Source organism: Sphingomonas sp., assembly GCF_036402235.1.
Taxonomy (GTDB): Bacteria; Pseudomonadota; Alphaproteobacteria; order Sphingomonadales; family Sphingomonadaceae; genus Sphingomonas.
This window is the reverse complement of record NZ_DASWTG010000054.1, coordinates 57672-170492: the sequence shown is the minus strand read 5'-3', so window position 1 is coordinate 170492 and position 112821 is coordinate 57672. Positions and strand designations below refer to the sequence as shown.

The 112821-nt window shown below is 67.6% G+C and carries 107 protein-coding genes, 2 tRNA genes and 1 riboswitch (2 of these 110 running past the window's edge); of the genes, 75 read left to right on the top strand and 34 right to left on the bottom strand.

What is annotated here, in order from left to right; translation table 11 throughout:
• The 21 genes from VGD28_RS11505 to VGD28_RS11405 all read left to right on the top strand — a co-directional run.
• Positions 1-83, top strand: the end of a protein-coding gene (locus VGD28_RS11505; RefSeq protein ID WP_331028616.1) for an NADH-quinone oxidoreductase subunit B family protein. It extends 445 nt beyond the left edge of the window; 83 of the gene's 528 nt are visible here — the last part of the coding sequence; its start codon lies off the left edge, out of view; its stop codon occupies positions 81-83.
• Positions 80-670 (top strand): hypothetical protein, encoded by a 591-nt coding sequence (locus tag VGD28_RS11500; RefSeq protein WP_331028481.1) that lies wholly within the window; start codon positions 80-82, stop codon positions 668-670. The genes VGD28_RS11505 and VGD28_RS11500 overlap by 4 nt, the downstream gene beginning before the upstream one ends.
• Positions 667-1578, top strand: coding sequence for an NADH-quinone oxidoreductase subunit C (locus VGD28_RS11495; protein WP_331028480.1), 912 nt, complete (start codon positions 667-669; stop codon positions 1576-1578). Before VGD28_RS11500 ends, VGD28_RS11495 begins: the two co-directional genes overlap by 4 nt.
• Positions 1579-1698: 120 nt before the next feature.
• Positions 1699-2934 (top strand): NADH-quinone oxidoreductase subunit D, encoded by a 1236-nt coding sequence (locus VGD28_RS11490; RefSeq protein WP_331028479.1) that lies wholly within the window; start codon positions 1699-1701, stop codon positions 2932-2934.
• A gap of 26 nt (positions 2935-2960) precedes the next feature.
• Entirely contained in the window at positions 2961-3266 is a 306-nt protein-coding gene (locus VGD28_RS11485; RefSeq protein ID WP_331028615.1) for a nuclear transport factor 2 family protein, read from the top strand.
• The gene (locus VGD28_RS11480; protein WP_331028478.1) at positions 3266-3934 is read left to right on the top strand and encodes an NAD(P)H-dependent oxidoreductase subunit E; all 669 of its coding nucleotides are present in this window, start codon (positions 3266-3268) and stop codon (positions 3932-3934) included. Before VGD28_RS11485 ends, VGD28_RS11480 begins: the two co-directional genes overlap by 1 nt.
• The gene (locus tag VGD28_RS11475; protein WP_331028477.1) at positions 3934-4116 is read left to right on the top strand and encodes a hypothetical protein; all 183 of its coding nucleotides are present in this window, start codon (positions 3934-3936) and stop codon (positions 4114-4116) included. Before VGD28_RS11480 ends, VGD28_RS11475 begins: the two co-directional genes overlap by 1 nt.
• A complete protein-coding gene (locus tag VGD28_RS11470; protein ID WP_265116789.1) occupies positions 4113-4283 on the top strand; it encodes a hypothetical protein in 171 nt (56 codons plus the stop codon). The genes VGD28_RS11475 and VGD28_RS11470 overlap by 4 nt, the downstream gene beginning before the upstream one ends.
• Positions 4284-5588, top strand: a complete 1305-nt coding sequence (nuoF, locus tag VGD28_RS11465) for an NADH-quinone oxidoreductase subunit NuoF (RefSeq protein WP_331028476.1) — start codon at positions 4284-4286, stop codon at positions 5586-5588.
• Positions 5588-7594 carry an NADH-quinone oxidoreductase subunit NuoG gene (gene nuoG / locus VGD28_RS11460; RefSeq protein ID WP_331028475.1) on the top strand — a complete coding sequence of 669 codons (2007 nt, stop codon included), beginning with the start codon at positions 5588-5590 and terminating at the stop codon, positions 7592-7594. The genes nuoF and nuoG overlap by 1 nt, the downstream gene beginning before the upstream one ends.
• Positions 7595-7700: 106 nt before the next feature.
• Positions 7701-8762 carry an NADH-quinone oxidoreductase subunit NuoH gene (nuoH, locus tag VGD28_RS11455; RefSeq protein ID WP_331028474.1) on the top strand — a complete coding sequence of 354 codons (1062 nt, stop codon included), beginning with the start codon at positions 7701-7703 and terminating at the stop codon, positions 8760-8762.
• The gene (nuoI, locus tag VGD28_RS11450; RefSeq protein ID WP_331028473.1) at positions 8759-9244 is read left to right on the top strand and encodes an NADH-quinone oxidoreductase subunit NuoI; all 486 of its coding nucleotides are present in this window, start codon (positions 8759-8761) and stop codon (positions 9242-9244) included. The genes nuoH and nuoI overlap by 4 nt, the downstream gene beginning before the upstream one ends.
• Positions 9245-9373: 129 nt before the next feature.
• Complete coding sequence (locus VGD28_RS11445; protein WP_331028472.1) at positions 9374-10000, top strand: NADH-quinone oxidoreductase subunit J; 627 nt, start codon at positions 9374-9376, stop codon at positions 9998-10000.
• Entirely contained in the window at positions 9997-10302 is a 306-nt protein-coding gene (gene nuoK / locus VGD28_RS11440) for an NADH-quinone oxidoreductase subunit NuoK (protein WP_331028471.1), read from the top strand. Before VGD28_RS11445 ends, nuoK begins: the two co-directional genes overlap by 4 nt.
• A gap of 109 nt (positions 10303-10411) precedes the next feature.
• Entirely contained in the window at positions 10412-12493 is a 2082-nt protein-coding gene (nuoL, locus tag VGD28_RS11435; protein ID WP_331028470.1) for an NADH-quinone oxidoreductase subunit L, read from the top strand.
• Positions 12490-14034, top strand: coding sequence for an NADH-quinone oxidoreductase subunit M (locus tag VGD28_RS11430; protein WP_331028469.1), 1545 nt, complete (start codon positions 12490-12492; stop codon positions 14032-14034). The genes nuoL and VGD28_RS11430 overlap by 4 nt, the downstream gene beginning before the upstream one ends.
• Positions 14034-15488 (top strand): NADH-quinone oxidoreductase subunit NuoN, encoded by a 1455-nt coding sequence (gene nuoN / locus VGD28_RS11425; protein WP_331028468.1) that lies wholly within the window; start codon positions 14034-14036, stop codon positions 15486-15488. Before VGD28_RS11430 ends, nuoN begins: the two co-directional genes overlap by 1 nt.
• A gap of 159 nt (positions 15489-15647) precedes the next feature.
• Positions 15648-16361, top strand: a complete 714-nt coding sequence (locus tag VGD28_RS11420; protein WP_331028467.1) for a biotin--[acetyl-CoA-carboxylase] ligase — start codon at positions 15648-15650, stop codon at positions 16359-16361.
• A gap of 13 nt (positions 16362-16374) precedes the next feature.
• Complete coding sequence (locus tag VGD28_RS11415; protein ID WP_331028466.1) at positions 16375-17154, top strand: type III pantothenate kinase; 780 nt, start codon at positions 16375-16377, stop codon at positions 17152-17154.
• 124 nt (positions 17155-17278) lie between these two features.
• Entirely contained in the window at positions 17279-18919 is a 1641-nt protein-coding gene (locus tag VGD28_RS11410) for a ribonuclease J (protein WP_331028465.1), read from the top strand.
• 4 nt (positions 18920-18923) lie between these two features.
• Positions 18924-19184 carry a DUF1467 family protein gene (locus VGD28_RS11405; protein WP_331028464.1) on the top strand — a complete coding sequence of 87 codons (261 nt, stop codon included), beginning with the start codon at positions 18924-18926 and terminating at the stop codon, positions 19182-19184.
• 296 nt (positions 19185-19480) lie between these two features.
• Here the strand turns inward: VGD28_RS11405 and VGD28_RS11400 are convergent, their stop codons facing one another.
• Genes VGD28_RS11400 through VGD28_RS11390 form a run of 3 tightly spaced genes read right to left on the bottom strand, consistent with a single transcriptional unit; the run spans position 19481 to position 21685 of the window.
• Entirely contained in the window at positions 19481-19939 is a 459-nt protein-coding gene (locus VGD28_RS11400; RefSeq protein WP_331028463.1) for a GNAT family N-acetyltransferase, read from the bottom strand.
• 3 nt (positions 19940-19942) lie between these two features.
• Positions 19943-21061 (bottom strand): M14 family metallopeptidase, encoded by a 1119-nt coding sequence (locus tag VGD28_RS11395; protein ID WP_331028462.1) that lies wholly within the window; start codon positions 21059-21061, stop codon positions 19943-19945.
• A 27-nt stretch (positions 21062-21088) separates the two neighbouring features.
• Positions 21089-21685 (bottom strand): DUF4136 domain-containing protein, encoded by a 597-nt coding sequence (locus VGD28_RS11390; protein WP_331028461.1) that lies wholly within the window; start codon positions 21683-21685, stop codon positions 21089-21091.
• 202 nt (positions 21686-21887) lie between these two features.
• On the opposite strand from VGD28_RS11390, the gene ykgO reads away from it, so the two are divergent.
• Both ykgO and VGD28_RS11380 read left to right on the top strand, forming a co-directional pair.
• Positions 21888-22013 (top strand): type B 50S ribosomal protein L36, encoded by a 126-nt coding sequence (ykgO, locus tag VGD28_RS11385; RefSeq protein ID WP_066575973.1) that lies wholly within the window; start codon positions 21888-21890, stop codon positions 22011-22013.
• A gap of 8 nt (positions 22014-22021) precedes the next feature.
• The gene (locus VGD28_RS11380; protein WP_331028460.1) at positions 22022-22636 is read left to right on the top strand and encodes an HAD family phosphatase; all 615 of its coding nucleotides are present in this window, start codon (positions 22022-22024) and stop codon (positions 22634-22636) included.
• A 166-nt stretch (positions 22637-22802) separates the two neighbouring features.
• On the opposite strand, the gene pyk is transcribed toward VGD28_RS11380, so the two are convergent.
• Positions 22803-24254 (bottom strand): pyruvate kinase, encoded by a 1452-nt coding sequence (pyk, locus tag VGD28_RS11375; protein WP_331028459.1) that lies wholly within the window; start codon positions 24252-24254, stop codon positions 22803-22805.
• A 70-nt stretch (positions 24255-24324) separates the two neighbouring features.
• Between pyk and VGD28_RS11370 the strand changes: the two genes are divergently transcribed.
• The 5 genes from VGD28_RS11370 to VGD28_RS11350 all read left to right on the top strand — a co-directional run bounded on the left by VGD28_RS11370 (position 24325) and on the right by VGD28_RS11350 (position 32356).
• Positions 24325-24714, top strand: a complete 390-nt coding sequence (locus VGD28_RS11370; protein WP_331028458.1) for a DUF1244 domain-containing protein — start codon at positions 24325-24327, stop codon at positions 24712-24714.
• A 227-nt stretch (positions 24715-24941) separates the two neighbouring features.
• On the top strand, positions 24942-27686 hold the full coding sequence (locus VGD28_RS11365) for a TonB-dependent receptor (protein ID WP_331028457.1): 2745 nt from the start codon (positions 24942-24944) through the stop codon (positions 27684-27686).
• Complete coding sequence (locus VGD28_RS11360) at positions 27686-28639, top strand: family 43 glycosylhydrolase (RefSeq protein ID WP_331028456.1); 954 nt, start codon at positions 27686-27688, stop codon at positions 28637-28639. Before VGD28_RS11365 ends, VGD28_RS11360 begins: the two co-directional genes overlap by 1 nt.
• A gap of 100 nt (positions 28640-28739) precedes the next feature.
• Complete coding sequence (locus VGD28_RS11355) at positions 28740-31145, top strand: penicillin acylase family protein (protein ID WP_331028455.1); 2406 nt, start codon at positions 28740-28742, stop codon at positions 31143-31145.
• A 29-nt stretch (positions 31146-31174) separates the two neighbouring features.
• A complete protein-coding gene (locus VGD28_RS11350) occupies positions 31175-32356 on the top strand; it encodes a serine hydrolase domain-containing protein (RefSeq protein WP_331028454.1) in 1182 nt (393 codons plus the stop codon).
• A gap of 182 nt (positions 32357-32538) precedes the next feature.
• Here VGD28_RS11350 and VGD28_RS11345 read toward each other — a convergent pair whose 3' ends face one another.
• A complete protein-coding gene (locus tag VGD28_RS11345; protein ID WP_331028453.1) occupies positions 32539-34158 on the bottom strand; it encodes a DNA methyltransferase in 1620 nt (539 codons plus the stop codon).
• Positions 34159-34520: 362 nt separating this feature from the next.
• Between VGD28_RS11345 and uvrA the strand changes: the two genes are divergently transcribed.
• A complete protein-coding gene (gene uvrA / locus VGD28_RS11340) occupies positions 34521-37550 on the top strand; it encodes an excinuclease ABC subunit UvrA (RefSeq protein ID WP_331028452.1) in 3030 nt (1009 codons plus the stop codon).
• A gap of 160 nt (positions 37551-37710) precedes the next feature.
• A tRNA-Ala gene (locus VGD28_RS11335) sits at positions 37711-37787 on the top strand.
• Positions 37788-37826: 39 nt separating this feature from the next.
• On the opposite strand, the gene VGD28_RS11330 is transcribed toward VGD28_RS11335, so the two are convergent.
• Both VGD28_RS11330 and VGD28_RS18685 read right to left on the bottom strand, forming a co-directional pair.
• A complete protein-coding gene (locus VGD28_RS11330; RefSeq protein ID WP_331028451.1) occupies positions 37827-39497 on the bottom strand; it encodes a DNA methyltransferase in 1671 nt (556 codons plus the stop codon).
• The gene (locus VGD28_RS18685) at positions 39494-39913 is read right to left on the bottom strand and encodes a transposase (RefSeq protein ID WP_414714493.1); all 420 of its coding nucleotides are present in this window, start codon (positions 39911-39913) and stop codon (positions 39494-39496) included. The genes VGD28_RS11330 and VGD28_RS18685 overlap by 4 nt, the downstream gene beginning before the upstream one ends.
• A gap of 177 nt (positions 39914-40090) precedes the next feature.
• Here VGD28_RS18685 and VGD28_RS11325 point away from each other — a divergent pair, with 177 nt between their 5' ends.
• The 6 genes from VGD28_RS11325 to VGD28_RS11300 all read left to right on the top strand — a co-directional run bounded on the left by VGD28_RS11325 (position 40091) and on the right by VGD28_RS11300 (position 44825).
• Complete coding sequence (locus VGD28_RS11325; RefSeq protein ID WP_331028450.1) at positions 40091-40570, top strand: hypothetical protein; 480 nt, start codon at positions 40091-40093, stop codon at positions 40568-40570.
• A 407-nt stretch (positions 40571-40977) separates the two neighbouring features.
• Positions 40978-42270, top strand: a complete 1293-nt coding sequence (locus VGD28_RS11320; RefSeq protein ID WP_331028449.1) for a hypothetical protein — start codon at positions 40978-40980, stop codon at positions 42268-42270.
• Positions 42200-42448: a hypothetical protein gene (locus tag VGD28_RS11315; RefSeq protein ID WP_331028448.1), complete on the top strand. Its 249-nt coding sequence runs from the start codon at positions 42200-42202 to the stop codon at positions 42446-42448. The genes VGD28_RS11320 and VGD28_RS11315 overlap by 71 nt, the downstream gene beginning before the upstream one ends.
• A 65-nt stretch (positions 42449-42513) precedes the next feature.
• Positions 42514-44127 (top strand): DNA polymerase III subunit gamma/tau, encoded by a 1614-nt coding sequence (locus tag VGD28_RS11310; RefSeq protein ID WP_331028447.1) that lies wholly within the window; start codon positions 42514-42516, stop codon positions 44125-44127.
• Positions 44124-44447 (top strand): YbaB/EbfC family nucleoid-associated protein, encoded by a 324-nt coding sequence (locus VGD28_RS11305; protein ID WP_066575923.1) that lies wholly within the window; start codon positions 44124-44126, stop codon positions 44445-44447. Before VGD28_RS11310 ends, VGD28_RS11305 begins: the two co-directional genes overlap by 4 nt.
• Positions 44448-44522: 75 nt before the next feature.
• Positions 44523-44825, top strand: coding sequence for a hypothetical protein (locus VGD28_RS11300; protein ID WP_331028446.1), 303 nt, complete (start codon positions 44523-44525; stop codon positions 44823-44825).
• Between the two features lie 84 nt (positions 44826-44909).
• Here VGD28_RS11300 and mtgA read toward each other — a convergent pair whose 3' ends face one another.
• From mtgA to VGD28_RS11285, 3 genes are all read right to left on the bottom strand, one after another.
• Positions 44910-45551 (bottom strand): monofunctional biosynthetic peptidoglycan transglycosylase, encoded by a 642-nt coding sequence (gene mtgA / locus VGD28_RS11295; protein ID WP_414714492.1) that lies wholly within the window; start codon positions 45549-45551, stop codon positions 44910-44912.
• Between the two features lie 89 nt (positions 45552-45640).
• A complete protein-coding gene (rpoH, locus tag VGD28_RS11290) occupies positions 45641-46546 on the bottom strand; it encodes an RNA polymerase sigma factor RpoH (protein ID WP_331028444.1) in 906 nt (301 codons plus the stop codon).
• A gap of 80 nt (positions 46547-46626) precedes the next feature.
• Positions 46627-47580 carry an RluA family pseudouridine synthase gene (locus tag VGD28_RS11285; RefSeq protein WP_331028443.1) on the bottom strand — a complete coding sequence of 318 codons (954 nt, stop codon included), beginning with the start codon at positions 47578-47580 and terminating at the stop codon, positions 46627-46629.
• 18 nt (positions 47581-47598) lie between these two features.
• On the opposite strand from VGD28_RS11285, the gene VGD28_RS11280 reads away from it, so the two are divergent.
• Positions 47599-48003: a M67 family metallopeptidase gene (locus VGD28_RS11280; protein WP_331028442.1), complete on the top strand. Its 405-nt coding sequence runs from the start codon at positions 47599-47601 to the stop codon at positions 48001-48003.
• A 70-nt stretch (positions 48004-48073) separates the two neighbouring features.
• Here VGD28_RS11280 and VGD28_RS11275 read toward each other — a convergent pair whose 3' ends face one another.
• Together VGD28_RS11275 and VGD28_RS11270 are read right to left on the bottom strand one after the other, a co-directional pair.
• Positions 48074-48769, bottom strand: coding sequence for an alternative oxidase (locus tag VGD28_RS11275; protein ID WP_331028441.1), 696 nt, complete (start codon positions 48767-48769; stop codon positions 48074-48076).
• Positions 48770-48794: 25 nt separating this feature from the next.
• On the bottom strand, positions 48795-49202 hold the full coding sequence (locus tag VGD28_RS11270) for a group III truncated hemoglobin (protein ID WP_331028440.1): 408 nt from the start codon (positions 49200-49202) through the stop codon (positions 48795-48797).
• A 135-nt stretch (positions 49203-49337) separates the two neighbouring features.
• On the opposite strand from VGD28_RS11270, the gene VGD28_RS11265 reads away from it, so the two are divergent.
• Positions 49338-49484: a lmo0937 family membrane protein gene (locus VGD28_RS11265; RefSeq protein WP_331028439.1), complete on the top strand. Its 147-nt coding sequence runs from the start codon at positions 49338-49340 to the stop codon at positions 49482-49484.
• Positions 49485-49502: 18 nt separating this feature from the next.
• On the opposite strand, the gene VGD28_RS11260 is transcribed toward VGD28_RS11265, so the two are convergent.
• Entirely contained in the window at positions 49503-50264 is a 762-nt protein-coding gene (locus VGD28_RS11260; protein WP_331028438.1) for an SDR family oxidoreductase, read from the bottom strand.
• Positions 50265-50371: 107 nt separating this feature from the next.
• Between VGD28_RS11260 and VGD28_RS11255 the strand changes: the two genes are divergently transcribed.
• Entirely contained in the window at positions 50372-50758 is a 387-nt protein-coding gene (locus VGD28_RS11255) for a helix-turn-helix domain-containing protein (RefSeq protein WP_331028437.1), read from the top strand.
• A 27-nt stretch (positions 50759-50785) separates the two neighbouring features.
• Here the strand turns inward: VGD28_RS11255 and VGD28_RS11250 are convergent, their stop codons facing one another.
• Positions 50786-52066 (bottom strand): serine hydrolase domain-containing protein, encoded by a 1281-nt coding sequence (locus VGD28_RS11250; protein WP_331028436.1) that lies wholly within the window; start codon positions 52064-52066, stop codon positions 50786-50788.
• A gap of 118 nt (positions 52067-52184) precedes the next feature.
• Here VGD28_RS11250 and VGD28_RS11245 point away from each other — a divergent pair, with 118 nt between their 5' ends.
• The 10 genes from VGD28_RS11245 to VGD28_RS11200 all read left to right on the top strand — a co-directional run bounded on the left by VGD28_RS11245 (position 52185) and on the right by VGD28_RS11200 (position 62445).
• Positions 52185-52829 (top strand): histidine phosphotransferase family protein, encoded by a 645-nt coding sequence (locus tag VGD28_RS11245; protein ID WP_331028435.1) that lies wholly within the window; start codon positions 52185-52187, stop codon positions 52827-52829.
• A gap of 31 nt (positions 52830-52860) precedes the next feature.
• The gene (locus VGD28_RS11240) at positions 52861-53892 is read left to right on the top strand and encodes an oxidoreductase (protein ID WP_331028434.1); all 1032 of its coding nucleotides are present in this window, start codon (positions 52861-52863) and stop codon (positions 53890-53892) included.
• A 52-nt stretch (positions 53893-53944) separates the two neighbouring features.
• Positions 53945-56248 (top strand): chemotaxis protein CheA, encoded by a 2304-nt coding sequence (locus VGD28_RS11235; protein WP_331028433.1) that lies wholly within the window; start codon positions 53945-53947, stop codon positions 56246-56248.
• A complete protein-coding gene (locus tag VGD28_RS11230; RefSeq protein WP_331028432.1) occupies positions 56248-56676 on the top strand; it encodes a chemotaxis protein CheW in 429 nt (142 codons plus the stop codon). The genes VGD28_RS11235 and VGD28_RS11230 overlap by 1 nt, the downstream gene beginning before the upstream one ends.
• Before the next feature lie 75 nt (positions 56677-56751).
• On the top strand, positions 56752-57117 hold the full coding sequence (locus VGD28_RS11225; protein ID WP_331028431.1) for a response regulator: 366 nt from the start codon (positions 56752-56754) through the stop codon (positions 57115-57117).
• 11 nt (positions 57118-57128) lie between these two features.
• Positions 57129-58190: a chemotaxis protein CheB gene (locus VGD28_RS11220; protein ID WP_331028430.1), complete on the top strand. Its 1062-nt coding sequence runs from the start codon at positions 57129-57131 to the stop codon at positions 58188-58190.
• Positions 58190-59047, top strand: coding sequence for a protein-glutamate O-methyltransferase CheR (locus VGD28_RS11215; protein ID WP_331028429.1), 858 nt, complete (start codon positions 58190-58192; stop codon positions 59045-59047). The genes VGD28_RS11220 and VGD28_RS11215 overlap by 1 nt, the downstream gene beginning before the upstream one ends.
• Positions 59048-59129: 82 nt before the next feature.
• Positions 59130-59840 (top strand): N-acetylmuramoyl-L-alanine amidase, encoded by a 711-nt coding sequence (locus tag VGD28_RS11210; protein ID WP_331028428.1) that lies wholly within the window; start codon positions 59130-59132, stop codon positions 59838-59840.
• On the top strand, positions 59840-61252 hold the full coding sequence (locus tag VGD28_RS11205) for an NAD(P)H-hydrate dehydratase (RefSeq protein ID WP_331028427.1): 1413 nt from the start codon (positions 59840-59842) through the stop codon (positions 61250-61252). The genes VGD28_RS11210 and VGD28_RS11205 overlap by 1 nt, the downstream gene beginning before the upstream one ends.
• Entirely contained in the window at positions 61249-62445 is a 1197-nt protein-coding gene (locus VGD28_RS11200) for a class I SAM-dependent RNA methyltransferase (RefSeq protein WP_331028426.1), read from the top strand. The genes VGD28_RS11205 and VGD28_RS11200 overlap by 4 nt, the downstream gene beginning before the upstream one ends.
• 101 nt (positions 62446-62546) lie before the next feature.
• Here the strand turns inward: VGD28_RS11200 and truA are convergent, their stop codons facing one another.
• Positions 62547-63287, bottom strand: a complete 741-nt coding sequence (truA, locus tag VGD28_RS11195; protein WP_331028425.1) for a tRNA pseudouridine(38-40) synthase TruA — start codon at positions 63285-63287, stop codon at positions 62547-62549.
• Positions 63284-64246 carry a methionyl-tRNA formyltransferase gene (gene fmt / locus VGD28_RS11190; RefSeq protein ID WP_331028424.1) on the bottom strand — a complete coding sequence of 321 codons (963 nt, stop codon included), beginning with the start codon at positions 64244-64246 and terminating at the stop codon, positions 63284-63286. The genes truA and fmt overlap by 4 nt, the downstream gene beginning before the upstream one ends.
• A gap of 140 nt (positions 64247-64386) precedes the next feature.
• Between fmt and recR the strand changes: the two genes are divergently transcribed.
• The 5 genes from recR (at position 64387) to VGD28_RS11165 (ending at position 68359) form a co-directional block, all read left to right on the top strand.
• Complete coding sequence (gene recR, locus VGD28_RS11185; protein WP_331028423.1) at positions 64387-64983, top strand: recombination mediator RecR; 597 nt, start codon at positions 64387-64389, stop codon at positions 64981-64983.
• 43 nt (positions 64984-65026) lie between these two features.
• The gene (def, locus tag VGD28_RS11180) at positions 65027-65554 is read left to right on the top strand and encodes a peptide deformylase (RefSeq protein ID WP_331028422.1); all 528 of its coding nucleotides are present in this window, start codon (positions 65027-65029) and stop codon (positions 65552-65554) included.
• A 159-nt stretch (positions 65555-65713) separates the two neighbouring features.
• Positions 65714-67075, top strand: coding sequence for a DNA recombination protein RmuC (locus VGD28_RS11175; protein WP_331028421.1), 1362 nt, complete (start codon positions 65714-65716; stop codon positions 67073-67075).
• Positions 67076-67183: 108 nt separating this feature from the next.
• Entirely contained in the window at positions 67184-68068 is an 885-nt protein-coding gene (locus VGD28_RS11170; protein ID WP_331028420.1) for a DUF3011 domain-containing protein, read from the top strand.
• An 18-nt stretch (positions 68069-68086) separates the two neighbouring features.
• The gene (locus tag VGD28_RS11165) at positions 68087-68359 is read left to right on the top strand and encodes a hypothetical protein (protein ID WP_331028419.1); all 273 of its coding nucleotides are present in this window, start codon (positions 68087-68089) and stop codon (positions 68357-68359) included.
• Between the two features lie 15 nt (positions 68360-68374).
• Here VGD28_RS11165 and VGD28_RS11160 read toward each other — a convergent pair.
• Positions 68375-68448: transfer RNA gene (locus tag VGD28_RS11160), tRNA-Cys, on the bottom strand.
• Between the two features lie 191 nt (positions 68449-68639).
• Between VGD28_RS11160 and VGD28_RS11155 the strand changes: the two genes are divergently transcribed.
• The 8 genes from VGD28_RS11155 (at position 68640) to VGD28_RS11120 (ending at position 79852) form a co-directional block, all read left to right on the top strand.
• The gene (locus VGD28_RS11155) at positions 68640-69302 is read left to right on the top strand and encodes a protein-L-isoaspartate O-methyltransferase (RefSeq protein WP_331028418.1); all 663 of its coding nucleotides are present in this window, start codon (positions 68640-68642) and stop codon (positions 69300-69302) included.
• A gap of 13 nt (positions 69303-69315) precedes the next feature.
• Positions 69316-70833: a TolC family outer membrane protein gene (locus tag VGD28_RS11150; RefSeq protein WP_331028417.1), complete on the top strand. Its 1518-nt coding sequence runs from the start codon at positions 69316-69318 to the stop codon at positions 70831-70833.
• Between the two features lie 90 nt (positions 70834-70923).
• Complete coding sequence (locus tag VGD28_RS11145) at positions 70924-71373, top strand: DUF2497 domain-containing protein (protein ID WP_331028416.1); 450 nt, start codon at positions 70924-70926, stop codon at positions 71371-71373.
• Positions 71374-71409: 36 nt separating this feature from the next.
• Positions 71410-74199 carry a valine--tRNA ligase gene (locus VGD28_RS11140; RefSeq protein WP_331028415.1) on the top strand — a complete coding sequence of 930 codons (2790 nt, stop codon included), beginning with the start codon at positions 71410-71412 and terminating at the stop codon, positions 74197-74199.
• Between the two features lie 392 nt (positions 74200-74591).
• Entirely contained in the window at positions 74592-76040 is a 1449-nt protein-coding gene (locus VGD28_RS11135; protein WP_331028414.1) for an MATE family efflux transporter, read from the top strand.
• Between the two features lie 18 nt (positions 76041-76058).
• Positions 76059-77048: a porphobilinogen synthase gene (gene hemB, locus VGD28_RS11130; RefSeq protein ID WP_331028413.1), complete on the top strand. Its 990-nt coding sequence runs from the start codon at positions 76059-76061 to the stop codon at positions 77046-77048.
• Positions 77045-77572: a GNAT family N-acetyltransferase gene (locus tag VGD28_RS11125; protein ID WP_331028412.1), complete on the top strand. Its 528-nt coding sequence runs from the start codon at positions 77045-77047 to the stop codon at positions 77570-77572. The genes hemB and VGD28_RS11125 overlap by 4 nt, the downstream gene beginning before the upstream one ends.
• Before the next feature lie 24 nt (positions 77573-77596).
• Entirely contained in the window at positions 77597-79852 is a 2256-nt protein-coding gene (locus VGD28_RS11120; RefSeq protein ID WP_331028411.1) for a fused MFS/spermidine synthase, read from the top strand.
• Positions 79853-79858: 6 nt separating this feature from the next.
• On the opposite strand, the gene cobU is transcribed toward VGD28_RS11120, so the two are convergent.
• From cobU to VGD28_RS11075, 9 genes are read right to left on the bottom strand one after another with little or no spacing between them, the layout of a single operon-like run.
• Positions 79859-80365, bottom strand: coding sequence for a bifunctional adenosylcobinamide kinase/adenosylcobinamide-phosphate guanylyltransferase (cobU, locus tag VGD28_RS11115; RefSeq protein WP_331028410.1), 507 nt, complete (start codon positions 80363-80365; stop codon positions 79859-79861).
• The gene (locus VGD28_RS11110) at positions 80362-81825 is read right to left on the bottom strand and encodes a cobyric acid synthase (RefSeq protein WP_331028409.1); all 1464 of its coding nucleotides are present in this window, start codon (positions 81823-81825) and stop codon (positions 80362-80364) included. The genes cobU and VGD28_RS11110 overlap by 4 nt, the downstream gene beginning before the upstream one ends.
• Positions 81813-82751, bottom strand: a complete 939-nt coding sequence (cbiB, locus tag VGD28_RS11105; protein WP_331028614.1) for an adenosylcobinamide-phosphate synthase CbiB — start codon at positions 82749-82751, stop codon at positions 81813-81815. Before cbiB ends, VGD28_RS11110 begins: the two co-directional genes overlap by 13 nt.
• The gene (locus VGD28_RS11100; RefSeq protein ID WP_331028408.1) at positions 82744-83709 is read right to left on the bottom strand and encodes a threonine-phosphate decarboxylase; all 966 of its coding nucleotides are present in this window, start codon (positions 83707-83709) and stop codon (positions 82744-82746) included. The genes cbiB and VGD28_RS11100 overlap by 8 nt, the downstream gene beginning before the upstream one ends.
• A complete protein-coding gene (locus VGD28_RS11095) occupies positions 83706-84422 on the bottom strand; it encodes an adenosylcobinamide-GDP ribazoletransferase (RefSeq protein WP_331028407.1) in 717 nt (238 codons plus the stop codon). The genes VGD28_RS11100 and VGD28_RS11095 overlap by 4 nt, the downstream gene beginning before the upstream one ends.
• Complete coding sequence (locus VGD28_RS11090) at positions 84419-84988, bottom strand: histidine phosphatase family protein (RefSeq protein WP_331028406.1); 570 nt, start codon at positions 84986-84988, stop codon at positions 84419-84421. The genes VGD28_RS11095 and VGD28_RS11090 overlap by 4 nt, the downstream gene beginning before the upstream one ends.
• On the bottom strand, positions 84985-85998 hold the full coding sequence (cobT, locus tag VGD28_RS11085) for a nicotinate-nucleotide--dimethylbenzimidazole phosphoribosyltransferase (RefSeq protein ID WP_331028405.1): 1014 nt from the start codon (positions 85996-85998) through the stop codon (positions 84985-84987). Before cobT ends, VGD28_RS11090 begins: the two co-directional genes overlap by 4 nt.
• A complete protein-coding gene (locus VGD28_RS11080) occupies positions 85998-86786 on the bottom strand; it encodes an ABC transporter ATP-binding protein (protein ID WP_331028404.1) in 789 nt (262 codons plus the stop codon). Before VGD28_RS11080 ends, cobT begins: the two co-directional genes overlap by 1 nt.
• The gene (locus VGD28_RS11075; protein ID WP_331028403.1) at positions 86780-87775 is read right to left on the bottom strand and encodes an iron ABC transporter permease; all 996 of its coding nucleotides are present in this window, start codon (positions 87773-87775) and stop codon (positions 86780-86782) included. Before VGD28_RS11075 ends, VGD28_RS11080 begins: the two co-directional genes overlap by 7 nt.
• Positions 87776-87828: 53 nt before the next feature.
• Here VGD28_RS11075 and VGD28_RS11070 point away from each other — a divergent pair, with 53 nt between their 5' ends.
• On the top strand, positions 87829-88671 hold the full coding sequence (locus tag VGD28_RS11070) for an ABC transporter substrate-binding protein (protein ID WP_331028402.1): 843 nt from the start codon (positions 87829-87831) through the stop codon (positions 88669-88671).
• On the opposite strand, the gene cobO is transcribed toward VGD28_RS11070, so the two are convergent.
• The 6 genes from cobO to VGD28_RS11040 form a co-directional block, all read right to left on the bottom strand.
• A complete protein-coding gene (gene cobO / locus VGD28_RS11065) occupies positions 88668-89276 on the bottom strand; it encodes a cob(I)yrinic acid a,c-diamide adenosyltransferase (RefSeq protein ID WP_331028401.1) in 609 nt (202 codons plus the stop codon). The genes VGD28_RS11070 and cobO overlap by 4 nt on opposite strands.
• 53 nt (positions 89277-89329) lie before the next feature.
• Positions 89330-91186: a TonB-dependent receptor plug domain-containing protein gene (locus VGD28_RS11060; protein ID WP_331028400.1), complete on the bottom strand. Its 1857-nt coding sequence runs from the start codon at positions 91184-91186 to the stop codon at positions 89330-89332.
• 198 nt (positions 91187-91384) lie between these two features.
• A riboswitch (cobalamin riboswitch) is annotated at positions 91385-91611 on the bottom strand.
• Positions 91612-91879: 268 nt separating this feature from the next.
• A complete protein-coding gene (locus VGD28_RS11055) occupies positions 91880-94330 on the bottom strand; it encodes a TonB-dependent receptor domain-containing protein (RefSeq protein ID WP_331028399.1) in 2451 nt (816 codons plus the stop codon).
• A gap of 25 nt (positions 94331-94355) precedes the next feature.
• Positions 94356-95315: a FecR family protein gene (locus VGD28_RS11050; protein WP_331028398.1), complete on the bottom strand. Its 960-nt coding sequence runs from the start codon at positions 95313-95315 to the stop codon at positions 94356-94358.
• A gap of 33 nt (positions 95316-95348) precedes the next feature.
• A complete protein-coding gene (locus tag VGD28_RS11045) occupies positions 95349-95864 on the bottom strand; it encodes an RNA polymerase sigma factor (protein WP_331028397.1) in 516 nt (171 codons plus the stop codon).
• A 136-nt stretch (positions 95865-96000) separates the two neighbouring features.
• The gene (locus VGD28_RS11040) at positions 96001-96474 is read right to left on the bottom strand and encodes a M23 family metallopeptidase (RefSeq protein WP_331028396.1); all 474 of its coding nucleotides are present in this window, start codon (positions 96472-96474) and stop codon (positions 96001-96003) included.
• A 337-nt stretch (positions 96475-96811) separates the two neighbouring features.
• Here VGD28_RS11040 and VGD28_RS11035 point away from each other — a divergent pair, with 337 nt between their 5' ends.
• From VGD28_RS11035 to VGD28_RS10990, 10 genes are all read left to right on the top strand, one after another.
• On the top strand, positions 96812-97627 hold the full coding sequence (locus VGD28_RS11035) for an aldolase/citrate lyase family protein (RefSeq protein WP_331028395.1): 816 nt from the start codon (positions 96812-96814) through the stop codon (positions 97625-97627).
• A gap of 4 nt (positions 97628-97631) precedes the next feature.
• Entirely contained in the window at positions 97632-98462 is an 831-nt protein-coding gene (locus VGD28_RS11030) for an inositol monophosphatase family protein (RefSeq protein ID WP_331028394.1), read from the top strand.
• Between the two features lie 200 nt (positions 98463-98662).
• A complete protein-coding gene (locus VGD28_RS11025) occupies positions 98663-100480 on the top strand; it encodes a polysaccharide biosynthesis/export family protein (RefSeq protein ID WP_331028393.1) in 1818 nt (605 codons plus the stop codon).
• On the top strand, positions 100477-101580 hold the full coding sequence (locus tag VGD28_RS11020) for a capsule biosynthesis protein (protein WP_331028392.1): 1104 nt from the start codon (positions 100477-100479) through the stop codon (positions 101578-101580). The genes VGD28_RS11025 and VGD28_RS11020 overlap by 4 nt, the downstream gene beginning before the upstream one ends.
• Complete coding sequence (locus VGD28_RS11015) at positions 101577-102506, top strand: glycosyltransferase family 2 protein (RefSeq protein ID WP_331028391.1); 930 nt, start codon at positions 101577-101579, stop codon at positions 102504-102506. The genes VGD28_RS11020 and VGD28_RS11015 overlap by 4 nt, the downstream gene beginning before the upstream one ends.
• Positions 102503-103795 carry a hypothetical protein gene (locus VGD28_RS11010; protein WP_331028390.1) on the top strand — a complete coding sequence of 431 codons (1293 nt, stop codon included), beginning with the start codon at positions 102503-102505 and terminating at the stop codon, positions 103793-103795. The genes VGD28_RS11015 and VGD28_RS11010 overlap by 4 nt, the downstream gene beginning before the upstream one ends.
• Positions 103792-104805: an NAD-dependent epimerase/dehydratase family protein gene (locus VGD28_RS11005; protein WP_331028389.1), complete on the top strand. Its 1014-nt coding sequence runs from the start codon at positions 103792-103794 to the stop codon at positions 104803-104805. The genes VGD28_RS11010 and VGD28_RS11005 overlap by 4 nt, the downstream gene beginning before the upstream one ends.
• Entirely contained in the window at positions 104802-106625 is a 1824-nt protein-coding gene (locus tag VGD28_RS11000) for a thiamine pyrophosphate-binding protein (protein WP_331028388.1), read from the top strand. Before VGD28_RS11005 ends, VGD28_RS11000 begins: the two co-directional genes overlap by 4 nt.
• Positions 106626-106950: 325 nt before the next feature.
• Positions 106951-107358, top strand: a complete 408-nt coding sequence (locus VGD28_RS10995) for a GtrA family protein (RefSeq protein WP_331028387.1) — start codon at positions 106951-106953, stop codon at positions 107356-107358.
• Positions 107355-108338: a class I SAM-dependent methyltransferase gene (locus VGD28_RS10990; RefSeq protein ID WP_331028386.1), complete on the top strand. Its 984-nt coding sequence runs from the start codon at positions 107355-107357 to the stop codon at positions 108336-108338. Before VGD28_RS10995 ends, VGD28_RS10990 begins: the two co-directional genes overlap by 4 nt.
• A 91-nt stretch (positions 108339-108429) precedes the next feature.
• Here the strand turns inward: VGD28_RS10990 and rfbG are convergent, their stop codons facing one another.
• Both rfbG and rfbF read right to left on the bottom strand, forming a co-directional pair.
• Positions 108430-109497, bottom strand: a complete 1068-nt coding sequence (gene rfbG / locus VGD28_RS10985) for a CDP-glucose 4,6-dehydratase (protein ID WP_331028385.1) — start codon at positions 109495-109497, stop codon at positions 108430-108432.
• Positions 109494-110267, bottom strand: coding sequence for a glucose-1-phosphate cytidylyltransferase (rfbF, locus tag VGD28_RS10980; protein WP_331028384.1), 774 nt, complete (start codon positions 110265-110267; stop codon positions 109494-109496). The genes rfbG and rfbF overlap by 4 nt, the downstream gene beginning before the upstream one ends.
• 29 nt (positions 110268-110296) lie before the next feature.
• Between rfbF and VGD28_RS10975 the strand changes: the two genes are divergently transcribed.
• On the top strand, positions 110297-111937 hold the full coding sequence (locus tag VGD28_RS10975) for an ArnT family glycosyltransferase (RefSeq protein ID WP_331028383.1): 1641 nt from the start codon (positions 110297-110299) through the stop codon (positions 111935-111937).
• A gap of 32 nt (positions 111938-111969) precedes the next feature.
• Positions 111970-112821, top strand: partial view of a glycoside hydrolase family 28 protein gene (locus tag VGD28_RS10970; protein WP_331028382.1) — the 5' portion only. Its footprint extends 297 nt past the window's final position; the window shows 852 of its 1149 coding nt (coding positions 1-852); it begins with the start codon at positions 111970-111972; its stop codon lies off the right edge, out of view.

The following is a 112821-nucleotide window of genomic DNA, read 5'->3' as shown; positions in this document are numbered from 1 at the left end:
GCCCGCCGACCGCCGAGGCGCTGCTTTACGGCGTGATGCAGCTCCAGCGGAAGATCCGCCGTTCGGGCACGGTGACGCGGTGATCGACGTGTTCTGCAACCTTGAAGAATTTGAGGACGGCGCCAAGCCGTGGTGCGATCTCACGTTCGAGATTGCCGAGCGGAGCTTTGATTCCGGCAAGGCATGTTGGGTGCTGTCGATGACTGCGCGTCATGGACAGGAAACCGTAGGATTTAGCGCGCGATTGCCAGTCCAGGGTTGGCGCGAGCAGGTGAACGGTGAGGGGGATGAGGCCTTCAGAAGCTACTGGGGGCCGGTATGGCTGGGTTCCAGCGGCGAACGAAGTGATCGGCTGTTGAAATTGCTGGATGAGTATTACGGCTTGGCGACAGACAGCGCTCTCACCTTCGTCAATGAAATCGAGTGCCTTGCGGTCGGTATCATGAGCGATCCGGCACGGATGGCCGAGGAGCCAACGAAGATGAAACTCTTCTTCGACAATGGGGAAGATGAGGAGCTCTACGGAGAGGTGTTCTTCAATCTTGACCTTCCAGAGGGCTATGTTGGGCTCAACGAGAAGGATCCTGAGTATCGCAAGCCGCTAGTTCACTGGCTGTCGCGCCACGGGCGTATCGTTGCCAATCCTCACGCCGGGGAGACTCTGCAATGAGGGCGCCGGCTCCCAGATACGCCGCAAATGACGGCGTGATCGCGGCCGCGCAGGCCGCGCTCGGCGATATGCTGACCGAGGCGACCGATCTGGTCGGCGAGGTCAATTTGACCGTCAAGCGCGAGTCGCTGGTTCCGGCGATGATCGCGCTGCGCGACAACCCGATGCTCCAGTACCAGGCGCTGATGGAGATTGCGGGCGTCGATTACCCCGCTCGCGCGGAGCGGTTCGACGTCTGCTACATGCTGCTCAGCTACACCCGCAACCACCGCATCCGCGTGCGCGTGACGACGGACGAGGTGAAGCCGGTGCCGTCGGTCACCTCGATCTGGCCGGTCGCCGGCTGGCTCGAGCGCGAAGTCTACGACATGTACGGCGTGCTGTTCGAGGGCAATGAGGATTTGCGCCGCATCCTTACCGATTATGGCTTTCGCGGCCACCCGCAGCGCAAGGACTTCCCGCTCTCGGGCTTCGTCGAGCTGCGTTACTCGGAAGAGGCCAAGCGCGTCGTCTATGAGCCGGTCCAGCTCGCGCAGGACTTCCGCAACTTCGACTTTATGAGCCCGTGGGAAGGCGCGCAGTACGTCCTCCCGGGGGACGAGAAGGCGGCAGGGCCCGGCCCGGGCGATACGCCGCAGGGCAAGGCGCCGCCGCCTCCGCCGCCCGCGCCTCCGGCTGCACCGGCGGTGCCGCAGGCCAAGGGTGCGCCCTCGCCGGTGACCGCCGACGAGGTGCGGAAGGCTGGTGCCAAGGCAAAGAAAGTGACCAGGCCGCGCGCCAAGACCGCCAAGACAGTCGACTCGACTGCCCAGACCGGCGCGGGCGAGCCGCACCCGGGCAACAGGCGCAAGTCGAAGCCCAAGGACCCTGACGTGGTTCCGACCAAGGGCAAGGGGCAGAACCAGTGATGGCTTTGTCCAATCTTTTCCCGTTCGCCCTGAGCTTGCCGAAGGGCCGTTCTTCTCTTTCTGCCGGCGCCAAGGGGCAGGGCTTCGACAAGCTCAGTCCGAACGGCCGGGGGGTGTTTCGTGGCTGAGTATCTCGACGAAATCGCGCACCGCACCGATGCGTCCGATCCGACCGTGGGCGACACCCAGATCGCCAACTACACGATCAACTTCGGCCCGCAGCACCCGGCGGCGCATGGCGTGCTGCGCCTCGTCACCGAGCTGGACGGCGAGATCATCGAGCGGATCGATCCGCATGTCGGCCTGCTCCACCGCGGCACTGAGAAGCTGATCGAGTACAAGACCTATACCCAGGCGCTCCCGTACATGGATCGCCTCGATTATTGCTCGCCGCTGGCGATGGAGCACAGCTTCGTCCTCGCGGTCGAGAAGCTGCTGGACCTTGAGGTTCCGGTCCGCGCCCAGTACCTCCGCGTCTTCTTCGCCGAGCTGACCCGCATCTGCAATCACATGCTCAATCTCGGCAGCCACGTGATGGACGTCGGCGCGATGACGCCGAACCTGTGGATGTTCGAGATCCGCGAGGACTGCCTCAACTTCTTCGAGCGGATGTCCGGCGCGCGCATGCACCACAATTACCTGCGCCCGGGCGGCGTCCATCAGGACGTGCCGCTCAAGCTGCTCACCGACATCGCCGACTGGCTCGACAAGCGTCTGCCGCAGCTGTTCGGCGACGCGATCAGCCTGGTCGCGGAGAACCGCATCTTCAAGCAGCGCAACGTCGATATCGCCATCGTTTCCAAGGAGGACGCGATCAAATGGGGCTTCTCCGGCCCGATGATCCGCGGCGCCGGCCTGCCCTGGGATTTGCGCAAGTCGCAGCCCTATGACGTGTACGACCGCATGGAGTTCGACATCCCCGTCGGCACCCGCGGCGACTGCTACGACCGCTTCATGGTCCGCGTCGAGGAGGTCTATCAGTCCGCGCGCATCATGCGTCAGTGCCTGAACGAGATGCCGTCCGGCCCGATCGCCTCGCTCGACCGCAAGGTGGTGCCGCCCAAGCGCGCCGAGATGAAGCAGTCGATGGAAGCGCTGATCCATCACTTCAAGCTCTATACCGAGGGCTTCCACGTCCCCGCGGGCGAAGTCTATGTCGCGACCGAAAGCCCCAAGGGCGAGTTCGGCATCTACATGGTCTCGGACGGCTCGAATAAGCCGTACCGCTGCAAGATCCGCCCGACCGCGTTCAGCCACCTCCAGGCGATGGACTTCATGTCGCGCGGCCACATGCTCGCCGACATCACCGCGATTCTGGGCGCGATGGATATCGTGTTCGGGGAGTGCGACCGGTGAGCACCCGCATCGCCACCGCGCACGAGATGATCGCGCGCTACAATGCGCAGGATGCCGACGGCTATGTCACGCTGATGACCGAGGATGCCTGCGAGGCGGGCTATCGCGGCGCCGTGCTGCGCGAGGGCAGGGAAGGCGTCCGCTCGGGCCTCAAAGCGATGTTCGCACAATTCCCGCAGAACCGCGCCGACATCCTCGCCAGCTACGAGCTGGGCGAAACGGTGCTGCTCCACGAAACGGTCTCGCGCGCGCCCGATGGCGAGCAGTTCGAGGTCATGTCCATCTACACCTTCAGCGGCGACAAGGTGAGCCGCGTGGAGTTCATCCGCTAATGGCCGACGCAAACGCAATCGAAGACACGCCGGAAATCCGCGCACGCTGGGGCGGGTTCGCCTGGACGGCCGAGAACGCCGAGAAGGCGAAGACCATCCGCGCGCGCTATCCCGCCGGACGGCAGCAGAGCTGCACCATCCCCTATCTCGACCTCGCCCAGCGTCAGGTCGGTGCGGAGACCGATACCCAGGGCTGGCTGCCGATCCCGGTGATCGAGTTCGTCGCGCGTGAGCTCGACCTCGCGGTGATCCGCGTGCTCGAGGTCGCGACCTTCTACACCATGTTCAACCTGCATCCGGTGGGCAAATACCATGTCCAGGTGTGCGGCACGACGCCGTGCTGGCTGCGCGGGTCGGACGACGTCTTCGCCGCGTGCAAGAATCGCGGCATGCAGAAGGGCAAGACCACGCCCGACGGCCTGTTCACGCTGACCGAGGTCGAGTGCATGGGCAATTGCGCGTCGGCGCCGATGGTGCAGATCAACGACGACAATTACGAGGATCTCGACTACGACCGCACCGTCGCGATCCTCGACGCGCTGGCCAGCGGGCAACAGCCCAGGGCGGGCACGCAGGAGCCGGGTCGCCACACCGTCGAGCCGCTCGGCGGGCCGACCAGCCTCAAGGCCATGGTCGATGCCAACCACGACTACCGGGGGGAATGGTGATGCCGGAACCCGTCAAGAAGAGCCTGCCGCTCATCGCCATCATCTTCCTGATGCTGGCGGTCCTCAAGTTCCTGCAGGGCGGCAACTGGATCGTCTGGCTGATCCTCGCCGTCCTGTTCGGCGCGCTTCGCCTCCTTCCGTCGAGCAAGGCTGGCGCCTCTGGTCCGGAGCATAAGGCATGAACAAGAACACGCTCATCACGATCCTCGCGATCATCGGCGGCATCGTCGTTCTCGGCTGGGTGCTCAAGCTCGCCGTCAAGCTCTTCGTGCCGCTGTTGCTGATCGGCATCGGCGTGGCCGTGTATCTCGCGGTCAAGGACAACAAGCGCATCGGGGGGCCTCGCTAAGTGCTCGCTGACAAGGATCGCATCTTCACCAACCTCTACGGCTATCAGCCGTGGACCCTCGATGCTGCCGTCAAGCGCGGCGCGTGGGACAATACGAAGAAGCTACTCGAACTTGGTCCCGATACGATCATCGAGAAGATCAAGGCGTCGGGCCTGCGCGGTCGGGGCGGCGCGGGCTTCCCCACCGGCATGAAGTGGTCCTTCATGCCCAAGAACCCGACGCCCGAGCGTCCCAGCTTCCTCGTCATCAACGCCGACGAGTCCGAGCCGGGCTCGTGCAAGGATCGTGAGATCATCCGCCACGACCCGCATTTGCTGCTCGAAGGCGCGCTGGTCGCGGGCTTCGCGATGCGCGCGCGGGCGGCGTACATCTACATCCGCGGGGAATATATCCGCGAGGCCGAAACGCTGTTCAAGGCGATCGAGGAGGCCTACGCCAAGGGCCTGCTCGGCAAGAACGCCTGCGGCTCGGGCTACGACTTCGACGTCTTCTGCCACCGCGGCGCGGGCGCCTACATCTGCGGCGAAGAGACCGCGATGATCGAGAGCCTGGAGGGCAAGAAGGGTCAGCCGCGCTTGAAGCCCCCGTTCCCGGCAGGCGCGGGCCTCTATGGCTGCCCGACCACGGTGAACAATGTCGAGAGCATCGCGGTCGCCCCGACGATCCTGCGCCGTTCGCCCGAATGGTTCGCCAGCTTCGGCAACGAGAATAACCGTGGCACCAAGCTGTTCCAGATCAGCGGCCATGTCGAAAAGCCGTGCGTGGTCGAGGAAGCGATGAGCATTCCCTTCCGCGAGCTGATCGAGAAGCATTGCGGCGGCATCCGCGGCGGCTGGGACAATCTCCTCGCGGTGATCCCCGGCGGCTCCTCGGTCCCGCTCGTCCCGGCCGCGCAGATCATGGACGCGCCGATGGACTTTGACGGCCTGCGCGCGCTCGGCTCGGGCCTCGGCACCGCGGCGATCATCGTCATGGACAAGTCCACCGACATCGTGAAGGCGATCAGCCGCATCTCCTACTTCTACAAGCATGAGAGCTGCGGCCAGTGCACCCCGTGCCGTGAGGGCACCGGCTGGATGTGGCGCGTGATGGAGCGGCTGCGCACCGGCGACGCCGACATCAGCGAGATCGACACGCTGTTCAACGTCACCAAGCAGGTCGAAGGCCACACCATCTGCGCGCTGGGCGACGCGGCGGCATGGCCGATCCAGGGCCTGATCCGCCACTTCCGGCCCGAGATCGAGCGCCGCATCATCGAAAAGCAGGGCGGCGGTCTGTCGCCGATGCAAGAGGCAGCAGAGTAATGCCCAAGGTTACCGTAGACGGGATCGAGGTCGAAGTTCCGCAGGGCGCCACCGTGCTCCAGGCGTGCGAGGCCGCCGGCAAGGAAATCCCGCGTTTCTGCTATCACGAGCGCCTGAGCATCGCCGGCAATTGCCGCATGTGCCTGGTCGAGGTGAAGCCGGGGCCGCCCAAGCCGCAGGCGTCGTGCGCGCTTCCCGCCGCCGACAACCAGGAAATCCGCACCGACAGCGCGATGGTCAAGGCCGCGCGCGAGGGCGTGATGGAGTTCCTGCTGATCAACCACCCGCTCGATTGCCCGATCTGCGATCAGGGCGGCGAGTGCGACCTGCAGGACCAGTCGATCGCCTATGGGCGCGGCCATTCGCGCTACACCGAGAACAAGCGCGCGGTGACCGAGAAATATATGGGTCCCATCGTCAAGACGGTGATGACCCGTTGCATCCAGTGCACGCGCTGCGTGCGCTTCGCCGAGGAAGTCGCGGGGGTCGAGGAGATCGGCGCGCTCTATCGCGGCGAGAATATGCAGATCACCTCTTATCTGGAGAAGGCGGTCACCTCGGAGCTGTCGGGCAACGTCGTCGACCTCTGCCCGGTGGGTGCGCTGACGTCGAAGCCCTATGCGTTCGAAGCCCGGCCGTGGGAGCTCAAGAAGACCTTCGCGATCGACGTGATGGATGCCGTCGGCACCAACATCCGCATCGACAGCCGCGGCCGCGGCGTGCTGCGCGCGCTGCCGCGGATCAACGAGGACGTGAACGAGGAATGGGCGCACGACAAGACGCGCCATCACGTTGATGGCTTGAGCTTCCGCCGCCTCGACAAGCCCTATGTCCGCCGCGACGGCAAGCTGGTCGAGGCGAGCTGGGACGAGGCGTTCGAGGCAATCGCCGTCGCCGCCAAGGGGGCGGGGGACAAGGTCGCCGCGATCCATGGCGACCTGCTCGATTGCGAGACGATCTTCGCCGCCAAGGCGCTGGTCAAGTCGTTCGGCTCGGATCTGCTCGAAGGCCGCCAGACCGGCATGGCCTATGACGCGACCAGCATGGCCGCGGTCAACTTCAACACCACCATCGCGGGTGTCGAGGATGCCGACGTCGTCCTGCTCGTCGGCACCAATCTGCGCTGGGAAGCGCCGCTGGTGAACACCCGCGTGCGCAAGGCGATCAAGAAGGGCGCCAAGGTCTTCGCGATCGGCCCCGAAACCGACCTCACCTACAAGGTCGAATGGCTCGGCAACGATCTCGGCCTGCTCGGCAAGCTACCCAAGGCCGCGGCCGATGCGTTCAAGGACGCGACGCGCCCGATGGTCATCGTCGGCGGCGCGGCGCTCAAGAACGGTCATGGCGCGGCGCTCGCGCTCGCCAAGAAGCTGAACCTCGTCCGTGAGGGCTGGAACGGCTTCAACGTGCTGCACATGGCGGCGAGCCGGATGGGCGGGCTGATGCTCGGCTTCGCGATGAAGGGCGGCATCGCCGACATCGTCGCCGCGCAGCCCAAGCTGACCTTCTTCCTCGGCGCCGACGAGGTGGATTTCTCCAAGTTCGCCAACAGCTTCAATGTCTATATCGGCCATCATGGCGACAAGGGCGCCCATGCGGCGGACGTGATCCTGCCCGGCGCCAGCTATGCCGAGAAGCCCGGTACCTACGTCAACCTCGAAGGGCGCGTGCAGCGCGGCGACAAGGCCGTGTTCGCGCCCGGCGATGCACGTGAGGACTGGACGATCCTGCGCGCCCTCTCGGAGAAGCTCGGCAAGACGCTGCCGTTCGACAGCTTCGAACAGCTCCGCGCCCAGATGTTCGCCGACACCCCGGCGCTGGCGCAGGAAGGCCTTGCGTCGTTCGAGTGGAACCCCCCGGCGCTCGACGCCAAAGGCGAAGGCGAGGTCGCTTACCCGATCGCCGACTTCTACCTCACCAACGCCATCTGCCGCGCCTCGCCGACGATGCAGCGTTGCTCGGCCGAGCTGATCCACGGCCAGGACTTCGCGGAGGCGGCAGAATGATGCGCCGCCAATTCGTCACCCCAGCGAAAGCTGGGGTCTCGTGCCGCAAGGGCGCGCTCAATCCTCTTGAGACCCCAGCTTTCGCTGGGGTGACGGGTATGTTCCCATGACCGCTGCTTTCCAATCCTGGTTCGGCATGCCCTATGAATGGGCGTGGTTCACCGCCACCATCATCGGCATCCTTGTCATCGCCCTCCCGCTGATGCTCGCGGTGGCGATGATCATCTATGCCGACCGCAAGATCTGGGCGGCGATGGCGCTGCGTCGCGGCCCCAACGTGGTCGGCCCGCTCGGCCTGCTCCAGTCCTTCGCGGATGGCCTCAAGGTCTTCCTTCAGGAAACCATCATCCCGTCGAGCGCCAACAAGGGCCTGTTCCTGCTCGCGCCGATCATCACCTTCACCGTCGCGCTGATCGTGTGGGCGGTGGTGCCGTTCCAGGCGGGCGTGGTGCTGTCGAACATCAACATCGGCCTGCTCTACATCCTCGCCGCCTCGTCGCTGGGCGTGTACGGCATCATCCTCGCCGGCTGGGCGTCGAACTCGAAATACCCGTTCTACTCGGCGATCCGCGCCGCGGCGCAGATGGTGAGTTACGAGGTCTCGATCGGCTTCGTGCTGATCGCGATGGTGCTGTGGGCCGGCTCGTTCAACCTGTCGGAGATCGTCAACGCGCAGCAGGGCCACGTCCTCGGCTTCCTCAACGGCTTCGGCTTCAACCCGCTGCTGTTCCCGATGTCGATCGTGTTCTTCATCTCGGCGCTGGCCGAGACCGGCCGCGCGCCGTTCGACCTGACCGAGGCGGAATCGGAGCTCGTCGCGGGCTATCAGACCGAATATTCGTCGATGGCCTTCGCGCTCTACTGGCTCGGTGAATACGCCAACGTCATCCTGATGTGCACGCTCAACGCGGTGCTGTTCTGGGGCGGCTATCTTCCGCCGATGAACATCGATCTGATCCCGTGGTTCGATATTCCGGGCATCATCTGGCTGTTCATCAAGATCCTGGTCTTCTTCTTCATGTTCAGCTGGGTGAAGGCCACCGTCCCACGCTTCCGCTACGACCAGCTGATGCGGCTGGGCTGGAAGATCTTCCTGCCGCTGTCGCTGATCTTCGTGTTCCTCGTTTCCGGGTATCTCATGTTGACCCGTGTCGGAGTTGCCGCATGAGCGTCGCCCAACTCGTCCGTTCGTTCACCCTGTGGGAGTTCGTGAAGGCGCATGCCCTCACCTTGAAATATTTCTTCAAGCCCAAGGCGACGATCAACTACCCGTACGAGAAGAACCCGATCTCGCCCCGCTTCCGCGGCGAGCATGCGCTGCGCCGTTATCCGAATGGCGAGGAGCGCTGCATCGCGTGCAAACTGTGCGAGGCGATCTGCCCGGCGCTCGCCATCACGATCGAGGCCGAGCCGCGCGAGGACGGTAGCCGCCGCACCACGCGCTACGACATCGACATGACCAAGTGCATCTATTGCGGCCTGTGCCAGGAAGCCTGCCCGGTCGATGCGATCGTCGAGGGGCCGAATTTCGAGTTCGCGACCGAAACCCGCGAGGAGCTGATCTACCACAAGGACAAGCTGCTCGCGAACGGCGACCGCTGGGAGCGCGCGATCGCCGCGAACCTTGCCGCCGATGCACCGTACCGGTAAGCGCGCCATGACTTTTGGAATCACCTCCGTTCGCCCTGAGCTTGTCGAAGGGCTGTTCTTTTCTCCAGGAAGAAGGGCAGGGCTTCGACAGGCTCAGCCCGAACGGGGTTTGGGGGCTCAGTTTCTGCCATGATCCAGGCAATCGCCTTTTATCTGTTCGCCGCGGTGGTGATCCTCGCCGCTGCGATGACGATCACCGCGCGCAACCCGGTCCATTCGGTGTTGTGGCTGATCCTCGCCTTCTTCAACGCGGCGGGGCTGATGGTCATCGCAGGCGCCGAGTTCATCGCGATGCTGCTCGTCATCGTCTATGTCGGCGCGGTCGCGGTGCTGTTCCTGTTCGTCGTGATGATGCTCGACATCGACTTCGCCGAGCTGCGCGCCGGCTTCGTCCGCTACGCCATGTTCGGCCTGGCGCTTGCGGTCGTGCTGGCGGCTGAGGTCATCATCGGCGTCGGGGCGTGGAGCGCCGGTGGCGTCGATCTCGCCAACCGCGTTGCGCCCGTCGATGCCGGCACTGCGTTGGGCCAGGTCCCCAACATCAAGGCGATGGGGATGGTCCTCTACACCCGCTATCTCTACATTTTCGAGGCCGCCGGCTTCGTCCTGCTCGTTGCGATGATCGGTGCGATCGTCCTCACCCACCGCCAGCGCGGCGGGGTGATGAAGCAGAATGTCTGGCGTCAGGTCAGCCGCCGTTCGGAGGACGCCATCCGCAAGGTCAATCAGCCAGTCGGGCAGGGGGTGGAGCTGTGATCGGCCTGACCCACTATCTCGTCGTCAGCGCCGTCCTGTTCACGATGGGCGTGCTCGGCATCTTCATGAACCGCAAGAACCTCATCGTCATCCTGATGGCGATCGAGCTGATCCTGCTGTCGGTGAACCTGAACCTGGTGGCGTTCAGCGCGGCGCTGGGCGACTTGGTCGGCCAGATCTTCGCGATGTTCGTGCTGACCGTCGCCGCGGGTGAGGCCGCGATCGGGCTCGCCATCCTCGTCATCTACTTCCGCGGCCGCGGCACGATCTCGGTCGACGACGTCAATCGGATGAAGGGCTGATGCGCGTGAAGAAGCTCGTCATGCCAGCGAAAGCTGGCATCTCCCTCCTCCAGCGCGCCCTCCTGTGGCGTGAGACCCCAGCTTTCGCTGGGGTGACGGGACCGTTCTGATGTCGTCCATCCATTTCATCGTTTTCCTGCCGCTGCTGGCAGCGATCGTCGGCGGTTTCAGCAACCGCGCGTTCGGCACGCTCTTCCCGAAGATCGTCACCACCGGCGGCCTGTTCGTCGCCGCGCTGCTGAGCTGGCATATCTTCCTCGGCTTCTTGCTCTATCCGGTCCCGGCCGATGCGCTCGGGTACAACGCCTACGCGATTCCGGGTGGAGGACTGCTCGTCCCGGTCTTCACCTGGATCAAGTCGGGCGGTTTGGACGTATCCTGGGCACTGCGCGTCGACAGCCTCACCGCGGTAATGCTGGTGGTGGTGACGAGCGTCTCGGCGCTGGTCCACCTCTACAGCTGGTCGTACATGGAAGAGGATCCGGATCAGCCGCGCTTCTTCGCCTACCTCTCGCTGTTCACCTTCGCGATGCTGATGCTCGTGACCGCGGACAACCTGCTGCAGATGTTCTTCGGCTGGGAAGGCGTCGGCCTGGCGAGCTATCTGCTGATCGGCTTCTGGTTCAAGAAGCCCTCGGCCAACGCTGCCGCGATCAAGGCGTTCGTGGTCAACCGCGTCGGCGATCTCAGCTTCATGCTCGGCATCTTCGGCGTGTTCCTGGTGTTCGGCACGATCTCGATCCCCGAGATCCTCGCCGCCGCGCCGAGCCATGCCGGCAGCACGATCGGCTTTCTCGGCTACCGCTTCGACACGCTGACCGTGCTCTGCCTGCTGCTGTTCGTCGGCGCGATGGGCAAGTCGGCACAGCTCGGCCTCCACACCTGGTTGCCCGACGCGATGGAAGGCCCGACCCCGGTGTCGGCGCTGATCCACGCCGCGACGATGGTCACCGCGGGCGTGTTCATGGTCTGCCGCCTGTCGCCTTTGTTCGAGCAGTCGCCGGTGGCGCTGGGCTTCGTCACCTTCATCGGGGCCGCGACCTGCCTGTTCGCCGCAACGGTGGGCACCACCCAGACCGACATCAAGCGCGTCATCGCCTATTCGACCTGTTCGCAGCTCGGCTACATGTTCTTCGCCGCCGGCGTCGGCATGTACGGCGCGGCGATGTTCCACCTGTTCACCCACGCCTTCTTCAAGGCGCTGCTGTTCCTGGGTGCCGGTTCGGTGATCCACGCGATGCACCACGAGCAGGACATGCGCTATTATGGCGGCCTGCGTAAGCACATCCCGGTCACCTTCTGGACGATGATGGCGGGCACGCTCGCGATCACCGGCGTCGGCATCTACTGGCTCCATGCCGGTTTTGCCGGCTTCCATTCGAAGGATGCGATCCTCGAGGCAGCCTATGCATCGGGCGGGGCGGGGCAGGGCGCCTTCTGGGTCGGCGTGTTCGCCGCGCTGCTCACCAGCTTCTACAGCTGGCGCCTGATGTTCCTGACCTTCTGGGGCAAGCCGCGCTGGACCCAGTCGGAGCATATCCAGCACGCGCTGCATCACCCGCACGAGCATGACGAGCCGAGCCATGAGGATGGCCATGCCGATCATCACGCCCATGGCGACGGAACCGGCGGCTACCATCCGCACGAAAGCCCGCTGCCGATGATGATACCGCTGCTGCTGCTCAGCCTCGGCGCGGTGTTCGCGGGCTTCGCCTTCAACAAATTCTTCATCCAGCCCGAGGCGGGTGCGATCTTCTGGAAGGGCGCCGTCGCGTTCGACGAGCATCTCGCGCACGCGATGCACGAAGTGCCGCTGTGGGTGAAGCTGTCGGCGAGCATCGTGATGCTGCTCGGCCTGTTCGGCGCATGGGTGGCGTACATCAAGTCGCCCAGCATCCCGGCGCGTTTCACCGCGACCTTCGGGCTTCTCTACAAGTTCCTGCTCAACAAATGGTATTTCGACGAGCTCTACAACGTGCTCTTCGTGAAGCCTGCTTTCTGGTTCGGCCGCCTCTTCTGGAAGAAGGGGGACGAGGGCACGATCGACCGTTTCGGACCGAACGGTTCGGCCGCGGTGGTCAAGCTCGGCAGCGTGCTGACCGGCAAGCTCCAGTCGGGATATGTCTATAGCTATGCGTTCGTCATGCTGATCGGCCTGACCTTCGCCGTTTCCTGGGTGTTCACGCGATGAGCGGCATTCTTTCCCTCATGCTCATCGTGCCGCTCGCCGCGGCGCTGGTCTGCCTGTTCGTCAACGCGAACCAGGCGCGCTGGATCGCGCTCGGCGCGACGCTGATCGACCTTGCGCTCGGCGGCGTGCTGTGGGCCAATTTCGAGGTCGGCGGCGCGCAGTGGCAGTTCGTCGAGAGCGTGCCGCTGTTCGGGCGCTTCGCCTGGGCGCTCGGCATCGACGGTTTCGCGCTGCTGCTGATCCTGCTCTCGGTCTTCCTCATGCCGATCTGCATCGGCGCGAGCTGGGAAGCGATCACCGATCGCGTCCAGGAGTATATGGCCGCGTTCCTGATCACCGAAGTGCTGATGATCGGCACCTTTGCGGCGCAGGACATCTTCCTGTTCTACGTGTTCTTCGAGGCCGGCCTGATCCCGATGTTCCTGATCATCGGCATCTGGGGCGGGGCGAACCGCATCTACGCGTCGTATAAGTTCTTCCTCTACACGCTGCTCGGCTCGGTGCTGATGCTGATCGCGATGATGTACATGACCATCACCGCGGGCACGACCTACATCCCCGACCTGATGGCGTACGACTTCCCGCCGCATGCCCAGACATGGCTGTGGCTCGCCTTCTTCGCCTCGTTCGCGGTCAAGATGCCGATGTGGCCGGTCCACACCTGGCTGCCCGACGCGCACGTTCAGGCGCCGACCGCGGGCTCGGTGATTCTGGCGGGCGTGCTGCTGAAGCTCGGCGGCTACGGCTTCCTGCGCTTCAGCCTGCCGATGTTCCCGGAGGCTTCGGCGCAGCTCATCTGGCTGGTGTTCGGCCTGTCGTGCGTCGCGGTCGTGGTCACCTCGCTGATCGCGCTCGTTCAGAACGACATGAAGAAGCTGATCGCCTACAGCTCCGTGGCGCACATGGCGATCGTCACGATCGGTCTGTTCACCTTCAACCGCCAGGGCATCGAAGGCGCGATGATGGTGATGCTGGGCCATGGCCTGGTGTCGGGCGCGCTCTTCCTGTGCGTCGGCGTGATCTATGACCGCCTGCACACGCGTGAGATCGACCGCTATGGCGGCCTTGCGGTCAACATGCCCAAATATGCCGTGCTGTTCATGCTGTTCACCATGGCCTCGGTCGGCCTGCCGGGCACCAGCAACTTCGTCGGCGAGCTGCTGGCGCTGATGGGCGCCTATCAGGTCTCGACCCTCGCCACGCTGATCGCCACCACCGGCATCATCCTCGGCGCCGCCTATATGCTCTACCTCTACCGTCGCGTCGTATTCGGCGATCTGGTGAAGGACGACGTCAAGGCGATGCCGGACCTCAACAGGCGCGAGCTGGCGCTGCTCGCCCCGCTCGCCGCGGTGGTGCTGTGGATGGGCGTCTATCCGGAAAGCTTCCTCGCCCCGATGCGCAACGATGTCGCGACGCTGCTCGCGCGCATCGACCGCGCCAAGCCGGCGGGCGACAGCCAGCCGACGCCGGGCAACCCCGTCGCGCCCGCTGCGCACGCGGGTGAACACAAATCCGCCGAACACGGAGCGGCACACTGATGGATTACGCCGCACAACTCTCGATGGTCCTGCCCGAAGTGGTCCTCTCGGTGGGTGGGCTCGCGCTGCTGATGGTCGCCGCATGGGGCGGTCAGGCCGTCTCGCGCGCGGTGAGCTGGGTCGCGGTCCTCGTGCTGGTCGGCGCGGGCATCGCGCTGACCGGCCCGGCATCGGCCGGCGGCGCCGCGTTCGACCAGCTCTACCGTGCCGACCTGTTCGGCGCCTATGCCAAGGTGCTGATCTTCGCTGCGGCGGCGGTGTCGATCATCATCGCCCCGCGCTTCTTCGCGCGCACCAGTGGCGAGGACCTGCGCCCCGAATATCCCATCCTGATCCTGTTCGCGACCGCGGGCATGGGCATGATGGTCTCGGCCAACGACATGCTGACGCTGTATGTCGGGCTCGAGCTCAACAGCCTCGCATCCTACGTCCTCGCCAGCTTCATGCGGCGCGACGTGCGTTCGGCGGAATCGGGCCTCAAATACTTCATCCTCGGCTCGCTCGCCTCGGGCATCCTGCTCTACGGCATCTCGCTGATCTACGGCTTCAGCGGCACCACGATCTTCGGCGACATCGCCACCGCATATGCCGGTGCCGAGGGCTCGGCCAAGATCGGCCTGCTGTTCGGCCTTGTCTTCATGTTCGCCGGCCTCGCCTTCAAGATGGCGGCGGTCCCGTTCCACATGTGGACCCCGGACGTGTATGAGGGCGCGCCGACCCCGGTGACCACCTTCTTCGCCTCCGCGCCCAAGGTCGCCGCGGTCGCGCTCGCCGTGCGCGTCGCGATCGAGGCGATGGGGCCGGTCACCAGCGACTGGCGCCAGATCGTCGTCGTCGCCGCGCTCGCCTCGATCGTGCTCGGCGCGGTCGCCGCGATCGGCCAGACCAACATCAAGCGCCTGCTCGCTTACTCCTCGATCAACAATGTCGGCTTCGCGCTGATCGGTCTTGCCGCGGGCACTGCCGAGGGCGTGGCGGGCGTGCTGACCTATCTCACCATCTATATTGTGATGACGTTGGGCAGCTTCCTTGTCGTGCTGCAGATGCGCGATCCCGAAGGCCGGCCGATCGAGACCATCGCCAGCCTCTCGGGCCTGTCGCGCACCCGCCCGGCGCTGGCGGCGGCGCTCGCGATCTTCATGTTCAGCCTCGCGGGCATCCCGCCGCTGTTCGGCTTCTGGGCCAAGTTCGCGGTGTTCTGGGCCGCCGTGGAAGCGGGCCTCTTCCCGCTCGCGGCGATCGGCATCGCCGCCTCGGTGATCGGCGCATACTACTATCTCAAGATCGTCAAGACGATGTACTTCGATGAACCCGCGCCCGAGTTCGGTCGTGACAGCAATCCGGTCGAGGGCGGGCTGATCGCCGCCGCCGCTCTGTTCGTCTCGCCGCTCGGCTATCTGCTGATCCCGGCGCTCAGCGCCTGGTCGCTCGCCGCCGCGCGGTCGCTGTTCTGATCGTCAGAGCGCAGCGATGTTTAATCCTCCCCCTGGCGGGGGGAGGTGTCAGCCGCGGGCTGACGGAGGGGGAGGATGCCAGAACGCTTGTTGGGGAATCCTCCCCCTCCGTCACGCTTCGCGTGCCACCTCCCCCTGGCGGGGGAGGATTTTCGCTGAATGTCGTTTCATCCTGACATCCGCGCGGTCGCCGAGACCGGCTCGACCAATGCCGACATGCTCGCGCTCGCTTCGGCGGGTGCGGCTGAGGGCAGTTGGCTCCGTGCCGAGCGCCAGACCGGCGGCAAGGGGCGGCAAGGCCGGGCATGGGACTCGCCCCCCGGCAATCTCTACGCCAGCACGCTCGTCCGCCTGCGCCCCGCCGATCCGCCCGCCGCGACGCTCGCGCTGGTCGCCGCGGTCGCGCTGGAGGAGGCCGTCCGCGTCTTCCTGCCTTCCGGCGCGACGATCAAATGGCCGAACGACCTGCTGATCTCCGGCTCCAAGCTCTCGGGCATCCTGCTCGAGCGGGCTGGGGATGCGATCGTCATCGGCACCGGCGTCAACCTCGCCCATCATCCCGGCCTGCCCGATCGCCCGACCACCAGCCTCGCCGCACACGGCGCCCCCGTCGGACCCGCCACCTTCCTCGGCGCCCTCGCCGATACCTTCGCCCGATGGCTCGCGCGCTGGCGCCAGGAAGGCCTCGATCCCGTCCGCCAGCGCTGGCTCGATCGCGCGCACGCCCCCGGCACCGCGCTCACCGCGCGCCTGCCCGATGGCGAGGCGGTCGACGGGCTGTTCGACGGCCTCACAGGCGACGGCGCGCTCATCCTGCGCTTGGCGAGCCGCGCCCGCCGTGTCATTCACGCCGGCGACGTGTTCCTGATCTGAGAGAGGCTCCGCAATGCTGCTCGCCATCGACGCCGGCAACACCAATGTCGTCTTCGCGCTGCTCGATGGCCGCGAGATCAAGGCGCGGTGGCGCATCGCCACCGATCCGCGCCGCACCGGCGACGAATATGCCGTATGGCTGAGCCAATTGCTCGCGCTCGAGGGCTTCGACCGCAGCGACGTCACCGGCGTGATCGTCGGCACCGTCGTCCCGCGCGCGCTGCACAACCTCCAGGTGCTGGCGAGCAAATATTTCAAGACCGAAGCGGTGATCGCGGGCAAGGACGGCTGGCCGATCCGGCTTGATGTCGAGGAACCGCAGAATATGGGCGCCGACCGCGCGCTCAACATCATCGCCGCGCACGACAAGCACCCCGGCGACCTGATCGTGATCGATTTCGGCACCGCGACGACCTTCGAGGTCGCGGATTACGAGGGCGCGTACAAGGGCGGGATCATCGCGCCGGGCATCAACCTCTCGCTCGACGCGCTGGTCAACGCCGCCGCCAAGCTTCCCCGCGTCGCGATCGAGGCGCCGCAATCGACCAGCGTGATCGGCCTCAACACGCCGGACCAGATGCATATCGGCATCTATTGGGGCTATATCGCGATGATCGAGGGGCTGGTCGCCCGGATGAAGGCCGAGATCGGCCGCCCGGTAAAGGTCATCGCCACGGGCGGGCTTTCGGTGCTGTTCGAGAAGCACACCAGCGTTTTCGACGTGATCGAGCCCGATCTGACCATTCAGGGCCTCGCGATCCTGTGGGAGCGGACGCGGGCAACCAGCGTTTGATCCACGGGCCGATCATCCCTAACCCCGTTCGGGCTGAGCTTGTCGAAGCCTTGCATTTCTTTCGCGGAAGAACTGCCCTTTGACAAGCTCAGGGCGAACGGCTTTTGATTGAGACAGGAAATCAGTGACACCCGGCAACGAACTTCTCTTCCTCGCGCTCGGCGGTTCGGGCGAGATCGGCATGAACGTCAATCTCTATGGCTGCCGCGGCAAGTGGATCATGGTCGATTGCGGGGTGATCTTCGGCACGCCCGACTATCCCGGCATCGACCTGATCCTGCCCGATCTCCAGTTCATCGAGGAGCGGCTGGACGATCTGCTCGGCATCGTGCTGACTCACGGGCATGAGGATCATATCGGCGCGCTGCCCTATCTCGCCGCCGATCTCGGCGTGCCGCTCTACGCCACGCCGTTCACCGCGGGCCTGATCCACGGCAAGCTCGACGAGGAAGGGATCGCCGACCGCGTCGAGCTGAACGTGGTGCGCGAGGAGGAGCCGTTCGAGCTCGGCCCGTTCGGCATCCGCTACGTTCCGCTCGCCCACTCGATTCCCGAGGGCAACGCCGTCCTGATCGACACGCCCTATGGCCGCGTGTTCCACACCGGCGACTGGAAGATCGACGACACGCCCGTGATGGGCTCGCCCTCGACTGCCGAGGAGCTGACCCAGATCGGCGACGAGGGCGTGCTCGCGCTGGTCTGCGATTCCACCAACGTCTTCAACCCCGAGGCCTCAGGCTCCGAGCAGGAGGTGCGCGAAGGCCTCGATCGCGTGATCGCCGGGGCCAAGGGCCGCGTCCTCGTCACCACCTTCGCCTCCAACGCCGCGCGCCTCCAGACGCTGGGCGAGGCCGCGCGCGACACCGGCCGCGCGATGTGCGTCGCCGGCCGCTCGCTCGACCGCATCCTGCGCGTGGCGCGGGCTACAGGCTACCTCCGCAACTTCCCCGAGACGGTCGATTTCGAGACCGCGATGACGCTCCCGCGCGACAAGGTGATGATCGTCGCGACCGGCGGGCAGGGCGAGCCGCGCGCCGCGCTCGCCCGCATCGCCGAGGATTCGCACCCGCTCAAGCTCGACAAGGGCGATCGCGTCATCTTCTCGTCCAAGCAGATCCCCGGCAACGAGCTGGCGATCGGCCGGATCATGAACGCGCTCGCGGCCAAGGGCGTCGAGATGGTCACCGACCGCCAGGCCTTCGTCCATGTCTCGGGCCATCCCGGCCGCCCCGAGCTGGCCGAGATGTACCGCTGGATCCGCCCCGAAATCCTGGTTCCCGTGCATGGCGAGATGCGCCACATCGCCGAACAGGCGCGTTTCGGCATCGAACAGGGCATTCCCGGCGCGGTGATCCAGACCAATGGCGAGATCATCCGCCTTGCCCCCGGCAAGCCCGAAAAGCTCGGCCACGCCCCCGCGGGCCGCCTCGTCCTCGATGGCGACGTCATCCTCCCGGCGGACGGCTCGACGATCAACGAGCGCCGCAAGCTCGGCCTCTATGGCCAGATGTCGGTCGCGGTCGCGCTCCGCAAGGACGGCAGCGTCGCAGGCGAGCCCGAGGTGCGCATCCAGGGCGTGCCCGTGAAGGAGGATCGCGATCCCTTCATCGAGGAAGCCTGCCTCGCCGCGGCGCAGGCGGCTGCCGCGGGCGGCCGCGGCGACCGCGAGAAGCTGCGCGAGGCCGTGCGCCTCGCCACCCGCCGCGTGGCGGTCAAATGGACCGGCAAGAAGCCGGTCGTCGACGTCCTGCTGATCGAGGTCTGAAGCGATGAGTTGGCCCAGCGCGCTGGCGATCTATTTCCTCTTCTGGTTCCTCGCGCTGTTCCTGGTGTTGCCCTTTCACGCGCGCACCAGCGTCGAGGCGGGGGAGACTCTGGTGCGGGGCCAGGCCGAAAGCGCGCCGCAGCATTTCCCCGCGGCACGGATCGCGCTGCGCACCACGGCGGTCGCGACCACCCTGTTCGCGCTCTACTATCTCAACTACGTCAACGGCTGGATCACCGCCGACATGCTCGATTACTGGAACTGACGGGCGAACCTTACCTCAGGTCGCATCAGGGTCGGTCAGCGAGGATCGCCGCCCGCGATCGTCCTGCTGTTGCGGCTGGTCGCGCCCCAGCCCGTCATCGGGCTTGCGCGCGTCGCCGGGCTTCTGATGCTCGGTCGAGAGGTTGGGCCGGGGTTACGTCTTCGTGGGCGGCGCATCGCCCGGCATATGGTTCTCGGTCGAGATATTGGGGCGGGGCTGGGTCTGCGTGCCCTTCTCGTCGGCCATGATCGTTGCTCCTTCGCCGGGAACAACGGCCATAGGGCGGCCGCCGTTCCTCAGTTCAGCGGCAGCGCGAAGAAGCGGTTGAACTCGGTCGTCTCGTAATCGGCGAAGGCGGGGCAGGGGGTAAAGCCGTGTCGCGCATAGAGCGCATGCGCCGCATCGAATGCCGCGCCGGTCCCAGTCTCGAGCTTGAGCGCCGTGTAGCCGCGCTGCTTCGCCAGGGCGATGATGTGCCGCAGGATCGCCGTGCCCACGCCTTGCCCCAGCGCGGCCTGCGCGGTCCGCATCGACTTGATCTCGCCGGTCTCCGCATCGAGCGCCTTGACCGCGCCGATCCCCAGCAGCGTCTCGCCCTCCCATGCCGACAGGAAGGTGATGTCGGGGTTCTTCAGCCCCGACAGGTCGAGGAAATGGCACGCTCCCTGCGGCGAGTTGGCGAGCATGCCCCCGGCATGGATCTCGAGCAGACCGATCACCTGCGGCTCGTCGAGGCCGCCTTCGCGAACCTGCACCGCTCAGACCTCGTCGATGAAGCCGGCCAGCGTGTCGAGGCAGGCGTGCGCCAGCGCCTTGCAGCGCTCGGGCGACCAGCCATATTCGGCGTCCGGGCTGGGGTTGTGGTCCTTGAACGGCATCTCGAGCGTCATCGACACCGCACCGAAGCGCTCGGCGAGCTGGTTGGTCGACATCGACAGATTGGCCTGTCCCGGCGCCGACTTCTCATAGCCCTTTTCCAGCTGGAACAGCGGCGTCGCGGCGGCCAGCCGGCGGCCATATTCGTCATATCTCGCGCCCAGCGCCTCGGTCCAGCCCGGGATGCCGTCGAACCCGGCCAGGAAGTTCGCCGGGATCGCCTCGTCGCCATGCACGTCCATCGCGAAATCGACGCCGGTCGCGTCCATCGCATTGCGGACGTGATAGACCTCCGGGCTCTTCTCGAGGCTGGGCGCATGCCATTCGCGGTTGAGGTTCACGCCCGCCGCATTGGTGCGCAGATGCCCACGGAAGCTCCCGTCCGGGTTCATGTTGGGCACGATATGCAAGGTCGCCTTGGCGCGCAGCGCTTGCGCCGTCGCGTCGTTCGGGTCGGTCAGCTTCTCCAGCGCGCCTTCCATCCACCATTCGGCCATCGATTCGCCGGGATGCTGGCGGGCATAGAGCCACACCTGCTTGGGGCCCTCGCCCAGCGTCAGCAGGTCGAGCGCGCGCCCGTCGAGCGTCTGCCCGAGCTCGCGATGCGTCACCCCCGGCTGCGCCGCCATGCGCGCGATCAGGTCGGCGTGGCGCTCCATCGAATAGGGCGCGAAATAGGCGAACCACGCTACATCGCCCTCGAATTCGTACGAGAAGCTGAACACCCCGTCGGCATAGCCGCCGTCGGTCATCCGCCACGCTTCGCGGTCGGTGCTCACCCGCGTCCGGTATCCCGGCCAGCCGAACGCATAGGCCGATCCGCCGGCATTGGTGATGCGGAAGGTCAGCCGCCGCCCGCGCGCGCCCGCCACGCGGAAATGGAACCACTGGTAGAAGTCGGAGAGATGGTCCGGGACGATCTCGAGATCGACGGTGTCGCCGTCGATTCCGGTCAAGCGGATGTTGCCGCTGTCGAACGCGGCGTTGATCTGGATGGTCATGTCACCGTGGCGGTCTGGAGGGAGAGGTCACTTCACCGTGATAGTGATGCCCGACTGGCCGGGGAACCCCTTGAACAGCGCCGCGGCAAGCCTTGCCGCGCCGTCGGCCGGCTGCGCGCCCGGAGCGCCGCTCAGCGCTTCGGTGATCGCCTTGCCCTCCCACACCACGGTATTGTCGCCGTGGCGGCGCAGCTGCACCGCGAGCTCGAGGCCATAGACGGTGCGCGTCTTGCTGCCGACGCCCACGCTCGCGCCGCCGCCTACGCCGACATTGCCGCCGAAGCTGCCGCCGCCGATCCCGATCGTCAGCGGCGGGCGCGTGCGCACCTGCCCGCGGTCGGTGCGGGTGAAATCGACCGTCGCGATATAGTCCGCGCGCGCGCCGGCGGCCGCGGGCGTATATCCCATCCGCCCCAGCTCGGCGCCGACCGCGTCGGCATAAAGCTGGAATTCCGGCCCCGCGACGCTGTCCTTGGGCTGGATCGCCACCGTGCCTGCGGGAATCGGCTGCGACAGGTGGTAGCGCGTCACATCGACCGGTCCCGGGCGCCCGCCGCCGGTGGTGGAGCAGCCGCCCGTCAGCGCGGCCATTGCGGTGATGGCGATCAGGACACGGGTCTTCATCGGCTACTCCTCCTGCCGTCCGCAGCGAACGGCTCAACGCGGTCAACATCGTTACGCCTGCGCGGGTTCCGCTGCCAACCCCCAAGAGACGATGTTCTGCGCGGAATCCCGCCTCGCTCGCCTTGACTTCGCCGGCATCCGCCTCTAGGCGGGCGCCTCTTTCCGGCACCAGCCACACAATTCGAGATAGTAGAGACCGGTCATGAAGATCGTGAACAGCCTGAAGTCGCTCAAGGGGCGCCACCGTGACAACCGCGTGATCCGCCGCCGCGGCCGCGTGTACGTGATCAACAAGACGCAGCGCCGCTTCAAGGCCCGCCAGGGCTGAGGTCTGCCGTGAAGGGACCGCGCGCCGCTATCTTCGATATCGGCAACGTCCTCTTCACCTGGCATCCGCGCTTTCTCTACGAGCGCCTGATCGGGGACGATCGGGCGCTCGCGGCGTTTCTGGACGGCGTCCTCACGCTCGACTGGCATTTCCAGCATGATGAGGGCCGCGATTTCGCCGAGACCTCGGCGGAGCTGATCGCGCAGCATCCGCAACATGCTGATCTGATCGCGGCGTGGCAGCCGCGCTTCAACGAAAGCGTCGGCGGCCCGGTGCCGGGGATGCACGATCTGGTCGCCGATCTCGATTCGGCCGGGGTGCCGCTGTTCGCGATCACCAATTTCAGCCACGAGTTCTGGCCGCCCTTCCGCGCCGAATGGCCTCAGCTGTTCGACCGTTTCCGCGACGTCGTCGTCTCGGGCGAGGAGAAGCTGGTGAAGCCCGATCCCGCGATCTACCGCCTCGCGCTCGCCCGCTTCAAGCTGGAGCCGCACGAGGCGGTGTTCATCGACGATAACGCCGCCAACGTCGCCGGCGCGCAGGCGCTCGGCATCCGCTCGATCCATTTCAAGGATGCTGAGGCCACCCGCCGCGAACTTGCGGACGCGGGGCTGATCGCCTGACATTTCAATCCTCCCCCGCCAGGGGGAGGTGGCACGCGCAGCGTGACGGAGGGGGAGGGCGGCAACTCCCCTTCGATAATGCGTCGCCCACCGCCCCCTCCGCCACCTTCGGCGGCACCTCCCCCTGGCGGGGGAGGATTAGCGCAGCTAGCCGAGGGCTGTGGCCTCAGCGCCCCTTCAGCTCGTCGCCCAGGATGCGCACGACGTGCAGCACGTTGGTCGAGCCCGGCGTGCCGAACGGGACGCCCGCGCACACGATCACGCGGTCGCCCGCCTTGGCGATGCCCTGGCGCAGCGCCATGCGCTTGGCCTTGGCGACCATGTCCTCGAACGAATCGACGTCCTTGGTGTGCACCGCGTGCGTGCCCCACAACAGGCCCATGCGGCGAGCGGTCTCGATCTTCGGCGTCAGCACCAGGATCGGCACCGACGGGCGCTCGCGCGCGATGCGGCGCGCGGTCGAGCCGGACATGGTGAAGCAGATGATCGCGCTCGCCGACACCGTCGCGGCGATCGACTTGGCCGCCTCGGCCAGCGCGTCGGCGGTGGTCGGGTCGGGCCGCGTCACGGTGAAGTGCACGCGATCGCCATGCGCCGGGTCGCGCTCCACCGAATCCGCGATCGCGTCCATCATCGTCACCGATTCGACCGGCCACTGGCCCGCCGCGCTCTCGGCCGAGAGCATGATCGCGTCGGCGCCGTCATACACCGCGGTCGCGACGTCGGAGACCTCGGCGCGGGTGGGGGAGGGCGAAGTGATCATCGATTCGAGCATCTGCGTCGCGACGATCACCGGGCGGCCGAGGCGCCGCGCGGTCTCGACGATGCGCTTCTGCATCGGCGGCACGTTCTGCGGCGGCAGCTCGACGCCCAGGTCGCCGCGCGCGACCATCACGCCGTCGCACGCCTCGACGATCTCCTCCAGCCGCGTCACCGCGCTCGGCTTCTCGATCTTGGCGAGCAACGCCGCGCCGCCCCCGATCAGCCGCCGCGCCTCGGCCAGGTCCTCGGGCCGCTGCACGAAGGAGAGGGCGATCCAGTCGACCTTCTGCTCGACCGCGAAGGCCAGATCGCTGCGGTCCTTCTCGGTCAGCGCCGCCATCGGCAGGATCATGTCGGGGACGTTGAGCCCCTTCGAGTTGGACAGCGTGCCGCCGACCTCGACCCGGGTCTCGATCCAGCCGTCGCCATAGTTGGTTACGCGCAGCACCATCTTGCCGTCGTCGAGCAGCAGTCGCGCGCCCTCGGTCACCGCCTCGAAGATCTCGCGATGGGGAAGCTCGACGCGGGTCGCGTCACCCGGCGTCTTGTCGCGGTCGAGGCGGAAGGTCGCGCCGGTCTCCAGCACCACCCGCCCTTCCGCGAACTTGCCGACGCGCAGCTTGGGGCCCTGCAGGTCGGCGAGGATCGTGGTGGGGCGCCCGGTGGTCTTCTCCAGCTCGCGGATCGCCGCGATCACCGGCACCTTCGATTCCTGGTCGCCATGGCTCATGTTGATGCGGAAGGCATCGGCGCCCGCGGCATGGAGCGCGGCGATCATCTCGGGCGAGTTGCTCGCCGGACCCAGCGTCGCGAGGACACGCACCTTGCGCGAGCGCGGATGGATCGCCTTCGACATATTTCTAATCTCCTTGTGCGCGCCGTTCCCTAGCGGCAAATGCGGGCGATACAACCGTGGAGGCGAAACAATGACAACGCCAGACAGATTTGGGCTGGACCGCATTGACGACCGAATCGCAGCCGAAGCGTTTCGCCGCCTCGTCCGTCATCTCCGCCACCGCACCGACGCCGAGAATATCGAGCTGATGGGCCTGGCGGGCTTCTGCCGCAACTGCCTCGCGGACTGGCTGGAAGAAGCGAGCCGCGGCCAGCTCAACAAGGATAGCGCGCGTCAGGCGATCTACGGCATGCCCTATGCGCAGTGGAAGGCGCTGCACCAGAAGGACGCCACGCCCGAGCAGATCGCGCGGATGGAGGCCAGCATCGCCCGCAACAAGCGCGAGGCGGCGCTGGACGAGGCGCTCGACGACAGCTTCCCGGCAAGCGACCCGCCCTCGATGACCGATCCAGGCCGATAGAAGCCGTCCGGCGCCTCGCCGCGCATCGCGGCTGCTCGGATTTTCACGACGACCACATCCCTGGCGATTCCGTCTCATCGACGGAAAACGGGCATCGTTACGCGCCCGTTTTATATTTTATCGTTTAGATAAGATAATTAAGAATTGTCTGCTGGAAACGTTTACCGTAGGGAGACGTCTTCCGCCGCGTAAACATGCGCGGCGCGTAACAGTGGAGGGAGGATCGGATGTCACGTTTTCCGGTCGTTTTGACGAGTTCGGCGTCGGCTCTGGCGCTCATCGCAACCACCGCGGCCGCTTCGGCCCAGACCGCGGAACCCCAGCAACCCAGCCAGACGGCACAGGCGGCGGATCCCGCCGCCGAGGAAGTCGTCGTCACCGGCATCCGCGCCAGCCTGGCGCGCGCCGCGGACATCAAGCGCGATGCGCCGCAGGTGGTCGATTCGATCGTCGCGCAGGACATCGGCAAGTTCCCCGATCCCACCACCGCCGCCGCGCTCCAGCGCGTGCCGGGCGTTCAGGTCACGGTCGGCGGCAACAACGAGATCGTCAATCCGCTGATCCGCGGCCTGGGCGACATCCTCACCACGCTCGACGGGCGCGAGATCTTCACCGCGGCCGGCCGCGGCTTCGCCTTCCAGGATCTTCCGGCCGAGGCGCTGGCGCGCGTCGACGTGTTCAAGTCGAACACCGCCAACTTGATCGAGGGCGGCGTCGCCGGCGCGATCGACCTGCGGCTCAACAAGGCGTTCGACTACAGGGATCCGACGATCGCGATCGGCGGCAAGCTCAGCTACGCCTCGAACATCGAGAAGCTCAGCCCCCAGGTCAGTGCGCTCGTCACCGATCGCTGGGACACCGGCATCGGCGAGATCGGCGTGCTCGTCAGCGCGTCGTGGTACGACATCCAGTTCAACCGCCCGACCCATTATGTCGCGGAGCGGCGGGCCGGCAGCGCGCTCGGCAATCCCGATGTCGCGATCCCGATCTCGACCGGCGGCCTCAACGAATATGGCAGCTATTCGCGGCCTCAGGCCAACGCCTCGCTGCAATGGCAGGCGACGCCCGAGCTTCAGGTCTATGCCGACGGCCTCTACTCGGCCTATCGCGGCAAGTTCGCCACCGCCTTCTACGAGTATCAGCTGTTCAACTCGAGCAGCGTGACCGGCGTCACGACCGACGACAATTGCTTCACCGCGCGCGTCAACGGCGCGGGCTTCAACCCCAATTCCAACGAGCTGGCCGCGGGCGAGAACCAGCCCGGCGGCTACACCACGCGCAATATCTGCAACATGGTCGGCGGCACGTTCAACAACATCAGCTCCTTCACCTCGATGCAGGCGAAGAACCACAAGACCGACAGCTATCTCGGCGCGCTCGGCCTCAAGTACGAGGGCGACCGGTTCACGGCGGTGCTCGACGCATCCTATCAGGAATCGATCGTCAACAACGAGACGTTCATCGTCGATACCGGCAAGAAGGTCGCCGCGGCGACCGTCGACTTCGACAATCCGGACAAGACCGCCGTCATCACCATCCCCGGCAATCCGATGGCCTCGGCCGACGGCTACACCTTCGTCAACGGGCTGTTCCAGGATTATTCGCGCTCGGCGGGTGATCTGCTCGCGATCAAGCTCGACGCGTCGTACGAGGTCGGCTCGATCCTCAAGACGATCGAGTTCGGCGGCCGCTATGCCGATCGCGGCGCGGTGTTCGATCAGGTCCAGCTCGGCATCGCCCCTCCGGGCGGCTCGGGCAACACGCTGGTGACCGCCGCCGGGGTTCCCGACGATTTCTTCATCCGCGCGCCGGGCATCCCGCAGATCAACCAGGGCGCGCCGTTCCTCGTCCCCAGCCGCGAATATCTGCTGTCGGATGAGGGGCAGTCACGGCTGCGCGCCTTCTTCGGCGCCCCCGCCGGCCAGCCGCCCTTCGATCCCACCCGCCGGTTCGAGGCGGCTGAGAAGACCTATGCCGCCTATATCCAGGCGGGATATGAGATCCCGCTCGGCGACACCGTCACCGTCGATGGCAAGCTCGGCCTGCGCTACACCCGCACCGATCGCACGATCACCGGCACCGGCCGCGTCGACGGCGTGCCGGTGACCACCACCGCGGACACCAGCGACGAGGACTGGCTGCCCAACGCCAGCGCGCGCATCCAGTTCGGCGGCGGGCTGCAGGCGCGCCTCACTTACTCCAAGACGCTGGCGCGCCCCGCCTTCGGGTCGCTCAATCCGGGCCTCAACTACATCGTCTCGACCAACCCCAACATCCGCAACAGCGGGTCGGGCGGCAATCCCGACCTGCGCCCGCAGAAGTCGGACAGCTATGATGCGACGCTCGAATATTATTGGAAGTCGGGCTACATCGCCGTCGGCGGCTATTATCGCGATATCACCGATCGCGTGATCAACGGGGTCGATGTCGAGACGATCGACGGCATCGTCTACAACATCTCCCGCCCGCGCAACGTCGGTCAGGCCAAGCTCAAGGGCGTCGAGGTCAGCGGCCAGATGTTCTTCGACTTCCTGCCCGGGGATCTCGCCGGCTTCGGCGTGTTCGGCAACTTCACCTATGCCGACAGCGAAGTGAGCGGCGGCGACCAGCTGGCGGGCTTCCCGCTCCAGGGCGTGTCGAAGTATAATTTCAACGCCGGCCTGCTCTACGACCGCAACGGCATCTCGGGGCGCGTCGTCTACACCTATCGCTCGGAATATTTCGACGAGGACCGCAGCGGCGCGGGCGACGTTCGGCCGGTGGATGCCGACCCCTGGCTCAACTATGTCCGCCCGAACGGCCGCCTCGACTTCAGCCTGTCCTATGATGTGACGCCCAGGCTGACCTTCATGGTCGAGGGCACCAACGTGCTGCGCTCGCGCTACCGCAGCTACATCAACGAGGATTATTTCATCCGCGACGTGCGCACCGACGACAGCATCTACGCGGTGGGCTTCCGGGCGCGCTTCTGATGCGGCGTGCATTGTTCCTGCTCGGGGCGGCGCTTGCCGCCGCCCCGGCGCTCGCCGACAATCCGCAGTTCGAGGGCGCCGACCCGCACGCCATCGTCATCGGCGGCGAGCTGTGGGTGTTCCCCACCGGCGGCCCCGGCGGCAGCTGGTCGGCGGACCGCTTCGGCGCCTTCTCGACCAGCGACCTCGAGACCTGGCGCAACCGCGGCGAGCTGATCCGCCGCGACCAGATCAGGTGGATCGGCGACGACGGCGCACCGCAGCATTTCCTGTGGGCGCCCGGCGTCGCCGCCGCCAACGGCAGATATTATCTCTATTACTCGGTCGGCCCGCAGAACCCGACCCCCAGCCGCATCGGCGTCGCCGTCGCCGACCGCCCCGAAGGGCCGTACACCGACAGCGGCAAGCCGCTGCTCACCGGCGGCAACGGCTTCGAGGCGATCGACCCGATGGTGTTCGTCGATCCCAAGACGAAGACGCCCTATTTCTACGTGGGCGGCAGCGCGGGGGCGACCTTGCGCGTGTTCGAGCTCAACCCCGACATGGTCTCGTTCAGGCGCGAGGTGAAGGTCGATCAGCCTCAGTCCTTCACCGAAGGCGCCTTCATGCACGAGCGGGACGGCACCTATTACCTCTCCTACAGCCACGGAAAGTGGAACGACGCCAGCTACTCGGTCCACTATTCCACATCCTCCTCACCCACGGGTCCCTGGACCTATCGCGGCAAGATCCTCGAGAGCGACGCCACGCATCAAGGGCCCGGCCACCACAGCTTCGTCCGGCACCCGAAGGACGGCGGCCTGATGATCGTCTATCACCGCTGGGAGCGCCCGCGCGGCGAAGGCCCGTTCAGGGGCGAGCGCCAGGTCGCGGTCGAGCGCGTCCGCTACGCCCCCGACGGCTCGATCGAGCCGATCCGCATGACCGACGGAGCCGCCGCCCCGCGCTGGTGAACCCATAACCCGGGGTTATCGGCGTCCTATGCGCATTGCATGGACAGGCGCGGGCTGCTGGCTACCTTCCCGGGCTGGCGACACAGCGGGGGAATAGCCGATGCTCAACCGACGTTCATTCCTGCTGGGCTCGACCGCCATTCTGGCCGCCGTTCCCGCTGCCGGCGCGCCGTTGCGCGTCGGTCCGGTGACGGTAAACCGGGAGCGCATCATGCAGGGATTGAGTGCCCCCATCGAGATCGTCGACGACCGCTACGGCATCCCGCACATCCGTGCCGCCACCATCCCCGACGCGTTCTTCGGCCAAGGCTATGTCGTCGCGCGCGACCGGCTGTTCCAGATCGACCTGTCCTACCGCCGCGATCTCGGCCGCCTCGCCGAGGCGTTCGGCCCGAAATTCGCGAAGCATGACGCCGTCGCGCGCCTGTTCCGCTTCCGCGGCGATCTCGATGCCGAGCTGGCGCGCGTTCCCGCCGACGTCCTCGCCTGCGCGCGCGCCTATGTCGCCGGGATCAACGCGCGCATCGACGAGGTCACCGCCGACCCCAGCCTGCTCCCGCTCGAATACGGCATCCTCGGCATCGCCCCGCTCAAGTGGAATCTCGACGATCTGGTGCGCCAGCGCGAGGCGTCCGAAGGCAATACCGACGACAGCGTGCGCCGCGCCCAGCTCGCCGCATTGGGCCTGCTCGATCTCGACGCGATCGTCGCGCCGCTGCGCCCGGCATGGAAGATGACATTGCCCAAGGGGCTCGACGCCGCCGCGGTCACCGATGCCGATCTCGGCGTGCTGCGCATCGGGCGGCTGCCCTTTGGCGGCCCGCCCCCCGCGGCCGACCCCGCCGCACCCGCCGCGCGCGTGTCGTCGCTCGACAATGCCACCTCCGCCGATCGCGGCAATGCCGGCAGCAACGCCTGGACCGTCGCGCCCTCGCGCACCGCCACCGGCCGCCCGATTCTCGCCAACGATCCGCATCTCGGCATCGGCGGGTTCAGCCCGCGCCACGTCGCGCACCTCACCGCGCCAGGCCTCGACGTGATCGGCGGCGGCTCGCCCGGCCTGCCCGGCATCATGCAGGGCCATACCGACCGCTTCGCCTTCGGCCGCACCAACTTCCATATCGACCAGAGCGACCTGTTCATCCTCGAGCTCAACCCCGAGAACCCCGAGCAATATCGCCACGGCGGCGGCTGGAAGCGGTTCGAGACCGTCACCGAGACGATCCCGGTCAAGGACGGCCCGGCCGAGACGGTGACACTCCGCTATGCCGTGCAGGGGCCGGTGATCGCGCACGATCCCGCCCGATGCCGCGCCAGCGTGCTCACCACCGTGGCGATGCAGCCCGGCTCGGCCGATTGCTTCGCGATGATCGCGATCAACCTCTCGAAGGACTGGGCCAGCCTGCGCAAGGCGTTCGCGCTGCATCCGTCGCCGACCAATTTCCATTATGCCGATATCGACGGCAACACCGGCTGGCAGGTGATCGGCTTCATGCCCGTGCGCAAGGCGGGCGACGGCCTGCTCCCCGTGCCCGGCGACGGAAGCCACGACTGGACCGGGATGCGCAACTTCTCCTCGCTGCCCAGCGAGTACAACCCGAAGAAGGGCTGGTTCGCCTCGGCCAACCAGAACAACCTGCCCGACGACTGGCCGCGCGACCGCATCCCGGCCTTCTCGTTCCGCGACCCCTACCGCTACGAGCGCTGCGCCGAGGTTCTCGCCGCGCAGCCCAGGCACAGCATCGCCGACAGCGTGGCGCTCCAGCACGACACGCTCTCCACCCCCGCGCGCCAGTTCCTCGCTCAGCTGCCCGCCAGCCCCTCGGCCGCCGCCAGGCCTGCGGTGGACATGCTCCGCGGCTGGAACGCCCATCTCGACGCCGACAGCGGCCCCGCCGCCCTGTTCGAGATCGTCTGGCGCGACCTCAGCAAGCGCATGCTCGCCGCCATCGTCCCGGAACGCGCCAAGAACCTGGTGACCGAGATCGCCCCCTCGATCCTGCTCGGTCTGCTGGACAAGCCCGACGCCCGCCTCGGCGCCGATCCGCAGGGCACGCGCGATGCGATCCTCGATGCGGCGCTTGCCGCCGGCTGGGCCTCGGCGCAGCAGCTGCTCGGGGCCGATCCCGCCGCGTGGCGCTGGGGCACGCTGCACCAGGTCAAGCTCCGTCATCCGCTCTCGGCGATCCCCGCCATCGCCAAGGCGTTCCCGCCGATCGAGGGGCAGGGCTCGGGCGGCGACGGCTATACCGTGATGGCGCGCTGGCTCGGCTCCGGCCCCGGCTGGAACGTCGGCGGCGGTTCCAGCTACCAGCAGGTGATCGACGTCGGCGCGTGGGACAATTCGCGCATCCTGATCCTCCCCGGCCAGTCGATCGACCCGCGCTCGCCGCATTACCGCGATCAGTACGGTTCGTGGATCGCGGGCGACACGCTCCCCTTGCTCTACAGCCGCGCCGCGGTGGATAAGGCCGCGGCCTCACGCACCACGCTCAAGCCGTCCTGAGCGGGCCAAGGAACAAGGGGAGGGGAGCCATGCTCCGCCACATCGCCGCCAGCCTGTTGCTCGCCGCCCCCGCCGCCGCGCAGGACGCTCCCTTGGACAAGGCCCTGTCGGATTTCCGCAAGCTCCACCGCACCGAGGTGCAGCGCGCCAACATCGCCGGCAGCAGCTTCTACCTGATCCGGAATGGTCGCACCTTCGCCGCCGATCACCTCGGCGAGCAGGACGCCGACGCGCATATCCCGGTCGATGCCAACACCATCTACCACTGGGCGTCGGTCACCAAGACGATGACCGGCATCGCGATCCTGCAATTGCGCGACCGCGGCCTGCTGGAGCTCGACGATCCGATCGTGAAATACGTCCCCGAGCTCGCGAAGGTCCACAACCCCTTCGGCGACACCGGTGCCATCACGATCCGCCAGCTGCTCAGCCATAGCGCCGGTTTCCGCAACGGTACCTGGCCGTGGCGCGACAAGGACTGGCAGCCGTTCGAGCCGCCAAGCTGGAAGCAGCTCGAGGCGATGCTTCCCTACACGGAGGTCCAGTTCAGGCCCGGCAGCCGCTACAGCTATTCCAACCCCGGCATCGTCTATTTGGGCCAGGTGATCGAGCGCCTCTCCGGCGAGGACTATGAAGTCTATATCGACAAGAACATCCTGCGCCCGCTCGGCATGCACATGAGCTATTTCGACCGCACCCCGCCGCACCTGCTGAAGCACCGTTCGCGCAGCTACCATATCCGCGACGGCAAGCGCACCGCGGCCCCGTTCGACGCCGACACCGGCGTGACGGTCTCCAACGGCGGCCTCAACGCCCCGATGCCCGACATGGCGAGATACGCCGCCTTCCTGCTCGGTGATCCGGCGCGAAAGGCCGATTACGACCTGATCCTCAAGCGCGCGTCATTGGAAGAGATGTGGCAGCCCCGTCTCCCCGCGGGCGAGGACTTCAGCCAGGGACGCATGGCGACGACCACGCAGGTTGGCCTGAGCTTCTTCATCGACCGGGTCGAGGGTATCCGCGTCATCGGCCACAATGGCGACCAGAACGGCTTCCGCGCCTATTTGAGCCTCTGTCCTGACCGCGGAGTGGCAACGCTGCTGGCGTTCAACACCGAAACGCGCGGCGTGCGCAACGATCCCAGCAACCGCGAGACCACGGAATCGCGTGTGGCGCTGGCGACCGACGCGCTGTGCCGGGCGGCGGGGTAGGGGAGGTTGGGGACTCATATTCCAGCATCGTCATCCCCGCGCAGGCGGGAATCCATTCTGGCTGACCGGGCGGATTGAGCTGCACCGGCAGCGACAATGGATTCCCGCCTGCGTGGGGATGACGAATAAGGGCGAGTTGATCCCCCAATGACAACGACTTGCATGAGTTCTCAATCTAAGGCTCACAGCAGCAGCCCCTGCTCGCTATTCTCCTCTGCCTTCGCGCGCTTGTATCCGGCCTGCCGGTCGAGCAGCGGAACGCTGGGCTGCCTGTTCTGGAACAGCTCGGCCAGGGTGAAGATCTGAAGGCGCGGATAGCCGATGCCGGTCACCGGATCGGTCCAGATTTCCGCCGCTGCCGCTTCGCGCTCCATCTCGCGGCTGGGATTCGCCACGCACACGAAAATGCCGATATCCGCCTTCTCGCGTTCCAGAACGCCCTTGAGTTCGCGGATCATCGCCACGCCGACATTGCGCCCGGCCTTGACCGATATGATCGCCGCGGCGGTGGATGACTTGCCCGCCGCAGCGTCGTTCTTGGTGTAATAGATATAGCCGTCGATCCCGCGATCCGCCCCCTTGCGCCCGCCCCGATAGGGCTGCCCGCCGATCTTCTGCGTAATCCAGTACTGGAACTGATAGGGCTCGCTGGCGGCAAGATGTTCGGCGTCCATCAGGCCTTTGGGTTCGCCGACGACCTCGAACCGGGTGCGCGGGAACGCCTCGCGCAATCGCCGCTCGATCAGGCCGATCGCCAGGTAGGTGACGTCGATCCCGATCCACTGGCGGCCCAGCTTCTGCGCGGCATGGACGGCGGTGCCGCAGCCGCAAAAGGGGTCGAGGACGACATCGCCCTCATTGGAGGATGCGGAGATGATGCGTTCGAGCAATGCGAGCGGCTTCTGTGTCGGATAGCCGAGGCGTTCGCCGGACGTGTTGCCGACGCGGTCGATGTCCGCCCAGTTCGTGCCGACGGGCTTTCCCGGCATCTCATCCAGATAGACTTTCAGCCCGTCCATTCTCGGCGAGCCATCCTGCCGCTTGAGGATGCGGCCTTCCGCCCACCATTTCTCGAGCTGCTCGAGCGATGCGCCCCAGGATCGGTTGGGCGGGGGACGGGTTCCCCGCCATTCAAACTGGCGGCTCTTGTTGGCGGAGGAGAAGGTCAGATTCTCCGCCTTGTACAACCGCCCGTCCGCATCCGGGCGATACCGCTTCATCTGCTCGGGACCGTAGGGCTGGTAGCGGGTGTTGAACACCCAGCTCTCCGATTTCGAGTAGAAGAAGATCGTATCGTTGGAGCGAGTCCACCCCGCGGTCTTCATGTTGTGGGAGTTGGTTCGCTCCCACACGATCTCGTTCCGGAAATTGCTCGCCCCGAACACGCCGTCCAGCAGCAGCTTCAGATAGTGGCTCGCGGTCGGGTCGCAGTGCAGGTACAGGCTGCCGGTCGGCTTGAGCACCCGATGCAGGTGGATCAGGCGCGCCGCCATCATCGCCAGGTAGGCCATCATGTCATTCTGGCCGAGAAACTCCTGCATTGAACGCAGCAGGTTGGCGACATCGGTGTTGCCGCTCGTCATCACCTCGTGAAACGCCTGCGCCGCTTCCGGGCCATAGTGCCACGTATCCTCGAACGCCTCGATCTGGCTGTCCGCCGCGGCGCCCTTCGGCGACTTGAAGAGGATGTTGTAGTTGGCGTTGGAGTTGAACGGCGGGTCGAGATAGATCAGGTCGACGCTCTCGTCGGCAACATGCTCGCGCAGCACCTCCAGATTGTCGCCATAGTAAAGCTGGCTCATGTCCCTGTTCCGGCCCCGTGCATATGCGGCGGAGCCTAGCCGAACAGAGCGGGGGCGAACGGGGAACATCGTCCGGATCGGACGCGTTCCTCGCGATGCAGCCGGTGATCTTGCGCGCCTCCCCATAATGGGCGGATCGTCGCTGCTGTTGTACCTATGGCCCAATGTTGACGCATCCGAACCGGATCAAAGGTTCGGCTGGGGCGGCAACGGCGCGAGAAAACGCATCGGTTTCGGCGGCGACCCGTGCAGGTGGCGAATTTGCGGGGCCGCTCCTATCTCCCCTCTAGCTTCCCCCAAAGAACAAAGCTAGAACCACGCCCCATGAGTCTCACCCACATCATTCAGCATAGGTGTTCGGTATGCTGACACACATAAGCGTCCGCGGCGCGCGCGAGCACAATCTCAAGGGCGTGGACATCGACATCCCGCGCGACACGCTCACCGTCATCACCGGCCTGTCGGGCTCGGGCAAATCCTCGCTCGCCTTCGACACCATCTATGCCGAGGGCCAGCGCCGCTATGTCGAGTCGCTCAGCGCCTATGCGCGCCAGTTCCTCGAGATGATGCAGAAGCCCAATGTCGAGCATATCGAGGGCCTCAGCCCCGCTATTTCGATCGAGCAGAAGACCACCAGCCGCAACCCGCGCTCGACCGTCGCCACGGTCACCGAGATCTACGATTACATGCGCCTGCTCTGGGCGCGCGTCGGCGTGCCCTACAGCCCCGCGACCGGCCTCCCGATCGCGGCGCAGACCGTCAGCCAGATGGTCGACCGCGTCCTCGCCCTGCCCGAGGGCACGCGCCTCCTGCTCCTCGCCCCGGTCGTGCGCGGCCGCAAGGGCGAGTACCGCAAGGAGCTGCTCGAGTGGCAGAAGGCCGGCTTCCAGCGCGTCCGCATCGACGGCGAGACCTATCTGATCGAGGAAGCCCCCGCGCTCGACAAGAAGTACAAGCACGACATCGAGGTCGTGGTCGACCGCCTCGTCGTGCGCGACGACATCGCCACCCGCCTGGCCGAGAGCTTCGAGACCGCGCTCAAGCTCGCCGACGGCCTCGCCTATATCGACCTGGTCGACACCACGGTCGACGAACTCGCCGGCAACCGCGTGCAGGAAGCCCCGCAGACGTTCGCTGCCGAATCCGTCGCCCCAGCGAAAGCTGGGGCCTCCAGCGAAGGCGCGAATCCGCCCGAGACCCCAGCTTTCGCTGGGGTGACGGATGGGAAGATGAAAGGCGCCGGCGTCCCCGCCAACCGCATCGTCTTCAGCGAAAAGTTCGCCTGCCCGGTCAGCGGCTTCACTATCCCCGAGATCGAGCCGCGCCTCTTCTCCTTCAACGCCCCGCAGGGCGCGTGCCCGGCATGCGACGGCCTCGGCGAGCGGCTGGTGTTCGACGAGGACCTCGTCGTCCCCAACCACGACCTCTCGATCAAGAAGGGCGCGGTCGTCCCCTGGGCCAAGTCCAACCCGCCCTCGCCCTATTACATGCAGGTCCTCGGCAGCCTCGCGCGCGAGTTCGGCTTTAGCCTCGAAACCCCGTGGCGCGACCTCCCCGGCGAGGTCCAGCTGATCATCCTCCACGGCACCGGCGGCAAGCCCGTCACGCTCACCTTCGTCGACGGCAAGAAGTCCTACGACGTCCGCAAGCCGTTCGAGGGCGTGATCGGCAACCTCAACCGCCGCATGCTCCAGACCGAGAGCGCCTGGATGCGCGAGGAGCTGTCGAAGTACCAGGCCGCCCATGCCTGCGAGACCTGCCACGGCGCGCGCCTCAAGCCCGAGGCGCTGGCGGTCAAGATCGCCGGCCGCGACATCTCCAGCGTCACCCGCCTCTCGGTCACCGACGCGCTGCCCTTCTTCGCCAACTTGCCCGCCGACCTCACCCCCCAGCAGCAGGAAATCGCGCGAGCCATCCTCAAGGAGATCGACGAGCGCCTCGGCTTCCTCAACAATGTCGGGCTCGACTATCTCAACCTCGACCGCACCAGCGGTACCCTCTCGGGCGGCGAGTCCCAGCGCATCCGCCTCGCCTCGCAGATCGGCAGCGGCCTCTCCGGCGTGCTCTACGTCCTCGACGAGCCCTCGATCGGCCTGCACCAGCGCGACAACGACATGCTGCTCGCCACGCTCCGCCGCCTGCGCGATCTCGGCAACACCGTGCTCGTCGTCGAGCATGACGAGGATGCGATCCGCACCGCCGACTACCTGATCGACATGGGCCCCGGCGCCGGCGTCCATGGCGGCGAGGTCGTCGCCCGCGGCTCGCTCCGGGAGGTCCTCGCCACCGAAGGCAGCGTCACCGCCGATTACCTCAACGGCACCCGCCGCATCGAGGTGCCGGCCAAGCGCCGCAAGGGCACCGGCAAGAAGCTCACCGTCCACAACGCCACCGCCAACAACCTGACCGGCGTCACCGCGTCGATCCCGCTCGGCACCTTCACCTGCATCACCGGCGTGTCGGGCTCGGGCAAGTCGAGCTTCACCATCGACACGCTCTACGCCGCCGCCGCGCGCCAGCTCAACGGCGCGCGCGTCCTCGCCGGCAAGCACGACAAGATCACCGGGCTCGAGCATCTCGACAAGGTGATCGACATCGATCAGTCGCCGATCGGCCGCACCCCGCGCTCCAACCCGGCGACCTATACCGGCGCCTTCACCGCGATCCGCGACTGGTTCGCCGGCCTGCCCGAGGCGCAGGCGCGCGGCTACAAGCCCGGCCGCTTCAGCTTCAACGTCAAGGGCGGCCGGTGCGAGGCGTGCCAGGGCGACGGCGTGCTCAAGATCGAGATGCACTTCCTCCCCGACGTCTACGTCACCTGCGACGTCTGCCACGGCGCGCGCTACAATCGCGAGACGCTCGAGGTGAAGTTCAAGGGGATGAGCATCGCCGACGTGCTCGACATGACGGTCGAGGACGCGGTCGAGTTCTTCAAGGCCGTCCCCCCGATCCGCGACAAGATGGCGATGCTGGCGGAAGTCGGCCTCGGCTATATCAAGGTCGGCCAGCAGGCGACGACCCTGTCGGGCGGCGAGGCGCAGCGCGTCAAGCTCGCCAAGGAACTCGCCCGTCGCGCCACGGGCCAGACCCTCTACATCCTCGACGAACCCACCACCGGCCTGCACTTCGAGGACGTGCGCAAGCTGCTCGAAGTCCTCCACGCGCTGGTCGAGCAGGGCAATACAGTGGTGGTGATCGAGCACAACCTCGACGTCATCAAGACGGCGGACTGGATCCTCGATCTGGGGCCGGAAGGCGGCGTCAAGGGCGGCGAGGTGGTCGCCGAGGGCACGCCCGAGCAGGTGGCGAAGGCGCCGCGGAGCTATACGGGGACGTATCTGGCGCCGTTGCTGGAGCGGGGTCGGGTGGGGGAGCGTGTGGCGGCGGAGTAATTGGAGAAATTTGACGTCATCTCAAAAAATGCGAGATTTAAGGCGCTTTTAGCTGCCTTTGCTGCACACGGTTTTGGACTTTTAAATGGACGGAAGTCCGGAGGCACTTCAAACAGAAGGCGGATGACGACCAGGCAAGTTGCAGCCTGCCTGGTCGTCGGCGCCCGTAGCTCAATTGGATAGAGCGGGAGTGTCGCAATTTCACGGTTGCAGGTTCGAGTCCTGCCGGGCGCGCCATCCAACTACAAGCTGGGAAATCCTAGCAGGCTTGCAGTTTTATGCAAGCGTGAAGGCCATTTGCCCGCTGGTAAGTCGTGTGCGGACCTTCGATGGCGTTTTAAGCTCAACCTTCCTTTCAAGGACATCGCTAGCGCTCAAAATCTGCAAGCGAGGATACTTTGTTCCGAACGCTTCATACAGGCCTGCGGCTTCTGCCTCGGCTCGCATAGCCGGAGTGGGTTCATGTAGACATAGCAGCGCCGCCATAGGTGCGCCCTCTCGTTCCATGGTACCGCGAAGCTCTCGCACATCGGCTGGCTTGATCGCGCCACCTTTAACTGAGATGATTAGTTCCTCCAGTGCGCCGCCTCGATCAAAGTACAACCTGCCGTCAACGCCTTTGTCAGCTGAGCGCTTTTGAGTCGGAAAACCACCAACGCGCTCGACAAACCAATGTTGAAACTGGAATTTATCTCGGTTGGAGAGCTCTTGTGCTTGAGCCAGGCTGACCGGGATTCCTCGAACTTCGAAATCTGATCCCTCGGCGAGTTTATATTCGCCTTCAAGGACTTCGCGAACGATTTTAACTGCGAGGATTGCAATATCGCATCCCACCCATTTGCGGCGAAGCTCATGCGCTGCATAAATTGCAGTGCCGCAACCGCAGAACGGGTCGAACACCACATCACCTTCATTGGTGGATGCTAGAATTATTCTTTTAAGCAGTTCAATTGGCTTTTGAGTTGGATACCCCATTCGTTCATTCGAATGAGAAGACAAGGGGCCAATATCGGTAATGATATCTTGAATCGGATTTCCTTCTGCAACGGATGCGTATCGCTTGAAGCGAGGCACTGACCCGCGTTTTGGCCAATATATGAGCCCTTGATCATCGAGGACATCGAGGCGCTCCTGTACTGACATCTCGGCAAAACGATTGGGACGAACAAACCAACTCGGCAATGCGCGGTCAGGGGGGAGTTCCCAATGGCGCCCCTTATCAGTTGGGTTGACGCCTTTCCATGGATCCCCAGAGCTGCCCGTGCGTGTTCCCGGACCGTCTAATGTGATCGGCTGATACTGGCCGCGCGCATCTTTTTGCGAATAGGCAGTTTCTAAGTAATCGTTCTGATATGGCTGATAAACCCTATTCCACTTATAGTTCTTTCCAGCAGAATAGAATAGAATTACGTCATGAATTGGCCCCCATCGTTTTGCACGACCATGGGCCCCGGTTCGTTTCCAGATAATTTCATTCCGGAAATTATCATGGCCAAAAATTCCGTCCATCATGATCTTGATATAGTGGCTAGCCGTGGGGTCGCAGTGAAGGTAAATCGACCCTGTTGGTTTCAGAATCGACTTCATATAAAGAAGGCGCTGAACCATGTATATCAAGTAAGCTAGAAGCTTTGGCTGAGTATTTTGTAGAGCCCCCATCCAAAGATCCCAGAATTTCGCATAAAAAGGATCGACGCCATGTTGGCGCATTAATTCCGGCATATGGCGTGCGATCTCACGCTTCTCAGCGTCAAGATGCCATGTGTCAAAGAAAGCCTCTGCTTGCTCTGGAACTGGTTGCCCCGTCATTGTTCTATATAGTAGATTGTAGCTCTGATTAGAGTTAAAAGGGGGATCGAGATAAATAAGGTCAACTGCATGCATGCCGATTTCTCGCTGCATGATTGTCAAGTTGTCGCCGTAGAAAAGCGTATTTTTCTTTTTCACGCTCGTAGACCTTCTCGAACCAGTGTAATAAATTTCTGTTGGGTAGGTGTTTGTAAGGCTAGGTCGAGGCGGTTGACCATTGACTTTACCGTATCTCTTCGGATCGACAGCCGCTCAGCTAATTCTGAGATGGACGGCTTAGGGTCACCATCTAGAGCAAGAATAAGTAAGAACCAATCTCTTAGGCTTTTATGAGTGCGGTGGAATACCGTCCCCGCCGTAACTGAAAAGGACAATGAACAATCTCGGCACTGCCACCGCCTCAATAAACGGTCGGCGGTCTCGTGTTGTTGAACGTTGCTACTTTCGCATTTTGAGCACACCGGATGACCATTCCACCTTATCTGCTCGAGATACACAATTGCATCCTCTGCCGAAGCGCTGGTGAGAAAAATTGTGCAGTTGCCAACGCTCATTTCAGTCTTTCGTGAATGATGGTCAAGTCCAAAAGCGAGTCGGGTTTGCGTAGCAGTCCAGCTTCGAAAATTTGCAATTGTGTGTGTTCGTAACGTTAGATTTGCTCCCAGGACAGTGTGGAACCTCTCCTCCCATCACCCGTTCCCGCCCCACACCCCACCGAACGGGACTCCAACATGAATTACAAAGGCTTGAGCTTCGGCCTTGGCGTCTTCTCGATCGCGCTCGGCGCGGTGGAGCTGCTGGCGACGCGGCGCATCGCGCAGGCGCTCGGCCAGGACGATGCCGCCACCCGCAACACGCTGCGCGCCTTCGGCATGCGTGAGGCGGTGGCGGGCGCCGGGCTGCTCGCCGCGCCCGCGCACTCCACCAATGTCTGGAACCGCGTCGTCGGCGACGCGATCGACCTCGCCGCGCTCGGCCTCGCCGCCCGCCGCGCGCCCAAATCCGCCTTCCTGTGGGGCGCGGTTGGCTTCGTCGCCGCCGCCGCCGCGGTCGACTGGCTCACCGCCCGCGGCCTCGACCGCGAAACCGGCAAGGCCTCGCCCCGCCGCGCCGGCGAACCCGGCGCCGCCACCCGCACCGAGCCCAAGCCCGGCTACACCTCGATCGAGCCCCAGACCCTCACCCCCGCCACCGCCCCGGCGGTCGGCTGAGAAGGGATTGATTCACGCAAAGGCGCGAAGGCGCAAAGAAGAAGAAATGTTCACGCGGAGGCGCGGAGACGCGGAGAGACCCGGCTCCCACTCGTCTCGCGCCAGCGAGACCTTCCGCCCGCCGCTCGCCGCAAGCATGAAGGCCGCTGCGCGGCGCCCCGCCCCAACGAAGCGCAACACCTCCGCGCTCTCCGCGCCCCCGCGTGAACCAAAACCCTTCTTCTTCTTCTTCGCGCCTTCGCGCCTTCGCGCCTTCGCGCCTTCGCGCCTTCGCGCCTTCGCGCCTTTGCGCCTTTGCGTGAATCCAATCTTCCCCCTTCCAAACTGGAACAAAAATAGAACTTTCCTACAGCCCCCATTCCGGCATACCTAACCGGTCCTCCAAACCACACGAGAGGACCACAGCCATGAACGCGATCACCCAGACCGAACCCGAAGCCGAATATCAGTTCAACCACGCCGCCTTCCACGAACTCGAACCCGGCGTCCCCGACGCACAGCGCTACGACGGCTGGACCGCGGAGAAGCAGAAGCGCTTCCTCACCGCGCTGTCGCTCGGCCACCCCATCACCCGCGCCTGCGCCATCGTCGATATGTCGCGCCAGTCCGCCTATGCGCTGCGCAACGCCGCGCGCGGCGCCGCCTTCCGCCTCGCCTGGGACGCCGCCTTGCTCCGCTCGCGCGACGCGCTCGCCGACGAGTTGATGGAGCGCGCCTTCAACGGCGTGCGCGATACCGTCACCGATGACGACGGCCGCACCGTCACCCGCCACCGCCACGACAACACGCTGGCCTTCCGCATGCTCGCCCGGCTCGACAAGCGCGCCGACGCCGCCTGCACCGATGCCAACGCCGCCGCGGTGCGCCTCGCCGCCGCCGATTTCGAGCAGCTGCTCGATCTCGTCGCGCGCGATGCCGCACCCGCACGCGCCGGGCTGTTCCTCGCCGCACGGCTCGGCGCGTGTGGCACCGAAGCCACCGGGGACGATCTCGCCCCGATCCGCACGCTCGCCCGCGCCGATCGCTGGCTGCGCACCCATAGCGATCTCGCCGATCCGCTCGACACCGCAGACCTCGATCCCGCCAACCGCGCGCACTGGACCGCCGAGCAATGGGTCCGCGCCGAGGATGCCGGGCTGGTCCAGCTCGCCCCGGCGCAGCCCGAGCCTGACACGGCCGCCGAAACCGGCGATTCCTGTCAGCTTCGTCAACCGGACGAGGACCCGGTCTGGTGGTGTCAGGAAACGCAGGGCTGGCGCACCAGCTTCCCGCCGCCCGATGACTTTGACGGTTTGGAGGATGGCGAGCCCGGCGACGCGGATTACGAGCGCGAGCTGACCCTTGAGGAGGAGGAAGCGATCGAGGCTCAGCAAGCGCGCGAGCGCGCGCCCTCCATCGCCGCCGGCCATGTCGAGCGCGAGGCCTGGTTCGCCAAATGCCGCGGGGAGGATGAGCATATGGGTGAGATGGAGGATGCCGATTCACCGCCGTCGTCACCTCCGTCCTCTTGCCAGCCGGATGAAAAGGCGACAGCCTCTCCCCGGGCCGCGCCGCGATCCGTGCGCGCGCAGGGGAGGGACCGTGATGATGAAGATGGCGATGCGTCATGCGGCGGCGATGGCTGCGGCGTTGGCGATGGTCGGAACCGCCGGGCTGGCGCTGGCCCAGAGCACGCCGGCGGGAAAGGGGCGGCCGGCTGATCCCAACCGGAAGATCTGCAAGAGCGAGAAGGCGACCGGCTCGCGCGTGGTGAAGCGGAAGATCTGCCTGACCAGCGCGGAATGGGACCGGGCGCGCGAGCAAGCCGGCACGGAGCTGCGTCAGCAAAAGCCGATGTACCGGTGCGAGACGGCACCGACCGGGGGAGTCACCTGCTGAATCTGCGATTTTGACGGCATCGGGGCATGGCGGTTTGCGGATCGGATCGCTAGGTTGGCGGCTGCATGTCTGACTCCCTCGATCTTGGCGAACCGCCCCAGCCGCGCGACGCCGCCTATCGCGTCCTCGCGCGCAAATACCGGCCGCAGACCTTCGCCCAGCTGATCGGGCAGGATGCGATGGTGCAGACGCTGGGGAACGCGATCAAACGCGACCGGCTGGCGCATGCCTTCCTGCTCACCGGCGTGCGCGGGGTGGGCAAGACCTCCACCGCGCGGCTGATCGCCAAGGCGCTGAACTGCATCGGCCCGGACGGGCAGGGCGGCCCGACGATCGATCCGTGCGGGGTGTGCGAGCCGTGCCGCGCGATCGGCGAGGGCCGGCATGTCGACGTGATCGAGATCGACGCCGCCTCGCACAACGGCATCGACGACGTCCGCCAGATGACCGACGCGGTGCGTTATGCGGCGGTGTCGGCGCGGTACAAGATGTACATCATCGACGAAGTCCACATGATGTCCAAGCCCGCGTTCAACGCCTTGCTCAAGACACTGGAGGAGCCGCCCGCGCATGTGAAGTTCCTGCTGGCGACGACCGAGGTGGACAAGGTCCCGGTGACCGTGCTCTCGCGCTGCCAGCGCTTCGACTTGCGCCGCATCCCGGCCGGGAAGCTCGCGGCGCACTTCGCCGAGGTGGTCGCGGCCGAAGGCGCCGAGGCGGAGCCCGAGGCGCTGGCGATGATCGCGCGCGCCGCCGAAGGCTCGGCCCGCGACGGCCTGTCGATCCTCGACCAGGCGATCGCCCATGCGGGGATCGAGGGCGGGGCGGTGAGCGCCGAGGCGGTGCGCGCGATGCTCGGCCTGTCGGACCGCAACGCGATCCGCGCGCTGTTCGGGCTGGTGATCCAGGGCGATGCGCCGGGGGCATTGGCCGCGCTGCGCGACCAGTATGATCTCGGCGTCGATCCGCAGGCGGTGCTCAAGGCGCTGCTCGAGACCGTGCACCGCGTGACGCTCTCGAAACTCGGCAACGAGGCGATGCCGGGTCAGGCGGCGGAGGAGACGGCGGCGCTGGCGGAATGGGCCGGCAAGCTCGGCTTCCCGGCGCTCCATCGCCTGTGGCAGCTGCTGCTCAAGGGGCATGACGAGGTGATCCGCGCCGCGCTGCCGATCGAAGCGTGCGAGATGGCGCTGCTCCGCGTGATCCATGCCTCGACCCTGCCCGATCCCGGCGATCTGGCGCGCAAGCTGGCCGATGGCATGCCCCTCGCTGCCGCCCCCGCCGCAACGCCCTCGGCTCCGGCCGAGCCCCCCGCGCCGCGCGACCTTGCCGAGGTGCTGGAGCGGCTGGAGGCGGCGCACGAGCACCACGTCGCGGCGCGCGCGCGCAACCTCATCCGCGTCATCGCGTTCAACGCACCGGTAATTGAGGTGAGCAGCCAGGGGCTGCCCGCCGATCTGGTGAGCGATTTCGAGCAGACCATCCGCCGCGTGCTCGGCAAGCGCTGGTCGCTCCGCGTGATCGACGCCCCCGGCGGCCAGACGCTCGCCGAGGTCAAGGCGGCCGACGCCGCGGCCGAGCGTGATGCGGTGCTGCGCTCGCCCGTCGTCACCGCCGCACTGGAAGCATTTCCCGAAGCCGAGCTGATCGGCTGGACCCCGATCCGGAGGACCGCATGAAGAGTATCGAAGACATCATGGCCATGGCGCAGAACGTCCAGGACGAGCTGACCAAGGCACAGGCCAATCTCGACGGGATCGAGGTCGAAGGCGTGTCCGGCGGCGGCCTGATCAAGGTCAAGGCCAGCGCCAAGGGCCGCATCATCGGCGTCGACATCGACGAATCGCTGCTGGCGCCGAGCGAGAAGCAGATGCTGGAGGACCTGATCGCCGCAGCGCTAAACGACGCGCGAGCCAAGGCCGATGCCGCGGCGCAGAGCGAAATGTCGAAGCTTTCCAGCGGCATCCCGCTGCCGCCGGGGTTCAAGCTGCCTTTCTGAACATTTCACAACGGGAACAATCGCTTCGGCCAAGCCGTTAGTGTCGCCAGACGAACCCCCGAAGGGAGATGCGAAATGGCTGACGAACGGATTGTGGAGCGTGACGACGGCGTGACCGCCGAACGCGTGACCGAGCGCGATACCGGCGGCACCACCACGGTGATCGAGCGCCGCGGCGGAGGCGGCGGTCTGATCCTGGGCATCATCGCGCTGATCATCGTCGTGGTCGGCGCCTTCTTCTTCCTCAGCGAGTCGCGCAGCGACCGCGCCAAGGACGACGCCATCACCGAGGCCGCCAAGAGCGTCGGCGAGGGCGCGGAAAAGGTCGGCGACGCGGCCGAGAAGGCTGGCGACCGGATCGGGAATTCGGTCCAGTAACCGCCATTTGAGCCTGACGATGCGAAAGAGCGTCAGGCAGGTATTTCAGATCTTCGACGTGTAGGAAATACTTTCTGCCGCGGCTCAGCGCAGACATGCGTCGAGGCCTTCGTTCTGCACCACGCCGATCCGTGCGGCGATCGAATTTCCGTATCGGCGGGTAAAGCCCTTGGGGGCGACGCCCGCCCTTTTCTTGGGCAGCGGCAGCACCGCGGCGATGCGCGCGGCCTCGGCGCGGGTCATCTTTGCGGCGCCGTGGCCGAAATAGCGCTGCGATCCGGCCTCGACGCCATAGGTGCCGATCCCGGTCTCCGCGACGTTGAGATAGACTTCCATGATCCGCTTCTTGGGCCAGATCAGCTCGATCAAGATGGTGAACCAAGCCTCCAGCCCCTTGCGGAAGAAGCCGCCGCCCTGCCACAGGAAGACGTTCTTCGCGGTCTGCTGGCTGATCGTCGATCCGCCGCGCAGCACCTTGCCGCCCTTGGCGTTGCGGTACATCGCCGCGGCGATCGCGTCGTAATCGAAGCCGTTGTGCGAGCAGAAGGACGAATCCTCGGCGGCGATCGCGGCGCGGGCCATGTCGGGATCGATCCGGCTCAGCGGCGTCCAGCTCTTGGTGATGCCGTGGCCCGAGGCCAGGTCGCCCGCCATGGTCAGCGTGAAGGGCGGGGGGACGAAGCGGAAGAGCAGCACCAGCAGCAGCGAGCCCACGATGAACGCCAACAGAGCCTTGCCGGCCCATAGGACGAGCCGGCGGCCCCATCGCCGCTGCTTCGCAACTGCCCCCGCCAATGCCGCCCCCGGCCGCGCCGTCAGGCGACGGCGAGCAGGCGCCGGTCGCCGGCGAGGCGCATCATCGCCTTTTGCAGCTTCTCGAACGCGCGCACCTCGATCTGGCGGACGCGCTCGCGGCTGACGCCATAGACCTGGCTCAATTCCTCAAGCGTCTTGGGATTGTCGGTCAGGCGGCGTTCGGTGAGGATATGCTGCTCGCGCTCGTTGAGCTCGTCCATCGCCTCGACCAGCATGCTGTGGCGGACGTCGGCCTCCTGCGCCTCGGCGACGACCTCGTCCTGCAGCGCGCTGTCGTCGGCGAGCCAATCCTGCCACTGGCCCTCACCATCCTCGCGCATCGGCACGTTGAGCGACGTGTCGCCGCCCATTGCCATGCGGCGGTTCATCGACGTGACCTCTTCCTCGGTCACGCCCAGATCCTTGGCGATCTTGGCGAGATGCTCAGGGCTCAGGTCGCCGTCCTCGAAGGCGTCGAGCTTGGCCTTCATCCGGCGCAGGTTGAAGAACAGCTTCTTCTGCGCGGCGGTGGTGCCCATCTTCACGAGCGACCAGCTGCGCAGGATGAATTCCTGGATCGAGGCGCGGATCCACCACATCGCATAGGTGGCGAGGCGGAAGCCGCGGTCGGGCTCGAACTTCTTCACGCCCTGCATCAGGCCGATATTGCCCTCGGAGATCAGCTCGGACACCGGCAGGCCATAGCCGCGGTAGCCCATCGCGATCTTCGCGACGAGGCGCAAATGGCTGGTCACGAGCTGCGCCGCAGCTTCGGGATCGCCATGCTCCTGGAAACGCTTGGCGAGCATATATTCCTGCTCGGGCGCCAGGATCGGAAACTTCTTGATCTCGGCCAGATAGCGGTTGAGGCTCTGCTCACCGCCCAGTGCGGGGATCGTCGCCGGGACGTTGCTTCCGCTTGCCATGATCTACTTACTCCCTTTGTGCGCGTCCCCCCTGAAGCGGCGAGGACAGTGTGCGACCCTCCGAAGACGGGTCAGTGAAGCTATACGACGAGCCGGTTGAACAGTTCCTGCATGTCGGACGGCATTTGGCTTTCAAAGGCCAAAGCGCGGCTATCGATGGGATGGATAAACCCCAAATGCGCCGCATGTAAGGCCTGACGATGGAAACCCAGGGTTTCCAGCATCTCTCGATGTTCTTTCTTCGTTCTGCCATAGACCGGATCCCCGATCAAGGGGTGGCCGATCGATGCCATGTGCACGCGTACCTGATGCGTGCGCCCTGTTTCCAGCCGGCATTCGACCAGCGCCGCCGCGTTCAGTTGACGGACTTGACACAAATGCCAGTGTGTCACGGCCCGCTTGCCGCCGGCAACGATCGCCATCTTCTTGCGGTTCTGCGGAGAGCGCGCAAGCGGCGCGTCGATCGTGCCGCTGCCGGTCGTGGGCCGGCCCGAGACGATCGCCTTGTAGCGGCGGTCGATCGAGTGCGCCTTGAACTGGCGGGCGAGGCCGACATGCGCGCGGTCGGTCTTGGCGGCGACCATCAGGCCGGAGGTATCCTTGTCGATGCGGTGGACGATCCCCGGTCGCGCCACCCCGCCGATGCCCGACAGGCCGCCCCGGCAGTGGTGGAGCAGCGCGTTGACCAAGGTTCCGTCGATATTGCCCGCAGCGGGATGGACGACGAGGCCGGCCTGCTTGTCGATGACGATCAGATGCTCGTCCTCGAACACCACGTTGAGCTCGATCTCCTGCGGCTCGTTATGCGGCGCCTCGGGCTCGGGCACATCGATGCGGAACAGCGCGCCGCCAGGTGCCTTCTTCTTAGGGTCGCGCACCTGCCCGTCGGGGCCGGTGACGTTGCCGGTTGAGATCAGCGCCTTGATCCGCTCGCGCGACAACGTGGGCAGGGCGTCCGCCAAAGCCCGGTCGAGACGCCAGCCGTTCGCCGCATCCGCTATCCGCGCTTCAAGTGTGGAAACCCCCGGACCCATTGTCCTAGGAAGGTGGGGATGAGGGTTCATATTTCAAGGTGTGTTGTCGAACTAATTCAGCGAGCCGCGGACGAGGCTGCGCCGCACGAGGCGTGCGGGCTGTTGTTCGGCGGGGACCGCACCGTCGATGCGGCGCGCATCGCGGCGAATGTCGCCGAAAACCCGCTGATCCATTTCGAGATCGATCCCGCCGCGCTGTTCGCGGCGATCCGTGCCGAGCGGGCGGGCGGGCCGGTGCTGGCGGGTTACTGGCATTCGCATCCGTCGGGGGATGCGACCCCCTCCGCGACCGATGCGGCGATGGCCGCGCCCGACGGGAAGCTGTGGCTGATCGTCGCGGGCGGGGTGGTGACGGGGTGGCGCGCCGTGGCGAACGGCTGCCATCATGGGCGTTTCGCGCCGATCGTGCTGGAGACCGGCTGATCCGGCGTCAGACCCGATCGGACTCGTCGCTTCGTCGAACACCCGGGTGGAGTGGTAGGGTTCGGCCATGTCAGGCGGCCTGGCGAATGTCGTCGGCGTGCACCGGATAGGGCGCGATCCGCGCCGGATCGACCGGCAGACCGGCAAGCTCGCTGGCGAAGCCGTGGTTGACGTCGCGGTGATGCGCCTCGTCGGCGCGGACCACCAGCACCACGTCGCGCAACGTCGCATCGTCGGGAAGCTGCCAGTAATGCTTTGCGATCGCCGGGGCCGGGACATTGGGCGAGCGGCCCTCGTCGATCTCGGCGAGATAATGGGTGTAGCTGATCACCGCCTCTTCCTCGAAATAGCCGACGACGCGGTGCGCGGTCTTGGCGCTGATCAGGTAGAGCGCGAAGAAGGCGAGATAGAATACCCATTGCACGCCCAGGATGACCGCACGCTCGAACCAGGTCGGCCGGGCGACATGGATGAAGGTCATCAGGTGCATCCGTTCATTCTCCGCCTCCTCCATCAGGGTGCGGATCCACCCCTGATCGTCGCACATGCGGCGCAGGCATTTGAGATGGGTGATCGTCGCGCCGACCATGCCGGGCACGGCCGCCACGGTCTCGAGCACGATCGCGCGATGGCCGTAACGCTCGGCGAAGAAGGTGTCGGCGCAGAAACGCAGCAGCTTGGTGAAGCCGAGCGCGATGCGGTCGGAGAAATCGGCGGGCTGATGATGGACCGTCAGGTCGACCAGCGGCGCGGGGTTGTGCTGCATGGAATGCTCCTTCCTGAATGGATGCTCAGGCCGCGTTTCCGCGGCCGGGCAGTTTGAAGAACAGTGCGAGCTGAAGGCTCTCTGCGATCCGCGCGGCCTTGAGCTGGAGCGCCGCGGCGGCGTCCGGGGTCATCAGCTCGCCGGTGGTCTCCGCCCATAGCGCTAGCCAGCGGTCGAACAGGGCAGGGGTGATGTGATCGCCGTGCTTCTTGTGCGCGGGGACCGGCTGGCCCTTGTAACGGCCGCTGGTGAGCATCACCGACGACCAGAAATCGGTCAGCCGGTCGAGATGCTCGGGCCAGTCGTGGATCGCATCGTCGAACACCGGGCCAAGCGATGCATCGGCGCGCACCCGCGCGTAGAATGCCTCAACCAGTTCGCGCAGGCTGTCTTCATCGATCCCGCGCCGTTCGCTTGCCGTGTCTCCGCTCATGCCGCGCATCTAGGAACGCGCCTGATCGGGACCAACTGGACAAATCGTCCCAGGCTTGCGCGGGGAGCAGCCGATCTCGATCTGGGAACATTCGATGGCCGGTCTGGTTATCCCTTTGCAAGAAGGGGATTTGCCATGCTCTGGACCATCGCCATCGTCATCCTGCTGCTCTGGCTGCTGGGCTTCTCGCTCGACGTCGCGGGCGGGCTGATCCACCTGCTGCTGGTGATCGCGCTGATCGTGATCGTCGTGCAGTTCCTGCGCGGACGCAGCGGCGTATGAAGCCGCGGGGGCGGCGGGTCAGTGCCCGCCGCCTTTCGCCAGCGCGGTGATCGCGGCCAGCGCGGCATCGAACCGTCCTTCGGCTTCGGCGTTGCGCAGGAACTTGACCCGTTCGACCAGGATTTCCTTGGGCGTCGGGGACTGGCCCAGCAGCGCCAGCACCTCGTCCGCGAATTCGCCGAGCGGCTGATAGCCTTCGCGCGTGCGCTGCCCAGGCGTCAGATCGGTCTGCACGGCCGGTGGTGCGAGCTCGATCACCTCGACCTGCCCGGCCAGCGCATCGCGGAGCGAGATGGTGTAGCTGTGGATCGCCGCCTTGGTCGCGCTGTAGGTCGCGGCGGCGACCAGCGGCACGAAGGCGAGGCCCGAGGTGACGTTGAAGATCGCCGCGTCTGCCTGCGCCTTCAGGTGATCGATCAGCGCATTAGTCATGCGGATCGGGCCGAGCAGGTTGGTGGTGATCGTCGCCTCGGCATCGTTGAGGTCGCGGCGAGCGCCAAGATCCTCGTAGCGCATGATGCCGGCATTGTTGACGAGCACGTTGAGTGCGGGGTGCGCCGCGATCACTTCGCGGGCGAACGCTTCGATCGCGTCGGGGCTGTCGATGTCCAGCGTCATCGCATGCATGTTCGTCCGGCCAGCGATCGCGGCTTCGAGCGTTTCGCGGCGACGGCCGGCGATGATGACAGTGTTGCCGGCATCGTGGAGCCGCTGCGCCAGCGCTTCGCCAATGCCCGATCCGCCGCCGGTGATGAGGATGGTGTTGCCGCTCTGCTTCATGATTGGTCTCCTCGCAGGAAGGTGGTGACGGCGATTTAGCGCAATGCTATCCTTCAGGAAGAAGGCACCCAAAAGATTTATACTTACCAAAAGGAGAGTATTGGGCGATGGCGGTTGGCGCGGGCGAGTGGCATGCCGAGGATCCGCGCGTCGATGCGCTCGTCAATGACCTGATCGGCGCGATCGCCGACAAATGGACGATGCTGATCCTGGAGACGCTGGAGGATCGCGGCGAACTGCGCTTCACGCAGATTTCCAGGGCGATCCCGGACATCAGCCAGAAGATGCTGACCCAGACGCTGCGGCGGATGGAGCGCGACGGGATGGTGACGCGCACCGTGCATGCGGTGGTGCCGCCGCGCGTGGACTATCGGCTGACTCCGCTGGGCCACAGCCTCGGCGCGGCATTCTGCGGGGTATGGCTGTGGGCCGAGGCCAATCTGGATGCGGTCTCGACCGCACGCGCGAAGTTCGACGGGCGGGACCAGGCATAAATCCTCCCCCTGGCGGAGGAAGATTTCTTAGTCGCCCGGCGGGCCGAGATAGTCCGCGCCGTACACCGCCTTGCGGATATCGGTGTGGAGCGTGCCGTCGAACGGGATGGTCTGCGTGAAGAACACCGCCGCCATGCGGTTCGCGGGATCGACCCAGAACAGGGTCGAGGCCATGCCGTCCCAGAAGAATTCGCCGACCGCGCCGCGATTGCGCTCCGGCTTGTCCGGGCGCGCGGTCCGAACCGCGAAGTCGAAGCCGAACCCGCCGTCGATCTTGCCCGGCAGCCATTCGCGCTCCTTGATCGCCGGGTCGAGCTGGTCGGTCGCCATCAGCCGGATCGTCGCGGGTTTCAGGATGCGCGCGCCGTCGAGCGCGCCGCCGTTCAGCAGCATCCGGGCGAAGCGCATATAGTCGTCGATCGGCGCGACGATGCCGGCGCCGCCCATGGTGAGCCTTGCGCCAGGGAAGTTGACGCGGCGCGTCATCTCGTCGGCCTGGCGGGCGGACTTGCCATTCTGCTTCACATAGGTGGCGGCAAGGCGGGGCAGGCGGCCCATCGGCTGATGCCACCCCGCCTCGCGCATCTTCAGCGGCTCGAAGATATGGGTGCGGACATAGTCGGCGAATTTGATCCCCGAGAGCCGCTCGACCAGCAGCGCCTGGACGTCGACCGCGGCGCTGTAATGCCATTCGGCGCCCGGATCGGAAAGCAGCGGGACTCGCGCCATCCTGCGCCCGAACTTGGCGAGGTCGTTGTCCAGGTTGAGCGGGTCGGCGCCGAAGAATTCCGCGTGCGCCGCCGTGGGCCCGCCGCCATAGGCGAAGCCTGCGGTGTGGCGCAGGATGTCGCGGATCGTGATCGGGCGGCTCGCGGCGCGCCACAGCGGCTTGCCGTCCTTATCCGTGCCGTCCTGGACGAGCGGGTTGGCGAAGTCGGGCAGATAGCGCGCCAGGGGATCGTCGAGCCGGAACTTGCCCTGCTCCCACAGCTGCATCAGCGCGACGCCGGTGACCGGCTTGGTCATCGACCAGATCTGCACCAGCGTGTCGCGGCGGAACGGCTTGCCGCCCTCGCGATCGGCGAAGCCGCGCTCGCCATAATAGGCCTCGTGCCCGTCCTTCCAGATCAGCGCTGATACACCCACGGCGCGGCCGTCGGCGACCATTGCGGAAAGCATGCGGTCGATCCGCGCCTTGTCGATGTGCAGTGCCTCCACGGTCGGCGGGCGCTCCTGCGCCAGGGCGGGCAACGGCACCGCCGTGGCCAGCACCAGTCCGGTCAACGCTGTCACCATCGATCGCTGCATGAATCCCCTCCGCTTGTTTCGGACGAGGCTATCGGGCTTCGCGTCGGGATGAAAGATCGTTCGCTTGCGGCATTGCCGCCGCTGCGCCAAAGAGTTGCGCGAATTGCCGGAGCAACCTGTGACCATCTCGCCCACCGATTTCGCCAGCCTGCTTTGCTCGCGCCTGTGCCACGACCTGCTCAGCCCGGTGGGCGCGCTCAACAACGGGCTGGAGCTGCTGGCGGACGAGAACGACCCCGAGATGCGCGCGCGCTGCCTCGAGCTGCTGGCGGAGAGCGCACGGGCGAGCGCCAACAAGCTCAAATTCTTCCGCCTGGCGTTCGGCGCCGCGGGCGGGTTCGGCGATACGGTCGACACGCGCGAGGCGCAGGCTGCGATCGAGGGGCTGTTCGGCGACAATCACCGCGTGTCGATCGGCTGGATGGTCGAGGATCCGCAGCTGCCCAAGCAGGTGATCAAGGTGCTGCTCAACCTCGCGCTGATCGGCGGCGACGCGCTGGTGCGCGGCGGCCAGCTCGATATCGGGGCTGAGGCGCGCGACGGTACGGTCGAGATCGTGGTGCGCGCCGACGGGCCGCGCATCGTGCTCGACCAGGAGCTGCGTGGCGCGCTGACCGGCGACACGGGCGATGCGACCGTCACCCCGCGCGCTGCAGCAGCCTATCTAGTACATCAGCTGGTCGCGCAGGGCGGCGGCGAGCTCCAGGTCTCGCCGCCCGATGCCGAGGTGCTGCTGTTCGGGGCGGCGTTCAAGCTCGGCTGACGCGCCCGAACTTGCTGTGGAGACTGTGGCGATGGATGAGATCGGCGTCGGACTGATCGGCTATGGCCTGGGCGGCCGGGCCTTCCACGCGCCCTATGTGCGGATCACCCCGGGCATGACGTTGCGCGCGGTCGTCTCGCGTGATCCGCCCAAGGTGCACGCCGATCTTCCCGGCATGCGCGTGGTGCCCGACGTCGCGACGCTGCTCGCCGAGCCGGGGATCGACCTGGTGATCGTCTCCAGCCCCGACGAGCTCCATGCCGAGCATGCGCTGGCGGCGATCCGCGCGGGCAAGCATGTGCTGATCGATAAGCCGTTCGCCACCACGCTCGCCGATGCGCGCGCCGTCGCCGCGGAGGGCGAGGCGAGGGGCGTCACCGTCACCGCCTTCCAGAACCGCCGTTGGGACGCCGATTTCCGTACCTTGCAGGCCCTGATCGCCGAGGGAACGCTGGGCGAGATCGTCGAACTCGAAAGCAGGTTCGACCGCTGGCGCCCGGTGGCGGCGGATGTGTGGAAGGAAGCGCGTCCCGGTGGCGTCTGGCTCGACCTCGGCCCGCACCTTGTCGATCAGGCGCTTCAGCTGTTCGGCCGTCCGATCGGCGTCAGCGCGGACATCGCGGCGCTGCGGAAGGGCGCGCCCGCACCCGATTATTTCCAGGCGGTGCTGCGCTATCCCGGCCACCGCGTCGCCCTTCACGCCAGCAAGCTCGCCGCCGCCAATACGCTTCGCTTCAAGGTCCATGGCACGGGCGGCAGCTGGGTCAAGCACGGCATCGACCCGCAGGAGGCGGCCACGGTCGCCGGAAAGACGCCGGGCGAGGGAAATTGGGGCGCCGATCCGGTCGATGGCATGCTCACCCGCGCCGACGGATCGATCACGCCCGTGCCCAATGCCGCGGGCGACTATCGCCTGTTCTGGGAGGCGCTGGCTGCCGCGGTGCGCCGGGAGGGGGCGAACCCCGTGCCCGCGTCCGATGCCATTGCGGTGATGGAAGTTCTCGACGCGGGGCTGCGCAGCGCGGAAACGCACGCCGAGGTCAGAATCCCGGCATCTGGCTAACCCAGTCTTAACCCCCGCGCAGCCATGACCGGCGCGTATCTGTGGGGGCATCGTGGACGACCTGCTGCAAGAATTCATCGCGGAGACGCGGGAGACGCTGGAAGCGCTGTCGGGCGAGATCGTCGCCTGGGAGGCGAATCCGGCCGATCGCGCGCGGCTCGACGCGATCTTCCGCTTCGTCCACACAGTCAAGGGAAGCTGCGGCTTCCTCGACCTGCCGCGCCTCGCCCGCCTCAGCCATGCGGCGGAGGACGTGCTGGCAACGGTGCGCGCGGGCGAGCGGGTGCCTGATCGCGCGCTGGTCAACGCCGTGCTCGCGGTGGTCGACCGGATCGGCGAGCTGGTCGAGGCGATCGACGCCGGCAGCGGCCTCGACGACAGCGGCGAGGATCTGCTGATCGCGGCGCTCGAGGAAGGCTCGGAGGAGGTCATCCAGGCCGCCGCGCCGGCAGCGCAGCGCGCGGCGGCGCGCAGCGTGCGGCTCAATGTCGACCTGCTCGACCGGATGATGAGCGGCATGTCCGACATGGTGCTCGCCCGCAACGAGCTGTCGCGGCGGCTGCGCAATGCGGAGGTCGATCCCCAGATCGAGGCCGCGCTGGAGCGCATGTCCGCCACCGTCGCCGACCTGCGCGACACCGTCACCCGCACGCGCATGCAGAAGATCGACGCGTTGTTCTCGGCGCTGCCGCGCATGGTACGCGACACAGCGGCGAGCCTGGGCAAGTCCGTCAATCTCCAGATCGAGGGCGCCGAGGTCGAGCTCGACCGCGAGATGATCGAGGTGCTGCGCGATCCGCTGGTCCACATCATCCGAAACGCGATCGATCATGGCATCGAATCGCCCGAAGGCCGCCGCGCCGCGGGCAAGCGCGAGCATGGCCGCCTCAGCGTCGCCGCTCGCCAGTCGGGCAATCAGATCGTGGTCGAGATCGCCGATGACGGCCGCGGCATCGATACCGAGCGGCTGATCCGCAAGCTCGCCGATACCGGCCGTGACGAGCGTGCGCTGCGGTCGCTCAGCGAGCGCGCCAAGCAGGAACTGGTGTTCGAGCCGGGTCTGTCGAGCAAGGACGAGGTCTCCGAAGTCTCCGGCCGCGGCGTCGGCATGGACGTGGTCCGCGCCGCGATCGAGCAGATCGGCGGCCGCGTCGATCTCGACAGCCAGCCGGGCAAGGGGCTGCGCATCCTGATCCGCGTGCCACTGACCCTTTCGATCATCCCGACGATCGTGGTCGCCGCCGCGGGCCAGCGCTTTGCCGTGCCACGCCAGGCGATCGAGGAGATCGTCAGCGAATCGAGCGAAGCGATCCGCGTCGATCGCATCGGCAGCGCCGAAGTGGTGACGGTGCGCGATCGTCGGCTGCCGCTGGTCGAGCTGGCGAGCGTGCTCGGCATCGGCGGAAATGTCTGCGCGATGCGCACGATGCTGGCGATCGTCAGCGTGGGCGAGGGGAGCTATGCGCTGCGCGTCGACGACGTGCTCGACAATGAGGAGCTGGTGATCAAGCCGGCGGCACCCGCGATCATGGCGACGGGCGTCTATGCCGGCCAGACGCTGCCCGACAGCGGCCGCCCGATGCTGCTGCTCGATTGCGGCGGGATCGCGCGGGATGCCGGGCTGCAATTCATCCACGACGTGCTCGCCGACGAAGCCGATGAAGCGGCCGGGGCCGAGGTGGAGGGCGTTCAGGCGCTGGTCTTCATCGATCTCGACGGCGCCCGCCGCGCGGTCCCGCTCGCTGTGGTCGACCGCATCGAGCAGGTCGCTGGCGACGCGATCCGCCACGCCGCAGGCCGGATGCGGCTCACTATCGACGGCCGCATCATCCCGCTCGCCGCGCGATGTGAGCTTGCCGGCGCTTCAACCTGGTCGATCCTGCGCCTCAAGGATGGTGTGAGCGAGATCGGCTATGCCATTGCCGAGGCAGCAGATATCGTCTCGCTGCCGGCAGAGATCGTGGCTGCCGGCGCCCCCGGCCCGATCGCCGGTGCGGTGCTTCTCGATGATGAGCCGGTCGAGCTGCTCGATCCGCACTGGCTGTTCGCCGAGCATGGCGAGGAAGGCACGGATTCGGCGACCGCGCCGCTCTGCCTGCTCACCGGCGGGGACGACGGGTGGATGCGCACCTTCGTCCAGCCGATGCTCGAGACCGCCGGCTATCGCGTCACACTCGATGCCGGCGAAACCGCCGATGTCGTGCTCGCGCTCGACAGCCCGGCCGATGCGCATGCGGCGTCGGCACCGGTGGTGCGCCTGCGCAGCAAGCGCGGCTGCGACGGCGACGGCAGCATCTGGCGCTATGACCGCGACGCGCTGCTCGGCGCGCTCGCCAGCGTCGCAAGGGGGAAATGATGGAGCGGCTTTTCCTGATCGCGCATGTCGCGGGCCAGGCGGTGGCGATCGGCGCCGACCAGGTCGAATCGGTGGTGGATATCGGCACGATCGTCGCCGTGCCGCGCGCGGGCGGGCATGTCCGCGGGCTCGCCGCGCTGCGCAGCCGCGTCGTCACGGTGATCGATACCGTCGCGGCGCTGGGGATGACGGGCGGGCAGGATGCCGGCCGCGCGGTGATCACCCGGGTCGACGGCCATCACTATGCGCTGCTGGTCGATGCGCTCGACGATATCGCGCCGTTCGACCTTCAGCCGCTTGCCTCGGGCGTGCCGCTTTCCGAAGCCTGGCAGCGTGCCGGCATCGGGCTGGTCGAGCGGGACGGCGAGCCGATCCTGGCGATCGACCTGACCGCGCTGGTGCCGGCGACGCCCGCGCAGGCGGCGTGAACGGCGTTAACGCGGTGATTACATCTTTCGGGCACAACTACCGGTGAACGCGCCAAAATCCGGGAACGGCACAACATGAAGACCTGCCTCGTCGTCGATGATTCCAAGGTGATCCGAAAGGTGGCGCGCCACATCCTCGAGACCATGAACTTCGAGGTGCGCGAGGCAGGCGACGGGCGCGAGGCGCTCGATGCGTGCCTGGCCTCGGTGCCCGACGTCGTCCTGCTCGACTGGAACATGCCGGTGATGAGCGGGATGGATTTCCTGCGCGCGCTCAAGGAAAGCGGCATCGCCGAGAAGCCCAAGGTGGTGTTCTGCACCACCGAGAACGGCATGGCCTATATCCGCGCCGCGATCGAGGCGGGCGCTGACGAATATGTGATGAAGCCGTTCGACCGCGAGACGCTCGAGAGCAAGCTCCAGATCGTCGGCGTCGCCTGAGGGCCGCTGATATGGTGAGAACCACAGCCGCGGCCGGCCCTCCGCCGGACCGCGATGGCGAAAGCGTCCGCGTCCTGATCGTCGATGATTCGGTTGTCGCCCGGGCGGTGCTCGGCCGGATGATCGAGGGGATGAACGGATTCCGCATCGCCGGCTCGGTCAGTGACGTCGCCGGGGCGTTGAAGTTCCTCGCCAGCGAGCGTGCCGATGTGATCCTGCTCGATCTTGAGATGCCCGGCATCCACGGCCTGACCGCGCTACCCGATCTGGTCGCGGCGGGGCAGGGGGCCAAGGTGCTGGTGGTTTCCTCCGCCGCCGATGACGGTGCCGCCGCCGCGGTGCAGGCGCTCGCGCTCGGGGCCGCGGATACGCTGGTCAAACCTGGCGTCGGCAACTTCGCCGGGCGTTTCGCTGCGGTGCTCGAGGACCGGCTAACCCGGCTCTTCGACGCGGACGATCCCGGCACCGCGGTCTCCGCGCATGCCGATCATGCGCCGGGCGAGTTCGATATCGTCGCGGTCGGTGCTTCCACCGGCGGCATCCACGCGCTCAGCCAGATGCTGCGCGCGATCCCGCCTTCCTTCCTGCCCCCGATCCTGGTCACCCAGCATCTGCCGGCGTCGTTCATGAGCTATTTCGCGGCGCAGCTCGCCGTGCTTGCGGGGCGGCCGTGCGAGGTCGCGGCCGACCATATGCGCGTGCGGCCGGGCCGCATGCTGGTCGCGCCCGGCGACGCGCATCTGCGCGTGGCGCGCGCGGGCGAGGGCTATTACGCCGTCCGCCTCTCCCATGAGGCCGTGGCGAGCGGGTGCATGCCGTCGGTCGACCCGATGCTCGATTCGATCGCCGACCTGTTCGGCGCGCGCGGGCTGGGCGTGGTGCTGTCGGGCATGGGCCGTGACGGCGCGGTGGGGGCGAAGCGGCTGATCGATGCAGGGGGCAGCGTGATCGTACAGGACAAGGCGAGCTCGGTGGTGTGGGGGATGCCCGGCGCGATCGCCGAAAGCGCCGCCGCGGTGCTCCCGCCCGACGAGATCGGCCGCATGATTGCCAGCCAGCGGAGGCCCGGCTGATGGCGGCACTTCCCCAGAGCTTCGCCTCGACCGGGGCGATGCAGGTGATCGGCATGCTGCTCGAGCAGCGCACCGGCCAGCAGATCGCCGCCAACCGGGCGTGGCGGGTCGAGACGGTGCTGAAGCCGGTGCTGCGCGCCAACGACCTCGATACGCTCGACCAGCTGGTCGGGCGGCTCGCGGCCGAGCGCAGCGGCCCGCTCGCCGATGCGGTGGTCGATGCGCTGCTCAATCACGAGACGTCCTTCTTCCGCGACGCCGCGGTGCTCGACCTGGTGGTCGAGGCGGCGCTGGCGCTTCAGGCCGAGACGCCGGGCCGGCGCCTGCGCATCTGGTCGGCGGGCTGCTCGCTGGGGCAGGAACCCTATTCGCTGGCGATGCTGTTCGAGGAAGCGGCGATCACGCGCGGCATGGTGATGCCGGAGATCATCGCCACCGACGTCTCCACCGCCGCGCTCGCCCGTGCGCGCGCCGGCCGCTTCTCGCAGTTCGAGATCCAGCGCGGCCTTCCCGTGCGCCGCATGGTGAGCTGGTTCGACAGCGTCGATGGCGACTGGGTGATCCGCCCCGAACTGTCCCGTCGCGTCCAGTTCCGCCAGCACAATCTGGCCCGCGACCCGGCGCTTGCGGGCAAGTTCGACCTCGTCCTGTGCCGCAACGTGCTGCTCTACTTCGCCGCAGATGTGCGCAGCCGCGTGTTCCGCACGCTGCGCACCGCGACGCGCGACGGCGGCCTGCTGGTGCTCGGTGCGGGCGAGACGGTGATCGGCCAGACCGACGCTTTCCGCCCCAGTGACCGGTTCCGCGGCCTCTATCTGGCGGATGAGGCCCGCGTCGCGCCGTTCCGCGCGGCCTGACGCCGAAGAAGCGTGCGTTTCGGCGCATCGATGTTCCGGGGCGACTTGCGTTTCGCCGCGCGCCGCCGCATCCCTCGCTTCGATGATGCAGGACGGGACCGAGCTTGAGTGGATCGACGCGCCGTCGCCCAATTTCGACGCGCGCACGCTGCCGGTCAGCATCATTGTGCTCCACTATACCGGGATGCAGAGCGCCGAGGAGGCGATCATGCGCCTGCGCGATCCCGAGGCGAAGGTGTCGAGCCACTGGCTGGTGGCCGAGGACGGGCAGATCGTCCGGCTGGTCGATGAGGCGCACCGCGCCTGGCACGCCGGCAAGTCGCACTGGCGCGGCGTGACCGACATCAACTCGGCCTCGGTCGGGATCGAGATCGTCAATCCCGGTCACGAATTCGGCTATCGCCCGTTCCCCGACGAGCAGATCGAGTCGGTGGTCCGCCTGACCGCGGCGATCAAGAACCGCTACGGCATCACCCGCGGCAATGTCGTCGGCCATTCGGACATCGCGCCCGCGCGCAAGCAGGATCCGGGCGAGCTGTTCCCATGGGGCAAGCTCGCGCGGCTGCGGCTCGCGCTGCCGCGCCCGACGAAGAATCTGATGGATCCGGGCTGGACCGATGGCGGTTTCTTGCTCGCGCTCGAGCGGTTCGGTTATGACGTGACCGACGGCCTCGCCGCGACCGTCGCGTTCCAGCGCCGCTTCCGGCCCGAGCTGGTCGATGGCACGATCGATGCGGAATGCCGGATGATTCTGCTCGCGCTGCTCCTGCCCAAGCCGCAAGGCGACGAGTGATGCTTGATCGCGTGCCCGACGGCGCGCCGATCCTGACCGCGGCGCAGATGCGCGCGGCCGAGGATCGCGCGATTGCCGATGGCTCCAGCGTGTCCGCGCTGATGGAGCGCGCGGGGGCTGGCGTGGCTGAATGGGTGCACCGCCTCGCTGCGGGCGCGCCGGTGCTGATCCTGTGCGGCCCCGGCAACAATGGCGGCGACGGCTATGTCGCGGCGCGCGTGCTGGCGGGCAGGGGGATGGACGTGCGCGTCGCGGCGCTCGACGATCCGCGGACCGAAGCCGCTATCGAGGCACGCAAGGGCTGGACCGGGGTGGTCGAACCCTTCCCCGGCGATCTGCCGGGCGCCCCGGTGGTGGTCGATGCCTTGTTCGGCACGGGTCTGGCCCGCCCGGTGGCTCCTTGGATCGCACACGCAATCAAGACGTTCGTCGATCAGGCGAGGCTGTCGATCGCCGTCGACCTGCCGAGCGGGGCGGAGACCGACAGCGGCGGGGATTTCGGGCAGTGCACGCTTGCGGATTTCGACGTGACGCTCGCGCTCGGCGCGCTCAAGCCCGCCCACGTCCTGCAACCCGCAGCAGCGTATTGCGGCAACGTGCGGCTGGTCGATATCGGGCTCGAGCTGGAAGGTGCGGCCGAGCCCGCCGTCCGCACGATCGCCGTGCCCCGGATCGCGAAGCCGCAGCCCTCTTCCCACAAATACAGCCGCGGCATGGTCGCGGTCGTCTCGGGCCCGATGCACGGCGCGTCGGAGCTGGCCGCGCTTGCCGCCTATCGCGCCGGGGCCGGCTATGTCCTTCTGCTCACCGGCGGTTTGCCCCATCCGCCGCATGCGATCGTCCGCCGCCGCTGGAGCGCGGACGCGCTCGATGACAAGCGTATCGGCGCGGTGGTGATCGGCCCCGGCCTCGGCCGCGACGATCGCGCGCGCGAGAAGCTGGAAGCCGCGCTCGCCAGCCCGCACCCGCTGGTGATCGATGGCGATGCGCTTCACCTGCTTGACCTCGATCGGATCAGGACCCGTGATGCGCCCACCGTGCTCACCCCGCATGCGGGCGAGTTTGCGGCGCTGTTCGGCGAGGGCGACGGCAGCAAGATCGCGAAAACGCAGCGCGCCGCGCGCCGCTGCAACGCCGTGGTCGTCTTCAAGGGCGCGGACACGGTGGCCGCTGCGTCGAATAGCCGGGCCATTGTCGCAAGCCCTGCCAGCCCGTGGCTGTCGGTTGCCGGAACCGGTGACGTGCTGGCAGGCGCGATCGGGACGATGCTGGCGCAGCGCACAAAGTCGCCCCTGCAAGCCGTTTCCGCCGGCGTCTGGCTCCATGCCGAAGCCGCACGGCTGCTACACCGCTGCTTCCTCGCCGACGATCTGGCCGACGCGCTGCCGCAAGCGCTGGCGCGCGCCCTGTGAGCGAGGACGCGACCATCGTCCGCGTCGCGGCGCGCGGGGACGGCGTGACGGCGGACGGCCGCCACGCTCCGCTCGCCGCACCTGGCGACACGCTGCGCGCCGATGGCACGCTTCAGCCCGGCCCGCGCCACCAGGCGCCGCCATGCCGCCATTTCCCCGAATGCGGCGGCTGCCAGCTCCAGCATCTCGACGATCGCGCTTATGCCGAGTTCCTCACCGCGCGCATCGCCGGCGCGCTGATGCAGCAGGGGGTGGAGGCGGAGATCCGCGCGCCCATGCTCTCCCCGCCGCGCACCCGCCGCCGCGCCGCGCTCCATGCCGAGCGGCGCGGGCGGCAGGTGCATCTAGGCTTTACCGAGCAATCGAGCCATCGGCTGATCGACCTCCAGCAGTGCGAGATCCTCGACCCGCGCCTGTTCGCGCTGCTTCAGCCGTTGCGCGGGTTGCTCGCCGCGCATCTCCCCGCCAACCGCCGCGTCAACGTCCATCTCGCGCTCACCGACCAGGGACCGGACGTGCTGGTCGAGGGGTTGGTCACCGACAGTTTGAGTGCGGTCGAGGCGATCACCGCTTTCGCCCAGCGCCACCGCCTCGCCCGGTTATCGGTCGACGATGGCCTTGGCCCCGAGCCGCGCTGGGAGCCCGAGCCGGTGACGGTCAGCTTCGGCGGTGTCCCTGTGCCGTTCCCGCCCGCCAGCTTCCTCCAGGCGACGCCGGAGGGCGAGGCGGCGCTGGTCGCCGCGGTGCGCGAAGCGATCGGTGGCGCGAAGGCGGTCGCTGACCTGTTCGCCGGCCTCGGCACCTTCGCGCTGGCGATGGACCCGGGCGCCAAGGTCTATGCCGGGGAGGGCGCGCGCGAGGCGATCCTGTCGCTCAAGGCTGCCGCAGGCGCAGCGCAGCGCCCGGTTTTCGCCGAGCATCGCGACCTGTTCCGCCGCCCGCTGGTGCCGAAGGAACTCGATCTGTTCGATGCCTTAATCCTCGATCCGCCACGTGCGGGCGCGAAGGAGCAGGTCGAGCAGATCGCCGCGTCCAAGGCACCGGTAGTCGCCTACGTCTCGTGCAATCCCAATACCTTCGCGCGTGATGCCAAGACTTTGATTGAAGGCGGCTATCGTCTCGACTGGGTGCTTCCGGTCGGTCAGTTCCGCTGGTCGACCCATGCCGAGTTGGCGGCGCGGTTCAGCCGCTAACCCTTTTCACCGTTCGTGCTGAGCTTGTCGAAGCATTGTTCTTCTTCTGGCGTCTGAAAGGAAAGACGGCCCTTCGACAAGCTCAGGGCGAACGGAAGGACTCAGGGGTAATCCGCCCGAACGAAATACAGCCCATCCGGCGGCGCGTTCAGCCCCAGCGCGGCGCGATCCTTCGCCTCCAGGGCATCGCGCAGATCGCCCGCGCTCCATTGCCCGCGCCCGACCATCGCCAGGCATCCGACCATCGATCGCACCTGATGATGCAGGAACGAGCGGGCCGAGGCGAACACGCTGATCTCATCGCCCTCGCGCACCACGTCGAGCCGGTCGAGCGTCTTGAGCGCGCTCGCCGACTGACAATGCGCCGAGCGGAAGGTGGTGAAGTCATGCAGCCCCACCAGCAATTGCGCGGCATCGTGCATCGCCGCCGCGTCCAGCTCGGCCGGAACGCGCCATTTCAGCCCCTTGTCGAAGGTCAGCGGCGCGCGGCGGTTGACGATCCGGTACACATAATGCCGCGCGATGCACGAGAAGCGCGCATGCCAGTCGTCCGCCACCGTCTCGCACGCCAGGATCGCCACCGGCACATTTCGCAGATGCGCATTGAGCGCCTCCATCAGCCGGAAGGGTGCGATGTCCTTCCCGATCTCGGTATGCGCTCGCATCGCCAGCGCATGCACGCCCGCATCGGTGCGCCCAGCGGCATGGACCAGCGCGTCCTCGCCGGTGATGCCGTGCAGGGCCTCCTCGATCGCCTGCTGCACGCTTGGCCCATGGTCCTGATGCTGCCAGCCCATGAAGGGCCGGCCGTCATATTCGATGGTCAGCGCGAAGCGGGTCAAAGCTGAGTTCCCGCCGGGATGGGGAAGCCGTTGAGCAGCTCGGCAGTGGTCATGACGCCACGCCCGGCGCGCTGCACCAGCGTCGGCCGGATCGCGCCCGTAGCGCATGCGATCGTTAGCTTGTCATCCAGAACAATCCCGTCACCCCAGCGAAAGCTGGGGTCTCGTGCGGCAAGCGTGGCGCTCGACGACGAGAGATCCCAGCTTTCGCTGGGATGACGGGTGGTTTCGAGCACGCGCACGCGCTCGCCGTTCACCTCGAAGAACGCCCCCGGCGGGTTGAATGCGAGTACCTGCCGCTCGACCGCCTCAGCATCCTGCGCGAAATCCAGCCGAGCCTCCGCCTTGTCGATCTTGGAGGCGTAGGTAACGCCGTCCTCGGCCTGCACCACCGCCGGATAGGCCTTCACATCAGCCAGAACCCGCACCATCAGCCGCGCACCCATCGCGGCCAGCTCGTCGGTCAGCTCGCCCGCGGTTTTGCCCGCGACCGGGGTCCGCCCTTCCAGCCGCACCGGCCCGGTATCGAGGCCAGCCTCCATCTGCATGATCCCCACGCCGGTCTCCGCGTCCCCGGCCAGGATCGCGCGCTGGATCGGCGCTGCCCCGCGCCAGCGCGGGAGGAGCGAGGCGTGGACATTCATGCACCCGAGCCGCGGCGCTTCCAGCACGCTCACCGGCAGAATCAGGCCATAGGCCGCGACCACCGCGACATCGGCCTCGAGCACCGCGAACGCCGCCACAGCCTCCGGGTCCTTCCTGAACGACAGCGGCGTGCGCACCTCGATCCCCAGCGCTTCGGCGCGGGCGTGGACGGGGGAGGGGGTCAGCGCCTTGCCGCGCCGCCCGCCCGCGCGCGGCGGCTGGCTGTACGCCGCCACGACGTCGTGACCCGCCTCGACCAGCGCGTCGAGCGTCGGCACGGCAAATTCCGGCGTTCCCATGAAGATGATCCGCATGGAGGGCCTTTCGGATCAAGTGCAACCCCGCGCAACAAAAACCGTTCGCCCTGAGCTTGTCGAAGGGCCGCTTTTCTTCACATCTACGGAAGAACAGGGCTTCGACAAGCTCAGAGCGAACGGCTAGGGATTGGCGCAATATGGCCTCGCCCGAGATCGAAACCCTGACCCAGGCCCTGTCGCGCCTGCCTGGCCTTGGCCCGCGCTCGGCACGGCGCGCGGTGCTGCACCTGCTCAAGAAGCGTGAGACCGCGCTCGACCCGCTGCTCGCTGCGCTCACCGCGGTCAGTCAACGGCTCGCCACCTGCGGCACCTGCGGCAACGTGGACACGTCAGACCCTTGCGCGATCTGCGCCGATCCCCGCCGCGACACACGCCAGCTCTGCGTGGTGGAGGAAGTCGCCGACCTATGGGCGCTCGAACGCTCGCGCCTGTTCCCCGGCCGCTTCCATGTCCTCGGCGGCAAGCTTTCCGCGCTTGACGGCGTGCGGCCCGAGGATCTCGCGATCGACAGCCTCATCAGCCGCGTCGCCGCGGGCGGGATCGATGAGGTGGTGCTGGCGATGAATGCCACGCTCGAAGGCCAGACCACCGCCCATTACATTGCCGAGCGGCTGGAGAGTCGCCCCGTGCGCCTCACCCAGCTCGCCCACGGCCTGCCCGTCGGGGGCGAGCTCGACTATCTCGACGAGGGCACGCTCGCCCAGGCGCTACGCGCGCGGCGGCCGGTGGCCTGATCCTTTCCTTGAAGCCGGACCCCGGCAGCGCTAAATTGCAGCCATGTCTATTCTTCCGATCCTCGAAGTCCCCGATCCGCGCCTCAAGCTGGTGTCCACCCCTGTTGACAAGGTCGATGATGAACTGCGCGCGCTGATCGCCGACATGTTCGAGACGATGTACGCCGCCCCCGGCATCGGCCTTGCCGCGATCCAGGTCGGCGTGCCCAAGCGAGTCATCGTCATGGACCTGCAGGAGCAGGAGGACGAGGAAGGCAAGCCGATCCGCGAGCCGCGCGTGTTCATCAACCCCGAGATCCTCGACCCGTCCGAGGATCAGAACACTTATACCGAGGGATGCCTGTCGGTCCCCGATCAGTTCGCCGATGTCGATCGCCCCGCGACGTGCCGCGTCAAATGGCTGGACGAGCACGGCAAGCCGCATGACGAAGTGTTCACCGGCCTGCTCGCGACCTGCATCCAGCACGAGATGGATCATCTGGAAGGCATCGTCTTCCTCGACCATCTCTCGCGCCTCAAGCGCGAGATGATCATGCGGAAGCTCAACAAGGCGCGCAAGGCGGCGGCCTGACGTCCCGTTGCGGCACGCGGTTGCACGCGCCGCAATTAACCCTGTCCTACAGCGTCCGTTCGGGCTATGTTCCTCGCTTGCCGCGGGGAGGCGGCCGCTTGTCACCTCCGCGCGACACACGTGTTTTGTGTCAACCTTGTCAACCTCGCGTGAGGAACCGTGACGCTTGAATTCGCCCTTGCCCTGATCTTCGCCCTGCTGCTCGGCGGCGCCGTCGGCTGGTTCGTCGCGAGCCGCCGCATCGCCGAGATCCGTGCCGAGCGTGACAAGCGCGAAGCCGATTTCAAGGCGGCGATCGTCGATCTCGCCGGGGCTGAGGAGCGGCTCAAGGAGCTTCCCGAGCTGCGCGACCAGCTCGATGCGATCCGCGACGAGCGCGACATCGCCAGGCTCCAGCTAACCGAGCTGCGCGTCAAGGCCGACGGGTTCGAGCAGCGGCTGACCGGCCAGTTCCGCGAGCTCGCCGGGCAGATGCTGAGCGAGACCCAGGAAGCCTTCCTCAAGCGCGCCGAGGACCGCTTCAAGCAGTCCGAGGTCACCGCGGGCCAGAACCTCAAGGCGCTGCTCCAGCCGGTCAACGAACGCCTCCAGCGCTATGAGGAGGGCGTCGCCAAGGTCGAGGCCGAGCGCCGCGACGCGTTCGGCGAATTGAAGGGCCAGATCGAGCAGATGCGGATCGGGCAGGAGCGGGTGAGCAGCGAGGCGGCGAAGCTGGTCAACTCGCTGCGCAACGCCCCCAAGTCGCGCGGCCGCTGGGGCGAGCAGCAGCTCAAGAACGTGCTCGAGACCTGTGGCCTGTCCGAGCACACCGATTTTGCGACCGAGGTTAGCGTCGCGCAGGAGGAGGGCGGACGCCTCCGCCCCGACGCCATCGTCCGCGTGCCCGGCGGCAAGGCGCTGGTGATCGACGCCAAGGTGTCATTGAACGCTTATCAGGATGCGTTCGGCGCGGTGGAGGAGAGTGAACGCCAGGCCGGCCTCGCCCAGCACGCGGCGTCGATGAAGAACCACATCAATGCCCTCGGCAACAAGGCGTACTGGACCCAGTTCGACGAAGCGCCCGATTACGTCATCATGTTCGTTCCCGGCGAGCATTTCCTCTCCGCCGCGCTCGAGCACGATCACGGCCTGTGGGATTTCGCGTTCGAGAAGCGTGTGCTGCTCGCGACCCCCACCAACCTGATCGCCATCGCGCGCACCGTCGCCGCGGTGTGGCGGCAGGAAAAGATGGCCAAGGAAGCGCGCCAGATCGGCGAGCTCGGCAAGGAGCTGTACGACCGGCTGGCCAAGGCGATGCAGGACCTGCGCGTCGTTGGCACCGGTCTCAACAGCGCAGTCAAGAATTTCAATACCTTCGCCAGCAGCCTCGAGACCCGTGCTCTGGTGTCGGCGCGCAAGCTCAAGGACCTCAACGTCGAAACCGGCGCGCGCGAGATCGAGAGCGTCGCCCCGGTCGAGCTGCTCGCCAGCTACGCCGAAACGCCCGACTCGGAGGAGCCGCCCGCGCAGGCTGCGGAATAGGGGGCAAGCTTCTCTTTACGTTGATTTTCCGTGCGGGTGCGCGGCGTTCGATCTATACTGAGGGCGAAACGACTTGGCCGGCCGCGTTCCAAACAGGGGAGTCCGCGCATGAAAAGCACGTTGAAGCTGGTGGTCTTGTCCACCGCACTCGTCACCCAGAGCATCACGCCGCTGATGGCGCAGACAAGGCCGGCGCCGCAGGAGCGCCCGGTCCCGCTGCCCCAGCCGGTGCCTGATCGCCCCGTGCCGCTGCCACAACCGGTCCGCCCCGAGATCCAGCCGCCGCGTCCGATCCGCCCCCAGCCGCCCCGCCCGGTGCGTCCGCAGCCGCCGCGTCCCAATCCCGGCTATGGCCAGGGCTATGCCGGCAGCATCACCTGCGAATCGCGCAACAGCCGCACGCGCTACTGCAACGTCAACACGCAGAACCGCGTCATGCTGATCCGCGCCAATGGCGGCGTCTGCAACCAGGGGCGCGGCTGGGGCTATGATCGGCGCTCGATCTGGGTGCGCAATTGCCGCGCCCAGTTTGCCTATGGCTATGGCAACAACTGGGGCGGTGGCGGCTGGCAACCCGGCTATCCCGACCGGGATAAGGGGCCGAGCACTGGCCTGATCATCGGTGGTGTCGCGGTGGCGGCGGGCCTGATCGCCCTGCTCGCGAGCAAGAACAAGAAGCCGAACGCGCCGGCGACGGAAGCCCCGACCAGTTACCCGCCGGGTCCGCCCGCGGCACTTTCGGCCGATCTCAATCTGGTCCGCTCGGAGGCCCGGCCTTCATTGCAGACTTGTCTGTTTGAGGCGTCGCGCCAGATCGGCGTCACCGGCGGCACGCGACTGCGTCTCGACCGGATCACCAGCATCGAGCCGGGCAATGGCGGCTGGCGCTTCGCGGCCGATCTGACCGCGACCTATCCGGACGGGGAACGGACGACGCCCTTCTATTGCCGCGCGACCCCGACTAAGGTGGTTCAGCTCGACTTCACGAGCTGAGGGCTTAGGGACGGCGCAATGGATTTCGACGATCAGTTGCGCCGCTACTTCGGCTCCGCCGACCTCGCCTCGATCCCGCCCTCGGCGATCGAGGCCGGGGTCGAGCGGATGCGGGTCGATTTCGGGCTGGAGAAGGACCGCGCGCGTCGCTTCGCGCTGTGGGCGGTGATGCACCTGCTCGGCGCCGCGCCGGATCTCGACGTCGCGTTCAAGGATGAAGCGGACCGGGATGCTGCGCGGAACTTCATGGACCTGATGGTTCGGTCGCAGGGGGAAGAGGGCGGCGGATAGCACCCTCGCGCGCTGTGGAGGCCCGAGCCGGAATCGAACCGGCGTGCAAGGATTTGCAGTCCTCTGCGTAACCACTCCGCCATCGGGCCTCGGGAGCGAGCGGGCGATGTGCGCGGGGGCGTGGCGCATGTCAACACTTGGCTACGAAAATTGCGTTCGCCCCCGTCGCCCACTTGGTGTGGCCCACTTGCTTGGCTATGCGACTGCCACGAGATACAAGCGCGCCAATCGAACAAGTGTATTGCATGACTATAACAGTTGTGCAAACAGGGCTGGAGTGATGATGACCGCAACTGTCGAACTTCCCGGTTCCGAAGCCGCACGCGCCGCGATGGTGGCGAGCCAGCTGCGCACCAGCGGCGTCAGCGACGCGCGCGTCGTGGCGGCGATGGCGCAAGTCGAACGGGAGAGGTTCCTGCCCGAATCGCAGCGCGCGCTGGCCTATCGCGACCGGCCGCTGCCGCTGGGCAATGGCCGCCTGCAGAACCCGCCGCTCGCGACCGGCCTGCTGCTCACCGAAGCGCGTCTCCAGCCGCAGGACAAGGTGCTGATCGTCGGCGCCGCGGGTGGCTATGCCGCGGCGGTCGCGGCGAAGCTGGCGGCGAAGGTGGTGGCGGTCGAGGCTGATCCGGCGCTCGCCGGCGCGGCACGCGCCGCGCTGGAAGGGAGCGTCGAGCTGGCCGAAGCGCCGCTTGCCGATGGCCATGCCGCCGGCGCGCCCTATGACGTGCTGATCGTCGATGGCGCGGTGGAGGAGCTTCCGGTCTCGCTGGCCGCGCAGGTGGCGCCCGGCGGCCGAATCGTGGCGGGATTGGTCGATCGCGGCGTCACGCGCCTCGCTTCGGGCGTGCGCAGCGAGGGTGGCTTCGGCCTGAAGCCGTTCGCCGACGTCGAATGTGTCGTGCTTCCCGGGTTCGAGAAGCCCCGCGGGTTCAAATTCTGAGAAAGACAGACGCATGCGATTGAGCCATTTCCTTGCCGGTGTGAGTGTTGCCGGCCTCGCGCTTCCCGCCGTGGCGCAGACCGCGCCGCCGCCCGCGCAGGCCCCGCTCGCTCCCGTCGCGCCGGTGACGAGCCTGCGCGAGGCGATGGTTCAGGCCTATGCGACCAACCCGGATATCCTGGCGGAGCGCGCCAATCTGCGCGCGACGGACGAGAATGTGCCGATCGCGCGAGCCGAAGGGCTTCCTTCCGCGCGCTCGACCGCCGGCTACACCGAGAATACCTACAACAGCAACTACAACGGCGTCAGCCCGGTGCGTCAGGTGACGGCAGGCATCAACCTGTCCGCGCCGATCTACAGCGGCGGCAGCGTGTCCAACTCGATCCGGGCGGCCGATGCGCGGGTCGAGGCAGGGCAGGCGAACCTGCGCACTGCCGAAGCGAACCTGTTCACCAACGTCGTCGCAGCGTACATGAACGTCATCCGCGACGAGGCGATCGTCCGGCTCAACCAGCAGAATGTGAATGTGCTCGAAGTGAACCTTCGCGCCGCGAAGGACCGGTTCGAAGTCGGCGACCTGACGCGCACCGACGTCGCGCAGTCCGAGGCACGCCTGGCGATCGCCCGCGGCCAGCTGCAGGGCGCACAGGCGCAGCTGATCACCAGCCGCGAGAGCTATATCCGCGTCGTCGGCTCGCCGCCGGGTGAACTGGCGCCGCCGCCGCCGCTGCCCGGGCTGCCCGGCGATGCCGGAAGCGCGGTGAGCGTGGCGATGGAGGAGAATCCCAGCCTCGACGCAGCCGGCAAGGCAGCGAAGGCGGCGGGATATGACGTGAAGGTCGCCCGCGCCTCGCGCCTGCCGACGCTGTCGGTGGGGACGTCGAGCAACTATTTCAACAACATGAACTCGGGCGGCCTCCAGCTTGGCGGCGGGGGCGTGGAGCCGCAGAATGACGGCATCGCCACCAGCGCGGGTGTGACCCTGTCGCTGCCGCTGTTCCAGGGCGGTGCGCCCGCCGCGCGCGTGCGCCAGGCGCAGGCGCGCCAGTCGGCCGCGCTCGAGACCGTCACCTCGACCGAGCGCAACGTCATCGCCAATGTCCGCTCGGCCTTTGCGAGCTATCGTTCGGCGCTGGAGGTGATCCAGTCGGCGCGAATCGCGGTGGACGCCAACCGGCTTTCGCTGGAGGGCGTGCGCGCCGAGAACAGCGTCGGCACGCGCACCATCCTCGACATCCTCAACGCCGAGCAGGAATTGCTCAACAGCCAGGTCACCTATGTGACCGCCGAGCGCGACGCCTATGTCGCCGGGTTCGCGCTGCTCGCGTCGATGGGCCGGGCCGAGGCCGCGGATCTGGGCCTCGACGGCGGGCCGCTCTACGATCCGGTCGCGCACTACAAGGACTCGCGCCGCCGCTGGGGCGACTGGAGCGACGGCCCCAAGCCGACCGCCCAGGGCACGCGCACAATCGACAGCCCGGCGCAGAATCCCAGCGTTTCCGGGCCCGTTGATCCTATCGGCGCGCGCTGATTGTCGGATTCTTAAGGGGTGATGGTTGACAGCTACCCGCCAAATCCGACACTTGGCGGGTTTGGTTATCCCTAACGCGGGAACAACGAAATGGGGGACGTCAGCAACGAGCCGTCGATGGAGGACATCCTGTCCTCGATCAAACGGATCATCGCCGAAGAGGGCGAGAGTGCGGTCACGGCCCGCACCCGCCGTCCCGCGCGCGCCACGCCGCCCCTGCCGGCGGTGGACGAGGAGGAGATTCTCGAGCTGAGCGAGCCGGCACCCGCCGAATCGCTCCCGCCCGAGGAATCCGCCCAGGCCGAGGCGCCCGCCGAACCGATTCTCTCCGCCACGACCGCGCAAGCGAGCCGCGGGCCGCTCGAAGCGCTTTCGCGGCTGATCGTGAAGCCCGATGTCGCGGGCAGCGATACGCTGGAGGGCCTCGTGCGCGAGCTGCTCCGCCCGATGCTGCGCGAATGGCTCGACGCCAACCTGCCGCGGATGGTCGAGGAGATGGTTCAGCGCGAGATCGCACGGATTACCGCGGGCCGCGACTGATCTTGCCTTGCCCGATACGCCCGTTAAGGGCGGGGCATGAGCGAACTCCCCAAGACTTTCGACCCGGCTGAAATCGAATCGCGCTGGTACGCGCATTGGGAAACGAATGGCCTGTTCCGGCCCGAGCGTCCCGGCGCGGAGCCGTGGACGATCGTAAACCCGCCGCCCAACGTCACCGGCAGCCTCCATATCGGCCACGCGCTCGACAACACGCTGCAGGACATCCTGGTGCGTCATGCGCGGCTCAAGGGCAAGGACGCGCGCTGGGTGGTGGGCACCGACCATGCCGGTATCGCCACGCAGATGGTGGTCGAGCGCCAGCTCGCCGAGCGGCAGGACAAGCGCACCAACTATTCCCGCGAGGATTTCGTCAAGAAAGTCTGGGAGTGGAAGGAGGAGAGCGGCGGCACGATCACCCGCCAGCTCCGCCGCCTCGGCTGCTCGATGGACTGGTCCAACGAGCGCTTCACGATGGACGAAGGCTTCTCGAAGGCCGTGCTCAAGGTGTTCGTCGAGCTGCACAAGCAGGGGCTGATCTACCGCGACAAGCGGCTGGTGAACTGGGACCCCGCGCTCAAGACTGCGATCTCCGACCTCGAGGTCGAATCGCGCCCGGTGCAGGGCCATATGTGGCACTTCAAATACCCGCTCGCGGGCGGTGAGACCTATATTTATGTCGAGCGTGACGCTGACGGGAACGTCGTGCTGGAGGAAGAGCGCGATTACATCTCGATCGCGACCACCCGGCCCGAGACGATGCTGGGTGACGGCGCGGTCGCGGTGCACCCCGATGACGAGCGCTACCGCCCGATCGTCGGCAAACTCTGCGAGATCCCGGTCGGCCCCAAGGCGCTGCGCCGTCAGATCCCGATCATCACCGACGACTATCCCGATCCCCATTTCGGCTCGGGCGCGGTCAAGATCACCGGCGCGCATGACGAGAACGACTATGGTGTCGCTCAGCGCAACGGCATCCCGATGTACCGGCTGATGGACGAGAACGCCGCGATGCGCGCGGACGGTGCGCCCTATGCCGAGGCCGCAGCGCGCGCGCAGCAGATCGCTGGCGGCGCTGCCTGGACGGCGGCCGAAGTCGATACGCTCAATCTGGTGCCCGAGGCCTATCGCGGGCTCGACCGCTACGAGGCGCGCAAGCGGGTCGTCGCCGACATCGATGCCGACGGCCTGATGATCAAGGTCGAGGACAAGCAGATCATGCAGCCCTTCGGCGACCGCGGCGGCGTGGTGATCGAGCCGATGCTGACCGACCAATGGTATGTCGATGCCGCGACGCTGGCCAAGCCGGCGATCGAGGCGGTCCGCTCGGGTGCGACCAAGGTCGTGCCGAAGAGCTGGGAAAAGACCTATTTCAACTGGATGGAGAACATCCAGCCGTGGTGCGTCTCGCGGCAATTGTGGTGGGGCCATCGCATCCCGGCCTGGTATGCCGAGGATGGCCGTATCTTCGTCGCCGAGACCGAGGAAGAAGCGCAGGCGCAAGCCGGGCAGGGCGTTGCGCTGAGGCGCGACGAGGACGTGCTCGACACCTGGTTCTCCTCGGCGCTGTGGCCGTTCGCGACGATGGGCTGGCCCGAGACGACCGACTCCACGCTCGGCGGCCGCTATCCCAATGACGTGCTCATCTCCGGCTTCGACATCCTGTTCTTCTGGGATGCGCGGATGATGATGCAGGGTTTGCACTTCATGAAGGAAGTGCCGTTCAAGACCCTGTATCTCCACGGACTTGTCCGAGCGGCGGACGGGCAGAAAATGTCCAAGTCCAAGGGCAACGTCGTCGATCCGCTGGGCCTGATCGACCGCTATGGCGCCGACGCGCTGCGCTTCTTCATGGCGGCGATGGAGAGCCAGGGCCGCGACGTGAAGATGGATGAGAAGCGCGTCGAGGGCTATCGCAACTTCGCGACCAAGCTGTGGAACGCCGCGCGCTTTGCCCAGTCCAACGGCATCCGTGCGAGCGAGCATATCGAGCCGCCCGAAGCGACGCTCGCGGTCAACAAGTGGATCGTCGCAGAGACCGTGGCGACGGTGCAGGCGATGGACCTCGCCTTCGCCGACTATCGCTTCGACGAGGCGGCCAACGCGATCTACCAGTTCACCTGGAGCCGCTTCTGCGACTGGTATCTCGAGCTCATCAAGCCGGTCCTCCAGACCGAAGGGGCCGAGGGTGCGGAAGAGACGCGGTTGGTCGCCGGCTGGGTGCTCGACCAGATCCTGGTCCTGCTGCACCCGTTCATGCCCTTCATCACCGAGGAGCTGTGGTCGAAGCTGGGCGATCGCCCCGACTATCCGCTGATCACCGCCAAATGGCCGATGGCCGATGCGCGGGCGCTCGATCCGGAGGCGGTGAAGGAAATCGACTGGCTGATCCGGCTGGTGAGCGAGTTGCGTGCGGCGCGGACCGAGCTCAACGTCCCCCCGGGTGCGCGGCTGCCGCTGTTCGTGCGCGACGCCCACGCCGACACCGCCGAGCGGCTGGTGCGGCAGGACGCGGTGCTGGGCCGTCTCGCTCGCGTCGATCGTGCCGAGGGCGATGCGCCCGCGGGCGGCGCGCTGCAGATCGTGGTCGACGAAGCGACCTTTGTCCTCCCGCTCGAAGGCGTGATCGATCTCGACGCCGAGCGCGCGCGCCTGACCAAGGCGATCGCCGCCGCGGAGAAGGAGCGCGACAGCCTGAACGCGCGCCTGTCCAATCCCGCCTTCGCCGAAAAGGCCAAGCCCGAGGCGGTCGAGAAGGCACGCGCCGACCATGCCGAGAAATCGGCCGAGGCGGCGCGGCTTCAGGCGGCGCTGGGTCGGCTGGGTTGACGACCGGCTGACAAACTTGACTCGAAACGCCGGTTTTCCGGCCGAAGCGACTGCGACGCGACGCCTTTGCGCCAGTGACGCGCTGGATTCGCTCCGGTGACGCGGCACCCGCGCGCCAGTCGCGCGCCAGCGACGCGCCACCCGCGCGCCGCCGAAGCGGCGGGTATGCGTCACCCGCGCGGCGGTATGAAGCGGAAGGCTATTGTCCCGGTCGATCATGGGACCGACCAGATATCGCGAAAGCGGGGCTGTAGGAAAATGGTTTCGCGTCAGATCCCCGCCGGCCGAGGCTTGCGCCGCCCCGCGGCCTGTCCCACAAAGCCGCGCGATGAGGCACGCCCGCGATCTCGACCGACTCAGCGCAGGCAAGCCACGGCGGGGGTGGGACTAGCATGGCGCCGCCAGCCGTTCGTCACGACCTGACCCAAGGTCCGATCGGCCGCACGCTGCTGCTGTTCGCGCTGCCCACGCTCGGGTCGAACATCCTCCAGTCGCTCAACGGCTCGATCAACTCGATCTGGGTCGGGCGTTTCCTCGGCGAGCAGGCGCTGGCCGCGACCAGCAACGCCAACATCATCATGTTCCTGATGTTCTCGGCGGTGTTCGGCTTCGGCATGGCCGCGACGATCCTGATCGGCCAGTCGATGGGGCGGCACGATGTCGAGGCAGCGCGGCGTGCGTTCGGCTCGGCGATCGGGCTGGTGATGGGCGGCGCGCTGGTGATCGCCATCCTGGGCTGGCTGTTCACGCCGCAGATCCTGCATCTGCTCGCCACACCGGGCGAAGCGGAGCATCTGGCGCGCGATTACCTGCGCGTGATCTTCCTCGGGCTGCCTTTCTCGATGCTCGGCGTGCTGATCCAGATGAGCCTGCGCGGCACCGGCGATTCGGTCACGCCGCTGTGGTTCATGGTGCTGAGCGTGGTGATCGATGCGGGCCTCAACCCGCTGCTGATCGCGGGGATCGGGCCGTTCCCGCGCATGGGCATCGCGGGCTCCGCGACCGCCACGCTGATCGCCGGGATCGTCTCCTCGGCCGGGCTGCTCGCCTATGTCTATTGGCGCGATCTGCCGATCCGGTTGCGCGGCCCCGAGCTGCGCTATCTGCTGCCCGAGCGCGCGCTGGTCCGCACCATCGTCGCCAAGGGGCTGCCGATGGGCGCGCAGATGCTGGTCATGTCGACCGCGGGCCTCTCCATGATCGGCCTCGTCAACCGGCTCGGGGTCGAGACCGCCGCCGCCTATGCCGTCTCGCAGCAGCTGTGGACCTATATCCAGATGCCGGCGATGGCGATCGGCGTCGCGGTGTCGAGCATGGCGGCGCAGAATATCGGCGCCGGGCGCTGGGACCGGGTCGGCGCGATCACGCGCGCGGGGCTGATCCTCAACACCGCGATCACGCTCTCGGTGATCGTGCTCATCATCCTGTTCGATCGCGAGGTGATGGCGCTGTTCGTCGGCAGCGACAGCCCGGCAATCCCGATCGCGCGCCACATCCAGCTGATCGCGAGCTGGACCTTCGTGATGTTCGGCGCGACGATGGTGATGTTCTCCACCGTCCGCGCCAATGGCGCGACCGTCGCGCCGCTCGTCATCCTCGCGATCACCATGTTCCCGGTTCGCCTCGGCTTCGCGCTCGGGGCCCAGCCTTGGCTCGGTAGCGACGCGCTTTGGTTCGCCTTCCCGATCGGCTCGGCCTGCTCGCTCGTGCTCGCCGCGCTCTACTATCGTTATGGCAAGTGGCGCAGCGCGGTGCTTGGGGTTCCGCCGGAGCCGGAGGATGCGGCGGAGCAAGCCCATGCGGCGACCGAGCCCGCCGGGCGCTTGCAACCCACGGGTTGAGAGCGCATCAGCGCTGCCATGAGCCACTATCCCGCCCTTCGCCTTCGCCGCACCCGCTCCGCCGCGTGGAGCCGGCGGATGCATGCCGAGACCGTGCTGACGCCCGCCGACCTGATCTGGCCGCTGTTCGTCACCGAGGGTGAGAGCATCGAGGAGCCGATCGCCTCGCTTCCCGGCGTGTCGCGCTGGTCGGTCGATCAGGTCGTGGTGCGTGCGAAGGAAGCGGCAGCGCTGGGCATCCCGTGCCTCGCGCTGTTCCCCAATACGCCACACGACCTGCGCACCGATGACGGGCGCGAGGCGCTCAATCCCGACAATCTGATGTGCCGTGCGATCCGTGCGATCAAGGATGGGGTGCCCGATATCGGCCTGCTCACCGATGTCGCGCTCGACCCCTATACTGCGCACGGCCATGACGGCCTGGTCGACGACAAGGGCTATGTTCGCAACGACGCCACCGCCGAATTGCTGGTCGGCCAGTCGCTCAACCAGGCGCGGGCAGGCGCCGACATCATCGCGCCGAGCGACATGATGGACGGCCGCGTCGGCCTGATCCGCGAGGCGCTGGAAGGCGAGGGGCATGTGAACGTGCAGATCATGGCCTATGCCGCCAAATACGCCTCGGCCTTTTACGGCCCGTTCCGCGACGCGGTGGGCAGCCGCGGGCTGCTCAAGGGCGACAAGAAGACCTATCAGATGGACCCCGCCAATGCCGAGGAGGCGCTGCGCGAGGTCGAGCTCGACCTGGACGAGGGCGCGGACAGCGTGATGGTGAAGCCCGGCCTGCCCTATCTCGACATCGCGCGCCGGGTGAAGGAGCGGTTCGAGGTGCCGGTGTTCGCCTATCAGGTGAGCGGCGAATATGCGATGATCGAGGCCGCGGCCGCCGCCGGGGCAGGGGACCGCGACGCGCTGGTGCTCGAGACGCTGATGGCGTTCAAGCGCGCCGGCTGCAGCGGCGTGCTGACCTATCATGCGGCGCACGCGGCGCGGTTGCTCGGCGCTTGATCGAGACCGACCGCCTGATCCTGCGCAAGCCGCGCCCGTCGGACCATGAAGCGCTGTTCGCGATGTGGGCCGATCCCGCGATGATGGCGGACCTCGGCCCGGTCAAGGACAGGGCGATGAGCGAGGCGACGCTCGCGCGCCACGACGCGTACCGGCATGAGGGGCTCGGTTTCCTTACCGTGGAGCGCAAGTCGGACTGGGCGGTGATCGGCTTTTGCGGCCTCAAGCGCGGCGATCCGCCGCATCCCATTGCGGGCGAGGTCGAGGCCGGCTGGATGATCGCGCGGCCATATTGGCGGCAAGGCTATGCGCTGGAGGCGATGCGCGCGGTCATGGCATGGGGCTGGGCCAGCTTCGACATGCCGCGGATCGTCGCGATCACAGCCGAGCGCAACCTCGCCAGCCAGGCGATGATGATGCGGCTGGGCATGACGCGGCTGGCCGACGGCGATTTCGAGCATCATGCCTTTGCCGCCGACGATCCCTTGCGCCGGATCGTTACCTACAGCATCAATCGCCCATAAGTGCCGCGTAACGAAGGGGAGACGATGAGCGCCGAAGCCATAACCGATGCGGCGCAAGTCGAACCCGCCGCGCCCCGGCGCGCCGTCGGCACCCTCTTCGTCGCCGCGATCCTGCTCGGCAGCTTCCTGCTGTTCCTGGTCCAACCGATGATCGCGCGCATGGCGTTGCCGCGGCTCGGCGGTGCGCCGGCGGTGTGGAACAGCGCGATGCTGGTCTATCAGGCACTGCTGCTCGGCGGCTACGCCTATGCGCATTGGCTGGGCCGGGTGCCGGTGCGGCAGCAGGCGATGATCCATCTCGCCGTGCTCGCGCTCGCAGCGCTGTGGTTGCCGATCGGGCTGATGGCGATGCAGATGCCCGCCGATGCCGAACCGGCACTGTGGGTGCCGTGGCTGCTCGGTGCGTCGATCGGCCCGCTGTTCTTCGCCATCTCCGCGCAGGCGCCGCTGCTCCAGCGCTGGTTCGCCGTCGCCTCGGGCGGGCGCGATCCCTATGCGCTCTATGCGGCGTCGAACGTGGGCAGCTTCGGCGGGTTGCTCGCCTATCCGCTGCTGGTCGAGCCGGGGCTCGCGCTCGAGGGGCAGAGCTGGCTGTGGACCGGCGGCTATGTGCTGGTGTTCGTGGCGGTGGCGGCGTGCGCGCTGCTGCTGCCGCGCAAGGCGGCGGACGAGCCGCACGTCCATGCGACCAGCCCGGCGCCGTCGCGCAGGCGCGTGGCGCACTGGATCGCGCTCGCCTTCGTCCCCTCGGGCCTGATGCTCGCCACGTCGAGCTTCCTCACCACCGACATCGTCGCGGTGCCGATGCTGTGGGTGCTTCCGCTCGGCCTCTATCTGCTGAGCTTCACCATCGCCTTCGCCGCGCGCCGCTGGCTCGCGGAGATCCTCACGCGCTTCGCGCCCGTGACCATCCTGATGTTCGGCGGGCTGATGATCGCCGGAAGCACCGGAAGCCCCGAGCTCAACGCGCTGATGGCGCTGGGCCTGTTGTTCATGGTCGCCGTCGCGCTCCACACGCACATGTACGATCTGCGGCCGGAGCCGGACCGGCTGACGGGCTTCTATCTCGCCATGTCGGTGGGCGGGGCGCTGGGCGGGGTGTTCGCCGCGCTGATCGCGCCGCTGGTGTTCGACTGGACCTATGAATACCCGATCCTCATCCTGGCGGCGGGCCTGCTGGTGCCGCAGGCGTTCCTGCTGCCGCCACTCGCCGGGCTGTGGCGGGCCGGCCGGAACGGCGTGCGGCTTCGCATCCTGCTGGTGGCGCTGCTGGTCGCGGCGATCGTGTGGCTCGGGCTGTTCGGCCCGGCGGCGCAGCTCGGCGACAAGCCGCTGGGTCTGCTTTATCTCGCCATCGCACTGGTCGGGCTGTTCACCATCGGCATGCGGCTGCCTTACATGATCGTGCTCGCCGGCGCGTTGTTCCTGTTCGGCGGCTATCGCTCGCTCGCGATGAGCTGGGAAGGCGACGTCCGTACCCGCAGCTATTTCGGCGTCTACACGATCACCGATCTTTCGACCCAGAAGCGGCTCGCGCACGGCACCACGCTGCACGGCGTTCAGCTGGAGGGGCATGACCTGCTGTTGCGCATGCCGACGACCTATTATGTGCCCGGATCGGGCGTCGGCCGGGCGATGATGGCGCTGCCGGCGCTTTACGGCCCCTCGGCGCGGGTCGGCGTCGTCGGCCTCGGCACCGGCACGCTCGCCTGCTATGCGCTGCCCGGCCAGGACTGGCGCTTCTACGAGATCGACCCGGCGGTGGTCGATCTGGCGCGGGGGCCGTTCCGCTTCCTCGAGCTGTGCCTTCCCAAGGCGAACATCGTCGTCGGCGATGCCCGGGTGCGGCTCAACGAAGCGGCGTCGTCGAGCCTCGACCTGCTCGCGCTCGACGCCTTCTCGTCCGATGCGGTGCCGATGCACCTGATGACGCGCGAGGCGTTCGCGACCTATGATCGCGTGCTCGCGAAGAACGGCCTGCTGCTCGTCCATATCTCCAACCGCTTCCTCTCGCTCGAGCCGGTGGTCGAGGCCGCGGCGAAGGCGGGTGGCTGGAGCGCCGCGGCGCTGACCTATCATCCCTCGCCCGACGAGGAGATTCAGGAAGCGGCGACCTCCGACTGGATCGCGCTGTCGCGCTCGCCCGAGACCATCGCCCGGCTCAAGGCGCGGGGCGGCGCGTGGCGCGATCTGCAGCAGACGCCCGGCTTCACCCCCTGGACCGACGATTATGCGACGATCCTGCCGGTGCTGCGCAGCCTGAACAAGGACCTGCCCTGAGCGCGCCTATTTGAGCTTGAGCGGCAGCCCCGCGGCGACGAACACGACGCCGTCGACTGCCGCTGCAACCTGCTGGTTGACGCGCCCCGCCTCGTCCCGGAAGCGGCGGGCGAGGGGGTTGTCGGGAACGATGCCGAGGCCGACCTCGTTGGCGACCAGGATCAGCGGCCCCGCGGCGTCGGCAATGGCAGCGATCAGCGCTTCCGCGGCCGCCGGGATGTCACGCTCGGCGAGCAGCAGGTTGGTCGTCCACAGCGTCAGGCAATCGATCAGCAGCACGCGATCCTCGCGGCTCTCGCTCCGCACCGCCGCGGCAAGCTCGATCGGCGCCTCGACCGTGATCCAGCGCGGCCCGCGATCGGCGCGGTGGCGGGCGATCCGGTCGGCCATCTCGGCGTCGAGGGCCTGCCCGGTGGCGACGAACACCAGTTCGCCGTCCAGCGCTTCGGCGCGGGTTTGCGCATAGCGGCTCTTGCCCGATCGCGCGCCGCCCAGGACGAGAAGGGTGTTCATGCCGCCGTCCTTTCCATCGCCAGGGCGATCAGGCTGTCGATATCGAGATGCGTTTCGAGCGAGCCGGCGATGTCGTCCAGCGCGGCGTTCACCGATGCCGCATAGTCGATGCCGGCTCCGTCGGCCCCCAGCTGCGAGAGCAGCGCCGCGCGCAGCGACGGATCGGCGAGCAGCCCGTGGACATAGCTTCCCATCACCCGCCCGTCCGCACTGATCGCGCCATCGCTGCGGCCATCGTCGAAGGTCGCGAAGGGGCGGTCCGCGCCCGCGCCACGCGTCTCGCCCATGTGCATCTCGTATCCGTCGAAGCGCGCGCCAAGCGCGCGGCCCCGCACGGGGCGCAATGCCTTGGTCGCCCTCAGCTCCGTCTCGACCTCGAGCAGCCCCAGCCCGGCCGCCTCGCCCGGGGCGCCTTCCAGCCCCAGCGGGTCGGCGATCCGCATGCCCAGCATCTGATAGCCGCCGCACAGCCCCAGGATCCGGCCGCCGCGGCGATGATGGGCAAGGAGGTCGATGTCCCAGCCCTGCGCGCGCACCGCCGTCAGATCCGCCAGCGTCGCCTTCGATCCGGGCAGTACGATCAGTGCGGCCGCGGCGGGGATCGGCTGCCCCGGCGGCACCATGGCCAGCTCGACATCGGCCTCGAGCATCAGCGGGTCGAGATCGTCGAAATTGGAGATGCGCGGCAGGATCGGGCAGGCGATGAGGATGCGATCGCCGCTGCGGGCCGCCGGCCGCTCGAGCCGAACCGCGTCCTCGCTCGGCAGGCGCGCGGTGGCGGGCAGCCAGGGGACCAGGCCATAGCCGCGCCAGCCGCTGCGTTCCTCGATCGCGCGATAGCCGTCGGCGAACAGCGCGGGATCGCCGCGGAACTTGTTGATGATGAAGCCGTGGATCATCGCGGCGTCCTCCGCATCGAGCACCGTCCGCGTTCCGACGACCGATGCGATCACGCCGCCGCGGTCGATATCGCCGATCAGCACCACCGGCACCGCCGCGGCGCGGGCAAAGCCCATGTTTGCGATATCCCCGGCGCGGAGATTGATCTCAGCAGGCGATCCCGCGCCCTCGATCACGACGATGTCGCATGCCCGTTCGAGCCGCCTGAAGCTCTCCATCACCTCTTCGAGAAGCGCGCCCCGTCCGGCGCGGAAGTTGCCGCTACCCAGCGTGCCGCGGACCCGGCCCTGAACCACCAGCTGGGACGTGTGGTCGGCCTGGGGCTTGAGCAGCACCGGGTTCATATCGGTGTGCGGTTCGGCGCGACAGGCGATCGCCTGAAGCGCCTGCGCCCGCCCGATCTCCCCGCCGTCGATCGTCACCGCGGCGTTGTTCGACATGTTCTGGGGCTTGAACGGGAGCACGCGCAGCCCGCGATTGGCCAGCGCGCGGCACAGCCCGGCGACCAGCACCGACTTGCCGACGTCCGATCCGGTTCCCTGCAGCATCAGCGCGCCCATGCAGCCACTCCTGCAATCAGCCACAACAGCGCACAAGCGCGCAGATAGAGGCTCAGCGCGCGCGTGACGTCGGCGGTGCCGGCATCGGCGCGGCCGTCGCCGATCCAGGGTTTTACGTGCGTCTCGCCGTCATAGCTTGCCGGGCCGGCGAGCTTCAGGCCGAGCGCCCCGGCCATCGCCGCTTCGGTCCAGCCGGCGTTGGGCGAGGCGTGCTCGCGCGCGTCACGCCACATCACGCGCCAGCCGCGCAGGGCCGCCAGGCAGATCAGCGCGCCGGCAATCCGCGCCGGCACCAGGTTGAGCAGGTCGTCCGCCCGCGCCGCCGCGCAGCCGAACGCGCGCCACGACGGCTCGCGATGGCCGATCAGGCTGTCGGCGGTGTTGATCGCCTTGTAGATCCAGAGCCCGGGCAGGCCGAGCACCAGCAGCCAGAATAGCGGCGCGGCGATCCCGTCGCAGAAGCTCTCGGCCAGGCTTTCGATCGCCGCGCGCGCGACACCGGCTTCGTCGAGCGTCTCGACGTCGCGGCCCACGATCATCGCCACGGCGCTTCGTGCGGCTTCGATGTCGCCGGTGCCGAGCGCATCGCGGACCGCCCCGACATGCTCGAACAGGCTGCGCTGGGCGAGGCCGGGCGCGGCGAACAGGGCGATCCCGATCCAGCTCCAACCGCCGAGCGCCTGATGCGCCAGCCAGGTCAGCAGCCAGCCAGTGCCGCCGGCAACCCCGGTCAGGATCGCCACCGTCGCGAGGCCCATCACCCGGCGCGCTCCGGGGCTGCGCGACGACGCGTTCCACATCGCCGCGCATCGCCGGATGATCGCTGCAAATCCACCCACCGGATGCCCGACGCGGCGGTAGAGTGCAGCTGGCCAGCCGACCGCCGCGTCGATCGCCAGCGCGGCCAGCGCCACCGGCTCAGGCATCGGCCAGCGCCGCGCCCAGCCGTGCCAGGGCGTCGGCATCGCGCGGCAGGCCGATGCGCAGCCAGCGCCGGTCATAGTCGAAGGGCCGGGTGAGGATCGATCGCCGGGCGAGGCACTCGAACAGCCGGTGCGCGTCATCGGTCTCGATCAGGCGGAACAGCGGGCACGCGCCGGTGACGGTGTAGCCCCGTGCCTCGAGTAGCTGGTCGAGCGCGGCCGCCGCTTCCGTCAGCCGGATGCGCATGGCCGCGATCCATGCCGCGTCGCGATAGGCAGCGCTGCCGATCGCGATCGCCGCCGCCGATACCGGCCATGCGCCGATCCGCGCACGCAACTCCGCGGCCAGCGCGGGCGGGGCGATCAGAAACCCCAGCCGCACCCCGGCAAGCCCGAAGAACTTGCCGAAGGAGCGCAACACGATCAGCCGCCGGCCCGCGCCGACTTCACCGGCGAGGCTGTGGCGCGGATCGGCATCGGCAAAGGCCTCGTCCAGCACCAGCCATCCGCGCGCCATCTGTGCCCGCAGCGTCGCAGCGGGGATCAAGCGCCCGTCAGGGTTGTTGGGATTGGCGACGATCAGCGTCCCTTCGGCCGGATTCACCGCTCCTGACGCCACCGGGACGGCGTCCGGCACCATCTCGCCATGGGTGCGATAGCCGGGCCGGACATGGCGCACCGGTCCGGGAAGCCTTTCCCCGAGCAGCCGCAGGCCGATCTCGCTGCCCGGCAGCGCCAGCACGCAGGCGGGGTCGGCACCGAAACAGGCGGCGGCAATGGCTTCCAGATCGGCGAGCGCGCCGGGATCGGGCAGCCGCGCCCAGTCGATCGCCAGTTCGCCCACACCCGGCCATGCGTGCGGATTGATTCCGGTCGAAAGGTCGATCCACGGCTCGGCAGTGTCGCCGAACGCCGCCCGCGCCTGCGCCAGCTGCCCGCCATGCCATGTCCATGCGCTCACGCCAGCCCGGCCCAGAGCACTGCCGCGACCAGCAGTCCGGATTCGACCAGCTCGATCCCGGCGCCAAGGCAATCGCCCGAAACGCCGCCAAGCTTGTGCCTGAGCCACAGCCCCCACCACAGAATCAGCAGCGGCGCGACCAGCAGCGCCGGGGCCACCCAGCAGGCCGCCGCCCAGCCAATCGTCCATAGCGCCAGAACCGGAAGGCTGGCGATGCCGACGAACCGCTCGGCAAGCCCCGCGTGCAACGAGGGCAACCAGCGCGTCCACGCCAGCGGCGCGATCCGTGCGACGGCGGGGATCAGAAGCAGCGCCGGCCATTGCGCGGCAGGCAACAGGTGAAGCAGCACCAGCTTGGCGATGAGCTGGACGACCAGCGCGACCACCCCGAAGCTGCCGACATGCGGATCGGCCATCACCGCGAGCAGCCGCTCCGGGTCGCGATGCGCGGCGCCGCGCGCATCGGCCAGGTCGGACAGCCCGTCGAGATGCAGCGCACCCGTCACCCACACCCAGCCGATCAGGCCGCAAAGCGCGGCCATCCACGGATCGACCAACCCGCCGAGCCAGAAGGCCCCGGCCACGACGCCGCCGACCGCCAGCCCCGCGACCGGAAACCAGCGCATGCTCGCGGTGAAGCTTGCCGCGTCCACCGGCACGCCCGGCATCGGCAGGCGCGTCAGGAACTGGAGCGCGATGATCAAGCCTTTCATGGCCACAGCCCCACAATCTGCCCGCTGCGCGCGGGTCCGTCCCAGATACGCAGCGCGAGCACGCTGGCATAGGGAAGGTCGAACCCCCAGAGCTGGGGCAGGGGAAAGCCGCACAGGACATGCAGTGCCGCGCGCATCGCCCCGCCATGGGTGACGACGAGCGCCGGCTCGGCGGGAAGATCGCCGATCGCGGCGCCGACCCGCTCCACCAGCGCCGTCCAGCGCTCGCCACCGGGCGGGGGATTGGCGTCGGGGTCGGCCCAGAACCGCCCCAGCGCCGCGGTGTCGATCGCGCCGCTCTCCAAGCCTTCCCACGCGCCGAAATCCAGCTCGCGCCAGCGCGGATCGATGTGCGGGGTCAACTCCAGGTCCGCGGCAACGGCTTCCGCGCACCGCGTTGCACGGCGAAGGTCGGACGCGATGACCCGTACCACCGCCAGCCCCTCGGCCTGCGCGCGGCACGCGGCCACGCCTTCGTCGGTCACGCCACAATCGGTGCGGCCGAGCATTCGCCCGGTCAGCGCCGGCGTGCCGTGGCGCATCAGGTAGAGCGTCCGCGCGCTCACAATTTCCCCGAGACGCTCGCCTCGGCAAAGGTGGCCATGCCGTTGTGCGTCGCGAGCGCGGCGCGCACGATCGGCACCGCCACCGCCGCGCCGCTGCCTTCGCCCAGCCGCATGCCGAGCTGAAGCAGCGGCGTGAGGCTGAACTGGTGGAGCAGGCGGCGATGGCCCGGCTCAGCCGAGCAATGGCCGGCCAGGCAGTGCTCGGCCAGCGAAGGCTGCTGCGCCACCAGCGGCGCGAGCGCGGCGCAGGCGATGAATCCGTCGAGCATCACCGGCACGCGCGCATGGCGTGCGGCCAGCACGGCGCCGGCGATCGCCGCGATCTCCCGCCCGCCCAGCCGCCGCAGCGTTTCAAAGGCGTCGTGCGGCGCGCCAGCATGGAAGGCGAGTGCGCGCTTGATCACCGCGACCTTGTGGGCCACGCCCGTGGCATCGAGGCCTGTGCCGGGCCCGACCCAGTCGCGCACGTCGCCGCCCAGGCTGCGCGCGCACAGCGCCGCAGCGGCGGTGCTGTTGCCGATGCCCATCTCGCCCACCGCGAGCAGGTCGAGGTCGGCATCGACCATCTCGGCGCCGCGATTGAGCGCATTGAGGCATTCGTCCGCGCGCATCGCGGGCCCGTCGGTGAAATCCGCGGTCGGGTTGTCGAGATCGAGCGCGACGATATGAAGGTCGAGACCGGCTTCGCGCGCGAGCTGGTTGATCGCCGCGCCGCCTGCCTCGAAGTTCGCGACCATCTGGACCGTCACGTCCGCGGGAAAGGCGCTGACGCCGTGGCGCGTGACGCCATGGTTGCCCGCGAATATCACGGCGCGCGCCCTGTCTAGGGAAGGGCGCGCCTTGCCCTGCCAGCCTGCCATGAACAGCGCGATCTCCTCCAGCCGCCCCAGCGATCCCGCGGGCTTGGTCAGCTGCGCCTGCCGAGCGCTCGCCGCATCGCGCACGGCAGCGTCCGGGCCGGGAAGGTCGGCGAGCGCAGCGGCGAAGGCTTCAGGTGAATCGAAACGCATCAAACAATCCCGTCCTGTGCGATCCGTCCGGTCGGCACGACCAGCGGAGACGCTTCGCTCTCGTCGATCCTTGCCTGCACGCCATAGACGGTGCGCAGATTGGCTTCGCTCAGCACCTCGAGCGGCGCGCCCTGTGCGATCAGCCGTCCGCGATCCATCAGCAGCAGCCGGTCGCAATAGCGCGCGGCCATCGTCAGATCGTGCAGGATCGCGACCACCAGTGCGCCGGTCCGCGCCTCGCTGCGCAGCAGCTCCATCACGTCGATCTGGTGCCCGGGATCGAGCGACGCGAGCGGCTCGTCCGCGATCAGCCCGCGCGCTTCCACCGCCAGCGCCCGCGCCAGCAGCACGCGCGCACGCTCGCCGCCGGACAGCTCGGTGGCGATGCGGTCGCGCAGATGCGCGACGTCGGCGCGTTCCATCGCGCGATCGATGATGGCCTGATCCGCTGAGGCGATGCGCGACATCGGCGCGAGATGGGGCAGGCGGCCGAGACCGACGAGCCGCTCGACCGCCAGCGGCCAGTGCAATGTCTGGCCCTGCGGCAGATAGGCCAGCGCACGGGCGATCTGCGCGCGCGTCAGGCCGGTGACCTCCATGCCGTCGAGCGCGGTGCCGCCGCGATAGGGGATGAGGCCGAGCAATGCGCGCACCAGCGTCGACTTGCCCGCGCCATTGGGGCCGATGATGCCGATCAGCCGCCCCGGCTCGAGCGACAGCGTGATGCCGTCCACCACCGTGCGGGTGCCGAGCGAGACGCTCAGGCCGTGCGTCGTCAGCGTCACCATAGCCGGCGCTCCCGCAACAGATGCACAAGGAAGACCGGGATTCCAAGGAATGCCGTGACCACGCCGAGCTTCAGCTCGTTGGTCGCCGGGATCAGCCGCACGCCGAGGTCCGAGACGGTGAGCAGCAGCGCCCCGCCGATCGCCGAGGGAATGAGGATCGCCGAGGGGCTGCGATCGGTGAAGGGACGGATGATGTGCGGCACGATCAGCCCGACAAAGCCGATCGATCCCGAGACGGCGACCGCGCCGCCCACCCCGATCGCGACCCCGGCCAGCAGCCGCCAGCGCACCGCGCGCAGGTTGATGCCCAGCGCGCGCGCACCGTCCTCGCCCAGCGTCAGCGCATCCAGCGCACGCCCGTCCCACAGCAGCAGCGCGCTGCCGACGACGATGCAGGGCAGGGCGATCCACACATGCTGCGACGAGCGGTTCTCGAGGCTGCCGAGCAGCCAGTTCATGATCTCCATCGCCGCGAACGGATTGGGCGACAGGTTGAGTGCCAGGCTGATCCCGGCGCCCGCCAGCGTCGCGATCGCGATGCCGGCGAGGATCAGGGTCAGCGCGCTCTCCGACTGCCCCGACAGCCCGAACAGCGCCACCAGGGCCGCCACCGCCGTGGCGATGGCGAGCAGCGGCAGCAGCGCCGGATGCAACTCGGCGATCCCGAAATAGAGCGCGATCACCGCGCCCAATGCGGCGGCATTGGAGGCACCGAGCACGGACGGTTCGGCCAGCGGATTGCGCAGGAAGCCCTGCAATGCGGCACCCGCCAGGCCGAGCATCGCGCCGACCAGCAGCCCCAGCAGCATGCGCGGCATGCGCAGGTCGAGCACGATCGTCGACGCGATGGGATCGCCCGTGCCGAGCAGCGTCGCGATCACCCGGTCGGGCGCGAGCGATACGGTGCCGAGGCCGAGCGAGGCCAATCCCGCCAGCGCGGTCAGCACCAGCAGCACGGCGGAGAGGCGGAAGGATGCGCCGCGGGTCATCGCGTCACGAACCGCTTGCCCGGCGCGCGAACCGGGCTAGGAACGCAGGTATCATGCGGCGTCTTCTCCATCTTGCGGTCATTTCCCTGTTCACGCTCGGCGCCTCCGCGGCGCCGGTCACGCCGCAGCGGACGGCTGCGCCCGTTCGACCACAGCGGATCGTTTCGCTCAACCTTTGCACCGATCAGCTGCTGCTGGCGCTCGCGGACCGCTCGCAGATCGCCGCGCTCACCCGCAACGCGCGCGATGCCGAGATGTCGGCTGCGGCCGCCCAGGCGCAGGGCATCACCTTGCTCAAGGAATCGGCCGAGCAGCTCTATGCGCTGCACCCTGACCTGATCCTCGGCATGCCAGCCAGCCGCCATCCGATGCTGCGCCCGCTGGGGCCGGAGAAATACCGCACGCTCGACCTGGGATACGCCGAAAGCTACCCCACCATCATCGAGCAGATCCGCACCGTCGCCGCGGCCGTCGGCCATCCGGCGCGGGGCGAGGCGCTGATCCGCCGCATGGAGGCGGATCTCGCGAAGATCGGCAAGCTCAGGGGCGGCAAGGTCGCGGCCTATTACCAGCGCCGCGGGTTCATGACCGGCACCGAGACGCTGATCGACGACCTCATGACCCGCACCGGCCTCATCAACCTCGCCGCCAAGCTCGGCAAGCCGCCGCTGTCGCAGGTCAGCCTCGAGGAGATGGTCGCGGCCAGGCCCGATTTCCTGATCGTCGAAAGCGCTACCGACCGGATCACCGATCAGGGGACGGAGATGCTGCACCACCCCGCGCTGCGTAGCATCCCGCGCATCTCGATCCCGCAGGCGTGGACGGTGTGCGGCAGCCCCGCTTATGTGCTGGCCGCGCGCGGCATCGTCGAGCAGGCGGCCAGGCGCAGGCACTAGAATTCGATTCCCTTCTGCGCGCGCACATTCTGCGTGCGGAAGGGGTGCTTGATCTCGGTCATCTCGGTGACGAGGTCGGCGGCGTCGATCAGCGCCTGGGGCGCGTTGCGGCCGGTGATGACGACATGCTTCATCTCCGCGCGGGCGGTGACCGCCTCCAGCACCTCCTCGACCGGCAGGTAATCGTAGCGCAGCACGATGTTGAGCTCGTCGGCGATCACCAGCGCATAGGCGGGGTCGGCGATCATCCGCTTGACCTCTTCCCAGCCGGCGCGCGCCGCGGCGATGTCGCGCGCGCGGTCCTGCGTGTCCCAGGTGAAGCCTTCGCCCATCCGCTTGAACTCGATCTCGTCGGGAAAGCGATCGAAGAAGCGCTTCTCGCCAGTGTCGATCGTCCCCTTCACGAACTGGACGATCCCCACCTTCATGCCATGGCCGATCGATCGCGCGGCCATGCCGAAGGCGGAGGAGGACTTGCCCTTGCCGTTGCCGGTATGGACGATCAGCAGGCCCTTCTCGACCGTCTTGGCCGCGATCTTCTTCCGCTGTGCCGCCTGGATCTTCTTCATCCGCTCATTGTGCTCGGCATCGGTCCGGGGCTTCATCGCATCCTCCGCAGATAGGGAAAGGGAGGCGGGCGACCACCTCCCCCAAGGGTTCAGAAGCGCAGGCGAACGCCGCCATAGGCGCTCTGGCCCAGCGCGTTCTTGCCGTAGCTCATCTGGTATTGCTTATCGAACAGGTTCACGACGCGGCCATAGACCTCGACATTGCCGGTGATCCCATAGGATGCGAGCAGGTCGACCACCTCATAGCCCTTGGTCGCGGGCGAGAAGCTGCTCGATGCGTTGCGGTCGCGATAGCGCGCGCGGGCACCGATCGAGAGGCGCTCGACCGGGGTCAGCGTGATCGAGGTGCTGCCCGAATGCTTCGGGCGGCCCAGATCGACCCAGCCGCCATTCTCGCGCGGATCCTGCTCGGCCTCGAGATAGGTGTAGCTCTGGCGGATCGTCAGCCAGCCGGTGGGACGGACATCGAACGCGACCTCGACCCCCGACTTGCGCGTCTTGCCGAACTGGGCATAGCCGCCGAATGGCGGGCGGGCGCCGTCGAACACGATCTCGTTGCGAGTCTTCGCGAAGAAGTAGGAGAATTGCGCGCTGAACTTCGAGCCGAAGTTGAAGTCGATGCCGACATCGCCGCCCTCGCTCGTCTCGACCTTGAGGTCGGGATTGCCGTAGCTCGGGTCGAACAGCTGGTAGAGGCCCGGCGCCTTGGCGCCCGAGCCGTAGCTCGCGCGCAGCTTGACGTCGCCGCCGCCGATCGCGTCCTCGACGACATAGGCACCGGTGACGCGATAGGTGTCGAAGCTGCCGAAGCGGCTATTGTCGTCGATGCGCGCCGCACCGGTGATCGTCAGGCCGGTAACGGGTCGCAGCGCCAGCTCGGCGAACGCCGACCTGGTCGTGACCCTGGCGTCGAGCGCACCCGAGAAGCTGGTCAGCTGGTCGGTATATTCCTCCTCGTAATTGCCGCCCACGGCGACGCCGAAGATTCCGCCCTTGTCGTAGCTGGCGTTGAGCGCGAGCACGTCCTTGGTGCCCTCGTACAGGTCGCCCTCCGGACGGTTCCATTGCCCGAAATAGCGGCGCTGGGCGACATAGCGGCTCGCCGTCGCGTTCGCGCGCAGCGCGCTGTCGTCGCTGCGGAAGCTGGCCTGGCCGGCATAGGCCCATTCCTTCTTGCGCACCGTGTCGAGGCTGTCGCCGTTGGTGGCATCAAGGTCCGAATGCGCATCCTGCCAGAAGCCGATGAGCTGCAGATCGATGTTGGACGCCGCCGCAAGCCCGACGCGGCCGCTGAAGCCGTAGCGCCAATATTCGTCCTCTTCCGCCGCCGTGCCGGTCGCCGGATCGGCCAGCGACGGGCCGTCATGCCTGTAGCCGCTGGCGGTGACGCGGAAATCGAGCGCGCCCTTCTTGCCGAGGATCGAGGCGGCGCCGCTGCGCGTCTCGAACGATCCATATTCGCCCTGTGCGCTGACCAGGAAGCCGTCTTCCCTGGCGCGCCTGGTGATGATGTTGACGACGCCGCCGATCGCGTCGGAGCCGTAGAGCGAGCTCTGGTTGCCGCGCAGCACCTCGATCCGCGCGATATCGGCGGTGGTCAGGTGATCGGTCTGATACTGGGTGCTGGTCGAGCTGGGATCGCCCAGCTCGATGCCGTCGATCAGGAACAGCACCTGATCATTGTCCGATCCGCGGATGCTGACGCTGTTGGCGTCGCCGGGGCGGTCGGAGCTGATCTGCACGCCGGCAAGGTCCTGGAACATGTCCTTGGCGAAGAAGGCCTGCTCGCGCTGCAGGTCCTCGGCGGTGATCACCGAGACGGCGCTGCCGACCTCGCGCGCGGTCAGCGGCACGCGGCTGGCGCTGATCACCACATCGTCGCCGGAAGCGGGCGCCTGCTCCTGTGCAAGGGCCGGGGCAGCGGCGCCGGCCAGCAAGATGGTCAAATAACGGTAGCTCACATCAAATCCCCCCGCGTCGAGCAACTGGAAGGCGGGACCTGCCGGATCGCGTCAACGAACGGCCGGCACGCGCGTGCGGACGGACGCTGGAGGCACCCGCACAGGCGTGACCGTGCGGCCCCGCCGCATGGTTCGTCGCTCAGACGGAGAGAAACCGTGCCCTGGCCATTCCCTGGACCACGGCAAGAGCGACCCGCACCGGCAGGTCTCCTGGCTTGCGGGTCATCGCTCGATGCGCGGCCTTCCCGGACCGGTTCGGTCCAGTGGCTGCTTCCTCGGGAAAGGGAAGCCAGCGCATCTCGCTCGCCGCTCACAGTTGCAGGGACAGCCGCGGATTTGGATGGGGAGGCCCATCCGCACCGCATTCCCATATTAAGCCCCTTGCGGGGCACCGGTGCGATCAAGGGACACCGGATTTCTCCCGGCGTCCGCGGCGGCCCCTACGCGCAATCGCGGCGATTGCCAACGGGGGTCGCAAGGGGATGGTGAGGTAAGTTGAGAGATATCAACTCTGATGCCCGTCATCCCCGCGTAGGCGGGGATCCATTCGCCCTGTCGTTGAAGCTCGATCCTCGTCGTGGGGATGAATGGATTCCCGCCTGCGCGGGAATGACGAACAGGAATGTGAGGCGCGAGCTTCAAACCACCTCACCACCCGCAATCCGGAGCTTGCCGCGGCTAGAAATTCCAGTCGAAGCCGATCCGGATGCTGCGGGGGCGCAGCGGGGTGATCTGGTCGCGATCGCGGATCAGGAAGGGCGATCCCAGCGCGAAGCGGTTGCCGCGCGAATCGAGCAGGTTGGTCAGCGACAGGCTGATCCCGCGCCGCCGGTCGCCGATCCGCGCCTCCAGCGCCGTGTCGAGATAGTCGCCCTGCAGCCGCTCGAGGATCGGCCCGATGCCCAGCGTCGACTGGCCGACATAGCGAGCGTGCCCGTCGATCGTCAGCGTCGCGCCGGACCTGAGCTCGGCGGTATAGGCAAAGCCGAGCCGCCCGGTGGCGTCGGCGACGTTGGGCAGGCGGTCGGCAGGGATCGAGGGCGCGTCGATCGGCAGCAGGATCACGTCGCGGCGGGTGACGCTGCTGTCGTTCAGGTAGATCGAGGCGTCGATCTCCAGCCCGTCGACCGGGCGCCAGCGCCCGGCGACGCCCAGCGAGAACACCTCGCCGTCGCCGATATTGGCGGTGGTGGGAAAGCCGAAGCCGTCGATCAGATCAGCCTGGATATGCTTCCAGTTGGTCCAGGAACCGCTGATCGACAGATCGAACTGGTCGCCGGCATAGCGGCTGCCTGCCTCCAGCGTCGTCACCCGGTCGCCCTCGAAGCGCTGCACATAGTCCTGCCGCACGGCGATTCCGCCCGGACGGAAGCCCTGCTGGAAGCGCGCGAACAGCGTCAGGCGATCATTGGGCCGCCACGCGAGCGCTGCGGACGGGAGCAGCCGGGTCTCGCTGCGGCTGCCGCGCGCGCCGGGATCGTTGCGATAGGCCAGCGTCTCCAGCACGTCCTCCGACCGGCCCGACAGGCTCGCATGGGTCAGCCGTGACCCCAGGGTGAGCGTGACGCGCGGCATCGGCTGGATCGTCGCCTCGCCATAGAGCGTGGCTTCGTCGACCTTGTTGGTGACGCCGGTCATCGGCTGGAAGATCGCCGTCGACCACACATAGCCGCGGCTGGGCGTCACGACATTGCCGGGGTTTCCAACCTGCGCGCCGCTTGCCGCCGCGAGAGTGGGGGCGATATCCATGCGCCGCTCGACGCGGGCGTCGTTGCGTAGCAGGCTGGCGGCGACCAGCCAGCCCGTGCCGTCCGGCCCGCGCCGCGCCAGCCGCGTCTCGAAGGTCAGCATGGAGATGCGGTTGGCCTGCGAATAGCCGGTGCCGGGCGAGTCCAGCGCGGGGCGGACGTCGGGCGCGCCGGGGTCGGTCAGCGCCTGCCCCTCGAACATCTCGAACACATATTGGCGCGCATAGCCGAGCGATGAGGTGAGCTCGAGATCGTCCCAGCGCTTGCGCACGACGAAGTCGGCGAGCCAATAGTCGCTGCGGAACGGCTGGGCGATGCTGCTCACCCGGGCAAGGTCGCCGGCGCCGCGCTCGGCATATTGGCTGTCGTCGCCGCGGATCTTCTGGCCCACGCCGGTCAGGTCGAGCAGCCAGCCGTCTCCGGCATCGAAGCGCAGCGCGCCGCGCCCGCCGATCGTCCGCACGCGGTTCACGTCGCGCAGCCCGCGGCCGAGATCGTTGATATAGCCGCCCTCGACCGATCCGAAGGCGAGCCCGCGAAAGGCGAGCTTGTCGCCGATCAGCGGCACGTTGACGATCGCGCCGCCGTCGACCGACGGCTGCCCGTGCTGCACGCCGGTCACGCCGCCCCACGCCGAACCCTCGACGCTGCGCAGGTCGGGCGCGCGCGGCACGACGCGCACCACCCCGCCGAGCGATCCCGCGCCGTAGAGCGTGCCCTGCGGCCCTTCCAGCACCTCGATGCTCTGCACGTCGTAGAGGCGCAGATTGGGGTCGGGCGCGCTGTAGGTGATGCGGCTGTTGCCCCAATATTGCCCGACCGTCGCCTGGGTGGGGCCGACGAAGCTCGAATCCGCGATGCCGCGCACGAACAGCTTGTTGCGGCCGGGGCCGAGATGGGTGGAGACGACGCTGGCGATGCGCGCTTCGATCGCTCCCGTGCCCTGCAGCCCGTCGGCCGCCGACAGGCTGTCGCCGCTGATGATCTGCACGCCGCCCGGATAGGCGCCGAGCGGGATGTCGCGCTTGGTGGCGGTGACGACCACCTCGACCGGCTCTTCCGGCTCGGAGGGCGGCGGGGCAGGGCGAGGCGGGGCCGGGCGCGGCGCTGGCCTGGCGACGGCGGGCGCACGCTCGATCAGATAGGTGGCGGCTGCGACCTGGCGGGCGCGCGCGCCGGTGCCGCGCAGGGCACGCTCGAGCGCGGTGCCGGCGCTCAGCCGGCCGCGGACGGGCTTCACGCGGACCGCGGCAAGGGCGGGATCGCGGAAGCCGATGCTTGCGCCGGATTGCTGGCTGAGCAGGCGCACCGCGGCGTCGAGGCGCATTTCGGGCAAGCGAATCTCCGCCGCCCGCTCCTGCGCGATCGCAGGAGACGCCATCAGGATGGGGATCAGGGCAAAGGGGCTAGCGCGGCGGACCATTGGCAGGTGACATTACCCATCCTTCTCCCTGTGCGGTGAACCGCACGCCCAGCAGCGGCGCTGCGCGGGCGAGCACGTCCTCCGCACTTCCGTTGAGCATCAGCGCGCCGGTATAGGGCGCGAAGCCGCGGCCCTCGATCTTCACCGTGCGCCCCAGATTGCGCGTCAGATCCTGCGCCACCCGGTCGAGCGGCGCCCGATCGTAATAGAGCGCGCCCGCACGCCAGCCGCCGACATTCTGCGGGGCCGCCTTGCGCAGCACCGGCAGCGCGCCGGCGCGTGCGCGCGACAGGCCGTCGCCCGCGTCGAGCCGCACCTGTCCGGCGCCCGGCTGATAGATCACCGCACCTTCGGCGACCTCGACATCGAGCGCACCGCCCTCGGCGACGACGTTGAACACCGTACCCGCGTCGAGCAGCCTGGTGTTGCCGGTGACGACGAGGAACGGGTTGGCCTCGTCATGCTTCACCTCGAACAGCGCCTCGCCCTGCGCCAGCTCGACATGGCGCGGCGCATCGCGATCGATGGTGATGCGGGTGCTGCCGTTGAGGATGATCCGCGACCCGTCGGCCAGCTCGACCGTGCGATGCTCGCCCGGCGCGGTCGCGATCAGCTCGGGCGAATGACCGCGATCGATCAGCCCCCAGCCGGCGACTCCCGCCACGGCTGCTGCGACTGCCACGCCGGCGAGCCAGCGGCGGCGCGGCGGCCGGTAGCCGGCGTCCGGCTCGGGCTGCCAAGCGGGCCTGGGCGCGCTGGCGAGCAGCTCCGCCGCTTCGTCCGCCTCCGCCAACGCGGTTTCATAGGCGGCGAGGTGGGCAGGGGACTCTTCCAGCCACAGCATGAAGCCGTCCCAATCGGAAAAGCCCGGATCGCTCGCACGGATCGCCCATAGCCGGGCGGCTTCCGCGATCCCGGGCGTCGGCAGGGCGTTGGATTCCATCGTCATATCGCCCTCATGACGGACTCGCCCCGATCAATCCGCATCGAATGCCGCCTTCAGTTGCGCGAGCGCGCGGTAAGCCTTTTGCAGGTCCTTCTCCACCGAGCTCAGGCTGATCCCGAGCTCACGCGCGATCACTGCCTGCCCGACCCCGTCGAGCCGGTAGCGGCGGAAGACGTGATCGGTGCGCGGGCCGAGCTCGGCGAGCGCGGTCTCGACGCGGCGCAGCTGCTCGCGCGCGATCAGCGCGCGCTCGCCCTTGGGCGCCTCGGTCTCGGGCACGCTCACCTCGTGCCACTCCTGCTGGCGGCGCGCGCGGCTCACGGTCGAGCGGCGGCGGTCGCGCATCAAATTCTCGGCGGCCCGGAACAGATAGGATATCGAATCGGCGATCGGCTCGCTCGGCGCCGCCGCGACGCGCTGCCACAGGTCTTGCAGCACGTCCTCGGCCTCGTCGCCGGCGCCGCGCGCGACAAGGAAGCGCAGCAAGCGGCTGCGCTCGTTCAGGATCACCCGCTGGAGTCCGCTGACCGCTTCGTCCGAAGTCATGGCCGCCCGGTAGCTTTGTTGCGTACGGAATGCGAATCCGTCCCTCTTGCCGCGCGCGGGAATGGTTCCCGGAGCGCCGTCAAAACGGGCGGATTGCAGGTCGGGCATCGAGTCTTCACGGGACGCGAGTGTGTCGTCAAGGCTCAGATCCGCGCTCCTCGGGCTGATGCGCGTCGCGGGCGCGCGCAAATGCGGACCGATGGGTCGGCGCCCGAGCGGGTGCCGGTGCGGTGGCGCGCTCGACCGTCCCGCCGAGATGCGGCAGCGGGTCGAGCGCGCGGCCACCGGCGCGCAGCTCGAAATGAAGATGATTGCCGGTCGAGCGACCGGTCGAGCCCATCAGCGCGATCGTCTCGCCGCGCGTCACCGTCGCACCGGCCGGGACCAGAATGCGCGCGAGATGCCCGTAGCGGGTCGCGAGGCCATCGGCATGCGCGATCTCGACCAGATTGCCATAGCCGCCCGCGCGCCCAGCGAAGCGGACCACGCCGCCGTCCGCTGCCAGCACCGGGGTTCCGGCGCGTCCGGGGATGTCGATGCCGTAATGCATCCGCGCGGCGCGGTGGAAGGGATCGGCGCGGCGGCCGAAGCGGGAGGAGATGAACGGCAATGCCGCCGGCGCGCCTTTTTTGGGGGCCGACGCGCCGGCGGCTGGACCGGGGGCTAGTTCCGGCCGTGTGGCTGACCATGCGCGATAGGTTGGGCCGTTCGCGCGAGGCAGCTCGATGATGTCCGGTTCGACGGCATCGGGGCTCGCTAGCAATGAGAGCGCCAATGGCATCGCGGGGGTAAAAAAGCCGGGCATCGCCCGCAAGACGGAGCCGCGCGGACGAACCCGCATGGCCTGCCGCAGAAAATTTGTCCGGGGCCGCGGATTGCGGAATGCGGCGCCCCGCTCCGTCTCGCCAGGCATCAGTAAATGCTTTGCAGCCCAAGGAGACCCGCCCATGAATTCCGCCGAACGCCGCATGCTCGACATGCTGAAGAAGGGCCGGGACCAATATGGCGTGGTCGCCGTCAAGGCCGAGTTCGAGGCCGAGGGCACCCGTCCCGACGAGTTCCTCCGCCTGCTCGAGCTTGCCCGCCGCGCCGACCTCTCGGTCGCGCTCAAGATCGGCGGGTGCGAGGCCGTGTCGGACCTCCTGTCCTCGCGGCTCTATGGCGTCGACCACATCATCGCGCCGATGGTCGAGACCCGCTACGCTTTGTCCAAGTACATCGACGCCAAGAACAAGACCTATGGCGACGAGGCCGGCAGCGCCAAGTTCCTGTTCAACCTCGAGACCGAGGCGACTCTGGGCAATCTCGATGCGATGCTCCCGCTCGCTGCCGAGGGCGTCGATGGCATCGTCTTCGGCCGGGTCGACTTCACCCTCTCGCGCGGCCTGCCGCGCAAGGCGGTCAACACGCGTGAGATCAGCGATGCGGTGCTGATCGTGGCGCAGGCCTGCGCCGACAATGATCTGGAGCTGGTCGTCGGCGGATCGGTCTCGCCCGAGGCGGTTCCGGCACTGCGCGAGTTCCGCAGGATCCGGCTCGATCGCTTCGAGACGCGCAAGATCGTGTTCGACGGCGCCGCCGCCGACGCCGCCGACATCGACGCCGGCATCGCCAACGCGGTCGCGTTCGAGCTCGCCTGGCTCGAGAACAAGCGCGATTATTATCGCGCCGCCGCCGAGGAGGATTCGGCACGCATCCGCATGATGCAGGAGCGCGCCGGCACCTCCGCTGCCCTGGCCAAGCTGGCCAGCGTGGCGGCCTGAACCGATGCCGTTGAAGGACGAAGTCTCCGCGCTGATGCGCAGCGTCGCCGCGCAGGAAGTGATGCCGCGCTTCCGCGCGCTTGCGGCGGACGAGATCGTCGAGAAGAGTCCGGGTGAGGTGGTGACCACCGCTGACCGCGAGTCCGAGCTGCGGTTGAGCGACGGCCTCGCCGCGCTCGGCCTCGCCGCGCGCATCGTCGGGGAGGAAGCGGCATCGCGCGATCCCTCGCTGCTCGAGGGCGTGGGTGAGGGGCTGGTGTGGCTGATCGACCCGCTCGACGGCACCGCCAACTTCGCAGCAGGCCATGGCCCGTTCGGGATGATGGTCGCGCTGGTCGAGGATGGCGTGCCGCTCGCCGGCTGGATGCTCGATCCGCAGAGCGGGCGGCTGTGCCATGCCGAGCGCGGCAAGGGCGCGACCTGCGACGACGTCCGCGTCAGTGCCCGCACCACGCGGGGTGACCGGCCGGTCGCGGCGCTGGCGACTCAGTTCATGAGCGCCGCGCGGCGTGAGCGCGTCCACGCCTCGGCGCGCCGCCGCTTCGCGCAGGTGCCGATCCCGCGCTGCGCCGCCGAAAGCTATCCGCGCCTCGTCCTCGGCAGCAACGACGTCGCGCTGTTCCAGCGCATCCTGCCCTGGGATCATGCGCCGGGCGTGCTGTTCCTGACCGAGGCGGGCGGCCACGCCACCCATTGGGATCGCACGCCTTATCGCGTCGGCGGTGAGAGCCCCGGCCTGCTGGCCGCCGCCGATGCACGCCACTGGGACGCCGCCGCCGAGCTGCTGCTGGTGCCGGGCGGCGCGTTGATCGACATGGAAACCCGTGCGGCATGAGGCTTTTCTCGAAGGTGTACCCAAGTTCGATCTTATCCTCCCCCGCCAGGGGGAGGTGGCACGCGAAGCGTGACGGAGGGGGAGGAACCCCCACCGGCGTTGTCGCCTCCTCCCCCTCCGCCAGCCTGCGGCTGACACCTCCCCCTGGCGGGGGAGGATTGAGATCGATCTGTTCAAATGCACTTGCCACGGTCTCGGCGGTGGCGATCCTGCTCCCTGTTTCCGCCTTCGCCCAGCTCGCCTCGCCGGTCGCCCCGGGCGCGCAGGGCAGCGCCGCGCCGGTCACCGGCACGCCTCAGATTGCGGTGCCGCAGGCGGAGATCGTCCCGTACCGTCCGCAGACGATCGAAGCCGCGCCCGTCGAGGCCGCCGCCGTGCCCGAGCCCGAAGCCAAAGCGCCGCTCTCCGCACCCCGCCCGCCCAGCGAATATGAGCGCTTCGTCTCACAGGTCGCGGGCAAGCCGCTGCGCCGCTTCGGCACCGAATTGCTGCTGCCCGAGGCGAAGGGCTTTGCTGTCCCGCCGGTCGCCGCCGTCCCCGCCGACTATCGCCTCAACCCGGGCGACGAGCTGGTGCTCGGCCTCACCGGTTCGGTGCAGGCCTCGGGCCTGCGGCTGACGATCGATCCCGAAGGCCGCATCTTCATCCCCCGCGTCGGCGCGATCCGCGTCGGCGGGGTGCGCTATGGCGATGTCCATGCCGTGATCGAGCGCCAGGTCGCGCGGCAATATCGCGGCTTCACGCTCGAGATTGCGGTCGGCAAGCTGCGCGGCGTGACGGTGTATGTCACCGGCTTCGCGGCCAGGCCCGGCGCGTACAATGTCGGCAGCCTCTCCACTTTGGTCAATGCGGTGCTCGCCGCGGGCGGTCCGTCGGAGGGCGGCAGCTTCCGCTCGATCCAGCTGCGCCGCAACGGCAAGCTGATCTCCGATTTCGACCTCTACGATCTGCTCCTGCGCGGCGATCGCAGTGGCGACGCCGTGCTCCAGAATGGCGACGTCCTCTTCATCGCCCCGGCGGGCGATCAGGTCGCGGTGATCGGCAGCGTCAATCGCGAGGCGATCTTCGAGATCGCCCCGAACGAGACCGTCTCCGACGCGCTGCTCTATGCCGGCGGGATCAGCACGGTCGCCGACGGCACACGGCTGATGATGCTCGATTCGCTCGCGCGCTCCGCCACCGGCTGGACCGAAGTTAGCGCCGCCGATGCGAGGGTGCGCAAGGCGCAGCGCGGCGACGTGCTGCGCGTGCTCTCCAACGTCGATCTCGCCCGACCGCTGGGCCAGCAATCGGTGCTGGTGACGATCAGCGGCGAGGTCGCGAAGCCCGGCCGCTACTACTTCAAGCCCGGCACCAGCATGGCCGAGGTGGTCGCGGCGGCGGGCGGGCTGACCTCGCATGCCTTTCCCTATGCCAGCGTGATCACGCGTGAGAGCGTCAAGCGCCAGCAGCGCGAGAGCTTCGATCGCGCGATCGACGATGTCGAGCTTCAGCTCACCGCGCAGCCCGCGACCTCGGTCAATCGTGCCCAGCTGATCCAGCCGTCGAACCTCGCTCTGGTGGATTCGATCGTCGATCAGCTGCGCAAGCGCGAGCCGACCGGGCGGCTGGTGTTCGACCTGCCGGTCGATGCGCCGTCGCTGCCCGCAGACCTGATCCTCGAGAACAACGATACGATCCATGTGCCCGCGCGCCCGGTGACGGTCGGCGTGTTTGGTGCGGTGCCCAGCCCGGCGTCCTTCGTCTATCGCGCGGGCAGCACGATCGGCGATTACGTGACCTCGGCCGGCGGCGTGCAGAAGCTCGGCGACAAGAAGGAGGTCTTCGTCGTCCGCGCCAACGGCACCGTGCTGTCCGACGGCAAGCGCGTGCTGCGCGCACCCGCGCTGCCCGGCGACCTGATCTATGTGCCGATCGAGGCCAATCGCGGCGAGTTCTGGGCGCGGCTGCGCGACATCACCGGCACGCTGTTCGGCGGGCTGGTCGGCGCCGCCTCGATCGCGTCGATTGTCAGATGAGTGCGATCCGGAAGATGGGCGCGTGGATCGGCGATCCGCGCCGCCGCCGCATCGCCTATGTGCTCCTGGCGCTGGTGCTGGCCGTCCTCTGTGTCGTCCCGCGCCCCTATGTCGCGCGCGCGAAAGTCGTGCCGCAGGACAGCAGCACCATCGGCCTCGGTTCGATGACCAATGCCGTGGGCGGGCAGATGCAGGGCTTCGCCGCGCTGCTCGGCGGGGCCAAGACCCCGGTCGATCTCTACCTCGCCATCGGACGCGGGACCGAGGTGACCGACAGCGTGATACAGCGCCTCAACCTCGTTGGCTCGGGACAATATCCCAGCGTCGAGAAGGCCCGTCTCGCGCTCGCCAAGCGAGTCGACATCCACTCGCTCACCGGCGGCATCGTCGAGGTCGAGGTGCGCACCCACGACCCCGCCTTCGCCCAGCGCCTGACCGAAACCTATGTCCGCGCGATCAGCGACCGGCTGACCGCGCTCGGCGAGGATCGCGTCAAGCGCAAGCAGGCGGTGGTGCAGCGCCGCTTCAAGGAAGCCGCGGGGAGGGTGGTCAAGGCCGAGGCAGCGCTGGGCGACTTCCGCCGCCGCAACAACCTCGCCGTGCCCGAGGCGGAACTCGGCTCCGCCCTCTCGCTGCGCGCCGGGCTCGAGGCGCAACTCCAGGCCAAGCTGGTCGAGCTCAGCACGCTCGAGCAGTTCCAGGGCCCCGAGAACCCCCAGCTGATGGCGGTCCGCTCGGAGGTCGCCCAGCTGCGCACCCAGATCGCGCAGAGCGCCCGCCCCGGCACCGGCCCCGCCGGACCCAACGTCGCGGGCCTCACCGAAGTCTCGGGCGAGTATCTTAACCTCTACCGCGACTATCGCTTCGCGCAGGCGCTGTACGAGGTCTATGCGCGCTCGTCCGAAGAGGTTGCGGTCGAGACGCTCGCCACCGAGACCGCGACCGACGTCCAGATCGTCGAAGCCCCGCGCCTCGACGACGACCGCAAGTTCAACATCTCCGCCGTCGCCCTGCTCGCACTGGTGATCGCGCTCGCGCTGTTCACGGAGGTCTATGCCCCCGCGACCGGCATCCGCCTGTGGAAACGGGCCGAGCCGTGACCACGTCACCGGAGCTGTCGATCGTCATTCCCTGCTTCAACGAGGCGGAAAATGTGCGGAACATCGTCGCCGAGGTGACCGCGGCGGCAGGCGACTGCACGGCGAGCCACGAGATCATCCTGATCGACAATGACTCGACCGATGGCACGCGCGACATCATGCGCGAACTGTGCGCCGCCGATCCGCGCGTGCGGGCGATCCTCAACAACCGCAACTACGGCCAGATGCGCTCGCCCACCTACGGCATCTATCAGGCTGCGGGTGCGGCGGTGATCGGCATGGGCGCCGATTTCCAGGATCCGCCCGCGATGATCCCGGTCTTCGTCGCGCAGTGGCGCGCGGGCGCGCAGATCGTCCTCGCCCAACGCCGCAGCGAGCGCACCTCGCTCCTGCTCGGCCTCGCCCGCAAGCACGGTTATCGCTTCCTCGCACGCTTCGGCGACACGCCCGTCGTCCCCGGCGCCACCGGCTTCGGCCTGTTCGATCGCAAGGTGGTCGATACGCTCGCCCGCTGGAACGAGCCCGAGCCCTTCTTCCGCGCGATGCTGGTCGAGAGCGGATTCCGCCTGGCGGTCGTCCCCTTCGACCGGCCCGCGCGCGCCGCGGGGGAGAGCAAGAACGATTTCGCGACGCTCTTCGCCTTCGCGCTCTCCGGCCTCGCCGGCTCCGCCAAGTCCCTCCTGCGCCTCCCCGTCATCCTGTCCTTCTGGGCCGCCGCCGCCGCGCTCTTGCTGCTGCTCGCCGCCTTCGCCGCCGCGCTGTTCGGCGGACCCGGCCTCGCCCTGCTCGCAGCATCAGCTGTCACCGGCATGTTCGCCGTCCTGCTCCTCTTCCTCGGCCTGATCGGCGAGCAGGTCCGCCTGATCTCCGAGCGCACGCGCAACGTGCCCCTCGTGATCGAGGCCGAGCGGATCAACTTCCCGTGACATCGCGCCTGCGCCTCCTCCCCGAGATCCTGCTCGCCGCCGCGGTGGTGGCGAGCCTGATCGCATGCGCCGCCTTCTTCCACCGCACCGGCTATCTGCCCCAGCCGTTCGTGTTCGACACCAACGACACCTTCATGGACTGGTTCAACACCGCCTATTGGGCCAACAATCCCGGCGCCTACGACGTGTGGCGGACGATCTACCCGCCGCTGTCCTTCGTCTTCCTCGATACGTTCAGCCTGTCGGGCTGCTACCTCCAGTCGCCTTTCCACGCGCGCGACTGCGACTGGCTCGGCCGCACCACGATCTACGCGCTCTATGTCCTCGACGTCGCGCTGGTCTGGCTGAGCCTGCGCCGCCTCGACCGCGCCACCGCACCGATGCGCACCATCGCCTTCGCGCTCGGCCTGCCGTTGCTGTTCACGCTCGAGCGCGGCAATCTGATCCTCGCCGGTTTCGCCTGCTTCGTCCTCGCGCACGGCCCGCTGCTGCGGGAAGGCTGGGGCAGGGCGCTCGCCGCCGCCGCCACGATCAACTTCAAGCCCTACCTCCTGCTCCCCGTCCTCGCGCATGCGGTGAAGCGCGACTGGCGCCCGCTCGAGCTCGCCGGCATCGCCACCGTCCTGCTCTACCTCGTCACGCTCGCGCTGGTCGGCGCGGGGACCCCGGGCGAGATCGTCTCGAACACCGCCAACTGGGTCGTGTTCCAGAGCGGGCAGGTGTGGGGCGAGATCAACTACTCGACCAGCTACGCCCCGCTGATGCTGGTGCAGAAGGCGCCGATCCCGCTGCTCCAGTTCGTCTCGTCGGAAACGGTCGACACGATCATCCTCGCCGCCGCGACCGTGATCCGCGCCACCCAGGGGATCGCGCTCGCCGCCCTGCTCGCCGCCTGGCTCCAGCCCGGCGCGATCCCGCGCGAGCGCATCGCCGCGCTGCTCCTCGGCGCCTATCTCGTCACCCAGTCGCCCGGCGGCTACACCCAGACCTTCCTGATCTTCCTCGTCTTCCTCGAGCCGTGGCGCCGTCCCGGCCCGATCGTCGCGCTGGTCTGCGCCTATCTGCTCTGCCTGGTCGGCGACCTCCCGCTCTCGACCATCCTCGAGCTGTCGACCACCAGCTGGCTCAGCGGGCGTCCTGTGGAGCCCGCCTTCGGCCTCACCATCGGTCATTTCGTGCGCCCCGGCGTGATCGCGCTCCTCGTCTGGTCGCTCGCGCTCGACACGATCGCACAGAGCGTCCGCGCGCATCGCGCCCACCGACCCGTGCTCGGGCTGAGCCCGGCATGATCCTCGACCGCGATCTCGAAGCGGTGAACGCCGCGCTCGCCCCACTGTGGCCGCGGCTCACCGGCGCGCGCATCTTCATCACCGGCGGCACCGGCTTCATCGGCCGCTGGATGCTCGAAGCGCTCGCCCGCGCCGACGTCGATGCCGAGGTTGTGGTGCTGACCCGCGACCCAGCCGCCTTCGCCGACAAGGCACCGCACCTCGCCGGCCGTCTCACCCTGCTCCCCGGCGACGTGATGCGCTTCGAGCCGCCCAGGGGCCACTTCACCCACATCGTCCACGCCGCGACCGACGCCAGCGCCGATCTCAACGCGCGCGATCCGCTGCGCATGTTCGACACGATCGTCACCGGCACCCGCCGCACGCTCGACTTCGCCCGCACCAGCGGCGCCACCCGCTTCCTCTACCTCAGCTCCGGCGCGGTCTACGGCGCCCAGCCGCCCGAGATCGCCCATGTCGCCGAAAACTGGCACGGCGGCCCCGATCCGCGCGATCCGCGCTCGGCCTATGGCGAGGGCAAGCGCGCCGCTGAGATGCTCTGCGCGATCCACGCCCGCCAGTTCGGCCTCGAGGTCGTCGGCGCGCGCATCTTCGCGCTGCTCGGCCCGCTGCTTTCGCTCGACATCCATTTCGCCGCGGGCAACTTCATCCGCGACGCGATGGCCGGCGCGACGATCCGCGTCGAAGGATCGGGGCAGGCGGTCCGCTCCTATCTCTACGCCGCTGATCTCACCGTCTGGCTGTGGACCTTGCTCCTCAAAGGCCGCCCCGGCGAGACCTACAATCTCGGCTCCGAGGAAGCCGTCTCGATCGCCGATCTCGCGCGCCGCACCGCCGCGATCCTAGGCGGCCCCGGCGTCGATATCCTCGGCCGCCCCGATCCCGGCTGGAACCCCGGCCGCTACGTGCCCTCGACCGCCAAGCTCCGCCGCGACCTCGGCCTCGCCCCCACCGTCGACCTCGACGAGGCGATCCGCCGCACCGCGCTTCACTACGGATGGACTCCATGAATCTCGTCAAGCTTTCCGACTGGGTCGCCAATACGCTGGCCGAACGCGGCATAAGCGACGTCTTCATGCTGACCGGGGGCGGGGCGATGCACCTCAACCACTCGCTCGGCACGCATCCGTCATTGAAGACCACCTTCACCCATCACGAGCAGGCGCTGGCGATGGCGGCGGAGGCCTATTACCGCCTCACCAACCGGCTCGCGGTGGTCAACGTCACCTCCGGCCCCGGCGGCACCAACGCGATCACCGGCGTCTATGGCGCCTATGTCGATTCGATCGGCATGCTCGTCATCTCGGGCCAGGTGAAGACCGAGACCACGGTGCGCCACACCGGCCTGCCGTTGCGCCAGTTCGGCGACCAGGAACTCGACATCGAGGAGCTGGTGCGCCCGGTAACGAAGTACGCGACGATGGTCACCGATCCGCGCTCGATCCGCTACCATCTGGAAAAGGCGATCCACCTCGCCACCACCGGCCGCCCCGGCCCGGTGTGGCTCGACATCCCGCTCGACATCCAGGCGGCCAAGATCGACCCCGGCGACCTGCTGCCCGGCTTCGACCCGGCCGAGCTGGAGCAGCCGTGGCAGGCCACCGATCTCGACGCCACCGCCGACGCGATCCTGGCAAAGCTCGCCGCCGCGCAGCGCCCGGTAGTGTTCGCCGGCGGCGGCGTGCGGCTGTCCGGCGCGCATGCCGATTTCCTCAGGCTGATCGATCGGCTCGGCGTCCCGGTCGTCACCGGCTGGAACGCGCACGACGTGCTGTGGAACGACCATCCGCTCTATTGCGGCCGTCCCGGCACGGTCGGCGACCGCGGCGGCAACATGGTCACCCAGAGTGCGGACCTGCTGCTGGTGCTCGGCAGCCGCCTCAACATCCGCCAGGTGAGCTACAACTGGAAGAGCTTCGCGCGCGAAGCCTACAAGATCTGGGTCGATATCGATCCGGTCGAGCTCGCCAAGCCCACCGTCATCCCGGACATGCCCGTGGTCGCCGATCTCGCCGATCTCATCCCCGCGCTGCTGTCGCGCCCCTATGCCGGCCCTACTGCGGCGCACAGCGAATGGCTCGGCTGGGCGCGCGAGCGCGGCCCTCGCTTCCCCGCGGTGCTCCCCGAATATCGCGACCACGGCCCGAGCATCCATCCATACGTCGCGATGGACGAGCTGTTCGCTCAGCTCGGCGACGACGACATCGTCGTCACCGGCAACGGCAGCGCCTGCGTGGTCAGCTTCCAGGCCGCCGACCTCAAGCAGGGCCAGCGCCTGTGGACCAATTCCGGCTGCGCGACGATGGGCTATGATCTCCCCGCCGCGATCGGGGTGTGGGCGGCGACCAATGGCGAGCAGCGCATCATCGCCATCGCCGGTGACGGCAGCATCATGATGAACATCCAGGAGATGCAGACCATCGCCGGCTACAACATGCCGGTGAAGGTCTTCCTCGTGAACAACAGCGGCTATGTCTCGATCTTCCAGACTCACCGCAACTTCTTCAACGGGGTCGAGGTCGGCGGCGGGCCCAAGAGCAACGTCACCTTTCCCGATTTCGGCAAGGTCGCGACGGCGTTCGGCTTCGCCTATTTCCGCGCGGAATCGCACAACGACCTGCCCGGCACGATCGCCGCGGCGCTCGCCGCCGACGGCCCGGTCCTGTGCGAACTGGTGATCGACGAGCATGTCGGCTTTGCGCCCAAGCTCGGCGCGAAGGCGCATCCCGACGGCCGCATCACCTCGCCCGCGCTCGAGGATCTCTCGCCCTTCCTCCCGCGCGACGTGCTCGCCGCCAACATGCGCATCCCGCTGATGGAGGACTCGTGATGGGCACGGCTCCCATCGCCCCTCCTCCGTCACTCGATCCTCCCCCGCCAGGGGGAGGTGGCGCCGAAGGCGACGGAGGGGGAGGACTCCCGCCCCTAGTGGGTCGTCGTCCTCCCCCTCCGTCAGGCTGCGCCTGCCACAGTATCGGGTCGCCCGTGCCCCCGGCACGGGCTTGGATTGCCGGGGGCAATCCAACCCGACACTCCCTGGCGGGGGAGGATTTCGAATCGCCGCAGACTGCGGTGCTCCTGCGAAAGCAGGAGCCCACGGCCACAAGCGGTGAACCCCGCCACCCTGGCCCGCTGCTTTCGCAGGGAGAGCTGCCATGATCGCCCGACACGCCGAACGCCCGCTGCGCTTCGCCGCGGCCGGCATCGCGAACACCGTGTTCGGTCTCGGCATCTATCCGCTGCTGCTATGGGCGGTGCCGGCGTTCCATACCCATTATCTCATCGCGCTCGGCATCGCGCAGGTGGTCAGCCTGTGCTTCGCCTTCACCACCTACAAGCTCGGCGTGTTCCGCACCCGCGGCAATGTCGCGCGCGAATTCGGCGCCTTCGCCAGCTTCTACCTCGCCAATTATGCGGCCAACTGGATCATCCTGCCGATCCTGGTCGAGATCGGCGGCGTCCCGCCCATCATCGCCCAGCTCGGCTTCGCGCTCGTCATCATCGTGACGAGCTGGTTCTGGCATAGCCGCGTCACCTTCCGGGCTGCGGAGAGACCCCGATGACCGACTATCTGCACCGCAACTGCCCCGCCTGCGGTTCCTCGAATGCGAGCCGTGAGGTCCGCGCGGGCAAGGCCGCCGAGACGATGACGCTGGACCAGCTGCGCCCCTTCTGGGCCGGCCTGTTCAAGGAGAAATGCTTCTTCTCCTATCATCGCTGTGACGACTGCGGGCAGCTCTACAACCCCGTGTTCTTCACGCCCGATCAGCTCGGCGAGCTGTATGCGCGCATGGCGCCCAACATGGATGCGGTCGGCGATGCCGCGATCGTCGCGACGCAGCAGGGCTATTTCGCCCGCGTCGCCGCGCAGGGCGGGCTGGGTGGCGGCTATCTCGAGATCGGCCCGGATGTCGGCCATATCGTGCGCGAAGCGGCGCTGCATGGCGGTTTCGATCGCTTCTGGCTGTTCGAGCCGAACGTTGCGATCCACGACCAGTTGCGCGCCGCTGCGGGCCGCGGAAAAGCGCGGCTTTCGACCGAGATGGACGATCTCTCGCCTGTGCCCGAGGGCTCGGTCGGCCTTGCGGTGATGGTGCATGTGCTCGATCACCTGCTCGATCCGCTGGCGATGCTGCGGCAGATCCGTGCCAAGCTGCGCCCCGGCGGCACGCTGATGATCGTCACGCACGACGAAAGCTCGCTGCTGCGCCGCGTGATGGGCAATCGCTGGCCGCCCTTCTGCCTCCAGCATCCCGAGCTCTATCGCCCGTCGACGATGAAGGCGCTGCTCGGCCGCGCCGGGTTCGGCGATGTGCATGTCGAGGGCAGCCGCAACGTCTTCCCGCTCGATTTCCTCGTGCGGCAGGCGGCATGGGCGGCGGGAGTCCGGGTCGGGCGCGTGCCGTTGCCGCCGGTCCCGGTGGGCCTCAAGCTCGGCAATATCCTGACGCTGGCCAAGGCACCGGCCCAGGCCGAAGCCGCGTCCAACGACGTCGAGGATTCTATCCTCCCCCGCCAGGGGGAGGTGGCAGCCGCAGGCTGACGGAGGGGGAGGAACCTCGGTGAGACGTTGGGAGTCCTCCCCCTCCGTCACGCTGCGCGTGCCACCTCCCCCTGGCGGGATTTGAATGGGTTCACGCAGCCGCCCGCATCCCCGAAGCGGCGGCGTAATCGGCGATCTGGGCAAGGGTGACGGCGCGTGCGCCCTCACCCGATCCCACCGCCTTGTGCCAGTCGACGATCCATTCCAGCGCACGGTCGAGCGTCAGGGCAGGGCGCCAGCCCAGCGCAGCGCGCGCCTTGGAGCTGTCGAGCCGAAGCAGCCCGGCCTCGTGCGGCCGCGGCCCGCTGTCGAGCAGCGGCGCCTCGCCGTCACCCCAGGCCGCGCGCATCCGCTCCACGATCCAGCTCACCGGCCGCGCATCGTCGTCCGACGGGCCGAAGTTCCATGCATCGGCGAAGCTGCGGTCGCCCGCCATCAGCCGCTCGGCGATCGCGATATATCCGCCCAGCGCCTCCAGCACGTGCTGCCAGGGGCGCACGGCATCGGGCGCGCGGATCAGCGGCGCTACGCCCGCCTCGAACGCGCGGATCAGGTCGGGAACCAGCCGGTCCTCGGCCCAGTCGCCGCCGCCGATGACGTTGCCCGCGCGCACCGTGGCGAGGGCAGGGCCGTCGTCCCCGAAGAACGAGCTGCGCCACGATGCCGCGGCCAGCTCGGCGCAGCCCTTGCTGCTGCTGTACGGGTCGTGCCCGCCCATCGGATCGCTCTCGCGATAGGGCCACACCCACTCGCGGTTGGCATAGCATTTGTCGCTGGTGACGCAGACCACGCCCCGTACCCCGCCGACCTGCCGCGCGGCTTCGAGCACATGCACGGTGCCCATCACATTGGTCGCATATGTACTTACAGGGTCGGAATAGGACTGCCGCACCAGCGGCTGCGCGGCGAGGTGGAAGACAAGTTCCGGCTTTGCCCTGGCGAACGTGGAATGCACCGCGGCGTAATCCCGAACATCGTCCACGACATGTTCCACCAATTCTCCAATCCGCGCCGCCTCGAACAGGCTCGGCTCGGTCGGCGGGGGGAGGGCCAGGCCGGTCACCTCCGCGCCCATCGAATGCAGCCACAGGCTCAGCCAGCTGCCCTTGAATCCGGTATGCCCGGTGACCACCACCCGGCGCCCGCGCCACCCGCTCACCAGCGCTTCCACGGCGCATTTCCGCCGTTCCACAGCTCTTCGAGGTACAGCTTGTCGCGCAGCGTATCCATCGGCTGCCAGAAGCCGTCGTGGCGGTATCCCATCAGCTCGCCGCCCCGCGCCAGCGTCTCCAGCGGCTTCTGCTCCCACACGCTCTCGGGCCCGTCGATCAGGTCGAGGACGGAGGGATCGGCGACGAAGAACCCGCCATTGATCTGCCCACCGTCACCGGCAGGCTTTTCCTTGAAATCAGTGACTTGCGTGCCCTTGAACTCGAGCGCGCCGAAGCGCCCGGGGGGCGATACCGCGGTGATCGTCGCGCGCAGCCCGTGCGATTTGTGGAAGGCTACCAGGTCGGCGATGTCGATGTCCGCCACCCCGTCGCCATAGGTGAAGCAGAAAGGCTCGCCATCCTCCAGATACGGCCGGATCGCGCTCAGCCGCCCGCCGGTCATGGTCGATGCGCCGGTCTCGACCAGCGTGATCCGCCACGGCTCGCTGCGTGCGTGATGCACCTCCATCCCGTTGCCGCCGCGCAGGTCGATCGTCACGTCGGAGGTGTGGAGGAAGTAGTTCGCGAAGAACTCCTTGATCAGATAACCCTTATATCCCAGGCAGATGACGAAGTCGTTGAACCCCGCCGCCGAATAGATCTTCATGATGTGCCACAGGATCGGCATCCCGCCGATCTCGACCATCGGCTTGGGCCGAACGGCCGTCTCTTCGCCGAGCCGGGTGCCAAGGCCGCCGGCCAGGATTACGGTTCGCATCGTCACTCCACGTCATGCCATTCGACACCATGACGGACCCGACCATCCCGCCCCGTAACCGCGATCAGACGCGCTGGACCCGCCATGCGGCATTGCTGCTGATCCTGCTGGTCGCCGCCGCCTTGCGCATCCATGGCGCCACCTTCGGTCTGCCTGCGCTCAACGATCCGGACGAGCCGCTGTTCATGATGACCGCGCTCGACATGCTGCGCAGCGGCAACCCCAATCCCGGCTGGTTCGGGCATCCAGCGACGCTCACCTTCTATGCGATCGCACTGGTGATCGCCGCGGTGGCGGGAATAGGTATTCTCGCCGGCCGCTTCGCCGATCTCGATGCCTTCGTCGCCGCGGCCTATGCTGATCCGTCGATCCTGTTCCTGCCCGCGCGGCTGTTCTTCGTCGCGTGCGGCGTGCTGTGCGTCTCGCTGACCTGGCGGCTGGGCAAGCGGCTGGGCGGCGAGCGGCTGGGGCTGGCGGCGGCGGCACTGCTCGCGGTCAATTCGGCCCATGTCGAATATTCGCAACTCATCCGCACCGACGTGCAGATGACCGTCTTCGTCCTGCTCGCAACGCTGGCTTCGCTTGACATTCTGGAGCGGGGGCGGCTGCGCGATCACGCGGCCGCCGGGATCTTCGTCGGGCTCGGCATTGCGACGAAATGGCCAGCAGCGCTGATCGTGCTCAGCCCGATCGCCGCTGCGGTGGCGCGGGGCATGCCGCAGCACAGGGCGTTGCGACCGCTGGTGGTGGTGGCGGGCACAACCGCCACGACGCTGTTTGCCGTCTCGCCGTTCCTGCTGCTCGACTATGCCACGGTCGCGCAGAATCTCGGCGGCGAAGCGCGACCGGTGCATCCGGGCGCCACCGGCGGCGGATTCCTCGCCAATCTCGGCTGGTATGCACGCGGTCCCTTGCTCGAATCCTTCGGTGCAGCGGGCCTGATCGCCGCTGCTGCCGGAAGCGTTCTCGCCCTGCGCGACCGCCGCGCGCTCATCGCCGTCGTTCCCGGGGTCGCCGCATTCTGCCTCGTCATCGCGACGCGCGCGCTCGTCTGGGAGCGGTGGGTCGTCCCCCTGCTGCCCTTTCTTGCGCTCGCCGCCGCCGCAGCGATCTGCGCGCTTGGCGACTGGCTGCGCAAGCGGTTCAAGCGCCGCATTCCCGCGTTCGAGGCCGCCGCCATCGCGCTGCTTCTCATCCCGATGGCGATGGCGACCCGCGCGAGCCAGGCCGAGCGCTTGAACGACACCCGACAGGTCGCCGCCGCATGGATCAGGGCCAATGCGCCGCGCGGCAGCACCATCCTGGTCGAGCATGCCGCGTTCGACCTGCTTCAGGACGGCTGGACGCTACGCTTCCCGCTCGGCGCGGCGGGTTGCGTCGATGCCGTTTCGTTGCTGGCGGGGCGGATCAGCTATTCCCGCGTCGAAACGCTACGCTCGGGCCGCGCCGTGGTCGATATCGGGCACGTCGATCGCGCCCAGCTGCCCAGCTGCCACACCGACTATGCAATCTTTACCCATTATCAGGTCTATCACGACGACCGGCAGCGCTTCGGCGCGCAATGGGAGGCGTATCGCGCAATCGCGGCGGGAGGACGGGTGCGGGCCGTCATTCGTCCGGCCGCAGGCGTCCGTGGCGGACCGGTCGTCCACATCCTCGAGCTGCGCTAGCTGATCAACCTCGTCACGGCGGCGGGCGGGTGGTGATCCCTGCGGGCATCTGGCCGACCAGGGGCATCCGCCTGAAGAGCCACGTCAATCTGCACCTTTCGGCTGGGGCGACGCTCCGCTTCTCGACCGATCCGAACGACTATCTCCCGCCGGTGCTGACGCGATTCGAGGGTGTCGAGTGCATGAACTTTGCGCCGCTGATCTATGCCTTCGATGCCGAGGATGTGGCGATCACCGGCTCCGGCACGCTCGACGGGCAGGCGGGATGGAAGAACTGGTGGGGCTGGATCTCGCGCGACGACGCCACGATCAACGCGGGCCGTCAGGAAGCGCAGAAGCGGCTCGCAGAGTTGGCCGAGCGCGGCGCGCCCGCGTCCGAACGGATCATGGGCGCGGGCGCCTATCTGCGGCCGAGCTTCGTCCAGCCCTATCGCTGCCGCAACGTGCTGATCGACGGGCCTACGATCCTCGGCTCGCCGATGTGGATGGTCCACCCGGTATTATGCACCAACGTCACCGTGCGCGGGGTGACGATCAATTCGCTCGGCCCGAACAATGACGGCTGCAACTCGGAATCGTGCCGCGATGTGTTGATCGAGGGGTGCGACTTCACGGCAGGCGACGATTGCATCGCGATCAAGAGCGGGCGCAACTTCGACGGCCGCCGCATCAACGTGCCGAGCGAGAATATCGTGGTGCGCAATTGCCGGATGCGCGATGGGCATGGCGGCGTCTCGCTCGGCAGCGAGGCGTCGGGCGGGATCCGCAACGTCTATATCCGCGATTGCCGGATGGGCGGCTCCGACCTGCTGCGCGCGCTGCGGCTCAAGAGCAATTCGTACCGCGGCGGTTATATCGAGAATATTCTGTTCCGCGACGTCGAG

Bases quoted from the DNA above. Each gene is read 5' to 3' on its own strand.
- hemB (WP_331028413.1), top strand. From the start codon at position 76,059: ATGAGCCACTATCCCGCCCTTCGCCTTCGCCGCACCCGCTCCGCCGCG.
- VGD28_RS11390 (WP_331028461.1), bottom strand. From the start codon at position 21,685: ATGAAGACCCGTGTCCTGATCGCCATCACCGCAATGGCCGCGCTGACG.
- VGD28_RS11095 (WP_331028407.1), bottom strand. From the start codon at position 84,422: ATGAAAGGCTTGATCATCGCGCTCCAGTTCCTGACGCGCCTGCCGATG.
- VGD28_RS11265 (WP_331028439.1), top strand. From the start codon at position 49,338: ATGCTCTGGACCATCGCCATCGTCATCCTGCTGCTCTGGCTGCTGGGC.
- cobT (WP_331028405.1), bottom strand. From the start codon at position 85,998: ATGCGTTTCGATTCACCTGAAGCCTTCGCCGCTGCGCTCGCCGACCTT.
- VGD28_RS11255 (WP_331028437.1), top strand. From the start codon at position 50,372: ATGGCGGTTGGCGCGGGCGAGTGGCATGCCGAGGATCCGCGCGTCGAT.
- VGD28_RS11075 (WP_331028403.1), bottom strand. From the start codon at position 87,775: ATGACCCGCGGCGCATCCTTCCGCCTCTCCGCCGTGCTGCTGGTGCTG.
- VGD28_RS11480 (WP_331028478.1), top strand. From the start codon at position 3,266: ATGGCCGACGCAAACGCAATCGAAGACACGCCGGAAATCCGCGCACGC.
- VGD28_RS11260 (WP_331028438.1), bottom strand. From the start codon at position 50,264: ATGAAGCAGAGCGGCAACACCATCCTCATCACCGGCGGCGGATCGGGC.
- nuoH (WP_331028474.1), top strand. From the start codon at position 7,701: ATGACCGCTGCTTTCCAATCCTGGTTCGGCATGCCCTATGAATGGGCG.
- VGD28_RS11360 (WP_331028456.1), top strand. From the start codon at position 27,686: ATGCGGCGTGCATTGTTCCTGCTCGGGGCGGCGCTTGCCGCCGCCCCG.
- ykgO (WP_066575973.1), top strand. From the start codon at position 21,888: ATGAAGATCGTGAACAGCCTGAAGTCGCTCAAGGGGCGCCACCGTGAC.
- VGD28_RS11030 (WP_331028394.1), top strand. From the start codon at position 97,632: ATGCCGTTGAAGGACGAAGTCTCCGCGCTGATGCGCAGCGTCGCCGCG.
- def (WP_331028422.1), top strand. From the start codon at position 65,027: ATGTCTATTCTTCCGATCCTCGAAGTCCCCGATCCGCGCCTCAAGCTG.
- VGD28_RS11165 (WP_331028419.1), top strand. From the start codon at position 68,087: ATGGATTTCGACGATCAGTTGCGCCGCTACTTCGGCTCCGCCGACCTC.
- VGD28_RS11020 (WP_331028392.1), top strand. From the start codon at position 100,477: ATGAGTGCGATCCGGAAGATGGGCGCGTGGATCGGCGATCCGCGCCGC.
- VGD28_RS11005 (WP_331028389.1), top strand. From the start codon at position 103,792: ATGATCCTCGACCGCGATCTCGAAGCGGTGAACGCCGCGCTCGCCCCA.
- VGD28_RS11355 (WP_331028455.1), top strand. From the start codon at position 28,740: ATGCTCAACCGACGTTCATTCCTGCTGGGCTCGACCGCCATTCTGGCC.
- uvrA (WP_331028452.1), top strand. From the start codon at position 34,521: ATGCTGACACACATAAGCGTCCGCGGCGCGCGCGAGCACAATCTCAAG.
- VGD28_RS11420 (WP_331028467.1), top strand. From the start codon at position 15,648: ATGTCGTTTCATCCTGACATCCGCGCGGTCGCCGAGACCGGCTCGACC.
- nuoL (WP_331028470.1), top strand. From the start codon at position 10,412: ATGTCGTCCATCCATTTCATCGTTTTCCTGCCGCTGCTGGCAGCGATC.
- VGD28_RS11050 (WP_331028398.1), bottom strand. From the start codon at position 95,315: ATGGAATCCAACGCCCTGCCGACGCCCGGGATCGCGGAAGCCGCCCGG.
- VGD28_RS11000 (WP_331028388.1), top strand. From the start codon at position 104,802: ATGAATCTCGTCAAGCTTTCCGACTGGGTCGCCAATACGCTGGCCGAA.
- VGD28_RS11470 (WP_265116789.1), top strand. From the start codon at position 4,113: ATGAACAAGAACACGCTCATCACGATCCTCGCGATCATCGGCGGCATC.
- VGD28_RS11475 (WP_331028477.1), top strand. From the start codon at position 3,934: ATGCCGGAACCCGTCAAGAAGAGCCTGCCGCTCATCGCCATCATCTTC.
- VGD28_RS11280 (WP_331028442.1), top strand. From the start codon at position 47,599: ATGAGGGTTCATATTTCAAGGTGTGTTGTCGAACTAATTCAGCGAGCC.
- cobU (WP_331028410.1), bottom strand. From the start codon at position 80,365: ATGAACACCCTTCTCGTCCTGGGCGGCGCGCGATCGGGCAAGAGCCGC.
- VGD28_RS10995 (WP_331028387.1), top strand. From the start codon at position 106,951: ATGATCGCCCGACACGCCGAACGCCCGCTGCGCTTCGCCGCGGCCGGC.
- VGD28_RS11320 (WP_331028449.1), top strand. From the start codon at position 40,978: ATGAACGCGATCACCCAGACCGAACCCGAAGCCGAATATCAGTTCAAC.
- VGD28_RS11310 (WP_331028447.1), top strand. From the start codon at position 42,514: ATGTCTGACTCCCTCGATCTTGGCGAACCGCCCCAGCCGCGCGACGCC.
- VGD28_RS18685 (WP_414714493.1), bottom strand. From the start codon at position 39,913: ATGAGCGTTGGCAACTGCACAATTTTTCTCACCAGCGCTTCGGCAGAG.
- VGD28_RS11325 (WP_331028450.1), top strand. From the start codon at position 40,091: ATGAATTACAAAGGCTTGAGCTTCGGCCTTGGCGTCTTCTCGATCGCG.
- fmt (WP_331028424.1), bottom strand. From the start codon at position 64,246: ATGCGGATCATCTTCATGGGAACGCCGGAATTTGCCGTGCCGACGCTC.
- VGD28_RS11365 (WP_331028457.1), top strand. From the start codon at position 24,942: ATGTCACGTTTTCCGGTCGTTTTGACGAGTTCGGCGTCGGCTCTGGCG.
- VGD28_RS11305 (WP_066575923.1), top strand. From the start codon at position 44,124: ATGAAGAGTATCGAAGACATCATGGCCATGGCGCAGAACGTCCAGGAC.
- VGD28_RS11155 (WP_331028418.1), top strand. From the start codon at position 68,640: ATGATGACCGCAACTGTCGAACTTCCCGGTTCCGAAGCCGCACGCGCC.
- VGD28_RS11135 (WP_331028414.1), top strand. From the start codon at position 74,592: ATGGCGCCGCCAGCCGTTCGTCACGACCTGACCCAAGGTCCGATCGGC.
- VGD28_RS11370 (WP_331028458.1), top strand. From the start codon at position 24,325: ATGACAACGCCAGACAGATTTGGGCTGGACCGCATTGACGACCGAATC.
- VGD28_RS11230 (WP_331028432.1), top strand. From the start codon at position 56,248: ATGGAGCGGCTTTTCCTGATCGCGCATGTCGCGGGCCAGGCGGTGGCG.
- VGD28_RS11350 (WP_331028454.1), top strand. From the start codon at position 31,175: ATGCTCCGCCACATCGCCGCCAGCCTGTTGCTCGCCGCCCCCGCCGCC.
- VGD28_RS11495 (WP_331028480.1), top strand. From the start codon at position 667: ATGAGGGCGCCGGCTCCCAGATACGCCGCAAATGACGGCGTGATCGCG.
- VGD28_RS11210 (WP_331028428.1), top strand. From the start codon at position 59,130: ATGATGCAGGACGGGACCGAGCTTGAGTGGATCGACGCGCCGTCGCCC.
- cbiB (WP_331028614.1), bottom strand. From the start codon at position 82,751: ATGCCTGAGCCGGTGGCGCTGGCCGCGCTGGCGATCGACGCGGCGGTC.
- VGD28_RS11045 (WP_331028397.1), bottom strand. From the start codon at position 95,864: ATGACTTCGGACGAAGCGGTCAGCGGACTCCAGCGGGTGATCCTGAAC.
- rfbF (WP_331028384.1), bottom strand. From the start codon at position 110,267: ATGCGAACCGTAATCCTGGCCGGCGGCCTTGGCACCCGGCTCGGCGAA.
- VGD28_RS11415 (WP_331028466.1), top strand. From the start codon at position 16,375: ATGCTGCTCGCCATCGACGCCGGCAACACCAATGTCGTCTTCGCGCTG.
- VGD28_RS11345 (WP_331028453.1), bottom strand. From the start codon at position 34,158: ATGAGCCAGCTTTACTATGGCGACAATCTGGAGGTGCTGCGCGAGCAT.
- VGD28_RS11270 (WP_331028440.1), bottom strand. From the start codon at position 49,202: ATGAGCGGAGACACGGCAAGCGAACGGCGCGGGATCGATGAAGACAGC.
- nuoI (WP_331028473.1), top strand. From the start codon at position 8,759: ATGAGCGTCGCCCAACTCGTCCGTTCGTTCACCCTGTGGGAGTTCGTG.
- VGD28_RS11205 (WP_331028427.1), top strand. From the start codon at position 59,840: ATGCTTGATCGCGTGCCCGACGGCGCGCCGATCCTGACCGCGGCGCAG.
- VGD28_RS11275 (WP_331028441.1), bottom strand. From the start codon at position 48,769: ATGCAGCACAACCCCGCGCCGCTGGTCGACCTGACGGTCCATCATCAG.
- VGD28_RS11140 (WP_331028415.1), top strand. From the start codon at position 71,410: ATGAGCGAACTCCCCAAGACTTTCGACCCGGCTGAAATCGAATCGCGC.
- pyk (WP_331028459.1), bottom strand. From the start codon at position 24,254: ATGTCGAAGGCGATCCATCCGCGCTCGCGCAAGGTGCGTGTCCTCGCG.
- VGD28_RS11120 (WP_331028411.1), top strand. From the start codon at position 77,597: ATGAGCGCCGAAGCCATAACCGATGCGGCGCAAGTCGAACCCGCCGCG.
- VGD28_RS11215 (WP_331028429.1), top strand. From the start codon at position 58,190: ATGGCGGCACTTCCCCAGAGCTTCGCCTCGACCGGGGCGATGCAGGTG.
- VGD28_RS11300 (WP_331028446.1), top strand. From the start codon at position 44,523: ATGGCTGACGAACGGATTGTGGAGCGTGACGACGGCGTGACCGCCGAA.
- VGD28_RS11150 (WP_331028417.1), top strand. From the start codon at position 69,316: ATGCGATTGAGCCATTTCCTTGCCGGTGTGAGTGTTGCCGGCCTCGCG.
- VGD28_RS11285 (WP_331028443.1), bottom strand. From the start codon at position 47,580: ATGGGTCCGGGGGTTTCCACACTTGAAGCGCGGATAGCGGATGCGGCG.
- nuoG (WP_331028475.1), top strand. From the start codon at position 5,588: ATGCCCAAGGTTACCGTAGACGGGATCGAGGTCGAAGTTCCGCAGGGC.
- VGD28_RS11035 (WP_331028395.1), top strand. From the start codon at position 96,812: ATGAATTCCGCCGAACGCCGCATGCTCGACATGCTGAAGAAGGGCCGG.
- VGD28_RS10975 (WP_331028383.1), top strand. From the start codon at position 110,297: ATGACGGACCCGACCATCCCGCCCCGTAACCGCGATCAGACGCGCTGG.
- cobO (WP_331028401.1), bottom strand. From the start codon at position 89,276: ATGAAGCCCCGGACCGATGCCGAGCACAATGAGCGGATGAAGAAGATC.
- recR (WP_331028423.1), top strand. From the start codon at position 64,387: ATGGCCTCGCCCGAGATCGAAACCCTGACCCAGGCCCTGTCGCGCCTG.
- VGD28_RS11080 (WP_331028404.1), bottom strand. From the start codon at position 86,786: ATGGTGACGCTGACGACGCACGGCCTGAGCGTCTCGCTCGGCACCCGC.
- VGD28_RS11445 (WP_331028472.1), top strand. From the start codon at position 9,374: ATGATCCAGGCAATCGCCTTTTATCTGTTCGCCGCGGTGGTGATCCTC.
- VGD28_RS11170 (WP_331028420.1), top strand. From the start codon at position 67,184: ATGAAAAGCACGTTGAAGCTGGTGGTCTTGTCCACCGCACTCGTCACC.
- VGD28_RS11145 (WP_331028416.1), top strand. From the start codon at position 70,924: ATGGGGGACGTCAGCAACGAGCCGTCGATGGAGGACATCCTGTCCTCG.
- rpoH (WP_331028444.1), bottom strand. From the start codon at position 46,546: ATGGCAAGCGGAAGCAACGTCCCGGCGACGATCCCCGCACTGGGCGGT.
- VGD28_RS11055 (WP_331028399.1), bottom strand. From the start codon at position 94,330: ATGGCGTCTCCTGCGATCGCGCAGGAGCGGGCGGCGGAGATTCGCTTG.
- VGD28_RS11240 (WP_331028434.1), top strand. From the start codon at position 52,861: ATGGATGAGATCGGCGTCGGACTGATCGGCTATGGCCTGGGCGGCCGG.
- VGD28_RS11110 (WP_331028409.1), bottom strand. From the start codon at position 81,825: ATGGGCGCGCTGATGCTGCAGGGAACCGGATCGGACGTCGGCAAGTCG.
- VGD28_RS11220 (WP_331028430.1), top strand. From the start codon at position 57,129: ATGGTGAGAACCACAGCCGCGGCCGGCCCTCCGCCGGACCGCGATGGC.
- VGD28_RS11070 (WP_331028402.1), top strand. From the start codon at position 87,829: ATGCGGCGTCTTCTCCATCTTGCGGTCATTTCCCTGTTCACGCTCGGC.
- VGD28_RS11485 (WP_331028615.1), top strand. From the start codon at position 2,961: ATGATCGCGCGCTACAATGCGCAGGATGCCGACGGCTATGTCACGCTG.
- VGD28_RS11250 (WP_331028436.1), bottom strand. From the start codon at position 52,066: ATGCAGCGATCGATGGTGACAGCGTTGACCGGACTGGTGCTGGCCACG.
- VGD28_RS11405 (WP_331028464.1), top strand. From the start codon at position 18,924: ATGAGTTGGCCCAGCGCGCTGGCGATCTATTTCCTCTTCTGGTTCCTC.
- VGD28_RS11225 (WP_331028431.1), top strand. From the start codon at position 56,752: ATGAAGACCTGCCTCGTCGTCGATGATTCCAAGGTGATCCGAAAGGTG.
- VGD28_RS11430 (WP_331028469.1), top strand. From the start codon at position 12,490: ATGAGCGGCATTCTTTCCCTCATGCTCATCGTGCCGCTCGCCGCGGCG.
- nuoN (WP_331028468.1), top strand. From the start codon at position 14,034: ATGGATTACGCCGCACAACTCTCGATGGTCCTGCCCGAAGTGGTCCTC.
- VGD28_RS11395 (WP_331028462.1), bottom strand. From the start codon at position 21,061: ATGACCATCCAGATCAACGCCGCGTTCGACAGCGGCAACATCCGCTTG.
- VGD28_RS10990 (WP_331028386.1), top strand. From the start codon at position 107,355: ATGACCGACTATCTGCACCGCAACTGCCCCGCCTGCGGTTCCTCGAAT.